Consider the following 115,343-nt stretch of genomic DNA (forward strand, 5'->3'; position numbering starts at 1 on the left):
TAATTTAACTTTTTTCAAAACTCTAAAAAAAACAAGGGCTTGCCATTTGGCAAACCCTTGTTAACTCGGCTAATAAGCCATCTCTAATATCACGCACTGCTTTTATATAGGCTGGCTTATCCCAATTCAGCCAAACCTGGGAAGAGCTCTAACAAGTAGCTACTGATCACGGTCATATCGCCAAGGAAGATCAGAACACCAATAACCACCAACAGGCCCCCGGCTACCAGCTCAACCTTATGCATGTGCCGACGGATCTTGGTAAAGAAGACCAGGAACCGGTTGATCGCCAAACCCGCCAATATGAATGGGACACCCAAGCCGGCCGAATAGGCTGCTAACAAGAGGATGCCCTCATTAATGGTGTCCTGTCCGGCGGACAAAGCAAGGATACCCGCCAGGATGGGACCCACACAGGGGGTCCAACCAAATGCAAAGGCTAAGCCTATAAAGAAGGCCCCCCACATACCTGGTGGCTTTTGGTCTGGATTAAAGCGGGCTTCAAAGTTGAGGAAGCCAATACGGAAGAGCCCCATGAAGTGCAGACCAAAGATGACGATCAATACCCCACCAAACTTGGAGAGGTACTCCATATAGTCAAACATCAACTGGCCAAGAGCCGAGGCTGTGGCGCCCAGTCCTATAAAGACCAGGGAGAAACCCAAGACAAAGGAAAGGCTGTGTAAGGTGGCATGCAAGGCGACCTTACTATTGCCCTCTTCCCCGGCTGATTTCATTTCATCAACAGAGATACCGCTCATGAAACTGAGATAGGCGGGTACCAGTGGCAACACGCATGGAGAGATAAATGAAAGGAAACCAGCCCCGAAGGCGGTTAAAAAAGTGACGTCCGGCATAACTACTCCTGGTCAGAGGGGGTGGAATTTTGTTCCACCGAGTCGGCGATCCACTGCATATAGGCTGGCAACCCTGCATCGATACGGGTAACGATGATCTCCGGCACCTCATATGGGTGGGCATAGTTGATGGCGTCTAACAATGCCTGCTCACATCGGCCATGGGATTTGATCATCAATAGATGTTCAGCTTCGGTCTCCACTTTACCTTGCCATAAATAGGTGGAGCGTCCTTGAGGTAGGGTGTGTACGCAGGCTGCCAGCTGTCGTTCGATCAACAACTGGCTTATGGCACGTGCTGTTTCATCATCTGGTACAGAACACCATGCGATGATGCCTTGTGGCTCGGTTGTGCTCATACCCTCCCTCTCTCTTCATAAGAAGACACCGGATCAAAGTTGCTTTTTGAGCCAACCTTCCAGGTCTTTGTAATGAAGCTGACCTGTATGGGTTTTAATGATTTTACCGTCTCTGTCAATAAGAAGGCTCATAGGTAGGGCAAACACCCCACCCATGGCTTTACTGATGGTATGGGTCTTTTTGGGGGTATCCCGAATGATTGGATAGTTAATACGCTTACGCTTTACAAAGCGCTTGAGCGTCTCTAAATCCGCACGATCCTGATAGTCGATACCCACGACCTGAAAACCTTTGGGGCCAAAATCGTTTTGAGCCTGGATGAGATCGGGGATCTCCGCCAAACAGGGTGGGCACCATGTGGCCCAATAGTTGACCAGAATGACCTTACCTTTAAAATCCGCCAGTTTGACCGAATGACCCGCCAGGGTGGTCAAAGCAATGTCTGACCAGTGCCCCGTTTTGGGTGCCGAAGGAATAGCACCTTGCCCCCTGGCTTGGGTCTGTTCCGATGAAGGTGGTGGTACCTGCTTAACCAACACATAAACAGCAATGCTGATAAGCCCAAGCACAAAAAAGGTAAGAAGCAGGTTACGACGCATCAATGTTTCCTAAAAAAAGGGAATAAGAGTTCAAGCTTTGGAGCCGTACTCTTTAATGTAAGTTCGTCTTTATGGTCAAGCGTGACCATATTTACGGTTCAGACCGCGAAGCCATACCTTGGCAAAGCATCGCATAAGGCCATACCACACGGCATGATGGTCATCATGAAACCCATGAAAAGTATCCATGCCCATCCGATAGAATAGACCCGATCCATTGATGACGAATTTTGTGGGTACACCAACAACGTTCTATAGGGAAATCTCCGGCTATGATGCCCTGACCTGCTATGGCGTTCCTTGATGTACTCTAAAGTATGCTGTGCGAGCCACCATATTTACCGCCCACAGCCTAAAATCTGGTACACCCTCAACCTTGGTGCATCATAAACAAGTGGCCCTTACCCATAAGGTTACCAGATGGGGTGACCATCTCCGGGCAGGCCCAGTCTTGGCCACTTTTCGGTCACACGATCAATGGTCGCTTGGTCCATGGTCAAGACCCGGCCCCACTCCCGCTTGGTCTCACCAGGCTGTTTATGGGTTGCGTCCACCACAAATGCTCCATGGGTCTGATCTAAAAACAGGTCACGTCCTGCATCACTGCGGGTGGAAACGACCCACCATAGATCATCCCAACAGGTTGGATCGACATCATCATCCACAAGCCAGATCTGTCGAGGCCCCGCATCCATAGCCAACAGCTGCTCTGCAACCTGGGCACTTTGACCGGCTTCCGTTTTATGTATAGCCACCACAGCCATACCACATGCCGTGCGTAGGTGAATGGACTGGATAATGGGGTGTTGCTGTTTGGCCTGTTCTGACCACCGGTGCATAAGATCCGCATCAGGTCGCGGGGTATGGTTTTCCAAAGCCAGCAACTCAGGACCTGACTTGGTGGTTGCATCCAACCCCAACTTACCCCCTAGACCCGCCACTGGGGAGGCAAAATCCAGATAATCAATGGGGGTATTGGTCAGTACCTGCAAGTCACGCCGGGCATCCGCATGTTGACCAACCGCGGCCATCACGGCATCCCAACTGTGACAATCCACATCCTGATCCACCACAATGAGGTATTTGGTATAGAGAAATTGGCGAAGAAAACCCCACACACCGGTCATAACCCGAAAGGCATGGCCTGCATATTTTTTTTCCATGGCAATAACCGCGACCCGGTAGGAGCAAGCCTCTGCCGGTAGATGGAAGGCGGTAATCTCAGGAAACTGTTTTTTAAGAAGGGGTACAAAAACCCGATTGAGCGCCAAAGCCAACACCGAAGGTTCATCGGGCGGGCGCCCAGTATGGGTTGAAAGATAGATGGCATTACGCCGCATGCTTACCCGCTTGACGGTAAAGACCGGAAAGCGCTCAATCTCATTATAATAACCCGTATGGTCACCATAGGGACCTTCATCGGCCAGATCATTAAGATCTACGGTACCTTCTAAAACGATCTCAGCTGAGGTTGGAATGGGCAATCCACTCACCTCACCTTTGACCACCGTCACACTTTTTTCGGTCATTAACCCGGCAAAGGCATATTCAGAGAGTGTATCCGGTACCGGCGTAACCGCGGCTAAAATGGTGCCGGGGTCACACCCAATGGCGACCGCGACAGACATGGGTTTGCTGAAGCTACGGCTATGCTGGGCACCACCACGATGCTTTAACCAGCGCATGATCAGACGGTTTTTGCCGATAAGTTGCATGCGGTAGATACCCAGGTTGACCGGACCTTCATCGGCCCCACGGGTAATCACCACGGGCCATGTCACCAAAGGGGCGGCATCACCAGGCCAACAACTTTGAATGGGCAGCTGCGTCAGATCAACCTGCTCCCCCTCTTGCACCTGCTGTTGCCAAGGTGCGGAACGTTTGGTGCGGGTTGGCATATGACGAACACGGGACATCTTGCGGGCCGTACCCACCAAACCACCAACCCCACCGGAGGGTGGATCGGGTTGGCGCAGGTAAGAGAGCAGCTCCCCCAGTGCCTCAAGCTGTTCCAGATCAGCACCAATGGCTAAACCCACACGCCGTTCTGTACCAAACAGATTGTTAAGTACCGGCATACTGTAACCGCGTACCTTTTCATACAACACGGCAGGTCCACCGGTGGCCAACAGCCGAGTGGAGATCTCCGTCATCTCCAAATGGGGATTAACCTCTTCTTTAATACGAACCAGCTCACCACAGGATTCCAGAAAATCACAAAAGGTGGAGAGATCTTTAAAATGTTTGGGAGATGGCGCCATGGGCTTGGTCAAATTTCATTTAAGAGGGATCAAAAGAGCATACTTTAAACCGGTAAGTATCCTTCTTTTCATGTGATGGGTCCAGGGGCTCCACCTTGAATGGCGAGGTGATGAACGGATATCACACACCATACGATTCTTTTCATGTTGCCTAAATCACAACCGCAACCGTTTATATGCCGTGTAAAAGTATGGTTTATTTTTGCGATAGCCCACAAAAAAGCCCTTTTGAGGGGAAGATGGGTGCCATCTTCCCCTCAAAAGGGCTTTTTTGGATATCTACAGGTATCACATCGCATGGATCGATACATAAAATCCTATGCAGAATTAGGAGGTGGGTTCCTCTTCCTTAATACCCAAATGAACCCGGACCACCACAGTATTACCCGGATCATGGTACTCCAATTGATCAAAGCTCAACATTTTAGCCATGGCAATACCCCGACCATGGCTATCAAACGCACGTGCTGGGTCAAATTCCAAAAATCCGCGCCAGTCAAAACCTGGACCTTCATCCTGGATAAGAATTTCCACCAGATTTTCACTTTTGGTAAAACGTACCCGGCCCCATTTCTCCCGATTTTCCGGTAAGGATTGGCGTCGATGTACCTCCTGCCACCAATCATCCCGATTTTTCAACAGTTGGGATTTATCGGCGTAGGTAATGCCCAGGTTGCCATGCTCCACCGCATTAATCAGCAGCTCAGACAGACCTAAAACCACACGCTCTGGATCGGGACAGGTGTGAGAAAGCAGCGCCGCCAGATCTTGGGCCTGTTTTAGGGTCTGAAAACGGAAGGTTCCCGTATCAAGCAGGCGCATACTCTGGATGGAGTCCGCTGCTTTATCTTGTGCTTCGCGGGATTTATCTCGGATTTGACGATAGCTGGTATAATCATCCACTGCGGTGCGCACGATGGCACGCAGCATATCTTTACGGTAGGGCTTGGTCAGATAGTAGTGGGCACCGGCTTCCAACCCCTCAACAATCTCTTCCTGAGAAGCTTTGGCGGTCTGCATGATAACAGGCACCATGCGTAGCTCATCATGCTGCTTCATACGGGAGAGCACTTCCATCCCATCCATACGCGGCATCATGCGGTCCAACAAAATAGCATGGAACTGCAGGGGGCTTTTATCCAATAGCTCCCATGCCTCCTGTCCATCACGCGCAATGGAGAGTCGGTAACCCTCATCTCGAAGATACTCCGAGAGGATTTCTAAATTGATGGGCTGATCATCGACCAGCAAAATTTGAGCGTCGCTCATGGCACCCGGTTCCAAACTTACAGATTCTATCGACCCTTGTATCCTTAGCCTTTCTTTAGCATAACGCAAGGTAAGAATCACGGATATAAGGTGTTCTTTGGTGAGGAAACGGGTACACCAGATAGAAAATAGGAATTTCTTGATGGGATCTGCGTAATTTTACTTAGCCTAACCATAATCCTGCGCAGATTAAAAGACCCAACCATTGGTTACTTAAAAAAGCCCGCATGAGTACCGCTGTTTCCCGCCCACGCACATAGTATATCTGCCATATCATATGTACACAGGCCAAAAGCACGGTCACATAGTAGGGCCACTGCAGCTGCAGGCTCCAACCCATGGCGATAAACAGGGCAGCTGTGAGCCCATAGAGGACCGAGATCCAAAACAGATCACGCTGACCAAATAAAATAGCGGTGGATTTGACGCCGATCTTAAGATCATCCTCCCGATCCATCATACCGTAGAGGGTGTCATAACCAGCGGCCCAGGTTAGGGTGGCCGCAAACAGCAGCCATGCGCCAGGTGCCAACGCCCCTGCCGTCGCCGTCCACGCCATAACCGCAGCCCAACCAAAAGCTGCCCCCATATAAAACTGAGGGATATAGACAATACGCTTGGTTAAAGGATAGGTAACCGCGAGAAAAGCCCCGGCAAAGGCCAACTGAATCGTTAAAAAATTCAACTGCAAAGCCAACAACAAAGCCACACTTAACAACAGCAGCAAGAGCATGACCGCTGCACGGACAGAGATACGACCCGCCGCTAATGGGCGCAGCTTGGTACGGGCAACATGTTTATCAAAGTTACGATCGGCCAGATCATTAGCCACACAGCCGGCTGAACGCATAACAAAAGCGCCCAAAGCAAAAATGGCCAACATGACAAGGTTGGGAGTCTCTGGATGAGAAGCAGCCACCACACCCCAGAGTGCAGGCCACATTAATAGATAGGTGCCAATGGGCCGGTTGACCCGCATGAGTAGCAGGCTCTCACGAATCAAAGGAAAAGGCAGACGTTCAACCCAATGTTCACTCATGGTACCACAGGCGCAAAGAGTTCCAGAATGCGGGCATTGGGCCGTCCATTAACCGTAAAGAGCGACCGCCGACACCACAGCGGTGCCTGACCAATACGCTCCAAGCCCTCTACCTGAACCTGACTAATCTGTAGGTGCGCCCGGTTCACCACAGCACCATTGGCCAAGTAGAGACCGCCTAAAGGGATTTGCCCATTGCGAATGGTATCCCGATCCCCTTTTTCCAGATGGTCCCAGCCAATTTGGGAGTGGGCATACACCAACATAGGACCAGCATGGTTTACCCAGGCATCCCGAACAAGCAGGGTTTCTGCCTGCAGCTGTAATGGGGTATCCCATAATGATTGCAAAGGTGCTTGAACGGTGGGGGTTGCAACCTGTTGGCGCACCGTCACATCGACTGGACGATGATAACGCTCTTCAAGAAAGCGGGTCAGCGAGCCCGTATGGGTCAGCGCAGCATAAAGATCCTCATCCACCACCTCTTGTTGCGAGAAGGCCGAGGCATCTTGCCAAGCTTGCATCAACTGAAACCGCGGCGTCTGCATACGCCATCTGCTCCTAAAATAATGAATAACACCCCAACAGTTAGTCAGGGGACAGGGATGGCAAAAAAGTATACCCTATGACCGCCAGAAACAATGCTTAGAGGTAAAAAAGGGTGGGTTTATCTCACCATTGACCCCAATTCAGGCCAGCCATGTCCACAACACCACGACTCTACTGCCCCAAACCCCTCCAGGCTCAACAACCCGTTACCCTGGAAAAGGATGCCCAACGCTATCTATTAAAGGTACTACGTTTGGGTGAAGGGTCTGAGCTCTACCTTTTTAATGGAGAAGGTGGAGCGTGGCTATGCCGGATTACACAAACCAGCACACCCATGCAGGTTCTACCCGTAGATTTTGAGCCAGAGCCCTCCCCTAAATTGCATATCACTTTGGTGCAGGGCTTAAGCCGTAGTGGCCCCATGGAGTTGGTTATTCAAAAAAGTGTTGAACTGGGGCTGCATCAACTTATTCCCCTACAGAGCCGCCGCAGTGTCGCCAAAGCCAAAGGGGAACAGAAACTGGATCGCTGGAACCGGATCGCCACCGAGGCTGCCGAACAGTGCCGCCGAACCCGCCTGATGCAGATCACACCAGTCACCCAGTGGGAAAAATTGCAGGAACAACTCCCAAAAGAGGGGCCACGCTTACTCTTTTGGGAGGATAGCCGCAGCCAATCCCCCTCCTTACAACATTGGGCCCAATCCCAATTGGAGATCCCCCAACAACTCACCTTACTGATTGGCCCTGAAGGCGGGCTGACCGAAGAGGAAGTTCAACAGGCCTATACCCATCTGGGCTTTGAGCCCTGTACACTGGGACCCAGGGTCTTACGTACCGAAACCGCTGCTTTGGCTGCGATTACAGCCATTCAGGTCTTGCTGGGAGATATGGCATGAAAAAGTGGATTATCTCTCTCCTGCTATTATGGCTACTCCCCAGTTGCTCGGATCAGGAAAAAGTACAGAGTGCCACCCAATTGCGCATGGGTACCTGGGTGACCATCTCCACAGCCGGACACTTTCCAGAGGCCACCAAAGCCGCCTTTGAAGAGATGGGTCGCCTAGAAAAAGCCCTAAGTAGCCATGATCCCAACAGCCCCATTTCACGCATTAACCAGGGTTCTCGCCATCAGTGGCATGTACTGGATACAGAGACCGCACAGTTGCTGGAACGCGGGTTGAAAATTCAACAATACGCCAGCAACCGCTTTCATATGGGGCTTTACCACCTTTCACAACTGTGGGGATTTATGTCAGAAACCCCACTCTCAGAACCCCCAGCCCCTGTACTACGCGCGATGTGGCGGCAACGGGGTGTACCCTTTTTAGATGATGCCTTTACCTTTAAACAGATTGAGGGACAAACCCGTATTCATATGCCCCATGCTGCTTTTGGCTTGGATCTCGGGGCCATTGCCAAAGGCTATGCCATTGATCGAGCTATAGCCATTTTACAAGCCCATGGTGTTACAGGGGCCATTGTTAATGCCGGGGGCGACCTACGGGTGATTGGGGATAAATATGGCCAACCCTGGCGTATTGGTATTCAAGACCCTACCGATAAAGAGCAGGTCATTGTACGCAGTGAATTAAAAGGTCCGCGTGCCATGGTAACGTCGGGAGATTATGAACGGTTTTTTATGCATGAAGGTAAACGTTACCATCACATTATTGATCCACTACGGGGTGAACCTGCTGACTTTGGTTGGCGATCGGTCTCGATACAGGCCAGCGATGCTGAAACCGCAGATGCACTCTCCACAGCCCTCTTTGCCATGACCTTAAAGCAGGGCCAAGCATTGCTGAGGCGGTTTCCCAATAGTGAAGCGTTATGGGTCGACCAGCAGGGTCAACATTACCAAACCAAGGGATTTATCGGTCAATGGCTGGGTCCTTCTTAAAAGGTATCGGCCTTATACGCCGTGCAACCTCCATGATGGATCTCTGTATCGCCGGGGGTAGCCTGGGGATCCTTCTTTTTTTTATGCTGTTTGCGACCCAAGAGGGGGCTAATCGGGTCGAGGTTCACCAAAACAATCAATTGGTACAGACCTTGGCCCTGGATAAAGAGACCCAACTTGAACTCCAAGGTCTATTGGGTCGTGTGATCATTGAGGTCAAACCCGGTGCAGCGCGTTTGCGGGAGTATGACTCCCCCCGTATGATTGGTGTGCGTACCGGATGGATCAGTGGGGGGGGCCGTATGGCCATCTGTGTACCCTGCGGTATTTTTATCCGTATTCCACCTGCCCAGGCGCAGGATAACACCTATGATGCGGTTGCCCGATGAACGTCACCATTACACCCCTTCGTCGGGATCTACTCATAGGCTACCTGGCGGTTGCTGCTGTGGCTGCCCATATGTTGGAAGCCACCCTACCCGGACTTGGCCCTTGGTTTAAACCGGGGTTGGCCAATGTATTTACGGTGGTGGCTTTTTACCATCTGGACCGATCAGCCGCTATTTGGGTGGCAGTTATTCGGGTCTTGGGGGGCTCGTTGGCCATGGGGGTTTTTCTAACCCCGACCTTCTTTTTGAGCAGTGCAGGTATGCTTGCAGCTGTACTGGTTATGCTGATACTGGGGGGACGAATCCCCGGTATGGGGCCGGTGGGGCTCTCTATTTTAATGGCATTGGCCCATATGTCTGCACAAGTGGGGGCCGCACATCTGCTGTTTATTCAACATACCGGTCTGTTTACGCTACTCCCTTGGTTTTTGATCGGGGCTTGGCTAACCGGTTGGATCAATGGTGTACTGGCCCATGGTCTACTTGAACATCTTAATCGACATCGTATAGAAACCTCATGACACCCCCTACCCTACCCTCCGATCTAGCTCAGCGACTTTTAAGCCACTATGACCAATATGGGCGGGATCTTCCTTGGCGGAATCAACAGGATCTTTACCGTATCTGGCTATCCGAGATCATGCTCCAGCAGACTGGCGTGAAAACGGTTATCCCCTATTACGCAGCCTTTTTGGATCATTTTCCCACCCTTGCAGATCTGGCAGCGGCCTCGCAAGAGGCTGTTTTGGCCCAATGGCAGGGGCTGGGGTATTACCGTCGTGCCCGCATGTTGCACCGCGCAGCCCAACAGGTTATGGCCGATCACGGTGGTCACTTTCCAGAGCAGATCGAGCACGTTCAAGCATTGCCTGGTATTGGGCCAAGTACCGCCGCAGCAATCCTGGCCATTGGTCGGGAACAACCCCACGCAATTTTGGATGGTAACGTCATGCGCGTTCTGTCGCGTTTGGTGGCCTTGCAAGAACCCGTTGATGGAACAGCAGGCAAAAAAACACTCTGGCAGGTCGCACGTCAACTGACCTCTACGGATCGGCCCGGCGATTACGCCCAAGCGATCATGGATCTTGGGGCCACCATCTGTACCCGTCGTCAACCAGCCTGTGACCAATGCCCATGGGGTCATGCATGTACTGCACGCAACCAAGGTAACGTCACACTTTTTCCACAAAAAAAGGCCAAAAAAGCCAAACCGCACCGTCACCAGTGTATGTGGGTATTAATGGATGATCAGCAGCGGCTGTATCTGCGTCAGCGTCCTGAAGAAGGACTATTAGGGGGTATGTGGGAACCGTTGGGTGAAGATTGGAGACCCCTCCCCCCCCAAGGTGATCTGGTTAAACGGGCCACTGAGCAACTTACAAAACAGGGGATTACTTGCCAACAACGGTTAGAGGCCATGCCTGTGGAACATATCTTCACCCATTTCCGTCTAACGGTATACCCTATTTTGGGCATGGTCACCCAAGGTGTTAAGCATCGACAGGATGCACAGTGGTGGTCTATGGGGGAGCTGGCGCAACGCCCCATCTCTACTTTGCACCGAAAAGTGATTAATCATGCACTGGGTCTGGCAGATATGGCTCTGAATTGATAGGGTAGAGTGCGTTGGTGATTATGGGATATCCTTTTCCCTTTTATTAGATTTGAATGTACAACATGTGAGGTGCGATCATGGGTCATAACAAGAGCATGACGTATGGTGGTGAGAGCTTTGCCGAACAGCGACTTTTTCGGGATATTACCTGGGAAGAACTCGCACCTGTTTTGACCCAATGCCCCCTTAAAGAGTTGCAACCGGGTGAGGTCCTTTTGGATCCCGCACATGCCAATGAGACACTCTATCTCATCATTTCCGGTACCCTGAGTATTCACCTGAAAGATCGCAACACTCCTGCCATCATCTCTTTGGGGCGTGGTAGTTTTGTTGGTGAACTCTCTATTGTCGATGAGAAATATCCCACGGCCTTTGTTGTGGTCGAAAACCCAACCCGCCTGTTGATGATCTCTAAAGATACCCTGCATCAACTTATTCAGCGCTCCAGCATTTTTGTGTTTAATCTTCTACAGGTCTTCTCCAACCGTATGCGCTTTAGTACAGAAGCCCTTATTGAGAGCCATTTTGTACGTACCGTACCGGACATTATCTATCGGTTGGATTCACAAGGTCGTTTTATTTATCTTAATGAATCTATTGAGAAACTTGGCTATACCGTACAAGAACTCCTCAACCGTCATTTTACCTCATTGGTCACGGAAGATGACCGAGGCAAGGTCAGTTTTGACTATACGATTGCCCGTCATGACAAACAGGATAGTGCTGAAGATGGCTCGCAACCCAAACTGTTTGACGAACGTCGCACCGGTGAACGTAAAACCACCGGCCTAGAGCTCAAACTGCTCACCAAGGATGAGCAAGACCAAGCATCGGATAGTGATGAAGAGCATATTATTCATGCTGAGGTCAGCTGTACGGGTATTCAGGTAGAGTCCCTGACCACAGGTGAACGGGACTATCAGGGGACCATCGGTATTATTCGGGATGTTACCGAGCGTAAACGTTTTCTCGCCCAGCTTAGTGAACAAAAAGCGCAGATGGAGGCTATTTTTAATACCATGGCCGATGCCCTTTTGGTTACCGACATCCATGGCATTATTCAATCGGCCAACCATTCAGCCAGTGAAATTTTTGGCTATGCCCAAGATGAACTACTGGGATGTTCCATTGGCATGTTATTGGAAGCCGATGGCCATGAAGATGCTGTCGAGAGCCGTTGGACCGGCATGGCGGGTCACCGTAAGGAGGTCCAGGTACGCCGCAAGGGAGACAAAGTTTTTGAGGCGGAAATGTCCGTGTCTAAAGTGATGATGGAAGAGCACATTCTTTATACCGGCATTATTCGGGATATTACCGAACGCAAAGAAGCTGAACGACGTATTACCTACCAAGCAAACTATGATGCCCTAACGGGTATACCCAACCGTAGCCATTTTCAACACCTGCTCAAGCAGTCCATTGAGCGGGCTACTGCTGAAGAAAGCCAGTTGGCTGTGATCTTTATCGATTTGGACCGCTTTAAATGGGTCAATGATAACCTTGGCCATGGTGCGGGGGATGAACTGCTACGCCTTTCATCCAAGCGGGCAGCCAGTTGTTTGAAATCCCGTGATACGGTGGCACGTTTGGGTGGTGATGAGTTTGTAGCCATTTTGGAGCATGTTGGGGGATCTGATCAGGCTTTTGCGGTATCCAAACGGGTACTAGAGAGTTTAAACCGACCCTTTATGCTGGATGGTAAGGAAGTCTTTATTTCCGGTTCTTTAGGGGTCTCTCTCTACCCACAGGATACAACGGATCAGGAAGAGCTTCTGAAAAAAGCGGATGAAGCGATGTATGCCTCTAAGCGTGCGGGACGTAATGCGTGTCATTTTGTCACGGGAGAGAATTTCCAGATGGCCAAGAAGTATTGAGCCTTGGCAAGCTTTGGCGTATCGTTTGGCTGTTTCTTCAGTCCCCGTAGCTCAGCCGGATAGAGCATCAGATTCCTAATCTGAGGGCCGTGCGTTCGAATCGCGCCGGGGACACCAGATAATAAAATGGCTTACTCATTTGTATGAGTAAGCCATTTTTTGTTGGGGTGTAACTTTACACCTGCTTGGGGATAAAACAGCATATTTCATACAGAAACGGTTCAGCCGAGGTTGGATTGGTCAGATATCCATGGTTTACAGATGTCATAAGCAGAATCTACAATTCCATTGATCTTGGTAGTGTAGGGGTTGTCTTCCCCACTATCCCAAATGATACCGCTAAGCTTTTTTCTCTCATTAGACTTCATTGAATTTTTAAGCTGTTCTTCACGTACTCCACCCACTATGCCTACATTCCTTGCAGCGTAAACCTGTTCTGATAGTTTACTTTCATCCATCAAACGACGTGCTGCAATATCGAGCTCACGCCATGCTGCCCAAAAATCAGTGAACGGTGATACATCCTGAAAAAGTGCTTGGAAACGCGGCCTGAGCTCATGCAGTTGCCGGACAGTTTCCCATTCTCTTTGCATGCTTAAAAGCTGTTGCAACCCCTGGTAATTTTTAGGTCTTCCTGATTCATCTCGAAAATCACTATTGTCGGGCAACAACTTGGCCAACTCTTCAAGCTCATCTCCCGTAGCTAAGAAGTGTCGTATAAGACTGATTGAATCACGCGCTTTTTCAAAAGCCTCTAACGTATCTATGGCATGTTTGAACTTCATTTCTCGAAGAAAAGCATCCCTTTCCAATTCAAGTCTTGTTTTGTCAATTTTTAAGGCGGTCTGTTCGTATTTGTTGGGAGCTCCAAATACTGCATAGGCCCCAAACACTAGGAGCGCGATACCTCCTACTCCTGAACCAATATGGTAAAAAACCTCTGAACCCTTTTCCATTCGTTCAACTGCAGCCACGATAAACAAGGTTCCCCAAGCTGCAAGGCAAACTCAAGCAACCACACCAAGATAGAAAAGCATGTCGATAAGCATATTTTTATTTTTCATTATTAATTCCTCATCATCATCTTGGCTTTCATGACAGCCCTTTTAAATACCCTCCCCCACTCCATCACCTGCCCAATCTATCCCTTCTGCCTGAGCACGTTCCAGTATTGATCTCCGACGGTGACGGTCTCTTGGTGGCCACCTGTGGCTTTTTCAAGATAAGGGGTGACTTGGCGGGGGAAGCCCCTCATGCTTTTTAGGCAGGCAGAGCAGGGGTCACAATAGAGAATGTTTAGCGGTCACGGCTCTCGCACAACATGCTTAGAAGTTGGGGGATACCCTTATTTTAACCAGACAAACACACCAGGGGTGAACAAGATGGCAAACGAACTTCACTTTATCGGGCAGATCAGAACCCCTTATAAAGACCTTGCAAGCTGCCCTTTTAATATTCAGCCCGATGGACCTGACTGCCAAATTGTGTTGGATCCAAACTATCAACAGGGTTTAATTGGCCTTCAGCCAGGGCAAACCATTTTGGTTTTGTATTGGTTTGAGAACACACGCAGCACACAGATGCTACAGGTGGTTAATGAGGCTGAAGATGATCATATGGTTGGCACCTTTGCGCTGCGCTCACCCCACCGACCTAATCCTATTGCCGTAGCGATGGTCGAGATCCAAACGATTACGAATGGACAGATTATCGTCCGTGGTATGGACTGTCTGGATGGCACTAAACTACTGGACATTAAACCAGCCATTTAGCTTGAACCGCGATAAAAAAAGTGGGTTTGATCAGGGCATAAATCAGGGGATTTGCTGCACACAAACAGAACTCTACCAGGCTCCAAGAAGCTGGTATTTAGACACCGTGTGATCTTAAGTGGTGGTCGCGTGTTGGCCATGGTTTAAACGCTTGTTTTGAACCATGGCCTCATGCTTTGGTTAAGCTTGTGGTGGTACAATACGGGTTAAAAAATCCCTGAATAACTGTGCGATGAGATCCATACTATCCAGTAGACGATGACCATCGGGCATTAACATAAGGGGAATATTATCTGCCTGGGCATAACGGATTACATGCTCAACGGGTACGACATCATCCGTCCAGCCATGCACAATACAACGTTGTTCACAAACCAGCGCTGGAGAGGGGTGTTGATAGCCGGGTAGAGAGAGCGCAGGTGCGAGCAAAAAAACACCCGCAGGCTTAACCTGTTGGGATGCGCATACACTGGCATAGCCCCCCATGCTAGAGCCACACAACACCAACGGCTCAGCATATTTTAAGCCATGTTCTACCAAACGCTGTACACGGTCGTCAGGGTCTAAAAGATCCCGATAATCAATGGAATCCACCCCCCAACCCAACTGCTCTGCAACCGATGCCAACCGTTTGATCTTACCACCCCAAGGACCGCTCTCTTTACCGTGTGAAAAGAGTACCTGCATCATAACCTCGCTTGGTTAGGTAAGGGGAGCGATAAACATAGTAACCGCAGAGCAGACCGTGTCTGTCTCCTGAATCCACCGTACAACTTAAAACACCCAACATGGCTTAGCTTAACGCCCTTTACCTTTGATACAGCTTTGCAAAAATACCGCACGTAGATCTGCACTCAGGCTGCGCAAGGGCTGATCACATAAGGGAACAGCAGGCTCAAACACCTGCTGGGTCGGTTCAATAACCTCTACCTGACCTTGGGGTGCTTTAACAACAGGAACAGCTGTTTCAGCCGGTTTTTGTACAACTGAACAACCACTTAATGTCAGTACTGCTGCCAAGATAAAAGTCGGTTTATACATGGTGGCCTCCCCATCTCTGTTTGTGTCTCTTACGCCTGCTTGCTTACGTATGCACAGTTCACACCATGGTGGGTTACATGTGATTAGGCAGATGATCCCCTTTTTGGATTATGACAGTTGCTTCAGAAAATCTAACAACTCAACCTTAGAGATCGGCTTGGTCAAATGCCCATTACAACCCGCTTCCATACTGTGGTGCTGTGCATCAGCAAAAGCATGGGCAGAAAGCGCGTAGATCGGGGTTGGTCGGCGCCCTTGTTCACTCTCCCAATGACGAATGGCCCGAGTTGCCCCATAGCCATCAAGCCCTGGCATCTGTACATCCATAAGTACCACATCAAAATGACCGGATTGAAAAGCATGCACCCCCTGCTCTCCATCATTAGCCATGGTAAGGGTATGTGAAGATTTTTTTAAATAAGCACGAATCAATAAACGGTTATCTTCACCATCCTCTACCAGCAAAATGGATCGCCCAGCTTTGGGGTTTAAGGACTTGGTACCCTGGGCATGATCATCCCTCATCTGTGGTGCTTGGGTTTGTACCAAAGGTAGTTCAAGGGTAAAGATGCTGCCCTGCCCGACTGTACTGGAGACATCAAGATAACCCGCCATTTTTTGGATTAAACGGCTGCTGATATACAGCCCTAAACCTACACCACCATACTGACGGGAGATCCCAGCATCCGCCTGGGTAAAGGGGTCAAAAATGGTTGTTAGTTTCTCCTGCGGTATCCCAATACCACTATCTGTTACCGTTAATTGCAGGGCATCCTGACCTTTAACTTGGGCCACAATGACCACATGACCTTGTTCCGTAAATTTGATGGCATTACTGGTTAGGTTGACCAAAATTTGGCGTAAACGGTTTTTATCCCCCATGATCCAGGCTGGCATGGTATCAGGACAATGCACCCGCAGACCTAACCCTTTATCTGCCGCAGAAAGGGTAAAAATGTGATGTATCTGCTCGATCAGTTCACGGAGTTGAAAAGGGGCCTGTTGTAACTCAAACTCACCCGATTCAATACGGGATAGATCCAACATATCGTTTAAAAGGGTCAACAGTGCCTGGCCAGATGCCGTTGCTACCCCCAGATAATGCTTTTGTTGGGGATCTTTGGCTTGCTCTAAAACCAACTCCACCATACCCAGTAAAACATTCATAGGGGTACGGATTTCATGGCTCATCACAGCCATAAATTCACTTTTGGCCTGACTGGCTTGAACGGCCTGTTCCTTCGCAGCTTTCAGGGCCTGTTCTACCCGGTAGCGCTCAGCAATCTCTCGGCGTAGACGTCGGTTCCAGAATATAAAGAGAAGTAGAATACAAAGAACCGGCGCTACCACAGCTAAAGCGGGTTTCCAATAATCTCTTAAACGAGGTTCAGGTTGATAGTGGGCAACTTGCCAGCGCCGTATCATGGCCGCCACCTGTGCAGGGCCAATATGGTGTAGCCCCTGGTTAAGAACCTGCTCCAACATGGGCCAATCTGCCCGCACAGCAAAACCCAGTGCGCTGGGTGCATCCTCTAAACGGCCAGCAAGCTTTAAGTTAAGTAGGCCTTGCTGTCGTATCCAATAGGCAACTTCACCCAAATACCCAATGTAGAGATCTACCTCACCATGTGATACCGCCTGTAAACCTTCTTTGGGTGTGGCAAAACGTTTTAAGTATCGACCCAACTGAAAACGATCCTGCGACATCGGTGTACTACCAAGGGCCACGGCCACGGTTTGCCCCTGCAGTTCTTGCAGATCTACCACAAAAGGGGCATCACTGCGGGCCACCATGACGCGGTTCTCTTGGGTATAAGGTGCCACAAATCGCGCCACTTTGAGCCGCTCGACTGAAGGATCCAAGGCCAATATGAGATCGATCTCCCCCACTTTCATCAGCTTTAACAGATGATCTCGGTTGCGACCCTGCACCACCTGATACTCAACACCTGGGAGTGCCTGGGTAATGGCACGTAAAATCTCCAGTGCAGGACCAGTGGGTTCACCCCGTTCATTATACTGAAACAGAGGCGCCATATCGGGAGAAACCCCAATACGCCAGATGGGGTTCTGTTGTAGCCACGTTTGTTGAAGAGGGGTCAGGGACATACCGTGGTCATTAAGACGTGTGGTGGTGTGGCGGTCCAGACCTAAGCCTGGAACCCAGGCCTCCAACAGGCGATTGAAGGTTCCATCCTCTTTCATGGCATCCAAGGTTTGTTGCCACTGTTCAATCGTCTGGTTGGAGGTATGTTTATGGAAGGCCAAATAGGCAGGTAGATCTTTAACAGCAACGACTGCTTGTAGACGGCCAGGATCCAACCCCGCCAGTTGGGCCGTGTGGGCAATGGTAATATTACTGTTGATCCATAGATCAATTTCCCCAGCAAATAGCGCTTGCAACCCTTTGTCAGGAGTAGGAAAATCAACCAAAGACTTAAAACCTAAACGTTCCAGATGCCGGTAGGAAGCATAGCCTTGCACCGCACCAACTTTTAGCGCTTTAGCCTGCTCTACAGTACGGGCTTTTACGCCACGGCCCTCTAAAGAAAACAGAAAAAGCTGTTCAGGAATGACCGGGCCAACCCATTTAAACAATTTCTCCCGTGCTTCTGTACGCGATGGTGGCAGAAGAACATGGCCCGGTTGCTTTAAGGTTGTTTGGTAGGACTGACGCCATGCTTGAAGGGTGATGGGTAACGCCACCCCCATACGCCGCGTTATTTCCCGTACAATCTCCACCCCTAAACCGGTAACCTCCCCCCCTTCAACATAGATCATGGGGGGCATATTGGCGGTTAACAGCGTGATGGGTTGTGTGCGTCCGGGTGACCAACGTTTAAAGATGGCCTCGACCTCGGGCTTGGTAATTTTAACCAGCCCCTGCTCCACCAACTGCAAACGCTGTTTATGCCCTTTGACCACCGCTGAGCGCATGGCATTGAGCGATATGGGCCGTTTATCCCGCACCAACCGCCCGACCCCACCATGTTGGTGTATAAGCCTCTCCCCCACCATGCGCTCAGAAAAAAAGCTGTCAATCTTTCCGGCCACAGCAGCCTGTACAATGGCTGGGTAAGATTGAAACTGAATATATTGAGCATGGGGATAGGTGCGACGTGCCAACTGGTTGCTATGCTCTTTGTCCACAACACCAATACGCCAATGGGCTTGCTGTTGCTTGTCTTCGGGCAGTTGTGCCCCAGCCTGATAAAAATGGTGGGTACTCAGATCCCATATGGTGGAGGTAAAATCAAGATAATCGGCCCGCTCTTCGGTATAAAAAAGACCGGAAATAATATCACCACGACCGGTCTGGATATGCTCCAACACCTGGGGCCAAGGTAGAATTTGAAAATCGATGGAACGTCCCATCTTGCGGGACCATAGCTGCCAAAAATCTACGGTAATACCGACCGGTTTACCGGCTGCATCCAAAAAAGAGAAAGGGGGATAGTTGGCTGAGAGTACCCGTAGAGGTGCTTGGCCTGTTGGTGCAGCATGGGTAGATAAGGAGAAGAGCAAACCCAGAAGCAGTGATATCAGCAGAACAGATCGTTTCATGCAGGCCACTTTTTAACAAATACCATGATCATGAGCCCCCTCATACACGACCTCATATCATTTTTTATCCCCACTGGCAGTGTACCAAACAATCTCCTTAGGGTTATAGCCTATTTCCATCTGCTCCCCACCCCGTATAGCACTGTTTTTTGGGTTCATACTAGGCCAAAAGGGGTCTATGGGGTATGGTATGAAGACTGCTATTCTCTTATTGGATTGTTCTTATGCGCCTGCTTTTGCTGCCTGCTTTACTTCTACTCTTACTCTCACCAGCTCAAGCGGATGATCAACCGCTCTCAATTGAGTTAGGTTTTGGTATTGTCGGTGGCTTTATTGAAGAGGATTATTCAGGTCCAGGCTATGCCTTCTTAGAGGAGGTGACAAAGCGGCTAAAAGGCAAAGGGTATGAAATCCATACCCAGCTCCTGCCGTTCAAACGGTTAATTACCGCCTTTAACATGAATAAAATGGATGTGTTGTTTCCCATTATTACAAGTGGGGATCTACCTTCGGGTGGATATGCCAAATGGGGTTACTTGCGTATCCCCCTATCATCCATGCCCCTTTACAATGGGGGGGAATTTGTCATCTATACCCGTAAGGATCAGCCCAAACGTGACAATGTTGAGAGCCTGAAGGATCTGCACGTCGGTATTATGACTGGGATCTATATACCCACGGTGCTGCTACCTCCCAGCACCTACAACGTTACTGAAATTTATGGTGCTGAGCAGGCTTTTAAAATGCTACACGCGGGCCGTATGGATGCCCTGGTTATGCATAACCAGTGGGCTGGTGTGGTGCTGGATAAAATGGCCGAAGCTGAAGAGCTGCACCACGGTCAAGCATTTGGTGCCATACTGGGTGGTTTTCTAACCCAACAGGATGAACGTGGTGCGCGTATTCTGGCCCATATTAATCAGTCCCTGGCCGAAATGATGATGGATGGTACCTGGAATAAAATCCTGGATCAGTACCCCAATGCTCAAACGTTGGTACGCCCCCCTCAATAGGGTTGTTCTTCCCTTACCGGCCTTTAAAACGGCTGAGTGCTTTCTCCAGTTCAACCGCAATCTGCGCCATACTACCGGCTTGGCTCTGTACCGTACCACTCAGTTGTGTCATACGCTGCGAGGCATCATTGACCTCAACCATACTTTGAGCAACCTCCTGAGCAGATTGTGAAGAGGCTTGGACCTTCTGGCTAATTTCACTACTGGTCTGAGAAGAGGTCCCCACCAGATGTGCCATGGTCTGAACACCGCTGGATGCATGGACCACACTCTGGGTAACCTCATTAATACCCTGGGCGATCTCCTGTACACTACGGGCAACCTCTTGAGAGCCAGCCGTTGCTTCATCCACCCGGTTGCCAACCTCTGAGGTCTCATGGTTGACCTCCCCCATAGAGGTCGCAATGGCTTCTACCGTATGACTCTGCTCTTCCACAGCGTTGAGAATATCCTCAATCACCTCGGCCAACTGACCGTTGATATCCGCCACATTTTGAGAAGCATCACCAGCTTGCCGACTCTGATTTTGAATCTCTTCGATCTGGGCGGCGATACTACCTGTGGCATCACTGGTCTGACTGGCCAGCTCTTTGACCTCATTGGCTACCACCGCAAAACCTTTACCAGCTTCACCCGCACCAGCCGCTTCAATCGAGGCATTCAAGGCCAACATATTGGTTTGGTGTGCAATATTGTTGATCACCGAAACCACCTTATTAATCTCTTGGGCAGAACGGGAGAGAACCTCCATAACCCCATGGGTCTCTTGTGCGGTTTTAGAAGCTTGCTCAGCCCCCTGGTTGGCCTCTTCACAGCGGCTACGCACGGCACTAATGGTATTGGTCAATGCCTCCACCGCAGTGGCTACTTCTGTGACATTACCACCCGTACGTTGCGCTGCTTGGTTAACACCATCCATGTTAACCGTAACCTCCTCAGTTGCAGAGGCCACGGTAGAGAGATTGACATTGGCCTCTTCAGCCGCAGCAGAGATGGTGGTCATATTTTGATCCATCTCCCCTGCACTTTCTGATACCTGCTGCATGGCCTCATTCATACCATTGGTGGCGTGGGATACCTGTTCCAAATTGGTATACATCGCCTCTGTTGCGCTGGAAACCTGAAGGGCGTGGCTGCTTAACGAAACTGAACCTTGGTTTAGATCGGATGATACCGTTGTAAGTTGCCCTGCCGCTTCATTCAGTGTCTGGGTTGAGTGCCCAATTTTTTTCAAAATATCGCAAAGACCATTGACCATGGCACGTGTGGCATCAATGGTTCGGCCGATCTCATCATCTGCTTCAGCGGGTGGGATCTCTACCGATAAATCTCCATTGGCCACTTGGCCCAGGATATCCACAATATGGTTGATGGGCTCACCAATTTTACGTTTAACGTAGAACAAGGTGACCAGAACCACCAGCGTGCCACAGATTAAGGTAATACCAATAATCCAGTATTGGACATGATCAATAGAGGCATAAAATTCAACCGTTTTAATGCCTACATAGAGAATACCGATCACTTCTCCGCTGGCATTGATAATGGGATCATAACCCGTGATATAGGGGGTGCCTAGAATATCGACAACACCGCGAAAGGGGGTTTTCTTTTCAAAGACACTTTTAAAGGCCGCGTTGCGTGCCAGCGTGGTCCCTGTAGCTCGGCTGCCATCGGGTTTTTTAACCGATGTCGCCACACGCGTATCCCCCATAAAAACGGTCGCCGTCCCCCCGACCAATCTTGAGATGGTATCGACCAGATCATCGTGACCATTTAACCGATACTCATCGGCGTATATACCCTCTTTTTTAATGGAAAAGCTGGTCCCATGATTTTTAACCTCATGCCATGCCACCCGCATATTTCGATTAATGGCATCCAATGCATCTTGATCGCCTTTTCGGTGGAGCTCTTCTACCGTCGCCAAGGTGGCGCCAAGGCCGACAATTAAGGTCGAGAAAAAGACAATAAAGCCAATTCGTGCGGTCAGACTGAGGCTTTTTTTCATGGCACTACATGCTCCCAGGGGGTGGGTATGAACCGTTATCGCGGAAGAAAGGCGGAGGAAGTATAAAAGATTCTTTGAGAATTTGGAGAGTTTTTATGTAAATATTTGTAATTGCATACATATCACTTATCACATATATGCAATGCAACCCCCTGATAAATCGATGTTATTGAATATAAAAAGCGCGAAATAAAAGAGCTAACGTAGCAATTTGTATGTATTTTTTAATTGTCCAATATCAAAAAAAACAGATGGAGCACGCTTATACGAAGAGACATCTCATCCATGATGGCTCAACATCTATCTAACCGCTAAGCAACCATAGCTTTGCCAAGCACACTACTTGGTCGATTGGATCGGTCTTTATAGAGTAGACCACACCATACATCCAGTCATGGTCTGTGAAATCATGTCACCCTAAGTAGCCATAACCCATAAAGGGGACTTAATGTGGCCTATAAATCAAGAAGGCTGGGCTCTTATACAGATCCCAGCCTTCTCATTTATACCAGGGTTTGATGGGTCCCCTTCTTTACATCATGGACATCTCTAACTCATCCAACACCACCTGAGCACCTTCTTCCGCACACGCCTCATCGGTTTCACCACTTGGTGCACCAGATACCCCAACACTACCTAAAAAGATCCCACCAACCTCCAAAGGAATGGCACCCGCTGACATCACCACCCCTGGTACCCGGCCAATGGCAGTTTGAGCCCGATCCTTCAGTTGAGATGTTGGTACCCGGAACATGGCCGCTGCATACGCTTTACCTTTTGAGATGGTTAAGGTAATGGGCGGCGCGACCGTATCCCGCAATATAGCCTGGGGAATACCATCCCGATCCATCACCGTAACACCAATTTGAATGCCTTTTTGGCGGCATGCCTCAATCACTTGTTGGGCAATTGAATTGGCCGTTTGCAGGGACATTTTTTGCAGTGGCACCACGGCTGCCATCTCTTCTTCAGCCTGAGCTGGACTATGAACCAGACAAACCATTAAAGCCAATATCAAAAAAAACTGTTTTTTCATGATTCTACCCTCCCATTTACACGCCCTGTCAGGCACTGGACTAACGATTTTTATCGATTATCTACCCACCCTGTGTACCCCAGCTTTTATAGGATGCCAAGCCCCACTTAACCCCGTCAGGTATTCACCTGACCTGACTTTGATCGCAACTTTAACAGTGGTAAAATCCTCTAAAAATCACCTAAATGTTTAATTTGAACGCTTAAAAACTAACTTGTGGTATCATAAACTCAACCCATAACAATCTAAATGCCCAGTAAACTGGGCCACGGGCGGAGGCGTTCAAATGGATGGATATGCGGTGATACATGAAGGACACCGAGTTCTTGGTGCGGGTCAAACCCAGGATGAGGCACTGGCCATGGCCAGAACTCAAACCGATGAACCCCTGGGCGATCACCTTAAACATCGTACTTTTGAAGCGGTTTATGATGAGTTCTATCTACTCCCTGCCACTGAAGGACTGATGAAGGCGGTGATAGAACACAAAGAACCCAAACACTTTAAAGTCAGACAATTTGGACTGGGCTGGATTGTGGATCTACCCGGTGCCAAAGAGGATCATGATGAAGAAGAGTAACGGCTTCTGAAGCATACAATCCATGATGTTATAATCCACACCATGGATTGATTGCGTCATGCACATATAAGATATGGTTTCTCCTAGTTTATGGTCACACGCCTCACAGGTGTGACCATTTTCTTTTATCCAGAATAATCTACGACCCAATGGGTTTACCCCACTTGCATAGGGTGGTGTGGATAAATCTTTTTCACATACTTATTTTGCACTCGCTTACCTGTGTTTAAAAGCTCACCCCTTACCACTAAGCAACCATGGATTGGGTATCTCTTTTCAAGCGTCCTATGCTGTAAAACCTACCCCACCTTTTAGCGCTATTGGACCACTTAACAGCTGCAACGGTCATTCAATACACAGTAGCGACCGACCACCAAAAGAGAGCACGGGGTCAATGCTTATTTACAAAAGAGTTGATCTCAAACAACCACAACATCTGCAGATATTTATACGTTAAGGGTACAATGGTTTCGTTTGCTTGATTTTAGGCACACTGTCTCCGATCTATTTCACCCCACGGTTTGGATCTTTTTTTAAAGGGTTCCTATCCGGTTAGTCGTTCTTCTTTGAGGTTGCCATGGCACATACCTCACACAGCACAGACGCCCCTTTTCGTACCCTGGTTGAGAGCTCCAGCCAAGCGATCTGTGTACATGTCATGCTTAAGCCGATCTATGTAAACCACGCTTTTGTACAGCTATTTGGGTTTGCTTCAGTGGAAGCTGTGCTGGCCATGGACTCTATTGAACCCTATATCTCCAGTGAAGATCGACCTCGCCTTAATGGCTACTTGGCCGCCCGTATGCGAGGGGATGACGCCCCCACCGATTATGATTTCCGTGCCCGTCACCAGGATGGTTCAACCCTGTTTTTACGCAACCATGCTTTTCGGCTTATGTGGGATGATGCCGATGCTGTTGCCTTTATGTTGTCCGACGAAACCCACCGCCGCTATGCCGAACAGGCGATGCAAGCCAGTGAACGTAAACTACGTGAAGTGTTGGATAATGCCCCGATTGGCTATTGGCTTATCCACCCCACCCAACGCTTTACCATGGATACCAACCTGGCCCTAAATGAGATGCTTGGCTACAGCGCCGACGAAATGCTGGGCAAAACTCCCATGGATTTTGTGGATGAAGAAAATGCACAAATCTTTAGGGAACAGACCGCCCAAATTACCACCCGCAAACATCGCAGTTATGCCATCTCTTTACGCTGTAAAAATGGACAACAAGTCCCCTGTCATTTCCATGCAACCACGCTGAACAATACCCATGGGGAGGCCGTTGCCTCTTTTGCTTTTATCATTGATCAGACCCAACATGTCCAGCGAGAGGCCAAGCTTAAACAGTCTGAAAACCGCTTCCGTGCCATGTTTGAGCAAAGCCCCCTACCCATGGTTATTGCTCAATCGTATGGTCGTTTATCCACTGGTAATCTGGCATGGGAGAGCTTATGGGGTATCTCTGTGAATGAGCTAGATGAGATGGCCTACAACGTATTGTCGGATAAAGAGCTGGTTAAACATGGGCACCAAGCATTACTGGCCCGAGCTTTTGAGGGGGAGGTCGTCAGCTTGCCGGCCATCTGTTATGACCCCAATACAGAAAGTCAGGGTAGAGCTGGTCGCAAAGAACCCATTTGGGTCCGGGTCTTTGCCTACCCCATTGTTGATGAATTTAAAAACGTTCTTGAAGTCATTCTGATCCAGGAGGATATGACCGAACAGAAGCATAATGAGCAGGCTCTGGCCCAGTTTCATCAACAAATTGAGCAGACCAATGCCAAACTTGAAAGTCTGTTACAAGCGATCCCAGACATGGTCTTTTTCAAAGATCCGCAAGGGCGCATTATCTATGTGAACCGGGCTTATGAAGAAGCTTTGGATCTTAAACGAGAAACCATTTTGGGATTAAAGGATGACCAAATCCTGGAACCCCAATGGGCACAATCTTCCCTGGAAAGTGATCTCCAGGCCTTAGCCTGTAAAGAACCTGTTCGTTTACGGCAAACCTATACCACACAAGGTGGCCAAACCCACTTTGTTGAAACAACCAAGGTTGCTATTCGGGATGAACACAGTCACCCGGTAGGGTTGGTGGGTATTGTTCATGATGTCACACAGAGCCAAAAAACACTGATGGCGTTGGAAGAAGCCCGTAAAAAGGCAGAGTCAGCCAGCCGTGCCAAAACAGATTTTTTAGCCATTATGAGCCATGAAATCCGTACCCCCATGAATGCCATTATGGGGATGGCTGAGCTTCTTCGGGATGGTGGGGTAGAGCCACAAGAACGTGAACATTATGTGGTTATTCTTAAACGCAATGCCGATGGATTACTGGCCATTATTGATGACATTCTCAATATTTCTAAGGTAGAAGCAGGCCGTATTGAGCTGGAGAAAATTCCTTTTGATCTGGAAGACCTGGTGGAGAATGTGGTGGCCACCATGCGTACACTGGTTCGTGAAAAGGGCCTGACCTTAAACTGGCAGGTTACGCATGGCTTAAATACCCACCGCCTGGGTGATCCAACCCGTCTTCGTCAAGTCTTGATCAACCTTATGGGTAACGCGGTTAAGTTTACGGAATATGGCTCTATTGACCTTCACATTTCAGAAGTTGTCCCACACACCATTGAAGTGACCATTACCGATACGGGTGTCGGTATTGAGCCGGATAAACTGGCCCATATTTTTGAACCCTTTACCCAGGCAGATGATGCGGTAACCCGCAAGCATGGTGGCACCGGTTTGGGCCTGGCCTTGTGTCGTTCCTTAGTAGAGCTGATGCAAGGTGAGATCACTGTGACCAGCACCCCCATGCAAGGGAGCTGTTTCCGGTTTACCATTGAACTACCCTCAACCAAGATCGATACCCCAACCACCCCAGCGCCACAGGACATGCCCAAGTTAACGCAACAACAGTTGCGCAACCGCTTTAATGAGCCCGCGCGTATTCTGGTTGTTGAAGATTCGGAAGATAATATTGCCCTGCTGCGGGCTTTTTTGAAAAACAGTGGTGTATTACTGGAGATCGCCAACCATGGTGGAGAGGCCATTGCACAGGTCTGTGACCGTGAAGGCCCACCCTTTGATCTCATTTTTATGGATGTTCAAATGCCCTTTATGGATGGCTACACCGCAACCCGTGCCATACGCGCATGGGAGCAGGAGACCCAGCACACGCCAACCCCCATTGTGGCGCTTACCGCACACGCCTTGAAAGAAGATGAGGCCAAAAGCTTGGCGGCGGGGTGTACGGCACATCTCACCAAACCCATTCGTAAGCAGGTGTTGTTAGAGACCATTCAATGCTACTTACTACAAAAACAGTAATCGCTTGCCCATAAACAGGGCTGTCCCATCTCTGCCCTAGCCTTATCATACCGCCGCACAGAGATGGGACATACCCATACTCTTAGAAACTCACCTTCAAACGTAAGGTAGCGGTATCGGCATCGTTACCACTGCCCCCTTCGGTGGCTTCATAATCAAAGTCCCGACTCCACTCCATCTGTACCGTGGTATTGTCGATCACATCAACATTGGCGTGTAACGCTAAACGGCGGGAAACCAAACCCACCGCTTTAGAGGCATCACTACCACTGTATGAAATGGCAAAATTGGTCTGCTTATCCAAAATGGGCATACTATAGGAGATCTCACCATGCCAGGCAGAAGGGCGTAAATTGGTATTGTTCCAGTCGGTATCGGTGGTACTACTGGCGATGGGATCCAACAACTGCACATACTCACCCAAGAAGGTTAGATTACGCCACGTGACCGACGCATTAACACCCCATGCCGAGCTGTAATCCGCCATATCTGTCATAGAGTCAATGGCTGAGATCGCCGTACTAATGCCCCCTGAGTTCTCTACACTGTTCACAAAATGTAGACCCATAGAAGCCGTATAGGTTTTACCCGTGTGGCTATACCCGACATTGCCACCAAACTGATCGATGGCGTTGGTATCACCATTTTTCTGGGAATCCCCATTAAACAGGTAGAAATCAGCGGTAAATCCACGCATTTCAAAATTAACCACCGCTGCGGTATCCCCAATTTCACCCAGCTCTTTGGTCAAAGGGTCAGCAATGGCGCTACTGGCATAACTACCAAAGGGTAGTGTCATTTTACCCATGGTTAAGGTTACAGGAAATTTATCCATGTTCCCCACCGTGACAGTCGCCGTATCGACATTAAAGGCGGTGGAGCCATCATGCTCATAGGTGAGTGCGGTCGAGGTGGTGACCCACTCATTGATCTTGGTATCAATATCCAACTCTACCAAGCGCACTTTGACGTTGCTGCCATCTTCAAGCTTGCTGATCCCGGAGCTACCGTTGTTCTCTGTCGTACTGGCTTGAACCCGTACCTGACCACCAATGGTAATACGGTCCGTCCACTTATCGGCGGTAGCTGTTGAACCGGATGAGGTACTCTGCTTGCTGGACTGCTCAACAGCTTTAACCTGGACCTTGGTTTGACCCAGTTGCTTTTTAAGCACATCCAACTGCATCTGTTGATGGTCCATAGTCTCCTGATGTTGACGCTGTAACTGTTCCATCTGCCGTTGCTGCTGCAGGATAATGTTCCACATCTCTTCACGACTGGGTAAATTGCCTGCCTGAGCTGGTACAGCCAGAGTTGCCGCTAAAGTTGCTGTTGCCAATACCGTCATTTTTTGAGACATGGTTACTTTCCTTCACCAACATATTGGTTTTTGAACAAGGTTTACACTTGCAGAAGGTCCCATTTATCAAAATCGGTCAAATATGACAAAACCTGAATCACATTTCTGCACGTTTCATCATTTACACCAGGGACAATGGCTTTCCATGCCAAATTTCATGCATACTTAACACAACTGCTTCTGGTGTGTGACTGAGGGAAATGCCGTGACCTTGAAATCTATTGGCAAAATCGGCTTTACAACCTTATTGAGCCTAGGGATCGTACTCTCTAGCCTAGTGATCTGGCGGTTACCCCTGCTTAATTGGGTACTCCCACAGATTCTTCACGCCCAAGGGTTGCCACCTTTGACTCTGGTCATCCATCAACTTGATCTTAACCAGCTGGTTTTAGGCCCTGGGGGGGATCCATCTGGACAAGTGACGTGGCAGCAACTGCAGGTGGTCTATACCCCTGAGCAGCTGATTAAGGGCAAGATAACCGCACTGCGCCTACAAGGGTTACGCGCCCAAGTTGAACAAAAAACCGATGGCACACTGCACCTACCCCTTGCCCTGCCCCCACAAAAACCCACGGCTAACGCCACAACGAGCGACTCGAAACCTATTCACATCCCCTCACTCCCCCTCGATCAAGTGGTGCTTGAGGATGCTCAGTTGGAAGTAAAAACACCCTATGGTGTTTTTACCCCCCACATAGAAGGTCTGTTAGAGAACCGTTTAAGTCATCTTCATGGGCATATACAGGTTCATATGGCAGGGCTTGATCTGAATGTACGCGCAGCGGTTACAACCCAAACACCCTATACGTTGGAGCTGAAGTCAGACCTGAAACTACAGCAGTTTCAAGCACCTTTACCTGGTCATTATCACGGTACCCAACTCACGGGTTTGGTGGATCTACAGTTGGATGGTCCACTACAAGCTATGCTGGACCAACACCGCTGGCCGCGTATGAAGTTGGAACACCATGTACGGGTAGCACACAGCGATCATCCGGGGTATATGCTGCTTAAGGGCGAAACTCAACTTAAAGGGGACCCCCAAGGAACCTTAGCACTCAACGGCACCCTTGGTGGTGCCGCACTGCAAGGTTGGCTCAAAGGTGACATGCCCATTCCCACGCAAACCCAGATTAGTGGACGTCATGCATACCAGCTCTCCACAACGTTGCAGGCACTTAAAACAGAGACCCTTCAACCCAGTGGCTGGAGCCATATTGGTGTTAAGTTAACCCACCCTCAGCGGGGAGACATCAAGCTAGCGGGTACGATGGTGCAACCTGCAGGAGAACAGGTCTATACCCTGCAGGGCCATTTAACCCTCAATCAGTTTAAAGCCTGGCCAGATCTACTCCCACCCCTCGCCCATACCCAACTGGATGGTAAGGTACCGTTTACTATAGCGGGGATCTCGCTGACGAACCGACACCGCTACCCAAAGATCACCCTTAAACCTGATCTGTTATTGACCCCATTACGAGGGGGTGCGCCCCAAGGGAAACTCCAAGCAACCCTGCAGGCTGAACCTTATCAAAAAGGGCTTAAAGGGCGGATCCAACAACCCTTTGTCTTAACAGCCCAAGCCCCCCTACCCAAGGCTTGGCAACCCCTAAGCCAACAGCTAGGGGCCGATGGACAAAGGGCAACCCTCAGCAGTCACCTATCCCACCCCTTACAGTTGATATGGGATGGAGACCAGACAGTAACCGCCTCTGGGGCTTTAAACAGCCAATTGTCACTCTCTGCAGGCCCAACACTTACGGCACAGCTACAAGGCCAACTTACCAGTGATCTATCCAACCCCCGGCAAGAGAGCCAGTTTCGTATTGATCAACTGACGCTCACTTCACCCAAACTTACCTGGCAAAAGCTCCATCTTAAACAGAGTCACATTAAGGTTCAGCTCTCCGGTCGTGCCAACGCCTACCAAGGGAGGCTTCTCTTAAAGAGCCAGGTGGAGGGTATGCTGCCCCCCCAGACGGTTATTCAACAGGGTAAGCTTGATCTTAATCTCGCCTTTAAAGGGAACGAGCATGCTGTAACGGCCAATGTGGAGAACTGTTTTAACATGGGGTATCACACCATCAAACCTGTGGGTGGGGTGGAAATGATTAATAAGGGTAACCAGCCACTTTGTATCCAGAGTGAACGCATCTATGCCAATTGGCAGCAAGCCACACAACCCCATTTGGCCCTTCAACTACAGCTCGCACCACATCGTATGGATATCGAGCTCACGTCTAAGAATGGGGAACCGCAACGGGTGCAAATGCGAACCCCTATGGTAACCCAACGACTTACGGGCCATGCCCAACAGTGGCAGAGTCATACCACCTTAAAAGGGGGGCGCTTTAAGCTGAAGGGGGCTGATCTTATTGTGCGTGACCTGGACCTTACCCTCCAAGCAGCGCAGAACCATGGCAAGCTTAATGCCCAGGGTGAAGTCAGCCATATCACACTACGCCCCATGGCATCTACCGGGGAGATTGCCCCTTTTCACTATGGCGGCCAGCTTCTACTGGCAGACAACGCCTTCACCTTGGATGGTCAATTGAGTGACCTTAAAGGGCTTTTTGCTGTCGATCTGCTGGTCAAACATGATCTACAAAATGGTGAAGGTGTGGCTTCCATTCAAATGGACCCTGTTTTTATTCAACAAAAAGGGACCCAACCCCAGGACCTTTTCCGCATGTTACGGGGTCAAATAGAGTCTGTTGAGGGCGAGGTTGAACTATCGGGCCATCTTAATTGGGGTGCGGCTGAGGATTCTGCTTTTGCCCTGCGTTTAAATGGCTTGGGCTTACAAACCACCCCCGCACGTATTGAAGGGCTCGACCTGGAACTCGACCTGTCCAGTCTACGCCCCCCTCAAAGTCGCCATGCCCAACGGTTGCATATCGATCTCTTGGATATTGGCATACCGGTACGCAATATTGAGGCAGACCTCCATCTACAGCGCGACGGTATTGCACAGCTACAACAGATGACCATTCCTTTTGCCGGTGGATGGATCAAAGCACATGATGCCACCTTTGATCTAAAATCGGCCCGTCATGATCTATTGTTGGAAGTAGAGGATGTCGATCTTTCAGCCATTGCCGGATTGGTCAAACTACCAGGCCTTAAAGCCACCGGTCTTTTACAAGGTCGTTTACCTGTTAAGATGGTTGGTGGACGTATTTTTGTGGAGCAAGCCACGCTCTTTACCAAAGGTCGTGGCATGATCTCCAACAAAACCGTGGCGGCTGCAACGCTTAAGGCGGGGGGTGCCCAACCAAGCTTGGTCGCCAAAGCGATGGAAAATCTTCAATATGAACGGCTGAAAGTTACCTTAGACGGCGATCTGGCTGGAGATTTGAATGTACGTATGGAGGCTGTAGGTAAAAACCCAGATCTTTATAAAGGCCACCCTTTGGTGCTTAACTTCTCAGTACAAGGGGCATTGGGGGATCTGATCAGTAAAGAGCTGGAGGGCTTTGATATCCCAGGTATGTTGCAAAGAGAAGGTATTTTAAAACATTAAAAGGGGTCGTCTCTCTGCTTAGATGACCATGTTTTGTGCTATCTCATGATCTGATGCTTGAATAGACTGCAACAACACGCCAAACTAAGACCACCCAAAAGTAACTACTGGATAAAGCACCCTTACGAAGGAGCTGACCATGCGATCCCACCTCCTACTCACCGCGCTGCCAATTGCCCTGCTCCTGGGTTGTTCACCGCGGGTGTCGGTAGAAGCACCGGATAAACCGATTACCATTAATTTGAATGTAAAGATTGAACATGAAGTGCGGATTAAAGTGGAAAAAGATGTGGATGCCCTGCTTGAACAGAGCGGTGACCTGTTCTAACCACCCGCCAGCTTAGGAGCTATGACCATGAAGTTACATCTGTACCTGCGCCGGATTGTTCCATTCCTTATGGCCATGATGTTGGCCACAACCCTGCACGCCAGCCCGCTTAATGATGCCAAACAGGCTGGGTATCTTGGTGAAAAAGGGGATGGCTATGTGGGGTTGGTTAGCAACAACGCGCCCAGCAGTATCAAACAGCTGATGCAGGAGATTAACCTAAAACGCCGTGCCAAGTATCGTCAAATTGCGGGTAAAAATGGTACGTCTTTACGTTCCGTTGAAGGTATTGTCGGCCAAAAGTTGCTCGATCGCACCCCAAGAGGCACCTATATGCTCTCCCCTTCTGGCAGCTGGGTTAAAAAGTAGGGTTAGATCAGGCGTGCTTGTAAGGCCACCACACCTTGCTCTCCATACTCGGTCAGCTGATCGAGCATATGTCTTAAAGATTGGTTGGGTTCTGAGGCGGCACCATGTTGTAGCGTGCGTGCCGCCTTTTCCAACAGAGGCAAACCCATACTGGCGGATACTCCCGCCAAACGGTGGGCCTCTTCCTCCAATAAAGCCCGATCTTCTACCTCAAGAGCCGCTCGGAGCCCCTCAATGGTTTGTGCACTGTTCTGAATAAATGTCTTAAGCAGAAGCTCTCGTTTTTCACGGGGTAAACGCAGCAGTGTCTGTTCCAAAAAAGTGATGTTCAGTGACTCCATAGCTGCCATACTTTCTCTAGCCTCAGGTTGCACCACCGAAGCGGATTTGACCTGAGTATTTAAGTGTGTAATGACATAACGCAAGCGTTCCATATTGATCGGCTTGGTTAGAACTTCATTCATACCCGCTTCCTGGCATGCTTCCAGGCTCTCTTTAAGTACATCGGCTGTTAAGGCAATAATCGGCGTGGCATGGTTTGGCCCACCTTGGGCCTGGCGGATCTGCTTGGTGGCCTGTAAGCCATTCATAATGGGCATACGTAGGTCCATTAAGATCAAGTCATAGGTATGCTTTTGCGCCATTTCAAAAGCTTCCTGACCATTGTTGGCACAGGTGACATGGTGGCCCTCTTCTTTTAGCAGACCGGTCGCCACATCCTGATTAATGGCATCATCTTCTGCCAACAACAGCCGTAATCCCTGCATTTCACCCGTGCGTAAATGGGGAGGTTTAGGTTGGGGTAGTTGGTCTTCTTGCGCGTGAGTAACGGGCATTTCCAAGGTAAAAATGGAGCCTTTGGGGTGACGTTTTTGTGCGGAAAGCCTCCCCCCCATAGCCTCGGCCAGTTTGGTGCTAATAGCCAACCCCAAGCCTGTACCGCCAAACCGTCGGTTGATGCTCTCATCCATCTGTTTAAAGGGTTCAAACAGTTGGCTTATACGATCTTCCTCAATACCAATACCGGTATCGTGTACTGAAAAACGGAACCAAGGATCAGGCCCTATACGGTCCAAGAGGGTGACCTTTATAATCACTTCGCCTTGCTGGGTGAATTTAATGGCATTACTCAGCAGATTATTTAAAATCTGCCGAATCCGTGTGACATCACCCCGGCAGGCCATGGGCAGGTCATCCGCCAGCTGCAAATGGAGCTGTAAGCCTTTCTCTTCCGCACGGGAGAGCATGATGGCATAGACCTCTCGCAACATCCGTTGCGGATCAAATACGATCTCTTCCAACACCAGCTGTTCAGATTCAATTTTGGAAAAATCCAAAACATCATTCAGAATACCCAACAAGGATTGGGAGGCCTGTTCAATGACCTGAACCTTATGGGCAACATTGAGATCCAGATCCATATGGGTCAGTTGTTGGCTCATACCAATCACCCCATTCAACGGGGTGCGGATTTCATGGCTCATGGTCGCCAGGAAGATACCTTTGGCCCGATCCGCCTGTTGGGCTTGTTCCACGGCATGTTGCAGTGCTTGTTCGGCTTGGGCTCTTTTTTGAACAAACAGCTCAAACGCCTCTGCCATATGGCTGATCTCATCTGAACCTGAACCATCAATGGCCACTTGTTGTCCCTGGGCATGGGCAGCCATGGCATCATGCAGTGCGGCAAAACGCCCCAAGACACGATTGAACAGATAGCGCACCAGTAAAAATAGAATGACCATGGCTACCATAGTCACCAAAACCACGGTGACAATACTGGCGATCATCATACGTTGTTGCTTTTGCGCTTGTATCTGTACACGGTTACGGTAGGCGTTATAAAGGGACTGGGTTGTTTCTGCAAACTGTGTGATATACCGACGGTTCTGGCTTAATACACCCTGCCGTTGCTGTTCCAAATGTAGCCATTGTGGAATGAGCTTAAGGTAGTCTTCTACGTGGATTTGTAATTTTTGGAAGGTAGAACGCCACTGATCCTGCTGCTCGGAGAGTGATTCAGCTTTCTCAATAAGCACAGCCACACTTTTTAATACTTCATTTTTACGTTTTTCAAACAGCACTTCATGGCTGGCTTCTCCAGCCCATAATAGACTGCCCAACAGGGCGTTAAACGGTTCATGGTAGATCTTATGACCCTGCTGAGCATGTTCAAGATAGTTATGTAATTTTTTATGCTGCACGATAATCTGTTGAATACGCTGCTTTTTAACAGATTCTAAAGAGAGACTACGACGCTGTAAAATATAGAGCTGACGAATGGTATCACTAAAGGGCTGGTGTACCTGTTCAACCCGCTGTACCAACAACGCTTCACTTTTTTGATCATGCAGCTGCGTCAACAGCTGCTGGAACAGAACCAACCTGTTTTCCAGCAGTTCATTTTGACTTTCTAAACTCTGTTTATCGGTAATGGTCAGTAGGGTGTTGGATAGACGCCCAATGGCTTCACTTTGCCTGCTTAGATCCATGGCAATAAGCAGTTGGGCATTATGCTGTTGCCAAGTTTGATTAAAGTCTTGTCTAAACTTCAGCAAAGCTGCCAGGGATATCCCACTCAGCAAGAGAAACAGTATAACCAACAGACCCATGGACCGCTTTAGACGGTGGGCTATGGTCGGCTGAGCCGAGCCATTATCGGAAAGGAGGGGCATAAAAAAGTCCCCCACGGGACCAAGGACGGTTCAGCAATCTGGGCATCTTCATATCAGACCGTGTGCCCAGGTGGCGGGCAAACAGTTCACCATAGTGCCCAACGGTGGTGATCGCCCGCCGCGCCCAGCCACGGCTTAAACCAACAAACTGCCCTGGATCCTCTTCTGAACCAAGCAATCGCTGAACTTCAGGATCATTCAAACGGGTATCATCGGAAGTGAGTTTGGCGGTGGATATCCCTTTTTCATCCGCCACCATCAGTGCATGCACCACCATACGCACAACCCGGATCCAGTTTTCATCATCCGCTCGAACCATGGGTGCCAACGGTTCCCGCGACAGGGTTTGGGGGAAGAGGATATAATCTTCAGGATGACTGGATGCATCTTTAATATTGGCTGTGAGCGCAATGCGATCATCGGTGATCAAGTCACAGCGGTTTTCCAAAAATGCGTTAATAATTCCCTGCTGCTTTAAAGGCAGATAGGTAAAACTAAGGCCATGTCGCTGGGCATAATCTTGTAGATTGGCGTGGGATGTACTACTAGGCTCAACACAAACGGTGGCTTGATTGGCTTGTGCCAGCTGTCGCCAACCGGTGTTCTTGCGGGTGGCAACGGCTTGTCCATCATACAGATAGACCGCGGGAAAACGTACCTTGTGGGCATACTCCCGAGAGTGGGTCCATGTGGTGTTGGACATCACCACATCCACCTTTTTCCGGGCTAGGGCTTCAAAGCGTGTAGCCGGGGTAACCTCAATAAAATGTACCGCCCGCCCATCACCGATAACCGCTGCAGAGAGTGCTCGGCACCAATCGGCAAAAAAACCATGCCATTGGCCATCCGTACCTTGCTGGGAGAAGGCAGGGTTACCAGGAATAACCCCACAGTTTAAGACGCCACGCAAACGCACCTGTTCCAGTGTGGCTGATCCTTGACCCGCCATAACCGAAGTGGTCGACAGTACCAGTAAAAAGGCACTGATAATCAATCGGCACCACATAACTTGGAACCCCGCTTTGTCAAAAACCAATACCAACAGATTGGTCATTAAACCCAAATGTTAACTATGCACAGCATATCAGATTTATACCTTTGAGAACATAATGCTCTTAAAATCAATACAAAGCCCTTAAAAAAACACAGGATACTAAATATAGGTTCACATATGTGAAAGCATGTGGTTGTTTATAAAGAAAAAGGGACCTACCAACATTTTGGCAGGTCCCTTTTTCTATTTGGTCCTATTTGCTCTTATTTCAGCTTTGTAATGCATCCTGCAAACGCTGCAAACGCTTACGGTCCCCATACCCTTTTTGGATGATCTCTTTGGCACGGTTCAGATATTTGCGGGCTTTCTTCCATTTTTTGAGACGAATATCCCGATCAACCAAGTCCATATAGCCATCGGCAATACGGCTAATACCCTCTTGCGCGGCACCATTGCGGGGATCTACAGCCAGAACTTTATGGAACTGATCATACGCATTATTTTTAGGCGGGGTGGTAAAACGCCGTTTTTTGAGGTTATAGACCGCTTTTTTTAACAAGCCTGTAATCTTTGTATGACTACCCTGGCGTTGATCAGCCAGGATCACCCGCCCTGCCCCACGCACATCCCCATACCGGGTAATCCAGCTCTGGGTAACCTGTTCGGTTTTAATTAACTCATCATCACTTAGACGGCGGCCCAGGATGGTACGCAGCTTTTCTGCTTCACCCATGCCGTTACGGGCAGCCAGATCTAACCACTTAAAACTCTCCACATAGTTGACGGGAGCCCACTCCCCCCCTTGAAAATACATCACACCCAGGTTGAACTGGGCCAGGGGAAAGTTTTGATTAGCCGCACGTAAAAACCATTTATGAGGTGCTTTTAGATCCTGATCTGGGCCCCGCTTCTTAAAGTACATAAGACCCAAATTGTACTGAGAAAGGGGGTGTCCCTGACGGGCTGATTTCATAAACCAGTCAAAGGCAGCCTGATCATCTTGATCCGCCCCACGACCGGTGAGATACATATTGGCCAAATGGAATTGTGCGGTCGCATGACCTGAGGTGGCTGAGGTGTAAAACCAGCTGTATGCACCCTTGAGATCTTGGGCCACACCTTTGCCCTCAGCCAGCATAATGCCCCATCGGTATTGGGCCTCATGATCCCCCTGTTCGGCACGGGCTTTTAAAGCCTGTTGCTGGGGTGTCAAGCTTCCAGAGGCTTGTTCCTGGGCCCACCCTGTCCCACTGCTAAAAGTGAGTACGAGGAGCAAGGTCAATTGAATTAGGGAGATACGCAGCCACATGGGGTTTTTCACCACAGTTGGAATCCACGGGAAAACCGTACAAATTTTTTCATACGGTTACTCAAACATCTATTTTTATCGATTTCCAGACCATTCCGCCAGGAAACTAAACCTTTTTTTACCGCTTTATGGTTATTTTCTGAGCAAATCATGGGTTTTTAACCACACCGCCGCCTTTTGACGGGCTTGGGCGATCTGTACAGCTTTTAAATGGACCGCCACCTGCTCTCTGGCTTGATCCGCCCCAGCATGACGATATTGCCAAGCCAGGTGAAACCATTTGTAGGCATGCACCAAGTCTTGTTCAACACCATCTCCACGGCTAAAGCGCACACCCAGATTATACATGGCCGTGGCACTACCCCCTTGAGCAGCTTGGGTATAGAGATCCACCGCACGGGCGGCATCTCTACGCACCCCTAAGCCATGGGCCACTAAATAGCCCAAGTTGACCATACTGCGCACATGGTGCCCTTGCACAGCCTGTTCATACCAAGCCACGGCCTGTGTCGCATCTTTTGCCCCACCACGGCCCTCTTCCCACATCAATGCTAACTGATACTGGGCTTCGACATGGCCCCCCTCCGCCGCTTGTTGATACCACAGACGGGCAGAAGCAGGGTCGGCCTGAATACCTTGTCCCTGTTCCAACATGTGTCCCAAGGCCCAGGCACTTCGCACAGAGCCCTGCTGGGCAGCCCGCGTATACCACTGGGCAGCCCGGGCACCATCCCGAGGCACCCCTTCACCACGGGCGATATGGCCAGCCAGATGGTATTGCGCCGAAGATTCTCCCTGATCTGCCGCTTGGCGCAACAGTTTAATCGCCTGTTGCAGATCCTTATCTACCCCCAAGCCCTGGGCATATTTAAGGGCTAAAGCGGTCACAGCTCGGGTCTGACCCTGTTGCGCAGCACGGCGGTACCACTGCACGGCCATTTTATGATCCACCGGCCTACCCAAGCCTTGGCTCATGAGATAACCAAACAGACTCATGGCCACCCCATCCCCACCATGGGCTGCTTTTTCTAACCACAGGCCAGCCTGCTTAGGGTCCTTCGGTAAACCCTGTTCACCATGTAGATAGAACTGACCTAAAAACCGCTGGGCACGTAGGTTACCCTGGTTGGCGGATTCTTTTAACGCATCAACATCCATTTGAGCGGCAAATAGTGAGGTAGGTAGCAGCCAAATTAACCATGTGATCCATCGAAACATAGGGCCATTTCTCATTATGCGGTTATCTAACGGGGACAAAATACCGACATAGTATCTGATAAGGTGTCGTGAACACCCTCACTTTTTTGTTACCAAACACCGATTTCACACATCGGACCCTGAACAATGTTGGGAGGTCACCATGTCCCGTGAAGCATGGTACAGCGCACAAAGTGCCACAACCTTGGAACGACTGCTTCCACGTATTGAAACACGTTTTGCCGAACGTATGGATCCCAATGATTGGGCCGGCTTGGTGCAGCGCCTACATACCCATTTTGACCATCTTTTTAATAACTACTACCGTCTTTACGGTCAGCGTTATGATTTTTTCTACCATCTCGAAGAGCTGCTCTACAGTACCATTGAAAGCTGGTTAAGCCGACCAGAGGCGTTAAAAGGGTTGGATGCCATCCGCGAACAGGACTCCAATTGGTTTGACTCCAACCGCATGGTTGGTGCCATGGCCTATGTGGATCTGCTTGCAGGTGATCTACAGGGTGTGGTGAAGCGTATTCCCTATCTCAAAGAGCTTTCCATCTCCTATTTGCACCTTATGCCCCTATTCCGTACACCCGAAGGGGATGATGATGGTGGTTACGCCGTCAGCAGTTATCGGGAGGTCGACCCCAGTTTAGGCACCATGGAACAGCTGGCAGAACTGGCTGAAGAGCTGCGTCGTAACGGTATCAGCCTGGCTGTGGATTTTATCCTCAACCACACAGCAGATGACCATCCTTGGGCAATATCTGCCAAACAGGGTGATATTACCTTCCAAAATTATTACCGACTTTTCCCTGACCGGGAAGAGCCCGATGCCTTTGAAGCTCACACCCAATCCATTTTTCCTGATGAACATCCCGGCTGCTTTACCTATAGCAACCGTATGAAGAAGTGGGTTTGGACCACCTTTCATAACTACCAGTGGGATCTAAACTACGAAAACCCCGAAGTTTTTAATGCCATGGCTGGAGAGATGATATTTTTGGCCAATATTGGAGCAGAACTGCTGCGCTTTGATGCCACACCGTTTTTATGGAAGCGTAAGGGAACCGATTGTCAGAACCAGCCGGAAGTACACTGGATTATCCAAGCCTTTAATGGTGTCGCCCGTATTGCCGCGCCCACCTTGGTCTTTAAATCTGAAGCCATTGTACACCCCGATGATGTCTCCAAATTTCTCAGCCCCCAAGAGTGCCAGCTCTCCTACAACCCCCAGCTCATGGCACTGGTGTGGGAAACACTGGCCACCCGCGATACCCGCTTGATGCGGCAAGCCCTGGGACACCGCTTTATTACCCCTGCAGATTGTGCCTGGGTCAATTATCTTCGGTGTCATGATGATATCGGCTGGGCTTTTGCGGATGATGATATGGCCGCTGTGGATATTGATATCCACGGACATCGCCATTTTCTCACCCAGTTTTATACCGGCCGGTTTGAAAACACCTTTGCCCGGGGTCAACCCTTCCAAGAGAACCCCAATACAGGTGATGCCCGCGTCTCCGGCACCTTGGCGTCACTCTGTGGGTTGGAAAAAGCCCTTTTTGAACAGAACCAGGATGAGGTGGATCTGGCCATTCGGCGTATCTTAATGCTGCATGGCGTGATCTTGACCATTGGTGGTATTCCCCTGCTCTACCTGGGGGATGAATTGGGCATGATCAACGACTATAGCTATAACCAGGATCCGGAAAAAGATGGGGATAGCCGCTGGCTGCATCGCCTACCCTTTAATGAACAAGCGGCCGATCAACGTCATGATCTGGAGACCGTACCGGGACAGATTTTCTCCGGCTTACAGCGGCTGATCCAGATCCGTTTACAAAATTTGGCGTTTACCCGTGCTGAGACCGAAGTAGTTGATCTGGAAAATACCCATGTCTTGGGCTTTTTTCGCCAGCATATGGAGCACTCTGCCCTGGTCTTGGCCAATTTTAGTGAAAAACCCCAAAAGATTGATGCCAGCCGCTTACGTCAATTGGGGTTGAAAAAAACCTTTACCGATCTGGTTTCTGGTCACTTTATTGTCGCAACCAGTGAGTTGATGTTAGAACCTTATCAGATTGTTATCCTTATGGTCGCCCGTTAATATCCCTAAAAAAAGCCTGAAGGGGATCGTACCCCTTCAGGCTTTTTAAACGGTGTCAGTCGGTATCTACCTAGACCTTAAAACGATCCATCAACTGCTCAAGACCCACACCCACCTTAGAAATCTTCTGCATACTCTCATCCAAGCCATCACTCCGTCCTCGTACCATGCTGGCTTGCTGGGTTAGGTTCTCCAATAACTTATGGATCACCTGCGCCCCTTCAGTCACCGCCTCAAAATGTTCACGGGCCTGTGTACTCTGTTCCGTGGCGTGGTTCATGTTTTGGGTGACCTCACCGGTATTATTGGAAGCCTCAGAAACATTTTGCGTCACTTCATCAATACCGTAGGAGATCTCACTGACATTTCGGCTCATATCCCCAATATTACCCGAGGCATTGGATACCAAGTCCGCCACATTCGCTGTCTCTTGAGCGACCTGATCAATCGCTTGGGCGACCCCTTCAAGGGTAAGGTTCTGTTCATCAACCGAGCTGTTGATCTCCATATTATAGGTACTGATACGCCGGATCTGGTCTCGTACCTTTTCACTCTGCTTATGGGCTCTATGGGTACTATTCCGAATCTGTTCCACCTTGTCAGAGATCATACCCGTGGCATCCGCCGTCTGACTGGCCAGCTCTTTGACCTCATTGGCCACCACCGCAAAGCCTTTACCCGCTTCACCCGCACCGGCGGACTCAATGGCGGCATTCAATGCCAACATGTTGGTCTGCTCAGCAATGTTATTGATAATTTCGACTACTTTGACAATTTCAGCCGCCATGCTGGAGAGCTTTTCTACCTCATTCATGGTGGCATCAGCCCCTTCGTTGGCCTGTTGAGACTCCTGGCTGGCCTCCTGACAACGGCTTCTTACCTGATCCTGAGCGGATTTCAGCTCCAAAACCGATTGGGCAACATGGTTCACACTACCATGGGTACGTTGGGCAATATCCCGGACGGTTTCCATTCCGGTATTCACTTCATTAGAAACCGTTGCCACCGTCCCAAGGTTGGTAGAAGCCTCCTCCGCGGCACTGGCAATGGTACTCATATTGGCAGACATATGCTGGGTGGAGTCATGGGAGATCGTGAGATAGCGCTCTACCTCACCTGTCACACTATGCAGTGAGGCGACAGCATCATTCATCTGCACAGCTGAGCTTGTGGCATCCTGGGCGTGACCCTGCATGTGCCCCGCATCGGTACGCATATCCCCAGAGAGGGTATGGACCGCCCGTGTGGCATCCACCAACTGATGAGAGCCCTGCTGAACTTGGGTAACAATGGAACGGATAACCTGTACAAACTGGTTAAACCCTTCTACCAGTTCACCAATTTCATCACGACGCCCAACGGGTAGCTCCTGGGTCAGGTCGGGTTTATCCCCCTGTGCCAAAGTCTGTAGACCATCTTTAATCACCTCTACCCGCTTGAGCAGACGACTGACACTCCAATACACGGTTAAACCAATGATCAAACAGAGCAGCAAGACCATGATCACCGCTTGACTGGTGACAGCCTGAACCTGAGCAATTGGTCCAGAGAGGGGCACGTAGGCATTCAGGGTTCCCATGACTTGCTTGGGATCTTTAGGGTCCTGTAAATGGCACTCGGCACAGCCATCATGCATCTTGGTATGCAAGGGTACAGAGATACGGTAGTGAGTATCATCAATCTGTTCAAAAGCCCCTTGTTTGCCATCCTTCAAGGCGATGGCGGCCTCTTTTTCAAAGGGAATTTCAATTTTAGTATTATCCCCACCATAAGGGGCCAAGGGGAAAATATCAGCATCACCGATCAAACGAACCCGGATGGTCTCTTTACCAAAATCACTGGTGACCGCATCATCTACCGCAAAGATGGTGCGCATCCAATCATCCCGGACCTGATCTTTCTCTTCTTCAGATGCCGCTTCATTGTACTGGGTATGAAATTTTTTGGTTGATACCATAAACATCTGCCCCGAACGCTGCAGCAGTGTCATGGCCTTCGCTTTGGTATCCTCCATCATATTTTCATACAGAATAAACCAACCCAACATCAGTGATAAAACAACCGCACCACCACCCACAATGGCAATTAATGTCAAAGAGATACGGCCCCGTATTGTTTGAATCATTCCACACCCACTTCCATACGGTAAAACATATGTATTAATTGTTTGCATACCATCCAGCCCCACATCTTATAAAGATGGGTGGACCGAAACAGATACATTGAATAACTTCCGCTCATGGTTAGTTTATCCAATTATAAACATCAATTCGATATCTTTGGATAAGTGAATACATATAAATTGAGATTTATGGTTAGAAAAAGATACCTTTCCGCATAATCAGCGCACGGAAAGGCATCTTCATCAATACGCGTGTTTAAGCCGCTTGATATTGGGCTTTACGTGCTTGGGCCTGCTTGGCCGTTTCTGGGTCATAGGCCCGGCCTGCCCAGAGCATGTCATAGGCAATCTCTTCATTACCATTTTCACATAAGGCCAACACCTTTTCGAAAAGGGGTTGAAATGTTTCACTTCGGTGCGAAGCCTCATGCTCTTCATAACTACGCCAAAAGGTAATAATCAGCGCCTCACGTCCTTTTAGTGGACTACTCACCGGCTGCCCCCTATCACTCCCTTCATTAGAGATCTGGCCACTGTTCATGGTGACCATTCCGCCGATAAAACCGGTTTCACTATGGTAGGTTTTTACATTTTCACACAGCTCGGCGACCCGCTCTTGCAGATCGTCCACATCATAGGCTGCTTTTAAAACCACTCGGTTAATGGTGACCACACCATCATGGGGAAAATTGGGAATCAACTGCATGGTTGTTTCTCCTAAGGGTCCACACCCATCGTGCCTTAGGCAGCGTGGGTGAAAAGGTTGCTATATTATTATTGACTAATATAGAACCAATTTGGTTCCCATTATCTCATTCAGGGAGAGGATACCATGCAGATAGGTGCGGAAAGGCCGTAAGGTAGGCAGGAAGGAAGTGATGTGATCAACAAAAGGGGACCTTCGAAAAGGTCCCCTTTTTGTGCATCCACACCTTTAGGACTCAGTTGGATTACTCATTGGGCCAGAAGTAGGGATCAAAAAGATCATCCATACTGTAGGGACAGGCATCGGGTACCCGACCTGCAGCTTCTTGGGCAATCGATGGTTTGAGCTGCCGATAAACGGCATTCAGATCCATACGATCGACCATGTTGTCGAGATCACTGTCTTCCAGTGACGTCTCCATCTGATTGCGTAGATTGCTAATGGCTAAACGCCACATCAAACTACGTTTTTCCGGCTGGTGTTCCCAACGCATCAGGCAACCCATAAGGGTGGTTACCTGCTGGTTGATCTGACCTTGTGTGTTCATTGGTTTATCTCCATTTGAACATCGTATCCCCGCGCTCATGGGGCGATTATGGGCTTAGCACCACCCCACTGGGCTGATGTTTTGGCCTTATGTCGCGCGGTCAATACGACTCCAATACAGCAAGGGTAAACAAGCCACCCTTACCGGATTTAAACGTACGGCGCATTCCGACCCCCTACGTTTGGATGGGTTGCAACATTTGGGGCCATCACACCGCCTCAATATCCATCCAAACCAACGGTAGCCGCCGCATGCGACCCCATCGTTTCTGCCTATCCCCTAGTCCAATTTCTCTGCCAATTTCGCAAAACAGACAGATCTACATTTGTACACACTTGAAATATATAGGATATATTTAGAACTTTTTTTGGCGCCTACCTATACTTTGTACAGATCATCCCTACCCCACACTGGGCAAAAAAGGGAGCATCAACACCCCATAGGGGAAAATTTAGACCCTATTGTGCCCAAACCCACTCTAACCGTATGCATCTGTTTACTGTATACGTTTGTTAACATTCAACCAAACGCCCTTCCTCTCTATCTCTATGTACATATGGCCCCTCTTAGATGTTATTGATCGTTTACATTTCAAGGGTAAGTATGGCCCCGTTAAAAAATGATCTAAGACATCCTATCACTTTGTAAATTATGGTGTATTTATACATTTATAAGATTGGCCCTGGCTTTGCGCTATAGAAAGACAAGGGTGGGCGTTTGATCCCACACCATGTCATCAAGGAGCTCAACCATGTCTGGCAAGCTTTACCCTAAAGAACCTACAGAGTCTTGGATGGGTTGTTGTCTGTGGCATGCGGTGGCCATGGCCATTGTGGTGATCGCCTTGGGGCAAGGGTCGGTGGTGAAACAGACCCCGCAGGAAATACGTATTTATTCGGCTTCCCCGGAGTCGTCGGTCACCTCTCAGGTTCAACCTCACTACGGGCGTGCTGTTACGGGCAACAGCTCCCTGGTTGGGGGCCTGAGACGTGACCATTATCGTCCGTCCCAATTGGCGGACTATGCGCGCATGGATGTACCCCTACACAACCATGCGCTTTATGCAGGTGTAGATACCACGACCAAACATCGCTAAGACTGGTAAGGGCACCGGTCAAGACGTCGCACGTATTGGGGTTTAGCGTCCCATCTATAATAAAGTGTCGTGGTATCTACATCCGCCTGTTATGACCTAAGCCACATGAATAACAAAATGAAGTGGCCGGGTGTCAGTAAGTGGTTTGCACACAGCAAGTAGTTGGATGACAAGGAGACGAGGTGGGGCTAACCCACCTTTTTTCTATTTATATGTGAAAGGTTCTGCCTTCTATGGATATGACATGGCATACTGTGACCGGTTCTTCCCGTTATCGGCCTACACAGAGACTTCCTGTTGCATCCATGACTGCTTCTTCCTCTTCCCATAGCGGTACCGCTTCCGCTGAAAAGTCTTATCCGCTGGATGATGAGATCCTGCACGCCAAATTGGTCTTAACCCGTGATGTGGTGTTAGATGGTGTAACCTATTTAACCAGTGGATCAGATCTGGAACCCCGCACCGTTGCCCGTTTGATTAATTTGGGTATTGAAGAGGTTTTTGCCAAACCTAAGATTGCAGATACCGTTAAGCAAGCGGCAACCCGACTGGATGCCATGTTTGATGCCACCCGTGCTGTGGTCTTTGCTGAAGGGGTCAAGTCTACCCGTGATGCGATGGAGGTGCTCAAACGTAAAGGGCGGTTAGATTTACAACCCTTTAAGGAAGAGATCGGTGGTCTGCTTGAAGAGATTATGGACCACTATACCGAATTTGCCGCTGAGAGCATTAAAGAGCTTAGTGAGCATGATGAGCCCACGGTGGTACATGGGGTAGAGACTGCTCTGTTCTGTGTGGAGCTGGCCAAAGCGATGCAGTGGCCCAAGGCGCGGGTTATCCAAGCTGGCCTATCGGGCATGTTGCACGATGTAGGTAAAGCGGCGGTGAGCAAGGATATCCTTAACCATCGAGGACCGTTGAACCAAGCCCAGCGTGAAGAGGTGGAACGCCACCCCCTGATTGGGTATCTCATGCTCTCTAATAATGAAGAGCTGCACGATATATCGGCCTTCTGCGCCGGGGCCCACCATGAGAGCTTTAAACCTGACAGCCGTGGCTATGGCATCCTCAGTGACTATACAGAATTAAAAGGGGATCCCAGTCAGCTCTACTCACCCCAGGAACAGGAAATTGCTCAACTGGTCTGTATTGCAGATGTTTTTTCCGCCCTACGAGAAGGCTACAGCTTAAAAGGTCCCGCCTCACCTTTGGAAACATTGATTGAGATGAACCGGATGGCTACAGGGGGTCGTTTTAACCCCCAACTGTACAAAGCATGGTATAAGCAGTTTAAGCGTAAACATCGTCTTCTGTTGCAAAAGGGCTTGATGATTGCCATGCCCGCCCAGTTGGAAGGCACCCTGCAACTCCCCAGTGGTGAGATCCTCTCTGTCCCAGAGCAGGAGCTCCGTATTAGCTTTGAAGAGATTGGGAAGCTACAGATCCTACCCAAGCTGCTGGCGATTGGTTGTAAGTTACCTGAGCTCAAACGACGCAATGGTATTACCGGACATCTACTTGATCTGGCGGGTATTCATTTGGATACCGGGCAGTTGCATGAGATGGGTGTACAGGTTGAAAAACCGGTACATTATAATTTAGTCTTGGTTGATACCGACCATGTTGACCGGGTGCAGTGCTTGGTCATGAAACATGGGGATACCTTAAAAGATCTTCAGATTGCCTTAGGTAAAAAACGCTTGGATCCCATCCAAAAACAGCTTTTGGAACTGCGTAACATCCCCATTGACTTTAAACCGCTGATCGCTTGCCCCATCTAGAGATCTCTTTAAATGGGTTTTTGGATGATACGCTTCATCTTATAACCCCCTGCCCGTTCAAACCCATTTTGCTTATAAAAGGCAACCGTTTTGTCAAACATTGGCAAAGGGGGAGTGGTCAGCTCAATACGATCCCAGCGGTTGGCTTGGGCGTGAGCGATGACCGCATCCAACAATAATTTACCAACACCATGGCTGCGTAGTGCCGGTACAACATAGAGTTCAGGTACCGATAGAAAACTCCCGCCAGCGTAAAGAGAACGGCTCTCTACCATGGTGGCACAACCTACAATCTCCTGTGCCTGTTCAGCGATTAGCACAGAGTAGGAGCCATCCTTCAGCCACTCCTCTAAAAGCGAGAGGCTCTGTTTGCGATCCATATCAAAGTGTTTGCCACCGCTACGCTGCATAATCTCATCCAGCAACTGAGCAACCAGATCGATAATGGTGGGTTGATCGGAACGGTTTGCCAATCTGATATGTGTCATCCTGACACTCCTATTGATCCTATAGAACCATCTAATCGTTTGTTTATGATCATTTTAATCTATGCATTACTAATATAAATGTGACTTTTCAGCCGCTGATGGTACGCGCAAAGTTAACCATGTGCATCTTTTTTCCCCATAGAGGGTGTTCGATCATTGTGCCTGATGAGAGGGAGGTAAAGATCACCGATCTTAGGGTTACAACCCTGCTCAGTTGTATTTTTAATATACGGAAGCACCCCTTTGATCACGCCCTTATTAAGAGGATCACTTACCTGTACCGATCCAACCCTATCCATGCTTGAGGAGATAAACCCACCACGGTGACTTGCATGAGCATGGGTAGGGTGAGGTTGCCCGATCAATTCAACCAATCTATGCCCCTTCTCAGGAGATGATCCAACCGAGCCCAATGCTTGATAGCCCATGGTGATGAGAGCCTTCCATCCCCTAACTTGGCCACAAAGGGGACTCTCTCATACCCTTGCACACGATTGTCTGTAGCTCGGCACATCACCCGTCATCCATCACCCCATCCTCCTGCTCATAACGGCGCAGACGTTTCAGTAACCACTGGCGGGTAATACCCAGCTGTTTGGCCGCATGGGTACGGTTATGGTTATGCTGTTCCAGTGCCATCTCAATGAGTCGACGTTCAAACTGAGCCAACTGTGGGGCCAGAGGTTGATGGGGCTGTAGCGGATAATAATCCCCAGTCATGGGCTGTGCCATGCCCGTAAGGGGTAAGGCAGAGGTTTCCAACGGTTCTGAGGTAGCGGAACCATGGCGTAGCTCTGACGAACAGGCCCCTAACCCAATAGGCTCGCCATCGGGGGTTAAGGCAACCAGCCGTTCAATTTCTCGGCGGAGTTGGCGCACATTGCCTGGCCAGTGGTAGCTCTGAAACAACTGAGAAACCTCTGAGGATAATCCGGCCACCTCTTTACCAAAGCGGTTGTTGATATCCTGTAAAAAGGCATGGGCCAGGGGCAGTACCTCCTCTTGCCGCTCCCGTAGAGGGGGGATATGAATATCGACCGCAAACAGACGGTAGAACAGATCTTCCCGAAAGCGTCCTGCTGTCACCTCTTGGCGAATATCCTTATTGGTGGCACTGATCACCCGAAAATGGTAGTCGATGGTTTTTTGACCACCCAAACGTTGGCCTACCTGCTCTTGCAGTGCACGCAGAAATTTTGGCTGTATGGAGAGGGGAAGATCGGCAATTTCATCCAAAAACAGAATGCCCCCATGAGCTGCCTCAAAATGACCTTTACGGCTACCTACGGCACCGGTAAAAGCCCCTTTTTCGTAGCCAAAAAATTCACTTTCAGCTAAGGATTCCGGAATAGCAGCGCAGTTAACCGCCACAAAAGGTTGTTCTGCAACCGCGCTGTTGTCGTGAATATAGCGGGAGACCACCTCTTTGCCTGTACCGTTCTCCCCACTGATAAAAACATTAACCGGCACTGCACTTAAGGTGTTGGCTAAGGCAAAGACCTCTTTCATCACCCCGCTCTCCGCCACCACGCCGACACTGCGAATGGAGGTATCAACAGGGGGAAGGTGGGGTAACTCCTGACCATCTTCCGTTAAAAAAGCACCGGTCACCAAAAGGTTATCCAAAGCTTGGCAGAGATTTTCTGCCCCAGGTTCCAACCGTTTCAGATCTTCCGCATCAAACTGGGCATCAGAACCACTACGCTGGAGCTCAATGACACCCAGTACACGCCTCCGTACCCGACTGATCAGCGGCATGCACAACCGTGCCTCGCGCCCTGGTTGCCGGGTTAAAACAGCCTGATTACTCTCCACACACCGTATGATCGAACTGCTGCTCTCCAGTGTGGCTGGTTCCCGGTGGAGCGGGTCGGCAAAAACCTGATACCACTGGTTGCCATCCAGCAAAAAAAGCTGGGCTCCCTCACAGTTCATAGCACGGGGCAAGCTCTCCAGATAGAAGCTGGTGAGCATGGTGTAGTCATGCCCTTCACGCACCACGGGGGCCTGTTCCAGTTCAGACTCCAGGTGCAGCAAACCTTCCAAAAATTCGGCATCATCCATCGGTATGGTTACCCCATAGAGTGTAAATCATCGTTTTCATCTTACGGGGATAACCTTTAAGGGTAAAGTCGGGATTGAATGCCAGCTAAGGTACATGGCAGGGTTTGCCTGGGTGTGATACCTTCACTCTCTTCTGAACCACTGGTTATTGGGGTGAAGCGTTATCATGATGTTACGTGCCATTTTAAAATATTCTCTGCTGTTAATAGTCATTGTTGTGGCCATTTTGGCCTATATGGCGCAAAGCCCTTTTCCTAAAGGGATTGTACGGGTTGCGCTGGATGCCCATATGGACCCCCAGAGCCGTCCAATGACCGACTATTGGAAAGAGAGCCGCTATTTTGCGTGGCGAACCAACCGTGGGGCACTCTTTTTAGGACGCCGCAATGCCGATGAGCTGTTTCAAGCGGTACAGTTAGGTGATGCACTCAACCATAACCAGCAGCCTATACTGCATGTTATCCGTAAGGGTAAGCATCAAGGCAAAGTGGTGGTGGTGCATCATGATGCTCAAAATCGCCTTTTGGTCCAGCGCACCCACCACGCCGACAATACCCGATCCTGGACCCCGCCTAAGCAAATTGGGGATGAACAGGTGAAAGGTATGACTTTATTGGAAACCCCTGATGGAGAGCTGATCCTCATATACCAACAGCAGTTGGCCAATATGATTCAGATCCGCATGCGTTTTTCCCATAATGGTGGTTTGCAGTGGGGTAGTGCCACCCTGCTAAGCTCCAGCGGCGGTGATAAAGCCGAAGAGTTGTTGGTGGATGGGGCGCCGGTTGAAGGGGGTTACCGGATTGATCTGCTCAAACTTCAACCCCAAACATCGAACTTCTCACTACAGCTGTTGCAAGGGCATATAGCCAATGGTAGCCGTAGTTGGGCACCCATTGATAACCCAACCCTACAAAAAACCATGGCCAGCCTACCCCATGGCACATACACCCTGCATGACCTACGTAGTGCAACCGATGGTGTGCGTATGCTGTGGCGGGATGAAGAGACAGGTAAAGGTCAGTGGCTACGCTGGGGCCCACTCGGTATTGAACAGCGGGACCTGGGTGGTGTTTCCCCTGCACCATGTGGCATGAGCTTGACCCGCAAAAACCATGAAGTAATTGTGGTACGGGAACCTAACAAGCAGCTACAACAGATCTCCATTAAAGAACAGACGCCCAAAATACAACATCAATCTCCTGATGCATTAAACCCCGTCTGTCAGGTTCGAGCTCTGTTAACGGGTCAAGATCTGGATCTTCTATTTACCCGTCAAGGTGGCCCCAACCGGCCTTCAGGTCTATTGGGTCTTTCCTGGGCAACCCTGACAGAACCGTGATCAAGACCATTTAGATTTGCATCTCTAACAGCTCCACCCCATACTTGAAGAAATCTATAAGGGGGGGAGCATGTTAGAACTATCCAAACAGGTCGATGAAGATACTGGGGTTGTTATTCTCACCCTGGCAGGTCGCTTTGATGTTAACAGCATCCCAGCTTTTCAGGATGCTTATGCCGAACACCCGCCTGGTACACAGTTTAAGATTTACCTGGAGAAGGTTACCTATATCGACAGTGCCGCCTTTGGTCTGTTTCACGCACTTAAACAGCATCTGGGCAGCCAAGGCCGTGTGATGCTATTTAACCCTTCTGAGAACGTTACTCAGACGCTACAAATGCTCGGGGCCCATCGTACCTTTGAAGTTATCCGTATTACGACAAGCAAACCTTTTATGGATAATATGGATGAAGGCGGCTTTTAAGGGCACCTCCTCACCACTGAATGTTCAACTTACCTTTCGCATGTAACATGATAAACCACCACTTAACATCTGTTTTCCCTGCAAATGTGCCATAAACGATATTTTTTTGGTAACTCTCTGTGACATTGCTGGTGCCTTTTCATTCTGCAAAGCACATCCATTTCTATAGTTATATCTTTCTGAATATATTGAATGTTTTCTAAACAACCTGCCAAACACCCACCCTAACCCCCCTCAAAAAAATACAGATTCATGGTGTATGATGTCTCAAAGCATGAGCTTTTGTCTGTTTTTGTGTGGACATCCTGCTGCAAAAGAAGAGAAAACAGGATACCTTTAGAGGTAATCATTTTACCCAAAGCTTTTTTTATCCATTGTTTTTAAATAGGGGCACGCCATTGTCACCGGTGTGGCCAATTTATGGATGCTCTGGCCGAATCCGTCATCGCGGTTTAACCAACAAAGCTGGGTGGTTCATGAACATCAAGGGAATGAAAAAACAACAGACCTGGGTGGCGATGGTGATCGGTCTGTGTTTACTGGCTTGGCTACCGCCTAGCTGGGCAGCTGATGCGTATGAGATACGTATTGGGGTTTTAGCCAAACGGGGCCCCCAAAAAGCACTGGAACGTTGGCAGGCAACCGCACGCTATTTAAGTGAAAAAATTCCAGAGCATCGTTTTCGCATTGTCCCCATGCAGTTTGAAGAAGCCCCTATTTTGGTTGAAAAAGAGTTGGTGGATCTCACCATCACCAACCCAGCGATCTACGCAGACTTGGCGGTACGTTTTAATGTTCAACGTATCGTTACCTTAAAGAACCGGCTCTCCAGCAAACAGAACATTACCCGCTTTGGCAGTGTTATCTTTACCCGCAAATACAACCAAAATTTCCGCCGCATTCAAGATCTGGCCAATGCGCGCCTAGCCGCTGTTCATGATACCTCTCTTGGGGGTTGGATCATGGCTTTGAAAACTTTTCAGAACCATGGTTTAAACCGCGGTGATTTTAGTAATGTCACCTTCTTAAACAACCATGATCCTGTGGTAGAAGGGGTTTTGGAAGGACGCTTTGAAGCAGGTGTGGTACGTACAGGTCACCTGGAAAAAATGGTTCAGGAAGGTCGTATTACTTTAAATCAACTTCAGGTCATCCGCCCACTCAAGCATGAGGGCTTTCCGCTTTTAGTCTCGACCCGTCTCTATCCAGAATGGCCCGTCGCCAAAGCTCGGCATACGGATAATCGGCTGGCGTTAAAAGTAGCCATGGCTTTGATGGCGCTAACTGCTGAAGAACCGGCCGCGCTAAAAGCCGGGATTGCCGGTTGGTCGATCCCAGAGAACTACCAGAGTATTCATGAGCTGTTGCAAGATCTTCAGCTTCCACCTTATGAGACCTTTAATACCTTATCGCCTGGACGGGTGGTTCACACGTATTGGTATTGGATGGTATTGATCCTATTCGTTGTATTGATCCAGACCTGGCTAACCCGACGGGTTATCAAGCTCAACCGCGCACTAAAAAGCCGTCAACAAAAAGTACAAGAGAGTGAAATGCGCATGCGGGCCACCTTTGAACAGGTTGCCTCAGGTATCGTTTTAACCCACGCCGATGGCCGTTTGGATCGCGCCAACCACGCCTTTTGTGCCATGACCGGTTACAGTGCCCGTGAGATACGTCAGAAAAATTTAAACGATTTTACAGACCCGCTGCAGATGAGCCAGGAGATCCCCCTATTTGAAAAAATGCGTCAAGGGGCATTAGACCATTTTACCCTTCAAAAACAGCTTCTCACCAAAGGTGGTGCCTCACTACCTGTGCTGTTCTCCATCTCCTGTGTTAGAGATGAAAAAGGGGATATACAGCAACTCATTGGTGTCGCCAATGATCTCTCTTCCATCAAAAAACTGCAGCAGGATGTCCGCAGCGAACAGCAGCTTAAAACCACCATACTAGATATTGCTGGAGATGGAATTTTAGGGATTGATACTCAAGGGTGTCACTCCTTTGTTAACCCAGCGGCTTCACACATATTGGGTTGGTCGGTAGATGAGTTAATTGGTCAACCCACCCATGCCATGTGGCACCATCACTATAAAGACGGTAAGCCTTTTCCTGAACAGGATTGCCCAATTACCTCAGTATTAACCAACGGTCAAACGTTGCGCAGTACCAATGCGTGGTTATGGCGTAAAGATGGCAGTGGCTTTGCCGCTGAGTACATCAGCACAGCCATTGTTGAAGAGGATGAGATAACCGGAGCGGTTGTGGTCTTTCGGGCCGTCACGGAAACTCAAACACAGGAAGAACCCACTCTAATGGCGTAAAGGTGCATCCATGGCTTTTGTCCACACCGCCTGGAAACAGATTCGTCAGTTCAAGTGGAGTAGCTATCTTCTGCTATTCCTGCTGATACTTGTGGCCATTGGTACGGTGTTTACTTTTCAATTACGTCAAAGCCAACATCAGTTTGATCTGAACCAGATCCAAAAATCTGCCGCCCTCTTAAAACAGGCACGGGATCGGTTAAGTGTCGACCTTAAAGATGTACAGAGTGACCTCATGTTTCTGGCCAGCCATCCGCTCATCCAGCGGATGGATACCACCCCAACACCAGAAGCATCCCATATTCAGGCACTAACCCAACATTTTTTGGCCATGAGCCAATTAAAAGGGCGTTATGACCAGATCCGTTTGATCAACCTGCATGGGGATGAAGTTATCCGTATTAATTACGGTTATGGGGATCCTGTGGCGGTAACAAAGAACACCTTACAATCCAAAAAACACCGCTATTATTTTACTGAATCCATCGCCCTTAATGCCGGTCAGATCTTTATCTCACCCTTGGATCTAAATATTGAACATAAACAGGTTGAGGTGCCGTTTAAACCGATGCTTCGTCTGGCAACACCCATTTTTAACCGCCAGGGTGACAAGCTTGGGGTGATCATACTTAACTATCTGGGCAAACATAGTTTAGATGCCCTACGTAACCTGACAACCGATTATCGGGGTCACCTGCTCATGTTAAATGAACAGGGCTACTATCTATTGGGATTTCGCCGGGAGCAGGAGTGGGCTTTTATGTTCTCAGAGCATAATGGCGATAATTTTGCGTGGCACAACCCCCGCAGCTGGCACATTATTCAAACCCATGAACGCAACTTTGTGGAACGACCTGAGGGACATTATGAGTTTACCACACTCTCTTTACCCAAAATGGTGGGCAACCAACAAGGGGTCTGCCAAAGTTGCCGCTGGAAGCTCATTGCCTACTCCCCCAACCATCTGCGTGATGAACATACCATGCGTATGTTTAAACGTTTATTACCCTTTTATGCCATCACCACCACCCTCGCAGCTCTACTCTTGTTGCTGCTGCTACTCAACCGACAAAAACGCGCCCGTTGGCAACAAGAGGCTGAATCCCTAAACCGAGCCATTCGAGCAGAGCGTGATCTCTTTATTGGAGGCCCTTGTGTCATTTTTAAATGGCGCAACAGCTATGGCTGGCCGGTGGAATATGTCTCAGAAAACCTGACGGAAGTTCTTGGCTACCACACCAAACATTTCCTACAGGGTGAGTCCAGCTATACCGGCATTGTGGTACCAGAATATCTAAGCCGGGTTACCCGTGAGATTAAACAAGCCACCCAACAAAAACGGGATTGGTTTGAGCATGAACCCTATGAAGTGGTCAATGCTCAAGGCAAGCGCCGCTGGATCCGGGATATCACAACCCTGTTACGTAACGGCACGGGTGACATTACCCATTATTATGGCTACATCATTGATATTACAGATCAAAAACTAGCTGAACAAAAGCTGGAACAAGCCCATCAGGATATACAAACCGTGATCGATACATTGGCCGATGCCACCATGGTGGTCAATGTGGATGATTACCGGGTCACCATGCTCAATCAAGCCGCCCAAAAGCTCTATAGCCGCCAGGGTCAGGTTGCCATTGGTGAGGTAACATGCCACGAATTAACCCACCGTGTTAAGTACCCCTGTGATGGTATAAATGACCCTTGTACGCTACAGGCGGTTATTGAACAGCGAAAAACCGTACGTTTAGTGCACAACCATCAAGATACCGCCGGGCGACCTTTTTTTGTGGAGATCACCGCCAGTCCCATTTTTAATGCAGCCGGTGACGTCATACAGATTGTCGAATCCCAAAGGGATATCACCCAACGCATGGCCTTGGAACAGGCCCTGCGGGAGGCCAAACGTAGTGCGGAAGATGCCAGCCGTGCCAAAAGTGCCTTTTTGGCAACCATGAGCCATGATATTCGTACCCCAATGAATGCGGTATTGGGTATGGCTGAGCTACTTCTAGAGAGTGATCTGGATACCGAACAACACTATCACGTCAAAACCATTAACCGAGCCGGTGAGGCGTTGTTGGCTCTGATCAATGATGTGCTGGATCTATCCAAAATTGAAGCTGGAGAGATGAGCCTGGAACAGATCTCTTTTGATCTGCACAGATTGATCCAAGGGACTTTGGATATTTTACGTATTAAGGCTGAGGAGAAAAACCTTACCCTAACCTGCGATATTTCATCGGAAGTCCCCCAATATGTTGAAGGTGACCCAGAACGCATACGCCAAGTCTTACTCAATCTCCTAGGTAATGCCTTAAAGTTCACCCAACAAGGCTCGATCATCGTCACACTTAGTACGTTACCAGATGGTCGTATTCGATTTGAGGTGGTAGATAGCGGTATTGGTATTGCTGAAGATAAACTGGTCACCATCTTCCAACCTTTCTCTCAGGCTGAAGCGGCCACGGCACGTAAGTTTGGGGGTACAGGTCTTGGTCTCTCCATTTGCCAACGTTTGGTGGACGCCATGCATGGTGAGATCAGTGTGGAGAGTGAACCTGAAAAGGGCAGTACCTTCTACTTTATTCTCCCTTTGAATCTGGCCCAAAAACCACAACATCACGCCCATGGCCAAGCACAGATTTCACAACACGATCAAACCGTGCTGCCCATGCATATACTGGTGGTGGATGATGCCGCGGATAATCGCCGATTACTGCGGGCATTCTTAAAGAAAACGCCCCATCAACTCAAAGAAGCCACTGGGGGGGATAAAGCTTTACAGATGGTCAAAGATCAACACTTTGACCTGGTACTGATGGATGTGCAGATGCCTGGCAGTATGGATGGTTATGAGACCACAGAGGCGATTCGTCAGTGGGAACAGGAACAGAAGCTGGCTTGCTTACCGGTCATTATATTAACCGCACATGCCATGCGTGAGGATATTGAGCGAAGTAAACAAGCTGGCAGCCAAATGCACCTGACCAAGCCGATTCGTAAAATACAGCTGTTGGAAGCGATACAGCAGTTTCAACCAAGAGAAGCATAAAGATGGGCAGCGATAGCGATGCCCCCCTCTACCCGATCCGTATTCATAAATACCTATAACGGCAAAACCCCTGAAGTATAGCCTTATGGCTCCTCAACCTTCTTTTGTTGGGCTTGTGTCAGCTCGGTATAACAGGTCTGGCACCCTTTACACTCATAGTAAGGACGATGATTTCTAAACCCAGCTGGGGTATTACGCCATCCACAATAGGGGCATGGCCGAATATCGGCACCTTGGTGTTCTAATTCAAAATCCATGGGGTCCATGGGATCCATAGGTACTCTTTCTTTGCGTATGGTGAGTTCATGACCCTTTCAGTTTGCCCAATTATCACAAAAAATACCATCTTGCTGATTTTTCTACGCTCCATACGACCCCTATAAACTACACAGCATTCCCTGTATTGACACTTCTCAAGGTTTTGTCATAATGGTGTATAACGATTTATGTATATCTTTAAGACATCGTGTGTAGGGGGGCCCTCCGATGTACAACTTCAAGTTGGCCAATTTTCTTTTGCGCCACACCTTAATCGGCTTTGCTTTATCAGCAACCACCGTTGCGGCCATGATCTATTGGAACTTTAACCAAATGGGGACGCTTATTTTAGGTTCAAGCTCGCCTATTTTGATCATTGCCGTGCTTACCTTCTTCATGGGCCTGACCTTGGCCAGCGCACAAATGGGTATGGCTGTTATGTTGCTGGCCGAACCGGAAGATAAAGGCAGTCGGGGTAAATTTATTGGTTTGGTTCTTTCATGGCTCTCTCCGCCACGGCAGATGCAACCTATACCGATACCCGTTAAAAGCAAACACCATCCACATCGGGGTCGACACAAACCCAGTTCATGGTAAACAAAAACCCCCTATCCAATTGGATAGGGGGTTTTTTTATCTTCCAACGCAGACCAACCATGTATCTAGAGCAGGCCTAGACAATACCTTGCTTTTTAAAGTGGCCACAGTAGCTTTGATCCGAATGTAGGATATGCTCCAAAAACTCACCTTTAAGGAACGTTAAGAGCTCTGTAGTCATGGCCACACCTTCTGTATCCAGACGCTGATGGTAGTTTTGTACTTTGGTTTCCAGCTTACCATGGGCAACTTTATGGGCTTCCACCCCTTCATATCCACTCTCGGCCATCATGCTCTCCTCACGACGGAAGTGGAAAACCGTGTAGTCCACCAACGCCCTGAGTACCCGCGCCAAAGCGACATGAGATTGTCCCATTTCATGAGCAGAAGCCAGACGATTGATATAGTTGATTAAACGGTGGTGGTCTTGATCCAAAATTTGTACACCCACACTCATTTGTGGTTTCCACACCACCGCAACCTGCTCATCATTGGCCTCTTCACCCACATAGATGGTATCCAGCTTTTCAAAGAGGTTAATACGGTAGGCGTTAAAGTCACCAAACAGTTTATTGGCTGTTGCCAAATCCCCTGCGTTGCTGGCAGTCACCACCTCTTTGGCCAAGTTGTGAATCCGTTCATGAACCGAAACCGCCTCCTGCCATATGGACAATTGACCAAACTGCGACTGCCCCTCTTGGTCCATCCACTGCCCTAATTCACAGCTATGAGCATCGGTCACCTCATGGGCTTCCATCGTGGCACGATTCATAATGACGTGGCTCAAACGGGTAAGCCAGTTTAGGTGGGCCTTTTTAACCGACTCCACATCAAAGGGTGGTTCACCCCAGTTTAGGGAGATCATGGTGGTGTTCAGATTCTCCGTACTGTTGCCAACCATATCCACCAAGGTACCAAATTGGGCCACAGAGGCTTCCATATAACGGGAGAGATCTTTGACCTCACCCATATTCTGTTCAACCTGATGCACCACCTCAGTGACCTCTTCTGCAACCTGGAACAGCGCAGTGATCTGTTCCTTGGCCTGTTCACTGGCCGCAGAGACTTCATGAGTTGCATGGGCGGATGCCGATGCCGATGAGGCAATACGCTCCACCCCGCCTGCCGCCATACCGGCTGATTGGGCCACTTCACTGGCGGCACTGGCCAACTCCTCAGCCATGCCAGCTGTGGTGCGAGAGGAGTCCGTCACCTGCTCGACAGATTGGTTGATCTCCGTAATGGCATGGGTTTGCAGCTCAACAGCCTCTGCAATTTCAAGATTGGCATGGTTAATATTTTGCACAATCTGCTCAACAGCACCGGTTGCATCATGCACCGCGCGGGTCTGTTGCTGAATGGCGTCTACCTGTTCAGCAATGCTTTGGGTTGCTTCAGAAGTTTGTGTGGCCAGTTCTTTCACTTCATTCGCCACCACGGCAAACCCTTTACCCGCTTCCCCCGCACCAGCGGCTTCAATAGAAGCGTTCAAAGCCAGCATGTTGGTCTGCTCGGCAATGGAGTTGATCAGATCAACCACCTTACCGATCTCCTGGGTATAACCGGACAGTTGCGTAATGGCACCGCGGGCTTCATCGGTTTGTAAACTGGCTCGATCGGACTCATTACGGGCCTGTTGGCAACGCTTGGCCACACCACCCAACGCGTGGCGCATCTCGTCGACTGAATCACTCACGCTGCCCATGGAGTCACTAACTTGCTCAATGTTATGTTGCATACCCACAACATTCATCGACATCTGCTCAGCTGCAGCTGCCATGGTAGTCACATTCCCAGAGACTGATTCCGCATCCCCCGCCACACCATCCATACTTTGAGCCAAATCACCCGACTGCATTAAAATGCTATCCATATGGGTATTGGTCTGTTCCACCGCATCTTTAATCTGTGTCACAACCTCAACCTGACGCTGGGTTTCAGCATCGGTCTGACGGGCTTTATCGCGGATGGCATGGGCATCTTCAGTCAGTACATATTTAACCTCTCCCAATTGACGAACGGCAGCGGTTAAACTATCTGCTTGCAAAGAGACCCGACGTAAGGTCAACGATAAGGTGTGAACCATGGCGTTGAAATTGGTTGAAATACTATCCAACTCATCAGGTTTGGATGGAATATCCAGACGACGGGTGACATCTCCACCGGTAATACCGCCAATCTGTCTACCAATATAGCCAATACGTCGAATAAAGCGGCCAACCAACAACGCATAAGCCAGACCCGCAACCACCATCATGGCAATAATGGTGACCAACAGGTAGGTGATCATGGCTTGCTGATTGTTTTCAACTTTGGCGATATCTAACTGATAGACCACCACACCCACTGATTTACCGGAGAAATCTTTAATCGGATGATATGCCAGCGTGTAATGATCATAACGCCGCTGTTGGTTACCCTGCATACCAGCCAGTAGCGCATCGGGCTCAACCAAAGCGGGTAAAAAACCTTTGGTTGATCCTGTGTAAACAAATTGGCCAGCCTTTTTAGGGTTGGATTTCTTAAGCTTTTTTGCAATATCCAAATAGCTGTCATGCAACAGTACACCCAGCTCTTCTACCGCTAACACCTTCGACTTTTTAATCAACTCTGACATCGGTAAGAGCGTTTCAAGTGAACCAACCTGGTTACCTTGATCATCAAAAATCGGTGCCAAACCACGAAGCACAAATCCACCACGACCGATCTCAATACCCTCAACCGGTTTACCTTGTGCATTTACCTGACGCACAGTATTGCGAAAACCAGACAAATCATCCCCACCAGTACCATTCCAGATACGTAGGAAAGAGCGCACAGGGGGTAGATGAAAATGTACCCGAAACCGCTTCATACCCGTAATCTGTTCAACCGTTTTTTTAATGGGTGCCATATGCTTGGCCAGTAACGAACGAGCAGCAGCCTCATCGGTTTTTTGCAGGGTATAGGCCTCTTTTACTTGAGGCAGATTGGCAATGATGGCCGAGGCCAACAGCGCTGTACGGCTCATACGCGCCATATTTTGATCAATGGATACAACCTTGGTGGCAATCTGTTCTTCAAGCAGAATACGGGTATTGTCCTCTAACGCCCCACGGGAGACCTGTAAAACCACCACTGCAGTCACAACCAATAGCAGCAAAACTGGAACAATCAGTTTAGCTTTAAGATTCATCACATTCTCCCCAAGGTGAGCAGACTGCCCAATACCCATCGCCCATGTAACTGATACGTCATGAAAAAATCATAAAGAAAGATCAATGATTAATGGTTTTGATCTATAATAAAGCCATTGAATCACTATGGCCAAGCATACCTTGCAAAACCATTATTAACAATGAAAATACAATCTGTTAGCTTAACATAAGGCAATAAACAGAATATGACATCTTGTCATGCATAGCGTGTAATTTCTACAAAATAAGATGGTATTTTCGGCACTTAGCCCTATTTTTTTCGAAAAAAACATCAACTTCTGTATGGGGATTTTCACACAAGCTGGAAAGATTAAGATGACTTTTGCAGGGCGTGGCGTGCGTGTAGATCGGTGGAAGGTGGATGATCTTTATGGGGTGGGATGATCTTTAAGATAGGTCTGAAATTGTTGACGATCCAAAGGTCGGCTGAAGAGAAATCCTTGTACCTCTCCACACTGCAGATCACGCAAGAAGGCAAGCTGAGCATCTTGTTCCACCCCCTCTGCAACCACATCCAGTTTCATCGCTTGAGCCATAGAGATAATAGAAGTGACGATGGATGCATCTTCCACACTGGTGGTGACATCTTGAATAAAGGATCGGTCAATTTTTAGGGCGTTTAGGGGAAAACGTTTCAGATAGCTCAAGGAAGAGTAACCGGTACCAAAATCATCAATGGAGATATGCAAACCCAAATGTCGTAACTGCTGAACGGTCTCAATGGTCTGCTCTGCATCCTGCATGGCGATGCTCTCTGTAATCTCTAACTCCAAACCATCCGCCTGCAAGCCACTGCTGTGCAGCGCCTGTTCAATATTGGCCACCAAGTTTGGATCCTGGAACTGTCGTGCAGAGAGGTTAACCGCCACACGTAGTGAGGGGTGCCCCTCTGTGCGCCACTGTTGGGTCTGTTGGCAAGCGGTTTGTAAAATCCAAATACCCATGGGCAGGATTAAACCGGTCTCTTCGGCCAGTGGAATAAACTGATCGGGCCCGATTAACCCCTGCTCAGGGTGTTGCCAACGGATCAGGGCCTCCATCCCCACCATCTGGCCTTGGCTTAAAGAGAGTTTAGGCTGATAGTGTAGCTGAAACTGTTGCTCAGTCAGGGCATAACGTAGATCCCGCTCCATGTTCATACGTTGATGATTGTGGCGGTTCATATCCTGAGTAAAGAAGATATATTGACCACGACCAGCCTCCTTGGCTTGATACATGGCGGTATCTGCATTTTTAGTCAGGGTTTCAAAATCCTCCCCATCTTCCGGATAGAGCGCTATACCAATACTGCTACCAATAAACACCTCTTGGCTTTTCAGCTGAAAGGGTTGTTTCAGTGACTCAATAATGTTCTGTGCAATTTTGGCCGCCTCAGCCGGTTGATGAATCCGTGGAAGAATAACCGTAAATTCATCCCCCCCTAAACGGGCCACCGTATCACTGCGTCGTAGGGTTTCACGAATACGCTCACTGACACTTTGCAACAGCAGATCACCGGCATCATGCCCTAAGGTATCGTTCACCAATTTAAAGCGGTCCAGATCAATAAAAAACAGTCCGGTCTGGTCCTGGTCACGCGCTGAGATCTCCAGCTCATGCTCTAAACGATCCCGAAAGAGTGCACGGTTGGGTAATTTGGTTAGGGGATCATAAAAAGCGAGCCGCTCCAACTTTTCTTCTGTCGCTTTTTGGGTGGTAATATCTAAAAAAATGCCCACATAGTGGCTCACATGCCCATAGGCATTACGCATGGCATTAATGGTGAGCCATTTGGGGAAAATCTCCCCGTTTTTACGTCGATCCCAAATCTCCCCTTCCCAACTACCTGCCTGTTTAAGGGCTTGCCACATTTGCTTATAAAAACCCTCATCATGCCGACCAGATTGGGTAATGGCAGGGCTTTGACCCATCACCTCTTCACGGCTGTACCCGGTGATCGCTTCATAGGCGGGGTTGATATCGGTAATCAGCCCCTCGGCATTGGTAATCACAATGGCCTCACTGGCGCTTTCAATAACCCGTTTGGCCAGCAGGAGATTATCCTCGGTTATTTTACGCTCAGTAATATCCTGGATCGTTCCCGATACCCGTAGCGGTTTGCGGTTATGATCATACGCAACCTCACCTAACATAATAACCGAACGCACCTCGCCCGAGCGACGCAGCAGGCGGGTCTCAAATTCAAACCCAACTTCAGGATCAGCCAACGAACGGGTGACCCCCTGCTCTAAAAATTTGGCATCCTGTGGGTGGGTCCGACGCAGAATATCTTCAAAGGCCGGTTTAAAACTTTGGAGTGCCTCCCCAAAAATACGGAAGGTCTCATCAGACCAGAACATATGGCCACTCCCAAGCTCCCACTGCCAACTCCCCAGATGGGCAATCGCCTGTGCATGAGCCAGATTGGCCTGATTACGCATCAACGCCTGTTGGGACGCTTTGAGTTCTGTTATATCCAACCCCACCACCAGATAACCCTGTTGAACATGGTTACCATGATTATGCACTTGGGTGATGGATAACCGGACTGGGAAGGTGCGTCCATCCTTACAGCGGTAGCACCACTCCCGTTCATCCACCTCACCCTGGCTGGCACGATACAGAATGGTCAACAGCGGTATGCTTAAGGGCTGATCACTCTCTATATGGATGGGTAAATGGCGATTTTGCAGCTCCATAGCATCATGCAGAGCATCCAACTTCATGTGCCCTAAAACTTCATGGGCCTCAAACCCCAGCTTACGTTGCGCTGCAGTGTTGAACTGAATGATCCGACCCGTGGCATCGGTGGCGATGATCATGGCATCGGCACTCTCCAAGATCGCCTCTTGCAGATCACTGACCACACGCAATGTCTCTTCAGCTCGTATGCGTTCTTGAAGTTGATTTTCCAATGCTTGAGTACGCTCACCCACCAATTTTTCCAAATGCTGACGGGTGGCCGTCACCTCCTGGTACATATGGTGAAACTTGTGGGTAAGTTGGGTAATCTCCTGAACACCTGGCTTTTGCTCAATCGGATCTGGGTCCACCCCTTTGGCAATGGCCTCCGCTTGTCGGGAGAGACCCACAAGTGGGGCCACTAACAGTTTTTGCCCCCACATATAGAGCATGGCCCCCAGTAGCACAAGCAGTAACAGACCCAGAAGCAACGTATCCCAAACCAGTTGGCCACGGGCCTGTTGCAAGGCCATATTATCCATGACCATTTCAAGGGTTATACCCACTTCTCCCAATATTTTTTGGGTGCTCTGCCCCTGACCTGGCTGGCCAATACTTAACAGTAGGCGCTTGTCTTGCCATAAACGAATACCACCTTGACCAGACTGCTTATGCTCCAGGGGCTCCAACCGATCTAGCGGTATACAAACGGCCAGGGCGCCTTCTGCCCCTTGTTGCCAAAGGACTGGTGTGATCAACCACAATTGGTGGTTACCATCTTCCTGTGCATGCACATACTGCATATGCGGTTGTACCCCTTGCAGCACAGACTGGACAGATGAGGTATCCAAGGGTCCATTTTTGGCTGTTTGGTGAAGAACCTTCCCTTCAAAATCCATTAACACCAAGGGGTAACGTTCACCAATTAACCGAACACTGGCCAGCCAATCCATGGTATTGGCCAAATTGGTTTCAGGTTGTAAAACCCCCTGAATGGTTAATGGATTCGCAGCAATATCCGCAAGAACCGTCAGGTGACTTTGCGTAAACTGACGCAACTGCTGAGCAACACGATCCAAATGTAAACGGTTGAGGTGTTGAGTCTGCTGTTCAAAACTTTGATCCATACCACGGGTTAAAACGACACCTAAAAGCAGTGCCACACCCAATACACTGAGTAAAATAGCCAGTGCAAACAGCTTGGAAAAGCTGAACTCTTTAAACAGACCATTCACAATTTATGGCTCCGTATGAATTTTGACATTACCCAAACCATCAAATGTGGCCATGGTGTAATCCTCTATCCCCAACGCTTCATGATCATCTGAGTGCGCTGTTTTTGGCGGAGAAAAGGGTCTGACATAGGTTTTGATCAACCCTTGAACAGGTGTTTTTAGATTTTCCAACGCTTGGTGTATGGCCACACGATCATTTTTGACATTACCCGTTAATCCAGCTTGATGGCTTGCCGCCATAAGAATACGGGTTAGATCATAGGCATGTTTAAAACCGGCTGGTGGACGAATATCCTGAGGGGTGGAAATGGCATTAGGAAAGAGCTGCATGGCTCGTCCAAGTACCTGTTGGGCATGAGGGGAGAGCACCCCATCCAAAAAACTGAAGCGGCTCTGTACATACTCCAATTGAATGGTACGTAAGACTTTGGAACCCACTTTTTTGGAGAACCCTCCTGCACTAACCCCCCAATGACTTTGGAAAGGACGTCGCCGCTCAGGCTCCAACTCAGCCATGGCGGTGGCAAAAGTGACAGACTCTGTAGGGTTAACCACCAGTAGAATAGCATCTGCTTTCATGCTGGCTGCTTTACGCAGAATAATTTTAGCAGCCGGTTTGGAGATCCCCCAATTGGACCAAATAACCGGCAGGTCATCAATGCCATACTCAGCCGCTTTGGCGCTCATATTTTTATGGTTAAAACGGCCCCATCCAGTATCTTCTGCCACCAGAACCAGTTTTTTATAACCGCGCTTTTTAATGGCATGCTCCACAATAACGCGCCCTGCCACGGCATCATCCACCGATAAACGGAAAATCCAGTTGGGGGCCATTTTACGGGTAATTGGACCTGCAGCCGCCCACGGGTTTAGCGTTAAAATACTGTTGTTATTGATATATTTCTTATTAGCCAAGAGAGGTGGTGAATGCAGTCCGGTAAAAACCAGCAGCGCGTGATCATCTTTTAGAAAATTTTTCTGATTATACAAATGACGTCGGGTATTACCCCGATGGTTCACCCGTACAATCTCAATCGGGTGTCCAGCCAGTTGGTTATTTTCTTCGGCTAAGGCGGTGCGGATCCCCCACTCAATAGCCTGACTAGAGGGGATGGAGCCACTCCAATCCGCATCGATATAAATACGATATGGGGTTTTATCCTGCGCATATGCTGTGACACACCCCAAACTCAGTATTAGGACGAAGATTACCTGTTTAAATATGGCTTTCATCAGGACCTCTCACCGTTTTATAACCCATCTACCTATAAGAAGAATTCTCCTTTATAGAGTCTACATGGTTTAGCTCTTCAGACGGAATTATTAATAACTTTTAAACCCACATTTATGTGGCTTGTCGGCCTAACACATCTGTTTTTTACGCGATCATCCACCACCACCGACCCGAATTGCCCACACTTTAAGCATCTGATCGTTTGATATGCTAATTTTTGGGATATGCGCATGATATTGCATCAATATGGGCTGATATCGGGCGTTTTATTTCGGTCCAGAGTTTGCGGTATACGCTGTATGGGACTGTAACTGGATGGAGAGCAACATGTTTGAATCACTCACTGATTTTGCACCCTTTAACCATCTTAATCCTGTACAGAAACAGCAACTGGATGCTGTTATGGAAGCACGGTTGTATGAGGCAGGTCAGCTGTTTATTCGTCAACATGATGAGACCCGGTATCTCTATTTGATGATTCAGGGTCGTGTGCGTCATACCATCAATTTAGATGGACCAGAAGATGCCATAACCATGGATACCACCCGTTTTCCGGGGGCGGTGCTGGGTTGGTCGGCATTTCGTCCACCCCATCGCTATATGGAATCGGTGGTATGTGTGGAACGTAGCCATTTTTTACGGCTACCCATTGATACGTTAGAAGCACTGATCGCCGAAGATGCCAACTTTGCCCTGCCCTTTCTACATGCCTTGGCGGTAGAGGCGGACATGCGGCTACTGCATGCCCGTAGTTTACTCACACCATCCACCGGTGAGGTGACCCATATTGCAGAAGAGGATGAACTGGTTGCAGAGCTCCTTGATCGCCACTCAGCTTTGGATCGGTCACTCTTTTTCCAAGTTTTTGATGAGGCCGAACGCAACCACTTTGACTCTCTGGCCAAAGAGATCACGCTACCTGCAGGAGAGATGCTCTATGAAGAGGGTGAACCTGCAGAATATTTTTATATTTTAGCGGGTGGCCGCCTGGAAATGGCTTTTATGCAAGGTACCCAAGGGGGGGATGCCGTGATGCACCCTTACCATACCTTGGCCCATGCTGGACTTGTCTTGGGCTGGACCGGCCTGTTGAGTGATCTCTATGAGGGATCTGCCAAAGCCCTCACTGAAACACACCTTTTAGCCATACCCATTGCTGAACTACAGCGCGTCATCACCGACCACCCTGAGCAGGGCGCCCGTTTTTTCCGTCGTATTTTATGGGTAGTGGGGGGGCGCCTACGGGCTGTGCGGGTACGCTTTATCATGCAGCAGTTTAATGAAGAGCGGTTGGCTATCCGCTCTTTACTTAACCTTTATGGCCCCCAACTGGCCATTACTTCGCCTCTACGCAAACTCCCCCATTTGCTGGAAAACCGCTTTACCATTGCCGATGGTTTTCGGGTGTTAAGCATGGTGGCCCGCAATGGTAGTTTTGTGGAAAAAAATCTCGCCACAACTTTCATGGAAATTTTAGAGCGGATTCGTGCCGATTTACGTTTTTTCCAAAAACTGCAACAGATCTATGAGCGGGTGGCAGAAAGCAGCTCCGATCGTAGCCCCGAGGAGGTCCGTACCCACTGTAATATGGGCTTTGGTGAGCTCTATGACATGATTGATATCACGGTTGAAGGGGAGGAAAATTTACCGGTAGATACCGGTCATATCTTTATGATGAACCATCTGGTTAACCATATGGACTATCAGCTACCTGCGGGTTTTCTGATCACCATGGATACCCACTTCCTGACCGCTTTTCTCTACCGAAAATATGGTCAAAATGCCATGCGTGTAGTGCGTCGCTCCGACCGGGATGAGTATGAACACCAACAATATTTTGATCCCTTTAACTACATCTATGTCGGGGGCCCAGAGCTGGAGGAAAACCCCAATCAACGTCAGCAGATTCGTCAACGTTTTTTTCAAGAGGCTGGTGCAGCGCTCGATCATGGGCGTAATCTGATTATCTGCCCGGAAGGCAACACCACCTCGACCGAGAAATCCCCTCTCCCTTTTCAAAAAGGGGGGTTCCTATTGGCTGCTCAGATGCCCAAAGAGCCACTTATTGTACCGGTCGTGTTGGCTTGGTTTGATAAAAAGCTCACCCGTCAAAAACCTGTGGTGCGCATACTTAAACCCTTTCATCTATCTAAGCAGATGGACGACCCCCAGGACCGAGCGCAGATGAACCAGTTTGTGACCAAACTACAGGGTACATACGACCAAACCCTTCATGACATTCGACAACAGGCATAACATCGCACTTGTGACCTATCTGGATACACAGGGAATAGGCATCTATCAGGGGGCATGACGCGGACAGCCAAGCATAGGGTGGATTTGTTAGGTATGAGTACACAGGCTGTACGGACGACAGATCTGTATCTGCCGTGTTAAACATGGGTGCAGAATCACCCATGAAACAGCCGTGCCCGCAACCCTAGGGGTATCGCCTCTGCGCTCACATCGATCATTCAACCGGTGATGGAGAACCCCACACGGAACAGAGCCCGTTCTATTAAAGCGACAGCACTATTTAGCGCCATGCCATACCCCATACATTGACGACAATGGGGGGTAGCCGTCACCGATCCCCCTTATGCAGACCCGACGCCCACGCCTTGACCCACATATGGGGTAATGCAGAGATCGCCCAATCACGCGGATGATCACCTATTGCCAGCGGGAGTGGTGCTCCATACGCTCAAAGGGAATACCTTTTTCAGCACTTACAAACTGACGGACACGCCAAGGGCGCCCCGCCTCATCCAACTCCACCAAACCAATACCAGCACCGTTTAAGACCCGACGCCCATCGGCATGCCCCTCCGGCTTACGGGGTATAATGCGCATACGACGGCGACGGGTAAACCAGTTTAGAGGTGAGCGGGGTGCATAGAGCCAGCGGTTGAGGGTATCTAGCGTGGCCAACAATTTTTTAGGGAATTCATTGCGCAGACCACTGCTGGTAATCTGCCAGATATCGGGCCCCCCTACCCGTCCACGCAGCTCCACATCGTACATAAAGGAGTAGTGGACGTCTCCCGACAGAATGACAAAATGCTGTGGGGTTTTACGATGCATAAAGACATTAAGAATAGCCTCAGCCGTACCAGGATGAGCCATCCAGTTCTCTGCATCCACCATGAGAGGCTTACCCAACCAGGTAAAGATCTTTTGTATGGTTTCTATAAGCTTCACCCCATAGATGGGCGCAGGAGAGACCAGCAAGACCGCATCTTGCCCCCTTAGGCGGTGCTGCAAATCACCAATGGCTTCCCAATCCAATAAACCAGAAGGCTGTTGCGCAGCACGCTCAGAGCGCCAACGACGGGTACGGGTATCGATCACCACCAATGGTGGCTCGGTGGGCCATGTGTACTCCCAGGATTCAAAATGTAAAAGCTGGGTGATGTAGTCATCATAGGACCCATCACCAGGCTGCTGAAAAAGTTGAGTCAACGGATCGACCATTTGATGGGGAAAAGCATCCGGATGGTTGCCCCAACCCTGACAGACCAAATATGCCAATAGGCCATTTCCGATCATACGTCGGGAGAAAGGGTGTTCATAAACGGTCTCTTCCCAGGCCCGGTGTAAGTTCCAGTCATCGGTAATATCATGATCATCAAAAATCATGGCCACAGGTAGGTGGGCCAAAAGCCGCTGTACTTGGGGCAAGCCCTCTACAAACTGGTCTATAATGCGCTGTTCTTCTTGATAGAGTGCCTGATTTGACGCACTTAACCCTGTCGGCATCTCTGGTTGGATAAACGTCCACACCACAGGTGACCAAACCAGCAGATACATGGTGAGATATTCACCCAGAGTAATCAGATGATTCTCTGCTGTTTCCGTGGTAAAGATCGGCTTACGCACACCACCAAAAAGGGTCTCTTTAAGCGATCGGTTCACACGATCTCTTGGCAAAAGGTGGGTCCGCCCATAGTAACTGTCGGTATGTTGGTAAAGCTGTTGGGCAGAGTCTACACTGGGTATTTCAGACGCTTGTAATACTTCATTGGGTAGATTAAGTACCTCAATCAAAGCATGTATGGCCCGTAACATTGGCCCCGCGACATCATCCCCATAGATCTGATCTCCAGACAGTACCAACATGGCAGGCCAGCTGGAGAGATCAGCATGGCTCTGCTCCTGAACCATGCGCTGCATCAGGGTATCTGCAATGACCAAACCATCTGCTGAGTCATGGTGGGGTTTGCGACAGGAACCATGCCATACACCCTGCACTTTAGAGGGAATTTTAAACCCCAGCATTTCACGCCCTGGATAACACATATCCGGGCAATGCTGGGTTAAATCCTGCCATGGACCGTTGGGCTCATACTGAACCTCCAACCGGTAATCAATCCAACAATCTCTAGGTAGTGACTGAGGCAACGCCACATCAATAAGCATGATATGAAGGTGTGCCCCAGCTTGTATGTGATGAAGTTGGGGGCTCTGCGGATCCAACAGAAACATCATCTCAGGCTGAGACGCCGTCCTTAGGATCAAACGTATCGGCCAAGGTTGTGCCATGGCCAGCCACAAGACGACACGGGTAGGTTCTACGCGGCGTAAAATGGGGCCAGCCAAAAGTGGGTGCTCTGCCCCAGGGTGGGATCTCATCATGGTTGGTGTATACCTGGTTGATTTCAGCCTTGTTCAGCATCTGATCAAAACACAACCTGACCGCAGATCATACAAGGGGTCCTGGCCTCTTTGATACATGCTTAACAGAGATAACCTTTAGTAAGATCAACCAAGCATGCCTAAAAAAGCTGGGATAATCCACCACAGGTATACGGGGATGGGACGCTTTTTAACGGCCAAAGGTATCCGGCACCCCATGTACGGCAAAGTGAAGACACTTGGCCCGAAATTTGTTCCACTCTATCTCTTCAGGACGGTCGGTATGGCTCACAGGGTAACGTTCCACTTCATGACGGCAGGTTAGATTGGCCGCAATGGGTAGAACCGTTTCAGCAGGTACCACATCATCTTCCTCACCATAACCCATCAGAACGGGCAGTTTAAGATCCGGCGCAAAGTTGATGGGGTCAAAGTAGCGCAGTACCATCATTAAATCTTCTTCTGCCTCAGGCTGTTGAACCAAATATCGATTAATCTCTTCTCCAGACCCCTGACGTACCAAAAGCTGCCTGCCCAGGGGCCAACCAAAGGTTGGTACACCAACCACCAAGGCTTCAGCATGGCTATAGAGTGTCTCCGCCATCATGGCCAATCCCCCGCCAAAGCTGTAACCCCAGTGGACCAAGCGGCGACCCTGTGTTGGCGGGATACTCAAACCTACCCGTATGGCCTGGATCTGGTCACAAACCGCACCCCGCAAGATACTCTGCTCTGGACTGTGGCAATGGGTCAGCACCCAGCCCAAGGGTGAACGCTCCACCCCCTGATGTGAACGACCAAACCCACGAATATCAATCCCTAACACATCGGCCCCCCCCGCAACCCACTCGGGCTTCATGGTGTATTGGCTGTTGTAACCATGGCTATGCACAATCAGGGGTCGGGGGGTAGAGGGGTCGGGATGGTACATGTGGTAACCGCGAATGGTCACCCCGTTCCAGGAACGAAAACGCACCCGCTCCAAAACCATCCCTGACGGAGCTGTTTGGGATTGTAAAACCTGCCGTTCCAGCATGGGGTCAATCGCCCAGAGTTTTTGGAGGGTGTCTTGCCAAAAAGCATGAAAATCAGGGGGACGGTTGGTTGTGGGTATCACGTTGGCTGCTTCTTTATGGGTCAAGGGTGATCAATGCATTGGCACTGTGTCGTTTACCGCTGCACAGGGTGTTTTTTTTCCCATGCTTTTCAAGCTTTCTTCCAAGCTTGCCGCAATCTGTATGCCGTATGGAAGAAAAACCACCTCTACCCTTTTCGTACTCTCTGGCATACGCGGTACATACCGCACCACGGCAATAGGAGTTTTCCTTCATGGATAACCATACCAGCAATAATGCGATGACTGAAATTGCCTTGGCTCTGGCCATGGGTTTTTTCAGCATCATGGTGCTGGCCATGGTCTCTATGGGCAGTGGTGTTGGTTCGGCCAGTAAAATTGCTGGAGCCACCTTAACCCCTGCTCAAGACGCGACTGCACCTAAAGCAACCGTCACCGTACAGGCAGAGGATCGTATGGTGCTCTATTACAATGGTCAGTTTTTAGATCAGAAGATGCAGCCGGTGGTTCCGGCCCAGCTGCCCCAGGCAGGGCGCACCATTCTGGCACTGGCCCCAGATACGTCCATGACTGAAGCCTTACGGCTACGCGGCCTGTTTGGTCAACGAGAAGTGATTGTCTCTACTTTAGATCATCGTTGGCTACAGGCATTAAAGGAGAAAACATCATGAAAAAATGGATTACCACCGCTGCCGTGGCTGCTTTGATGGGTCTGATGTTGGCCCCTGCACAAAAAGCGGAAGCCGCTAATTTCTATTTTTATAACGACTCTGCCCAAAACAGTTTTGATCGTTGGCAGAAACAGAGCCAAAAAAGGTGGAAAAACCACAAAATAACCAACCGCATGATCAAACGCTCGGTCAAACGCTCCTTGGTCCAGAGCACCAACAACCCCATTTGGCGTCAAGCCAAGGTAAAACTGGTGCGTAAACAGGGTGCCATTCAGCGTGTCGTGGTGGTGTTACCCCAAGGGTATTGATGCATCGTGATTATCCCAGTGAGAGGTGGATATCATGTTTAAACAAGATCACAGTAATGTTTTGATCCGTATGGCTTTGATGACAGGCATCACCCTGCTGACGGTGTGGCCACATTGGGGACACACAGCCACCCGGCAAGAGGTCAAGGAGATGGTGGTTAAAGAGGCCACCAAACAGGGGGTCTCCCCTACCCTGGCATTAGCCGTTGCCAAAGTGGGCTCTGACTATCAATCCATTGCCCACAGCAAACAGGGCGCCATGGGTGTCATGCAGCTTCAACCCCGTACGCTGGATCGTATGCTGGACCGCTTTCCAGATATGCGTATGGAGTCTGTAGAGCGGCCACGGGTTAATATTCGCCTAGGGGTAAACTATCTTAAGCGCTTACTTAAAGTGCATGGCAAAAACTGGGAAACTGCGTTAATCCACTATTTGAGTGGTCTTTCACCCCAGCGCACGCCGGATGGTATGCTCTCTGAAAAAGAGCATGAGACCGTTCAGCGGATGTTACGGTGGGAAAAACGTTACCGTGATCAGATGACGGTCTGGCAAGGTGCCGCCAATGCTCAGGTCAAAAAACTGAAAAAACGTGTGAAGCGTTTAAAGCGCAAAATTCAGTTGGCCCGCCAGCAGCAAGAGCAGATTGAAGAAGAGGATCAATGGTATCCCTCACCCCCCCGCCGTCGTGGTGGTCGTGGCGGCTTCCGTCACCACCCCCGTCATAACTTTCAAGGCAACCAAGGGGGATTTGGCAGGGGACATCGCCCACCACCACCACCCCATTGGAATCAAGGGTTTGGCAGCCCCAGCCAGGATGCCGATGATTTTTGGTATGACTCCGGCCTTCAAAACCCCAAACAGGCCGATATGACAGCCACCAACTGGCATTAAGGCTTCATACCATCTCTGATTATTGTTTAACTGCAGACCCAACCTACGCAAGGGGGGAAAAGCCTGCTTTCCCCCTGCGCACTTTTATACCCACGGTACGCTTAATCCTCTCCCTTATCAGGGGATGGCACGCTTGAACAAAGCATCTCCAGGGTTTGGATATGGATAGCGCCACACCCTGGCACCTTCATCAACATCCGTGGGGTTAACCCCATCCCCCCTAAGGAGCCTTACCATGATCCGGTCACTCCTTATTGTCACGCTGCTTGGCCTTACACTCTCACTACCCACCCTCAGTTGGGCCAAGGCCAATAAACAGCAGCGCCAATATATTCAACAGATGATCATCCAAGAGGCCAAAGCGCTACAGATACCCATCTCCCTCGCTCTGGCTGTGGCCCATGTGGAATCCTATTTCGATCCACGCATTGAAAGCCATAAAGGGGCACGTGGTGTCATGCAGATTATGCCGGCCACGGCCATGGGTGAGTATGGTATTCCAAAAAAAATGCTCTGGAACCCACAGGTTAATGTACGACTTGGCCTACATTTTCTAAGAAGATTACTCCAACGGTATAAGGGACGTGTGAATCTTGCACTATCCTATTACAATGGGGGGTCCCGCGTCGGGGATCTGCCCAATGCCCGTATTATTCCTGCCACCCGTCGTTATGTGGCCAAAGTACGTCATTGGCAAAAACGCTATCAATATAAGCTATACAGAGGCATGGATCTGTTATGAATCAAGGTTGGGCGTCGGAGCGTATGCTGCTCCAGGAGGGCATTAGTGACCATCTATTGGGACTAATGGCCATGGTGGCGGAGACCGAGCAGGATGGTGACTTAAAATTTCCTGCACAAACCTGCCATGAGCTGCAACGTATGCTGGTTTGCCGCACCTACGCCCAAACGATGACAGAACTCTGTTATCTGCTTAAAGCCGGCCATGCCTGTGGTGATTACGTCACCCTGTTCTGGGAAGTGGGCCTGGCACGCAGTAACCGGTTTAAGTCTTTCTTTGCCGAGCGGCTCGGAACTGACCCTCAAGAGATGATCCGTACTGAAAATTCGGGAGTGGTTATTGTCGAGGGCAAAGACCGCTTTACGGTGCACTATAGCCGCATGCCCTTATTAGCGGCCTTGTGGGAGTTTCTATTTAGTGCCTTGGAGTATACCGCCCTTGATCACAGCATTAACACCATGCTAGTGGAGACCCAAGATAGCCGCCCTGCCACCGCCCAGTGTGCCAACCAACTGGCTCGGCAGCTTTATGCTTTTTTAAAAGATCATCTCCCCGAAGCCCAACAACAGCGCAAATTCCGCCGTATCAGCCAATTTATGCAGGATAAAGCAGGCAGTCATAGCTTTGCACCAGATGCCCTGAATGATGAGGCCATTTTTGATTTCTGGCAAAACTTCTCCATAAATGGGGATGAAGAGGGTGGCGATTTTAAAAAGTTTGAGACTGTCTACAACGACTTTCTGAACTACCGCCGTGCCTTAAGAGCTGCCATGAACCAACAGGCCCTGGTTCACACCCAGGTATTGGGGACAGACCGTGATGCAGGGGAGTGGGAACCGGACAGTGAACAGAGCCAAATACTCTGGGAGAGTGTGCGGGAGATCGAGCAAGAGGCCACACCCCTGGTCCTATTAAACAGCCCACCGTGCGATACCATTAAGTTTGTGAACAACCGGGAGCAGGGTTTGTTAAAACGGATCATGGAAGGTGGGCGAGATACCATGGATCTGGCGCTCTCCTTATTACGCTGTGAGCTGTTTGGCTATGCTCAATCACGGGTTGTGCAGGCACTGCGGCAAAAAGTACACGGTCAGGCTTTGGATGAAACCATAGAGACCGCCTGCCAATCAGACTATCTCCAGCATCCACAGAAGCTTCATGCACTAACAGAGCATCTTAATCGGGTGCAATATGCCTCTTTGCATCTGCTGTTACACCATAATCATATGGAATCGATTCGCTTGATTCTAAATTTGTACCCTGATCTTGACCTATCTAAGGTTAGAGAACACCGCACCGAGTCTATAGGGGACACCGGAACAATGGATACCCTCACGCAGTTGCGTGAGGCATTGAACCAACAAGGTGTGTGGCAAAATTTGGAAAAAGAAGCCGCCCGAGCGTTTAAAGGCATTGCTCGGCAAGGTTTTCGGGATAACGAGAAAGATCAACCGAGCATCTGTGACGGTCATGCCCAGGCCGCCCCCCTTTTGGAACAGATGGCCAAACATCTCTCCCGTTTTCTAACCACACTGCAAACAACGCTCCCCTCTGATCAAATAGCAGCCTCTGTCTTCGAGGCTGACCGTGCGGCATTTACCCGGCAGTTCCGCCGGATGTATGGAGGACAATCATGAGTCAAGCCACACGGGATACCACCACCGAAACACTCTTTACTGCACTCAGCCAGCAGGATGCTCTGCGTCAACCGGTGGATGAACAGACAGCCCGTCCCATTGGCTATACCCAATTGATGCAGCATATCCAGGGACATGGCCCTACCGCTCTGGCGGTTGTGCGTGCCCTAAAACAGGACCCTAAATTAAAAGCACTTTATCATCAGCTTTTACAGCGGGGCTCCATGTGCTATTTTCCTGCAGTGGCTGCGGCCAGCAGTGGTGACGTCCAAGAACGTCAGGCCGACGGTTGGAAGATCCGTTGGAAGACCTCCCGTGCGGATGAAAACCAAATTTATCTGTTGATCGACCTTAAGCCACACATGACATCCACCCCCACCAAACTCACGGTGGAGGAGGAGCGCATTAATTTGCCTGAGCCGGTTAACGGCACCATTCAACTGTTGGTCGAGTCTAACAGTGGTATCATGCAAGGGCTGCGTAACAAAGACAGTAAGGTCTATCTGCATTGAGCATTCGGGTTATCATCGCCACCACTGAGGGGCCGGTTACTGTACAGCGTATCACCATGGAAGATCCTGATCTTCAATCGGTGGTGTGTCTGAATGGTACAACCCGTGCCCTACCCATCAGCGGTGATTATGATGCCTTTGTTCGCCCCCCCACCGGAATGATTCAAGATGATTTTGAACAGGCGGCCTACCGTCTGGACCTCTCTGATACCATTGATCAAGGGTTTAGTTGGCAACTGGGGGCTTATGCCGCCCACATGCTCTACTTTCAAAAAGAGCTGGCTCAACGGGATGAACCGACAGATGCCATCTGGTGGCTGACCGGTCAGGTTGACCGGGACCATTCCGTACGCAGCGTTGAGCATATCCAAGAAAAACTTCAGGAATCCACCTCACTATTTCGGGAATGGATTAATCAGGGTATACCGGTTCACATCTTTGTACCCCAAACCAACTACGCCGATGTCGATCAAGCCCTGTTGGATGAGTTAGCCTCACCTGATCTGATCGCCGTACATGCCATTGAACAGGTAGATCAGTTACCCAGCCCCAAAACCCGTGTGGCTGCAGCAGCAACGCTACCTATTGCCATAGAACCTGACGTTCCGGTTATACCTGTCACCCCCCTCCCCCGTGAGGTAGAAGAGCAACCGAAAAAGAGCTTTCCCTGGCTTAAGTCGATCTTGAGCATGCAGCTCTTGGTATTGGGTGGGTTGATCTGGTTTACCTGGCAGCAGGGCTTGCCCAAATGGATCGTATGGGCGCAAAGTCACGACTATGCCCAACGTTTGCAGTTGGAACAGGCATTGAGCCAAAATCAGTGTGATGTTTGCAAACGGTTGTTCCATCTCTACATGGAGCGGCAAGGTGGGATTCAACCCATCAAACCCCCACAGCTTACATTGGAACGTATTGTCATTGGGGCCCCTCCATCGGTGCGTGGATGTCGTGAAGTTCACCATCCAGGTCCAGGGCGTGATGTTCAGCCAGAGGTTAAGGTCTTACGCATCAAAGGGGAAAATTTTCCATCACTGCGTACAGGCCGGCGCTTATGTCAGTTTAAGTTCCGGGTGGTCAATGGTGAAGAGACGGTACACACCCGTTTATTGGTGGTAGCCCGGGCCGGTAAAAAACGTGACCGTGCCCATGCGGCTGAAGGGAGCCGCCGTTGGAAGCTGAATAAAGCACTGGATGCCGAAGAGACACTCATCTGGAACAGTCCCCGCATTGGCCCTTGGATCCGTAAGCCCTGGCGGTATCGTATTATGCTTTTAGCAGCGCATGCCCCCTTGGATACCGCCGCAAAATGGCTGAAACAGAACCGCCGGCAGGCGCGTCAATCTGGCCAACCCTGGCAGTGGAAAAAGGCTCAACAGCAACTCGCCGAGCGTGGTGTGCAGCTGCTACAGGTCAAACAGCTGCTAAAACCGATGCCACGACATCTATGACCCCACGGCTCCACCGCTAAAGACCTACGTCACCATACTCAACACACCCATCAATGAAGCGACCTACCGATGTATCAAACCCTGTCAAAGTAACCAACGCTGGACCATCTGTTCAAAAAATTGCCTAGAATGGTCAGAGGCCAAATCACGGCTCGCCCTCTTCTATTGTGTTGGATGAAAATCTCTGGTGGGGTATAGCGCTGCCAACAAGACCATAAGGGAGTATGAGCCGTCATGAAAACGGGTGAGGGGGTTATCCGACCTGCTGTTGTGGGGAGATCGGCTCGACCAGGCATGACGAATCCACTCTGTCTAAAACAGGTATGCCCTTAAAATGCTGTGATAATAGGTCGGGTCGGGTTTTGTCTACATGGTAAACAAGCAGGTTGAAACTGACCCCCCATAGATCGTGTAATCTATGGGGGGTTGCCGCGTTTATAGCTTAAATTTTTCCAAGATTGTGTGCAGTTCTTGGGAGAGGGTCAAAGATTGTCCGGAGCGATCTTTCACCGTATGGCCCAGTGTATCCAGCTGCTGAATGGTACTGCTCATGCCTTGCATGGAATCAGATGTATTTTTGGCTTCCACCACAGCTTCAGCCAACAGCCCCACATTTTCCCCTTCTTGCCGGGCAACATCCACCACATTTTGGGTCATATCCTGAACACCTGCAGAGGCAACCGATACATTCTGGGTCACTTCACTAATACCCTGAGAAAGCTCCGTCACATTGTGCGCCACTTCGTTCATACCCGATGTAGACTCCGCGACGCGGTTATTCACCTCATCGGTCTGTTCGGCAGCGGTGGCCATGGACACCGCAATGTCTTGAACGGTAAAGCCTTGCTCCTCAACCGCTTGTACAATCTCTTCGGTAGCTTGGTCAATGCGTTCAATATCAGCATTCACATCCCGAGTAACCTGAACCACTCGATCACTGTTGCTACGGATCTCATCCAGACGTTGACCGATCATTTGGGTCGCTTCAGCGGTCTGGCTGGCCAGCTCTTTGACCTCATTGGCCACCACCGCAAAACCTTTACCTGCTTCACCAGCACCGGCTGATTCAATCGAAGCATTCAACGCCAGCATGTTGGTCTGTTCGGCAATGGAGTTAATGACCTCGACCACTTTACCCACTTCACGGGCAGAAGCGACCAATTGGTCCATAACCTCTGTACTACCAGAAGCGCGTTCCCGTGCCGTTTGTGAAGCCTTTTTAGCACCGTTGCATTGGGTGCGGATTCCTTCCAACGCCATGCTAATACCCCGTACAGCAGCGTTAACACTGGCCACACTCTCATTGGTTTGCGATGCGGCTTGATTAACCGAAGCCATACTGGTACTGGCCTCTTCTGTCGCACTGGCCACCGTACTTAGGTTCACACTGGCTTCTTCTGCAGCAGCAGCAATGGTGGTGAGGTTATTGTTGGTATCCTGGGCAGCATCTGCCGCACGGTCTAAGCGGCTACTGGCTTCTTGGGTGGATGTAGAGAGTCCACTAAGCTCATCGGTCATCTGTTGGGCACTGTTGGCAACCACTTTGGCCCGCTCACGCATATCACCGGTACCTTGATTCATCTCTTCAGCAACGGTATCCAGCTCTCGGGCGGCATCACTGAGCTGCTCAACAATCCTTTGGACTTGACGCATCATACCATTAAGCTGTTCAGCCATACCGATGGTAGAGGCCAAAATACCCGTTGCATGAAAATTGTGCCCTTGATGAATGGTCAGGTCACCCTCTGCCACGCGAACCACCATGGCGCAAACCTGATCGGGTTCACCACCAATTTGATAGAGGATCTGCTGGACAATACGGATCACCATAAAGATGGCCACCAAAACAACCACCAATAGAATGATCACATAGAACATTAAATCTGATGTGGCATTATCATGCAGTTGTGTGGTGGTATCGAGCAGCCCATGGTTCAGTTTATCTTCCACCTGCTTGAGGCGGTTGATCTTACTGGTTTGCACCTTAAACCACGCTTTGGTGTCCACACCAAATTGGCTGCTCTTGGACATCACAATTTTGCGCAGACGCTCGGTCTCTTGCACATCTCTGTGGTCCATGACCGTTTGATAGAACTGAATGATATCTAAAGGTGCATACCGCTTAAAACCGATCAAATAGCTCTTTTGAGCCGACACCAGAGAGACAAATTTGGTGTAGCCTGCTGTGGAGATTGCATCCCCAGCAAAAGCACCCGCCAACACCGCACGTTCAACACCCGCACGCTCTTTGGCCAAAAGCAGATTAACATAACCTAGGGAGAGAGTTGTTAATTTGGAGTCCGAACTAAAACGGGTGATGTTGGCAATGAGATCAATAAACCGCCCATTAACCTGTGTATAAAAGCCAATGGCTTTTTTTGCCGGAATGGTTAACCGATCGACACTGCGGCGAATATCACTACGGGTCTGTACATCTTGCATAAGCCGATTAAGATCTTGGGTAAATGCCTGACCATACATGGTCAGATCAACACCCGCTATTAATCCTGTCAATGCTTTGGCTTTATCATCTGCATTGTTACGTTGTGAGGGCAACTCGTTTTTAAAAGCGACACCCTTACTCTTCACAAAGCCCGCAGTCATGCCCCGCTCTTTTTGCAGCTCATGCACTAGGCCACTCATACCCACAGCCAACTCAGCCAACTGACCAACCTGATCAGTCTGGCTAACCATGCGGTTCTTATCCATAACGCCCATAAGCGCAAAATAGAAAAGTCCAACCATGGAAGGGACCAAAAGTAGTACCAATTTATGTTTCAATTTTAATTTGCTCAGCATTCCACTTCCCCCAAAACAGGTTCCCTCAACCTATTTCTTTTTATTATCGAGATTTACACCATCATGAAGTTGCACCTTTTAGGCCAAATAGGCAACCGTTTTATACGTAACTCTTTATAACGATAACGTTGCTCAAACATTAAGCAATTCTTACACTTAAAATGGTAATTCAATTTATAAAGCAGACTTAGCTCAAAAAACCCCTCTCCCCTTTACCTACCCCCGTTTGAACACATGGTTCACGTTGTTTGGATCTATTTTTTACTACGACTCTGTGCATCAAGATCGCTGGCCCAAACCTGCGTTATCAGGTCCGGTGCTTAAGGAGAAGATCATGTCTAACTCTATTTCGCCTCTCTCTTTCGGCCGTGTGGTGCTTTTACTGGCCCTGGCAGGTTTAAGTGGTTGTGCCACACCAAGCATGCCTATGGGGACACTGGCTCCAACGGAAGGGCTTGGTTTCAGGGAGTCCCGCTTTGCCGCTTTGGAAGCCCTACAAAAATACCGCCAATGTAAGCAAGAGGCCATGACGCTGGACCGAGCGGCTCGCAGCTCTGGTGAAGCAGCCCGCTATCTGGCCAGTGCCCGCCTGTTTGAGCAGTGCGAAACCCGTCTACCCCCAGGGTCGGCTGAGATTGCAACCGAAGAGCGTATGCGGGCTTATGCGGTGGGCATTCTCAATTATGTCAAAGCTGGGGATCTGGAAAAAGCGCATGTCAATCTGGATAAATTTCGGCGCACCTTTAAAGATAAAGATCTCTACCTAAAAGGGGGATCCTCCTTTGTGGATTCCATGGAGATCCTGCTACGCCGTACCGATCCCGATCAGTTCCCCCGTTATAGCCTGCTCAATGTGGATGCCTCATTAAAAGATGAGATGCGTCGACTCAATCATTGGAGCCGCAACTGATGAACAGCTCACGCACCAACAAACCCATGACCTTAGGGGCACTGTTATTCATGGCTGCACTACTGGGCAGTGTGCCAAGCCAAGCGGCTGAAGAGGGTAGCACCCCACAGTGGCGACCACAAATCTCTGAGAAGCTCATTCGCCTGCCTCTCAATATGATGAATAACGCCTTGGAACGGGACTATGCCGACTCAGGGCTCGCCATGGCCATCAGTGATATTGGTGCCCAGGTTGGATTAAAACGGCAAACACTAACCGACCTGAAGCAGGCTGTTAAAAAGGCAGATGGTGATCTAAAAGTTGAGCTGCAACATCAGTATCTGGCGGAAAAACGCGCCTTTGTCAATTTGATGCAGCAACACCTGGATCTACGTAAAAAGCGACATAACATCAAGCTGGATACCTACCAACGTTTGATGCAGCAGCTGCGCTATGCCAAAGATAGCACCCCCAAAGAGGTCACCGAACTGCAGACCAAACAGGCCGATTTAAAAAAGCGTTTTGAACGCTCTGTCTCCAAAGTGGATATGAAAATATTTGGTACGCCAGAAGGGGGTAGCCCCAGCCGCTACAACAAGGTCTATCAGGCCAACCAAAAAGCGATGCACAAACTGCTGGCGGCACTGGATGCCCACCCCATGAATCGGGAACTGGATACCCAATCCTTAGAACCAGAAACCAAACAGGATTTTTTACGTAACCTGATGGTGGAAAGTGAAAAAGAGATGGCGTTGGTTACCCAGGAACGCACCATTTTAGGCTATATGGCCAAGATGGTGGCGTTAGATGCCCTCTCTTTATCGGAAAAAGTTCAAGACCCAGAATTACTGGATAGCGATGTGCCAGCCGATGCACAGATCACCACCTCCGTGGATCTATTCCTCGGCGATGATCATTAAGGGAGTAAGACCATGACCTTTAACAAAACTCTGCTGGCCAGTGCGGCCTTACTGTTCATCGCAGGCACAGCTCAAGCTGGAACATTGGATAATCTGGAACGGGAACGGGCCATCCTCATCGGTACCCTGCTCTCACCCGAAATTACCTATGAAGAGCGTGAGACCAAAGTCAAACACTCCACCCGTCGTCTGGTTGATCTGGAACGCATGGTCTGGCGAGACAGCACCTTGGCCAAAAAGGGTGGACCCAGTGTTAAAAAAGCATTGAACAATTTTGATCTAACTTTTTTGGTACATGCCTCTATCGAAAAAGATCGTCTGGTTGTTGACCATTGGCTGGAACAGGTGGGGTTAACCAGCACCCAACTCTCTACAGCCCGTATGGGAAGGCGTTGATCATGAACCTCTCCACCCCACTGCAACGGGGATCGGCGGCTTTAAGCTACCTGCTGGGAGGAGTTGCCTTGGCATTGGCCATGGCCACCTTGGCCACTTCGTTGGAAGTGACAGATATTGTGGCATGGCTAAAAGAGGTCTTTGGCATCACCTTTTTGGTGCTGATGTCCATACTTCTGGTTATCGCTGTTACCGCATGGGTCCATGTCATACGTAGCCATGCCACCCCCAACAGTGATGGTGTTTGGCTGGAAAGCGGTATGCAAGCTGCCAACGGGGTTACCACCTTAGCTTTAACCTATACATTATTGGGGATTAGCCTAGGTATTGGTTCCTTAGCCGATCAAGCCCTTACCCCTGAAACGGTTCAATCTATTGTGGGGGAGCTGACCGCGCATTTTAGTCTGGCTTTTATGACCACGGTGGTTGGTCTACCACTCTCAGCGGTACTTAGGGCCATGTTGATGGTGGGTCATGCACGCAATCTTGACCACTGGCAAAAGCTACAAAACACCCCCCAACCCTTGACCACCATCTTGACCGATGGACCCTTAGAGGAGACCTGTCATGAGATACCTACTGTTTAACGTGGTCGTAGGGGCGGCTTTACTCTATCTGTTTGCCGGTCCTGATAGCCTGCCCGGTTTTAACTCAAACGCTCAGGTTCAACCCAATCCACAGCCAGACTTAGAAGCGGTCGCCGATCGTATGGTTAAACAGTTGGATCAACGACTGGAAGCCAACCTAAAGCAGTGGCAGACCCATCAACAACAGAACAAGACCCAGGCCACCGAGCTTAAGCCTGTTTTACGCCCAGAAGAGCGGCAACTGGCCACACCCACGCCCCTGGAAAGTGGTCAGGCACTACCTGTGGTCTCTGCTCACCCGGTCCCTAAGGTTGCACCCCCGGCCCGCCAAATGGCCCCCAAGCCTAGCAAGGTACAACCTCAATCTAAGCCTGAGGTTAAACAGCTACCTACATCATCACCGCTGCCACAGGTGGTGGACAAGGGGGTGATCAAACGCCGGGCGGAGGTCCTGGCAGGTACCGGTGTGGTTATTCCACCTGAGATGGTGGTAGATATTCCACCATCCCCCACCAACAGCAAACAGGTGGTAAAACTGGCGGAGGGTGAATCCTTAATGACCCCCCATAACCGACGTCGTGAACTACGGGCACTGGCCAACGATATGGAGACACTCTATATCGACATGCTGACCCAATAAGCGATAAGGGAGGTACCCGTGGCCCAGATGCGTTGGATACAAAAAGGGACCTCCCTACTTCCCATTCTTATTGCCCTGTTACTACTCATCCAAAACTGGGGCCGTGCCGAATGGCAAGAGAAACCACTGAGCCAACCACCTGTCAAAATCGACCAGGCCCCGATTGCCTTACCGATGCAACAGGTCATCTTGCCGCCACCCCCCACACTGGCCGCTACGCCTGTACCCGCCACCCTGCCGCAAAGCCCGGTGCAAACGGCGCAGACCATACCTGCCCCTCGCCTTAAACCCTTACAACCTATCCCAACAACACCCACTTTGGTGGTTGAGGCTTTGCAACCCCAACCAACCGTTGTTCATGCACAGCCCACTCTCAAGCCGGATGCCAACAAGGTTGTTGTAAAACCGCTACAGGTTCATGCCCTCAAACCCCAAAAGCAGCCGCCCAAACCCACCGAGACAGAACCTCCACAAGCCACTGTTCCTCCACAAACCGCCTCTGCACCAACGGATCAAACAGAGGACCATACACCGATACAGTCAGACCCCATGACACACAAGGTTCAGCGTCAACAAGGGCGGGTTTTACTCAAACTGTTGGAACATGGCAAAGGGCCATCCATCACCTTGCGCTGGCCAAGTCAGCAACGCAAAGCCCTGTTTAAGCATATGGACCGTTGTCAGGGTATGCGCAGTGGAGTGATGGATAACCACCAAAGAATTTTTGTACAAGGTGGGGATCGAGGGGTGCCATGGCATATCAACCGGGACCGTTACAGCGGCTTTATGCGCTTAACCAACCGTACAGAGTACCAAGAAAATAAACGGGTGGATGCCATACGTCTCTACCATGGGCTGCGGTCAGACGCCCTACCCGTTCGTCTTTTTCCCCGTGGTTTCGATGCTGTGTTATTAGGCGGTATCCAAAACCTAGTGGGACAAAACTATGCCCACGCAAAGTCAATAGAGGCCAATTACCACCTTAAAAACGGTCTGCTCTGGGCGGAGAACATTCGTGTGGATCACCAACCCATTACCGGTCGTGTAGCCTTGAGTCAAAGACGCTGTTTATAAAACCCGATATAGAAAAAGCCCGTAGGGCTGAACCCCACGGGCTTTTAAGTTCAGATATGCTCTGGAACTTAGAGGTTATAACCCCGTTCGTCGTGATCAACCAGATCAAGACCCTCGGTCTCTTCATCCCGGGTCACACGCAGGGTCATGAACAGGCTGATCACCTTAAAGATCACCCATGTCACAACACCGGTATAGAGTGCCGTCACCACCACAGCCATTGCCTGGGTCATGAGCTGACCCATCATTTGTGCGTCAGACTCCAGCCCGTGGCCACCAAACATAGGGGCCGCAAAGATGGCCGTCATCAGTGTACCAATAATGCCACCAATACCGTGCACGGGGAAAACATCCAGGGAGTCATCAATTTTCCACTTCTGCTTAACCAACATGGTTGCAAAATAGCAGACCACACCGGCAATAAGACCAATCATAAACCCACCAAAGGGGCTGATATATCCTGAGGCTGGTGTAACCGTACCCAGACCTGCAACCATACCGGTCACAATACCCAGCACACTGGGCTTACCGTGGCGCATCCACTCCATCGCCATCCATGCCAGGGAGCCTGCTGCAGCACCCATATGGGTCGCTAAAATGGCCCAACCTGCGGCACCATCTGCTGTTAGTGCAGAGCCACCGTTAAACCCAAACCAACCCACCCACAACATGGCTGCACCTGCGTAGGTCATGGTCAAGTTATGGGGGAACATCACGGTTTTTTGGAAGCCATTACGTGGACCTAAAACCAATGCAGCAACCAGCGCTGCCACACCTGCGGTGATATGGACCACCACCCCACCGGCAAAATCCATCACACCAGCTTCACTCATCCAACCGCCACCCCATACCCAGTGACAAACCGGGATGTACACCAGCAGTAACCACAGGGTTGTGAAGGGCAGGATGACACTAAAGCGGATACGCTCAGCAAAACCACCGATAACCAGTGCGGGGGTAATAATGGCAAAGGTCATTTGGAAACCAGCGAATACCCCTTCAGGCAGAGTTCCATTGATGGTATCCAGAGTCATACCGGAGAAGAAAGCTTTATCTAGCGTACCGATAAAGGCGTTTCCACCATCAAAGGCCAAGCTATAACCACCCGCCAACCAAAGAACCGAAACCAAACAGGCAATGGCAAAACACTGCATTAAGATGGAGAGGATGTTCTTGGTGCGGACCAACCCTCCATAAAACAGGGCCAAGCCAGGTAGGGTCATGAACAGCACCAATGCGGTCGTGGTAAGAATCCATGCCGTATCGGATTTATCCAAGACATCTTCTGCTGCAAAACCGATTTGTGGAATGATCAAAAGAAGGGCGGCCAGGGGGAGAGCCCTGACGAGACGTGATGATAAAAGCATCATTCTCTTTCCTGTGAGAGCATGTTAGAATTGTGAAGCCTCATATTTAATCACATGCATTCGGAGAAATCGACTGATTTTTTTGGTTTTTTCTCGAATATGCTCTTTTTTTTACCCTTTTTCAGTGCAAATAATCATCAAACTGCTCTCTATTATTTATATATGATTATTTATTGTGCATACCTTCTGCGCGTGCTTTTGGCTCAAGTTCAAAGAATGATGCCATAAGGAGCATGCCATGGCATCGGTGTGGTGTTTGCCAAAATGATCAAAAGCGTGTTCCAAAGCGACCCACTGGAAGAGGTCGGGGTGCTGTATCTGGTTAATGATCCTCCTCCTCACCATAACCATTGGGTCCTCATCATCCCTTTTCACGGGTAGCAGATGCTTTTTAAACATCTGTATCGTAAGTTGCACGCATTAACCCAACGGATGAGATCATCGACACCGCTATTCTCTAAACCGTTTAATGCAAGGCTTGGTTGCATATTCCAGCCCATTAACATGTGGTGTTAGCCTATCCATGAAAAAGTAGCTTAACGCTCTATCCACGCGGTCTACCGTGCCCTAACCTGATAACAGATGGTTTAAATGCTGCTATTGATGCATCCAGCCCATTGTTTAAATGTGTTTTTCTATTTGTCATCAACGTACGATCCTGCCTATATGAGAGGATATCAAACCCTGATCCACCCTGGCTCTTTAGCATCCTCGCCTAGCCATTAGGCATGAAGATTCTTCCGTTCTCTGACTGCTTCGACCTATCAACCTTTTCAATTACCGTGTTGATTGGCTATCATGAACCGTTTTCAGGCACCAACCCAAACCCCTGATAGATCTGCCCATGTCCAATGACCCCATAGATCTCAACCCCACCAACCTGGTGGAACTGCGTGATGGTATTGATGCCATTGATGATCGCGTCCATGATCTGCTCATGAAACGGGCAGAATTGGTGGTCAAGGTCGGTGAACTCAAAGGCCAAGGACCTGCGGGCACCCCTTTTTATCGTCCTGAGCGCGAAGCACAAATACACCGCCGCCTAGAAGCTAGGCATCAGGGGCATATGCCCATGGAGGCGGTACATCGTATCTTTAGAGAGATTATCTCAGCCTCCCTGAATTTGGAAAAACAGCTTTCGGTGGCCTATCTGGGCCCAGAGGCAACCTTTACCCATGAAGCAGCCCTTAAACAGTTTGGCTCCGCTTTTACCATGTTCCCGGTACGAACCATTGCTGAGGTGTTTCATGAGGTGGAGATCGGTCGCGCCAACTTTGGTGTGGTACCGGTAGAGAACTCCTCAGAAGGTGCAGTGATCCATACCCTGGACCGGTTTGTTCAATCGCCACTCAATGTCTGTGGGGAAGTGATGATGGCTGTTGAGCATAATCTGCTCTCTAAAGAACGCAGCTATGATGATATTCAGGTGGTCTATGGCCACTTCCGCGCTTTGGATCAGTGTGCCCAATGGATTGCCCACTATTTACCCAAAGCCAAACGGGTTGAAGCATCATCCACGGCAGATGCGGCAGAAAAAGCCCGACAGGAACCCCACACGGCGGCCATTTGTGGCCCCTTTGCGGCCAATCGGGATGAGCTGTCGGTGATTGCTGAACATATTGAGGATAAAGCCCGCCTGGAAAATCGTTTTTTGGTGGTGGGTAAAGAGAGCCCGTCACCATCAGGGGCAGACAAGACCAGTATTATGGTCTCCTTTTTGGATGACCCTGGCTTTTTGCACCGTATTCTTGGGGTCTTCTCGGAGCACAACATCAATTTGACCCGTATTGAATCCCGCCCCACCCAAGAGCGAGCTTGGGATTATCTGTTCTTTATTGATATGGAGGGGCACCGTCAGGATAAAGCCGTGGCCCACGCGCTGGATATGCTATCTGCCATTTCCGGTGTTTCTATGAAGATTCTTGGCTCCTACCCCCAACGCGCACTGTAGGAGAGGCCCATGTCTTTTCTGATTAAACGACTCACCTTGATCGGTGTGGGATTAATGGGGGCCTCTCTGGCCCAAGCCCTACGCAAAAAGGATCTGGTGGGCGAGATCGTCGGTGTGGATCGCAGCCGGGCTTCTTTAGAGTATGCTTTGGAAAATGGCATTATTGACCGGGCAGAAACCCAACCTGCCCGTGGTGTACACGATGCCACCCTGGTGCTGATCGCTACCCCGGTCTCTACCGTAGTCTCTATGGTTGAGGATTGTGCGCCTGGCTTAGCCAACGGTGCTGTTGTGACCGATGTAGGCTCTGTGAAGGGTAAAATTGTTGAGCAGTGTGAAGCATTGATGCCCGAAGGTTGTACCTTTGTGGGGGGGCACCCTATTGCTGGCCGGGAACATTCGGGTGTTGAGGCCTCTTTAGCCTCCTTATTTGATGGCTCACGCATCATTCTCACCCCCAGCGAGACCACACCACGTCCGGCCATAGAGCTGGTGACGGAGATGTGGGAATCGGTCGGGGCCAGTGTAGAGAACATGGAACCCCACTGGCATGATCAAGTGTTGGCGGCAACCAGCCACTTACCGCACTTGATGGCCTACAACGTGGTTAACACGTTATCGGATCTTGAGGATCATCTGCGTAGTGAGGTGTTTCGTTACGCAGCCAGTGGCTTTCGGGACTTTACCCGTATTGCCTCCTCCGACCCCACCATGTGGCGGGATATCTGTTTGGAGAACAAGGATGCTATTTTAACCATCCTGGATCGTTTTAAGCACGATCTTGAAAAATTGACCAAACGGGTTGAAGAGGAAGATGCCGATGGACTGTATGGCATTTTTGCCCGGTCTAAGGATACCCGAGCCCGCATTCTACAAGAGAACAAGGTGCTACGGGGTGAGTAAGACGTACCGTTGCTAGCTCATAAGCACCACCACGCATCATACGCATGCGTAACGGCTGTGCTTAAAGCGTGTGGTATGGCGCGTGCTTAGGTGGGCCAGCTTAAACCTAATCACACCTCTATCAGCAACCTATACCTCATACCCATAGGTTTAGCTATAGGCCGTCAAGAAGCCAGCCCAAAGGGACGGGGCAGAGAGCTACCCGGTACAGATATTTTAAGTTGGATGTCGTATAGAACCGACCCTAGCTTGACTTTACGTAAAGTTGAAATGAAGGAAAGTATCCATGTCCAGCACCCAATCTGGTCGTACCATCCGTAGTGGCACCGCACATTCATTGTCGGGGACCATCCGCCCTGCGGCGGATAAATCTATCTCCCATCGTTCCATTATTTTTGGTTCATTGGCGGAAGGGCAGACCCACGTCCAGGGCCTGCTTGAGGGAGAAGATGTCTTGCGCACGGTCGATGCCTTCCGTGCCATGGGTGTGCCCATTGACCGGCTTGGGGATGGTGAATACCGCATTGAAGGACAAGGCTTGGATGGCTTAAAAGAGCCAGAGGATATCCTGGATATGGGTAACTCTGGAACCGCCATGCGTCTGCTCTGCGGCCTACTGGCCAGCCAACCCTTTTATTCTATCTTAACGGGTGATGGCTCCCTGCGGGGTCGACCCATGGGTCGTGTGGTCAAGCCCTTAACCAAGATGGGGGCTCGTATTCGGGGTCGTGATGGTGGCCGCTTGGCCCCTTTGACCATTGAAGGTACCGAGCTTATTCCCATTACCTATACCAGCCCCATTGCCTCAGCACAGGTCAAATCAGCCATTATTCTGGCGGGGTTGAATACTGCGGGTGAAACCACGGTTATTGAACCAGCTGTCAGCCGGGACCATACCGAACGCATGCTAACCGCCTTTGGGGCCGAGGTGGAGCGTGATGGCAACAAGGTCACTGTAGAAGGGTGGCCCGACCTGGAAGGACAGGAGATTGATGTACCCGCTGATATCTCTGCGGCAACCTTCCCCATGGTGGCCGCCCTGATCACACCAGGGTCAGATATTGTGCTAGAGAATGTCGGCATGAACCCAACCCGTACCGGTATTTTGGATCTGCTGCTGGCCATGGGTGGTCAGATTGAGCGCCTGAATGAACGGGAAATTGGTGGTGAACCAGTGGCAGATTTGCGGATTCGCTATTCAGATCTAAAAGGAATTGAGATCGACCCTGCCGTCGTGCCCCGTGCCATTGATGAATTCCCCGCTTTTTTTGTTGCCGCGGCTCTGGCTGATGGACAAACGTTGGTGCATGGTGCGGAAGAGCTGCGGGTTAAGGAGAGCGACCGCATTACCGCCATGGCCGATGGTCTGAAAGCATTTGGCGCAACCATTGAGGAGCGTCCTGATGGGGCAGTGATTACCGGCAACCCCGAAGGTTTGGCCGGCGGGGCAACGGTCGACTCCCACACCGATCACCGTATTGCCATGAGTCTGTTGGTGGCAGGACTGCGTTGTAAGGAGTCGGTTTTGGTTGAGCGGTGCGATAACATTAACACCTCCTTCCCCGGTTTTTCAGAGCTCATGAACAGCCTTGGCTTTCAGTTAGAGGATCTGCCCCATGGCTAACCGTATGCGTCTTGCTGTGGATGGCCCTGCTGGGGCCGGTAAAGGTACCATCTGCCGGGCCATTGCCAACCGTTTTGAACTCGCCTACCTGGATACGGGGGCCATTTACCGCGCCGTTGGACTACACGCCTTGGACACCAACAACCGGGATGAAGCTGCTCTGGCTCAGTGGGCCACAGCCATGGATTTTCGTTTTGAAGTGGATAACCAAGGCCAGGCCCGTGCCTACCTGGACAACCAGGAGGTCACCGCACGCTTAAGGGATGAAAAGGTGGGGGAATCAGCCTCCCACGTTGCAGCCATGCCCAGCGTACGCCGTGCTTTGCTGGATTTTCAACGCAACTATGGCAACCCCCAATCGGTTATTTTAGATGGCCGTGATGTGGGTACGGTTGTGCTGCCGGATGCTGACTTAAAGGTCTTTTTGACCGCCTCTTTAGAAGCACGTGCCGAAAGGCGTACTTTGGAGTTGCAAGCCAAAGGCGAGTCTGTTAGCATTGGCGAGATTAGGAGCCGTATAGAAGAGCGTGATGCCAGGGATCGTAACCGGGCTACCGCACCTTTGGCGGCTGCGCCGGATGCCCAAACCGTCGATACGACCTACCTCAGCCAAACAGAGAGTATCGAGACGGTGGCGCGGCTGGTAGCTGAGTTGATGCCATCTTCAACCAGCACTTAAGAAATAGAATATCAAGCCCCCGTGGCTCGACATAGTTGGCCCTCTGCTTATCCCTGGTGGGATTTTCGTGCCGAGCATGAAACAGACTGGCCGATGGAATCTCAGCGGTATGGTTCCTCCCCTTCTCTTGTGGATGGATTACGTGCTGCATAGGGATTGCTTTTAAGCCGAATCATCTGAACATATGCCAGCGCATAGCTCAGAAGGTTCGGTTTTCGTTGTCTTTAAACAGGTCAGTTTTACATCCACAAACGTGGATTTAGACCTGCTCTTTTAAGCCTCTTTGGCATGGGCCAAATGGGCTGGGATTAACCCTAACCGTTTTTTGTATCCGTGAGGTAACCAGTCGTGACTGACGATCAGATTCTTGATGAAATTGCAGATGAGGATTTTGAAGCTCTGTTGGAAGAGTCCTTTAGTAAAGGTGTGGGCCGTGAAGGTTCCGTCGTTACTGGGACGATCATCCAGCGTGAAGGTGATGAGTTTATCATCGATGTGGGCTTGAAGTCCGAAGGACGCCTCACGATCCGTGAATTCTACGACGCCGAAGGTCAGCTCCCCGTAGGTGTGGGCGACTCTGTCGACGTTTTTGTTGAGCGTTGCGAAGACCAAAATGGTCTGGCCGTTCTGAGCCGTGAAAAAGCTAAGCGCGAAGAGGCCTGGGTGCTTCTGGAGCAAGCTTTCAACGACGAGAAGACCGTCGAAGGTCGTATCATGGGCAAGGTCAAGGGTGGTTACACCGTCGACCTGGGCGGCTTGGCTGCCTTCCTACCTGGTTCTCAGGTGGATGTACGCCCTGTACACGACATTTCACGTCTGCAAGAAGAGACCCAGCCTTTCGATATCCTGAAAATGGACCGTCGTCGTGGCAACATCGTGGTTTCCCGTCGTACCGTTATCGAGAAGCATCGTGAAAATGCACGCTCCGCTCTGCTGGAGACCCTGCATGAGGGCATGATCCTCGACGGTATCGTCAAGAACATCACCGACTACGGTGCGTTCGTTGACTTGGGTGGTCTGGACGGATTGCTGCACATCACTGACATGTCCTGGAAGCGTGTGAAGCATCCTTCCGCCGTGGTCAATGTTGGTGACACGGTGACCGTGCAGGTAATAAAGTTCAACTCCGACACCCAGCGCATCTCCTTGGGTATGAAGCAACTGCTGACCGATCCTTGGGAAGGCATTGGTGCCAAGTACCCCGCCGGCGCCAAGTTCAGCGGTCACGTCACCAACATCACCGACTACGGTGCTTTTGTTGAGCTGGAGCCTGGTGTTGAAGGTTTGGCACACGTATCCGAACTGACCTGGACCAAGAAGAACATCCACCCCTCCAAGATCCTGGAAGTCAATCAGGAAGTGGACGTGATGGTTCTGGATGTCGACGCCGATCGTCGTCGTATCTCCTTGGGTATCAAGCAGTGCCAGGAGAATCCTTGGGAAGCCTTCGCAACCAGCCACCCTGTCGGTGCCATGGTTAAAGGCGAGATCAAGAACATCACCGAATTCGGCCTGTTTGTGGGTCTGGATGGGGACATCGATGGTCTGGTGCACCTCTCCGACATCACTTGGGACACCAATGCTGGCGAAGAGGTACTCAAAGAGTACCAAAAGGGCCAGGAAGTGGAAGCCATGGTGCTTTCCTTGGATCCCGAAAAAGAGCGTATCTCTCTGGGCCTGAAGCAAGCTCAGCCTGACGATTGGGGCCAGTGGGTTGAAGCCAACCCCAAAGGCAACGTTGTTCACGGTAAAGTGAAAGAGGTTCTCAGCTCTGGTGTACTGGTACAACTGGCTGATGATGTCGATGGTCACATCCGTAAAGCTGAGTTCTCTCAGGATGACCGTGATGGCGCCAAGCTGACCGTAGATACTGAAGTTGAGTGTCGTGTCATGCAGGTTGATCGTCAGAAGCGCAAAATCTCTCTCTCCATCAAAGCGATGGAAGTGCAGCAAGAGCGTGAAGCGATCAAAGAGTACGCCAGCGACACCAACAGTGGCGCAACCAGCAGCCTGGGTGAAGCTCTGAGCCAGGCTCTGGAAAAGGCCAATGCTTCTGAGTAAGACTTCTTGTAAAGAAGTTGGCTGATATTAAAGCGGCCCATCCTTCGTAAGGATGGGCCGCTTTTTTTATCCCAATCTCTCTAGACAACGTAGCCATCCTTCAATACCCGTGTAGCCAGTATGGTTGCCGATTGAGCCGCGTGTCGTTGTAACGTCGTATCAACTTCTGCCCCGTTTGCCAAACGACCGATATTGGGGGCACCCTAGGCTGTCGAGTCCGCATGTTGGTTCGTAGATTCGATACAAAAAAACGGCTCACCCTTACTCCGGGTGAGCCGTTTTTTATCGTCGATACACAGGGGAATACCCTTTATTTAGGTACAGCCTGCCATGCTTCACTGGGGGCCGCATTACAATAAGACCATTTACCCAACAGTCCTTCTGCTGTTTCTTGTACCTCTAAACGGCCCCAGTATGATGTCATCTGCTGATTGCGACCTGCCTGCTGTGTTGCACAGGAGTATTTAGAGGAGCTCTGCGCCCAATAACCCGCATAATAACCCTGACCATTGCCCTTAAGGTGAATAAAGCCACTGGGGTAGCTGTCATAGGTTCCGGTAAACTGGTTGCTGTTATCTACCGAGCCATAGACAACGCCATAGGTCGTATCGTAGGCCGTTTGTGCCATAACTGGCAGTGCAAAACAGGTGAGTACCGCACCGACCATCAATGTCTTACATTTATGATGCAACATATCTATTCCTTATTGATCGTACCGAGTCATTTTAAAAACAACTCATGACGTAGGGCGTGATTTACTCATAAGAAGCGCACACCAACAACGGTAGCCTTCTCCCCTATGTTTTCAACTCAAGTGTGTTATACCCATGGTTTAACCTGATTCGATGAATGCACTGGATATACCCCAATGTACCTCGTGATAGCCAAGCTAGAGGAGACATCAAAGGTTTGCTCACGCGCTTAAACACACAGGCTTTAAGCCTGCCATGCCTCAAAATGTTCAATCACCTTTTCAACCCGTTTCACCCAACTGTACTGAGCGACCTCTTTGAGTGCAGCCTCACCCATGGCTTGTCGCATGGGTGTATCCTCCATCACACGGGTCATGGCTTGGGCCAAACCAGCACCATCATCAGGTTCAAATAGCAGCCCATTTTTACCATCGGCCAAAACTTCACGAAGAATAGGAAAATCGGATGAAATAATGGCACGCCCGGCCGCCATATACTCAAACAGCTTTAAAGGAGACATCCAATCTTTGGTGGCACAACCCTGACCATAGGGCATCATTAAAAAATCACCTGCCCATAAATAGAGAGGTACCTGATCGTTGGCCACAAACCCTTCAAAGCGGATGTTGTTTAAACCCATTGCAGACACCACAGCTTGCCAGCGCTCAATATCCTTTGGGTAACCTCCGACAATGAGAAAAAGTACCTCGGGTTTCTGTTTGGCCGCTTCCAACATGGTATCAATACCGCGGCCATCATAGAGATGCCCCACATAGGTACCGATCACCTGATCCTGTGGCAAGCCCAACTTGGTCCGTGCTTCCTGTATGGTGTGAGCCGCTTCGAACCGCTCCAGATCAACCCCATCCGGTAAGACCATGACCTTCTCTTTGGGTACACCAAAATCCCGATACATTTGGGCCAAGGGTTCAGAGATGGTGGTTAACGCCACAAAGTTGGCTTCATGGGTCAGAGAAAGCATGGCATCAATCTCAGGGGTACGGCCTGGGGGGCTGTGGGTCTCTACAATGGTTGGCAAACCCCGCTTTAGACTATGCCGAAGCAGTTGGTAGGAGCGTGTATAAACAAAATCCAACCCCCGCAGTTTGCACCGCCATGCCGCCATAGAAAAATAGAGTTCTCGCACCCAAGCCCGTTGGGACAGTTCAAAACGGCGTACCGGTAGACCGGTAATTTTAAAAGGGTGGGTCAAACCATAAAAGGACGCCATATTCTCAGGCGTTAGCCGCTTCATATTAGAGCGCCACACATTGGTGACAAATTCAAAGTCTGTCACACATTGGGACCAAGCCTGACCATTTTTGAGCATCTGCATGGCATGGGCCCGGCGGTTATCTGGCAGATCAACCGCCGCAACATAGGCAACTTTATAAGGATGTTTGGTTGGGGACATAGATCGAAAACCCAATGGAAAGGAAAGAAAAATCCACGGGCAAAGCCTAACATGTTTTGTGGTGGAGGACACTGAACTGAAAAGAACTTTTATACCGCCAACGCTGGGTGCCGTATGCATTGGGGATACTTAACCATGAACGAACCCACAGCTTTAACGTGCAGAAAAAGCCAGGCTGTGATGGGTTGACCCTTTAAAATCACCATAGGGGTATCCATCATCGATCCATCAAGTGTTATCAACAACAGTTCAGCCGCAAACCATGCTTTATTTCCATCTGCTCATAAAGCCCCTCTTGACGCAGGGCTTTAAACGCTTGGTGATAACGCTTTTTTAAGATCTGTGCCTGAGGATGGTGACGAGAGATCGCCGGAGCGCCACGATTAATGGAGGCGGGGGGATCCAGCTCACGCAACTGGCCGATCAATTGGGGCATCTCTGTTTGGATTAAAGAGTTCACCACCACTGGATCACCAATGATGGCATCCACCCGTTTGGCATGGAGTAGACGCAGCATCTGTATCTCTTGAGCCACTTCCAATTTTTTAAAATGGTTGGCCTGATCCCACCAATCGCTATATCCACCCTCCATCACCCCACCAATGGTTAACCCATTTAAGGCTTGGGGGGCACCGGATTGAAGGGGGGAATCTTTTAAAACAAAGAGGCTGATTTTTTCAATCTGCAAGGTGTCCAGGAACAGAAAGTCCTGTTGATACTTGGGCAGATCCCATAGATCTGCCACCACATCATATTTACCTGACTTCACCCCCAGCAATACACGGGGCCAGGGTTGAAAGGTAAAAGTCACCTGATACCCTGCTCTTTCAAAAACGGTACGGACCATATCAGGAATAATCCCTTGATCCACCCGATCTGGATCACCATAAGCCCCCCACTTTAACCACACCACTTTCAACTTTTCATCCGCATACGTCGTGGGTATGAAGAGCAACATGAGCAAGAGACAACAAACCAGTCGTATAGATTTATCTAACCGGGGTGTTGGGAAGATCATCCGTCACATCCTTTTGTATGCCGTATAACCCAGCCATGCATCTCTACTGATACCGCATAGCATGCATGATTCTATCTCTTTTCACAGCAAGGAAACATGACCCCACCCATTTGAGGTGAGCCACTTGACTGTCAACCGAATATCAACACACGTTTGCCGTGGGCTGTTACATGTGAGACAAAGATAATCTTTTGAATTTACAGTTCTATTTATATGCATGTGATTGTCGATGCTATCTTGGTGTTTTTTCGCTATAATATGCGGTCTCCAAATTTAGCCTTTTTAAGCGGAGCACAATCATCATGCGTGTTTTCTTTGCCTGTGACCATGGCGCCAATACCTTGAAACAGCAACTGATGGATCATCTGGCCAAACGAGATGGTGTTGAAGTGGTGGATCTGGGTTGTGATGGTACCGAGTCAGTGGATTACCCTGACTATGCCGCCAAACTCTGCAAAGAGGTTTTGGCCAGTGAGGGTGACCGGGGGGTGCTGCTGTGTGGTACCGGTATCGGTATCTCCATGGCCGCCAACCGTTATGCTGGCATTCGTGCCGCTTTGTGTCACGACGCTTACACAGCGCGACTGTGCCGAGAACATAACAATGCCAATGTTCTGGTATTGGGTGGACGCACCACCGGCCCAGCCACCGCAGAAGAGATGATCGATCTGTGGATGGATACGGACTATGAAGGGGGACGTCATCAGCGTCGCCTGGATAAAATTGAATCCAACGCCCGTGAGGTTTAAACCGGGCTTGACCATACAGTAAAAACCCATAGACCACGTTGTGTGGGAAGGACCAGACCCATCATGAATACCGCCGACCTGAATAGCTTTGACCCCGAGGTACAAGCCGCGATTGATGAGGAGTTGGGGCGTCAGCGCAATCAGATCGAACTGATCGCTTCAGAAAATATTGTCAGCCCTGCTGTGATGTCTGCTCAAGGCAGCGTTATGACCAACAAGTATGCTGAAGGCTACCCAGCCAAGCGTTACTATGGGGGTTGTGAGTTTGTTGATAAGGCTGAGGTACTGGCTATTGAGCGGGCCAAGAAGCTGTTTGGTTGTGAATATGCCAACGTACAGCCCCACTCTGGCTCCCAAGCGAATATGGCAGCCTATATGGCCATTGCGCCTGCAGGCTCTACCATTTTGGGCATGTCCCTGGCCCATGGTGGTCACCTGACCCACGGTGCCAAAGTCAATTTTTCCGGTCAGGTCTACAATGCCGTTCAGTATGGTCTAAATGGTGAGTCGGAGCGGATCGATTTTGATCAGGTTCGCGAACTGGCCAAGGAGCACAAACCCGCCATTATTGTGGCTGGTGCTTCTGCTTATAGTCGTATCATTGATTTCACCAAATTCCGTGAAATCTGTGACGAAGTAGGTGCCAAACTGGTGGTAGATATGGCCCACTTTGCAGGTTTGGTGGCGACAGGTGAGCACCCCAGCCCCTTCCCCCATGCTGATATTGTCACCACCACCACCCACAAGACCTTACGCGGTCCCCGTGGTGGTATGATCCTGACCAACGATGCTGACTTGGCCAAAAAGATCAACTCCAAGATCTTCCCTGGTATCCAGGGTGGTCCTTTGATGCACGTTATTGCCGCCAAAGCGGTTGCCTTTAAAGAGGCCCTCTCCCCAGACTTTAAGAGCTACACCCAACAGGTGCGTAAAAATGCGGTGGCTCTGGCTGAGGAACTGGTTGAGGGCGGTTTGCGTATCGTCTCGGGTGGGACCGATAATCACCTGATGTTGGTTGACCTTACCAGCCGTGATATTACCGGTAAAGATACAGAGCATGCGTTGGAGCGTGCAGGTTTAACCTGTAATAAAAACGCCATCCCCAACGATCCTCGCTCCCCCTTTATCACCTCTGGTATTCGTTTGGGGACGCCAGCGGCCACCACCCGCGGTTTTGATGAAGAGGCTTTCCGGGCCATTGGCCGTATGATTGTACGTGTGGTCGATGCCGTGGATGCAACCGGTGGTACAGGGGATGCTGCTATTGAAGCAGATGTGCTCAAACAGGTGGATACTCTGTGTCAAAAATTCCCTCTGTACGACAATCTGTAATTCACTAAAACAGGTTTAAATTGGCGTGCTTGGCCCCGATAAGGGCTGGGCGCGCCAATACTGTCTTTGGCCATTGTGCTTTCACCAAACAGAACCGTAAAACCTAAAAGTCAGAAAACTTGGGCAAAATGAATACACCTGGTAACCGGCTTTTATTGGCATGTTCTTAATCATTGTTTAAAAGATTTTTGCTCACACAAACATTCACCTTCAGAGGGTAAAACCATGGCCAAACCCGATGCTGGTAAAGACCGCGCCTATATGGACCAGGCCTTGCGACTTGCAGCCCGAGGTCTCGGCCGCACCCGCCCCAACCCCACTGTAGGGTGCGTCATTGTTAAAGATGACCGGGTTATTGGCAAAGGGTGGCACCGTAAAGCGGGTGGTCCCCACGCTGAAGTGGAAGCCTTACACATGGCGGGTGAAGCCGCACGGGGCGCAACGGCCTATGTTACCCTAGAGCCCTGTAGCCACCATGGTCGTACACCGCCGTGCTGTGATGGGTTAATTAAGGCGGGTATTCGCCGTGTGGTTGCGGCGATGGAAGATCCCAACCCCCAAGTCTCCGGACGGGGGTTCCAACGGATGAAACAGGCGGGTATTTCCGTAAAGATTGGGGTCCGTGAGGATGAAGCACAATCCCTGATCCGACCCTTTATCACCCGTATGTTGCACAACCGACCGATGGTCACCCTGAAGTCAGCAGCCTCTTTAGATGGCAAAACGGCCACACGGGAACGGCATAGTCAGTGGATTACCGGTGCTGCCGCACGAAAAAGAGGGCATCGTTTAAGAGATACCCACGATGTCATTTTAACCGGGGTACAGACCGTTATTGATGATAATCCCCGCCTAACCTGCCGATTAGAAGGCGGACGGGACCCCATCCGTGTGGTGGTGGATAGCACATTAAAACTGTCGGAGCGTGCTGGGGTGATCAACCCAGACTCGACGGCCCCCCTTTGGGTTGCCACCACAGCGCGTGCGTCGGAGACCAAACAGAAGCTGTTTCAGCTACTACCAGGGGTCGAGCTTATTCTCTGTTCAGCCAATGAAAATGGCCGGGTGGATTTAAAAGATTTAATGTCACAACTGGCCGACCGTGATGTAACCAGCATTTTGGCGGAGGCAGGTGGCATACTTTCCGGCTCGTTGCTGGATAAAAAACTGGTCGATCGTGTGGCGCTGTTTATGGCACCGATGTTGATCGGAGGTCGTGAGGCTTCTGGTATTCTGGACGGGTTGGGTGCGGCCAAACTTTCTGAGGCACCCAGGCTGAATAATGTTACGCTTAGCCCACTGGATGGTGATCTTTTAATTGAAGGGTGCGTGGTCTACGGACCCAATGATGAGTAACCCTAATCACCCCTAGGCTCGGCTCTGCTAAGCTTGGCTTTTTATAGGGGTATTGGTTTGACATCATGGGTTGAAAACGGTGACACACATCCACAGTTTCACCCAGATCCCGTGGCCATGCCATAACCTATGGTACGGTTGATATCTCACCCTTTTTGTATAAGGTTGCCTGTTAGGTAACCTCATCTAAAAGGGTGTGAGGCGTACCATGAAGAGCTTAAAGTGACGGACACCATGTTTACAGGACTCATTGAAACGGTCGGCCAAATTACCACCTTGGAAAAAGGGCGTGGAGACTGGCAACTGACCGTACAGAGTGATCTGCCGATGGCGGACGTTAAGTTGGGGGACTCCATTGCCGTCAGTGGGGCCTGTTTGACCGTTACCCAGATGTCAGGCCATCAGTTTACGGTTGAGGTCTCGCAAGAGTCGGTGGATAAAACCACGTTTGATACCATGCAGGTTGGACAAGCGGTTAACCTGGAACGGGCACTACAAATGGGTGGCCGTTTGGATGGTCACTTGGTTCAAGGGCATGTGGACGCTGTGGGTTGGTTGGAGTCCCAACAGACCCGCGGACGGTCCATTGAACTTTGGTTCCGTGTGCCCGCGGATATTGGGCGCTATATTATCCCCAAAGGATCCATTGCCATTGATGGTATTAGTTTAACCGTCAATCAGGTCGTGGATGGGGAAGATGCAACACGGTTTTCGATCAATGTGATCCCCCTTACACAGCAAAAGACCACCCTTGGTGGGCTTTCTGTGGGTGGACGGGTCAATGTGGAAACCGATTTACTGGGTCGCTATGTGGAGCGGCTGTTACGTCGTGGTGCCAACTGTGCAGTTAAGGGTGGTTCCGGCGACATCACAGAGGCGTTTTTAAAAGAACGCGGATTTGCTTAAAGACGGTACGATGTCAGATTTCGATTCCATTGCGGACATTCTGGAAGATTTTCGCCGGGGCAAGATGGTTATCCTGGTGGATGATGAAAACCGCGAAAACGAAGGCGACCTGATTGTTGCAGCCGAGTTTTGCAACGATGAGGCGGTTAACTTTATGACCAAATATGGTCGGGGGTTGATCTGTCTTTCTCTCTCTCAAGAGCGGGTGGAGAAGTTGCAACTGCCACTGATGGTGGTAGACAACGATGCCAAATTTAAAACCGCCTTTACCGTCTCCATTGAGGCAAAAACCGGGGTAACCACGGGTATATCTGCACAAGACCGGGCCCGCACCATTGAGGCCGCTATTGATGAAAACAGTGGCCCAGAGGATATCTCTCGCCCTGGTCATGTTTTCCCCTTGGTGGCCAAAGATGGGGGTGTCTTGGTACGTGCGGGTCACACCGAGGCTTCGGTCGATCTCTCCCGTCTCAGCGGTTTAAAACCCGCAGCGGTGATTTGTGAGATTCTTAAAGATGATGGAACCATGGCCCGTGTGCCTGATCTGATCCCCATGGCCAAAGAGATGGGCATCAAGCTTGGTACCATTGCTGATCTGATCGCCTATCGTCGCCAAACCGAACAGTTGGTACACCGGGCGGTAGAGACCCGTCTACCCAGCGCTTATGGTGGTGAGTGGAAGTTGGTTGCCTATACCAATGATGTGGATGAACACCAGCATGTGGCCCTGGTTCAAGGGAATGTGGATGATGGTGAACCTGTTTTGGTTCGGGTCCATTCCGAATGCCTAACCGGTGATATGTTTGGTTCCCTACGGTGTGATTGTGGGCCACAGCTACAAGCGGCTATGGAACAGATTGGTCGTGAAGAGCGCGGTGTCATTGTCTACCTGCGGCAAGAGGGACGTGGCATTGGTTTGATTAATAAAATGCACGCCTATAACCTTCAAGATGAAGGTCGAGATACGGTAGAGGCCAATGAAGCGTTGGGTTTCTCTGCAGATCTGCGAGACTATGGTATTGGTGCTCAGATTTTGAAAGATCTGGGTGTTACCCATATGAAATTGATGACCAACAATCCCAAAAAGATTGTCGGTCTGACCGGTTATGGTCTGGATGTGGTGGATCGGGTGCCGTTGGAAATTGAACATGGCACCACCAACGAACACTACTTGAAGGCCAAAAAGCACAAGATGGGGCATCTGCTACGGCAGTTCCCTGAAACCAACGAATCATAACCTACTAAGAAGGAGAGGACATGGGCGACATTATTGAACTGGAAGGTCATCTGACCGTTGATGGCAAGAAGTTCTGCCTGCTTCTGTCCCGTTTCAACAGCTTTATCACCGAGCGCCTGCTAGAGGGGTCCATTGACTGTATTTTACGTCACGGTGGTAAAAAAGAGGACATTACCGTAGCCCGCGTTCCTGGTGCTTTTGAGCTGCCCTTGGCCGCCCAAAAAGCAGCCAAAAGCGGTAAGTATGACGGTATCATCTGCTTAGGTGCTGTGATTCGTGGTTCAACCCCGCACTTTGATTATGTCTCTGCTGAAGTCACCAAAGGTGTGGCCTCTGTGGGCTTGGAGCATGAAATGCCCATCGGCTTTGGTGTGTTAACCACCGATACCGTGGAACAGGCCATTGACCGTGCGGGGACCAAGGTTGGAAACAAAGGTTGGGAAGCAACCATTTCCATCATTGAGATGATTAATCTGCTGGATGAGATGTAAAGTATGGCACGCAAATCGGGCAAATCCCGCAATACCATCCGTCGTGGTGGTCGTACCAAGTCTCGTGAGATCGCGCTACAGGTTCTGTATGGCTGCGAAATCGCGGGGGATCCTATTGAACCAGCTATGATGAATATGCTGAAAGATCCCCATTCCGAAGGGATGGATAAGGAGTATTTCAGCATTCTCACCCGTGGGGTAGCGGAGGAGCGTCAGGGGTTGGATAGCTGGATCGGCCGGGCTGGTGCAGGCTGGTCGATGGATCGTTTATCGGTTGTGGACCGCAATGTATTGCGCTTAGGCATTTATGAACTGCTTAAACAGCCCGATGTACCCCATCGGGTCATCATGAACGAAGCCATTGAACTTTCTAAACGTTTTGGTGGGGAAGAGTCCAGCCGTTTTACCAACGGTGTTATGGATAAAATCGCCAGTTTGATGCGGGATGAGGGGGCCGTACCGATGCGGGTATGGGGCCAACAGGAGTCGAAATAATGGTGGAAAAAAGCGTTGCCAACCTCGGTGAGTTTGGTGTGATCCACGATATCTTTGCCCCGATCCAGCCAAAAAATGGTGAAGGGGTACAGTTGGGTATTGGTGACGATGCCGCTGCATTATCGGTACCCCGCACCCAAGATCTATTGGCCACAACAGATACCATGGTAGAGGGCATCCATTTTAACAGCGATGCCGACCCTTACCTGCTGGGTCAAAAAGCGTTGGCGGTTAATCTATCCGACATTGCGGCCATGGGGGGTATGCCCCGTTGGTTTTTGCTCTCTTTGGCGGTACCTAACCGTACCTCACAAAGCTGGATGGAAGAGTTTGCCCGTGGGGTGAAAGCTGCGTCTGAAAACCACCAGGTGGCTTTGGTTGGGGGGGATACGGTTCGCTCCAATGCCAAGATTGTTATTACGGTACAGCTGCTGGGTTTAATTGGTCAGCAACGTGCTGTGGCACGGTCAGGTGCCCAGGTTGGGGATAAGCTCTTTCTATCAGGCACCTTGGGTGACTCCGCGTTTGGTTTGGCCCATATGCTGGGTAAGTTACCTGTGGGATCTGCCGATGATGTGAGCTTTTTAAGCCGTCGTCATGATCTGCCTGAACCCCGTATTACACTGGGGATGGCGATTCAGGATGCCGCACTTGCCCATGCTTGTATTGATCTATCCGACGGCCTGGTTGCAGACCTCAACCACATCTGCGAAGCCTCCAAGGTTAGTGCGGTGGTGGATGTAGAGAAACTCCCGTTCTCTGACTCTGCAAAGCGAGTCATGGATCAGCATGGATCGTCCGCCCTGGAGCTGGCCTTAACCGGTGGTGAAGATTACGAGCTGCTCTTTGCTTTTGCACCAGGGGCTGCAGAAGAGGTGGCTAAAATTGCGGATCAAGTGGGGGTTTCGCTGGTTGAGATTGGTGAAATTACCAAAGCAGAAGGCAAACCCACGGTCACCATTCAGCAGCAAGGCCAAGCCATGAATTTGGCTCAGAGTGGCTGGACACACTTTTAAAAGTTTAAACCCTGGCTGGGCAAATATATGGGCTATTTTGCCCAGCCTAGGGGTAAACTGACTCTCGTTTGTCGGTACTAAAAGGTGATGATAGGGAGCACCGCATCACCCCTTTTTGCAGCTTGGGCACACCCTCAACCGTTGTCACCGGCACCACCCTAAAAGGGTGTGCATGGGGGGGCGTATACCGGCTTTATATGGCCGATGTTGCCTCTCACTATCCAAGATAAAAGACACCTCACGTATTCTTAGGTCACATCTGCTTGAGAGATTATGGTGCGATCATAAGCGACCAACCGAGGGCATCGTGCGAACTTCTCTCCCCGGCCCCCCTCAAACTATTTCATGACCTAAGCCATAACTTACGTGTATAAAACGATACTGAAACGTTAGATGATTCACACCTCAGCATGGGATGGTTTATTATGTCACCCGAGCAGCTCAAAATCATTCTAGAACAGGTTTCTGAAGGCAAGCTCACGGTTACGGATGCCCTAACCGATCTCAAACACTTTCCCATGGACACCATCCAAAACCATGGCCAGATTGTGGCCCGTTTGGATACCCACCGGGAACTACGCCACGGTTTTCCTGAAGTCATTTTAGCGCAGGGTAAGAAATTTAATCATCTGCATGCCATTACCACGCGTGCTTTAACCCATGGCCGGGATCTGCTTATTACCCGTATCGGTAAAAAGAAGGCCGCCAAACTGCTGAGCCACCACCCTCAATTACAGCACCACCCCCTACCCCGTTGTATGACCTGGCAGCACGATCCTAAGCAACAAGGTACCGGGCTGGTTGCGGTACTCTGCGCCGGAACCAGTGATCTTGCGGTTGCAGAAGAGGCGGCCCTAACAGCCCGTATGTTGGGGGCCACTGTAGAAACCCACTACGATGCCGGTGTCGCTGGTCTACACCGCCTACTGGCTGCCAGTGATCTGCTCAAACGTGCCCAGGTCTTTATTGTGGCTGCAGGTATGGAAGGCGCCCTGCCCTCTGTGGTGGGTGGATTGGTTGACCGACCAGTGATTGCCGTACCCACCTCCCAGGGCTATGGAGCCTCTTTAGGTGGTATGGCCGCCCTGCTCGGTATGCTCAATAGCTGTGCCTCTAATGTGACGACGGTCAATATTGATAACGGCTTTGGGGCGGGCTATGTGGCGGCACTAATTAACCGTACCGGTCAGACTCAGCAAGAGTAAGAGATCACACCCCTTAACATGCGTTGACGTTCATGATCTCTCAGTCTCTTTTTGATCCCGTTGCGCGCTGCCCACCTTGTACACACTCTACTTTTGCAGGAATTCACATATAATATATTGTTCCACCAGTGTATTCAGCGCTACCCAACCCAGTTATGCCCTAATGCTGTGATGAGGTATGCTGCTTCTCATGATGTCCCAGCGCCAGAGCGTTCCACAAAAAGCTTTTATGGTCTGCCTGATTATGCAGATGCTGTTGCTCCAGATTCTGCATCGCCAGTGGGTTAAGCATGGGGGGGTGGGGTAAACCTTTAAGGGGCAAATGACCATCCCTGAACCATCCCCCTACCGGCACACCAAAACCTTTCTTACGACGGTAAAGAATTTCATCAGGAATCAAACCCTCCAGGCTACGTTTGAGCAGATATTTGGTTTGTCCCTTATGCAACTTGTACTGCCAGGGTATGCGGCGGATAAAATCGACCAGCTCAATATCCAAAAAAGGTGCCCGGATTTCCAAACTGTTCATCATGCCTGCCCGGTCGGATTTAACCAAAATATCTTCCTGTAGATAATGGTTAATGTAGAACGATAGCGTACGATCGACGGGGTTGGTCTCATGGCAGCTCGTCCAATCCTCCACCGCTTCAGCATACAGCTCAGCAGGATCCACTTGGGTTTGAAACAGCTCTTCCAGATCGGATGGCTCTAAAGCACCCAGCCAAATGGGCATCCAGTGGGGGGGGGCATGGCCCAAACCCCGCAACGCCCGCTTGATTTTAAACTCCAAACTCATATGGCCATGACGGGTGGGGAGTAGATCCATCAATTTACGCACACCACCATGGAGCAAGCGTGGCATTAAACGGTGGTACCAGTGGGCTTGCCGCAGCACTTTAAAGGGGTCATAGCCAGCCAAGAGTTCATCAGCACCATCCCCAGCCAAGGCCACCACAACCTCTTTACGCGCTTGTTGGCAGAGCAGATAGGTTGGTAACAGAGAGGTATCAATAAACGGGTCATCCAGTTTGCTTAAAATCTCTGGTAAAAGAGCCCGAGCTTTATCCATGGAGAGCACATCAATGCGATGATCCAACCCAAACTTGTTTGCAATGGTACGTGCATAGTGGGTTTCATCAAAGTTGGCCTCTTCAAAACCAATGGAAAAAGCTTTTAAACTGGCACCATCTGCCTGCTGAGCGGCTAAGCCGAGAATGGCCGAAGAGTCCACCCCGCCACTAAGAAAAAAGCCTAAGGGACGATCGGCAATCATACGTCGTTTAACGGCAGCCCCAAGTAACGCGCGTAGCTCCTCCCCCCAACTTTCTTCAGGGTTTTTAGGGTAGCTGGTAAACGGATCAGGTTGATAGCGCCAGTAACGGGTTATTTCAACACGATCAGATCCCAAAGAGAGCTGTAGGTTACAACCAGCGGGGAGTTTATGAATGGTTTTATAAAGGGTCTTTGGGGCGGGTACATAGCCATAGGCAAAATACTTCATCAACCCCATTTGATCATAATGTTTGGGGACCGATGGATGTTGCATGAGTGCACGCAGCTCAGATGCAAAAACAAATTGGCTCCCTTGTTGATGGTAATAGAGAGGCTTTTTACCAAAACGATCTCGGCTAAGAAAAAGTTGCTGGCAGGTTCGATCATATAGGGCCAACGCCCACATACCATTAAACCGCTCCACCATGGCGGGTCCCCAGGCCTGCCAAGCGTGTAACACAACCTCAGTATCTGAGTGATCGGTTATAAAATGGTGACCTTTTGCTTCGAGCTCCTGCCGTAATGCCTGAAAATTATAGATCTCCCCATTAAACACCACACCAAACTGACCATTGGCACTCCACATGGGCTGCTGGCCCCCGGCCAGATCCAAAATAGAGAGACGTCGGTGCCCAAGAAACAAGGGGTGGGTGGGATCTTGGTAAACCCCGCCATCATCCGGACCTCGATGATGGAGCTGTGCATTCATACGTGCCAGGTCTTCCGTATTACCGTGTCCATAGAACCCGCAGATACCACACATACTTTTGGTAAACTCCAATATTGTTATGTAACGGTTGGACGATAAACCTAGCGTAAATACGTAACCCTATGAATTAAAAAGGCTGATATATCTCTATTGTGCGCATTTTCACAACTAAAAGTCCATGTATGAACTTATCGACCATTTGGCTTTATCCCACCTGTAAAAAAAAGAGACACGTTATCTTTAGAGATTTTGTAGAAAAGCATCGGAATGATGGGGGTTCGGGTTGACTTCCGACAAGGGGTAGCTTTCAATGATTTAAGATGGGTTGGTTAATAGATTAATTGGCGTCACAAACAGTTGCATCTCAACAACGGTCTCGTTTTAAACCAACCGTGGCTACAATTAAGGGGAAGCGGCATGGAACCGTTAGCTTGGTTTGGAATTGCAGTGGGTACCATGGCAGTATGGTATTTGTGGGAACGCGGCGGGGTACAACCCCCACCACCGCCCCCACCCCAACCAAAACGTGAAACACCGAAACAGACAATTCTACCCCCCGAGCCGGAACCGGAACCTGAGCCAAAACCAAAAGTGGAGCCTGAATCCATTACGGTAGAGGCCACCGTGGATCCAGAACCGACACCGGTGCAAGAGACGCCTGAACCGGTGGTAGAAGCCCCCCCTGCACCTGAACCAACGCCTGAACCGGTGGTAGAAGCCCCCTCTGCGCCCGAACCAACCCCGGAACCGGTGGCGGAAGCCCCCTCTGCACCCGAACCAACCCCGGAACCGGTGGCGGAAGCCCCCTCTGCACCCGAACCAACCCCGGAACCGGTGGTGGAAGCCCCCTCTGCGCCCGAACCAACCCCGGAACCGGTGGCGGAAGCCCCCTCTGCACCCGAGCCGACTCCAGAGCCGGTGGCGGAAACACCCCCTGCGCCTGAACCAACCCCAGAACCAGCCTCTGAGGCTTCAATTAAAATGGGTATTTATCCAGATGCAGAAGGGTTGATGTTACCACCCCTGTCCGAGAAATATGATAAAACCTATACGGGTAAAAACCCATTGGATGAAGCGCATCAATCCAACATGAACCCGGTTCAACAGACCTGCGATTGTGTTGATTTTACCCAAAACCGAGCTGAGTTTCCCTTGGGAGATGTCCGACGTGTCTGTGCCTGCCAAGCATTAAAATTGACACAGATCCGCGCAAAGTCCTGTTATGAGCCTTTGGTTTGGTGTGCTGTCATTGGGGGCAAACAACGGGATCTCACCAAATTTTATCTAACAAAACTGTTAAGTGAACCGGCAGGCATTGGCTTTACCCCAGATCGATCCGTGGTGGCCCTACATGCTCGCGCCCCCAGGCGTACCGATGCCAGTGGTCATGCCAGTGGTGACTACAAGGTCTATGAATATGATCTAAACAGCCGACAATGGCTGGACCATGCACCACCTGTACATTTGGCTGAAGTGGCTAAACCGATGTTGGATAATCTGTTTAAAACAGGTTAATGCCAGGATATATCGACTAAAAGACCCCTCGTTTTACAGACAAGCGAGGGGTCTTTTACCTTATACGATAATTTGGAGTAAAGATGGCAACCTACCTGATAACCGGTGGCTGTGGATTTATAGGCTCACATTTAGCCGATGCGTTGTTGGCCCGCGGTGATAATGTGCGTATTTTGGATGATCTTTCCACAGGTAAGCGTGACAATGTGCAAACAGCTTGTGAGGTGAGTATTGGTGATGTTGCCGATACCGATACGGTCAAACAGGCTATGCAGGGTGTGGATGGGTGTTTTCATCTGGCCGCTGTGGCTTCTGTAGCACGCTCCAATGAGGATTGGGTCGGTACCCACCGTATTAACCAAACCGGCACGGTTAATGTGCTGGATGCTGCCCGCTATGCCAAAGCAGGTCGCCCGGTACCGGTGATTTATGCCTCTTCTGCTGCAACCTATGGGGATTGCCGGGATTTACCCATTTGTGAAGAGGCCCCCCGTCAACCCCTAACAGCTTATGGGGCTGATAAGTTGGGTTCAGAGCTGCATGCCGTTGTTGCCAGTGGTGTGCATGGCGTACCCACCTGTGGTTTCCGCTTTTTCAATGTCTATGGCCCCCGGCAGGATCCCCACTCCCCCTACTCCGGGGTTATCTCCATCTTCACCAATCGCATGAAAGATGGCGCTGATGTGACAGTATTTGGGGATGGTGGACAGACTCGGGATTTTGTTTATGTGGCAGATGTGGTAGCGCACCTGTTGGCCGGCATGCAAAAGGCTGCTGGAGAAGCAAAGGTTTATAACGTTTGCACCGGAAAAGCGATTACCATCCTGCAACTTGCACAACGTGTTCGGTCACTGCTTGAGAGTCAGGCGACCATTCATCATGGTGAACCCAGGGCTGGGGATATTCGTGAATCACTTGGTGATCCCCGTCGTGCGACAGAGGAACTTGGGGTCTCAGCCCAAGTTGCGTTGGAAGATGGACTAAAAAAGCTACTGGATAGCTTGAATTAATAAGCCCTCCGTTTAGGGAAAGAAGCGATGAAAAAATTGTTGATTGGCCTAATTGGCCTGATTGTCTTGATCATTGTCGTCCTGTTGGCGATTCCAATGTTTGTGGATCCCAACGATCATAAACAGACCATTGCCGAAAAAGTGCGTGAAGCCACTGGACGGGAATTGAGTTTGAACGGAGATCTTAATCTCTCACTCTTCCCCTGGGCTGGGGTCACCATCGACTCCGCCGCACTGGGTAACCCCATGGGCCTTGGTGATGGCCAGTCCATGGTTAAGCTGAATAAGATCGATGTACGGATGAAGCTCATGCCGCTGCTCTCCAAGCAGGTTGAGGTTGACCGCATCATTATTGATGGACTGGAAGCCAACCTGATTCGGGATAAAAACGGGCGGGATAACTGGAGCGACTTGGCCGGCGGTGGTCATAAAGATGCTGCTGACGAAGATAAGTCCGGCCATGATGATAAGGATGACCATAAGGATGACCAAGAGCATACCGATGCACTGGCCGGTCTTAAGCTGGGTGGGGTGGAGATTACCAACGCTAAAGTCACCTTCCGGGATGAGCAAGGCGACCTTTTGGCCAGCCTGAGCCCTTTGAATCTGACCACCGGTGCCGTGCGTTTGGGTGAGCCGGTTAATTTAAGCCTGGATGCCAAGGTATCCAAAAGCAGTATCAGTGGAGCAGGTGAAGCCATTGATGCCGCCATCCAGTTCAGTGGCCAGTTAAAGCCTGGTGCTGATATGCAGTCACTGCTTATGAATGGGATGAAACTGGCCATCGGGACCGTGGCCAAAGGGCTGCCAGTGACCAAAGTGCAAACCCAATTAAGTGCAGATGTTGCCATTGATCTGGCCAACGGCACAGTGCAGGTTAGCAACAATAAGCTGGCTGTGGAAGCCACAGGTACCCCAGAACTGGGTATGGAAACCGTACGGGCCGCACTGAGTGGTGCCATCGGCGTTCATTTAGATCCTTTGAAAGTGAATATCTCTGGAATGGACCTGATGATCCAAGGCAATGGTGAAAAACTGCCTGGCGGTTCCGTGGATATGCGTCTGTCGGCTCATATTGCCACCGATATGGCAGCGGGTACGGTGGGTGTAAGCCAATTACACCTGGAAGGATTTGGTCAACAACTGAAAGCCACAGGCGGTGTGGATGTTGCCAACCTGAATGGGGATCCCCGTGTGGCGTGGAACCTAACCCTAGACCCCACCTCCCCCAAAGATCTGATGGCTAAATTGGGTCTACCCCCTCTACAAACCGCTGATCCTAATGTGCTCACCAAGTTAGCGATGGCTATGCAGGGCAAACTGGATATGGCCAATGGTGGCTCTGCAACCGTTAGCAAGCTGGATCTTACATTGGATGATACCCACTTTACGGGTAACCTCTCCGCGCCCCGTTTGGATGGTACCGCAGCACGGTTTAACCTAAAGGGAGATAAACTGGATCTGGACCGCTACATGGTTGCCAGTGACCAAAAGGGTAAAACAGAGACTGCGGATACACCCTCCACACCCGCAGCCAAAGGGGATGATACGGTTCTTGATCAAGCCACCATCGATCAACTCCGCCAGTTGGATATCAAAGGCCAAGTGGTCTTGGATAGCTTGAAGGCTGCCAAGGGTCAATTTGAGAAGGTCACCCTTAAAGTAGATGCCGCCAAAGGGTTATTGAAACTCAACCCCTTCTCAGTCAACCTCTATAAAGGTTCTCTCATGACCACCGGTCAGATTGATGTCCGGGGTAAAACGCCTAAAATGGCCTTTAAAAAGAACCTCAAGGGTGTCCAGCTTGGTGACATGCTCAAAGAGATGGCCGATGTGGATCTACTGACCGGCCAGGCTGATTTAAAATTGGATACCACCACCGCAGGTACCACCATGTATGGCTTGAAGCGCCAGTTAAATGGAAACATTAAGGGTGGTGTCTCTAAAGGAACCTTGCAGGGTTTGAACATTTTAGGACAGATCAAATCGGTCTATGCCATGGCCACCGGCAAACCAGCCCCACCTGCTGGAACTAAGGACACCTCCTTCAATGATATGATCTTGGATGCCAAAATTGTTCAAGGGGTCATGCGCCATGAACGGTTGAAGATTAGCTCCAACGACATGATCATGCAGGGCAAAGGTACCGTGGATATTGCCGATGAGATGCTGGATTACAACATGAACGCCAAGGTGCGTAATCTGGGCAAAAAGGGTCAGGACCTGACCATTCCGGTTAAGGTTAAAGGCAACTGGAATAGCCCCAGTGTTAAAGTTGATCAAGCCTCTCTGGCCAAAGCTTTGGCTAAAGATAAAGCCAAAGAGCTGATTGATAAAAAGTTGGGGGACAAAGCGGCACCCGTTAAGCAAATCTTGAAAGGCTTTGGGGTTAAAGGGCTCTTCTAATCCTCAAATACTTGAGCAAGCTGATACAAGGCCGGTGCAGATGCACCGGCTTTTTTTTGGTGTTTGCCCCGTGACCTATTGGGCGATGAGTGTAATAGTAGGAGATCCTGCAACAGATCTTAATCTAAGCCAGGAATAAACTTGTGTAACGGTCTGTTTTTTAACCTTCTACATGTATGTTGATGGTGAAATGACGTTCTCCTTTCTTGTTGAGTGGGCACCCTGGATTGCACTGGGGCTGATTCTATTTGGAATCGGCTACCGGGTGGGTCAGCATGCTCCTGTGGAAGATCCTGAGGAGATCGCACGACGCCGGGATGCCGCCTTTACCTACCGTGGTTTAAATTTCCTCTTAAACGATGAGCCGGATAAAGCGATTGAGGCTTTTAGTCAGGCTGTTCGTGTTAATTCTGAAACCGTGGAAGTGTACCTCTCCTTAGCCAACCTGTTTTTAAAACAGGGGGAGCTAGGTCGGGCCATTCGCATGCACCAAAACCTGCTGGAACGCCCTAACCTAAGCCGGGAGACCCGCATTGCGGCTCTATATGGTTTGGGTGAGGATTATCGCAAGAGTGGTTTTGTAGATCGTGCGATCCATAGCTACCATCAAACATTGGAAGAAGATCCAGGGCATTTAAAAGCTTTGAGTGCTTTGATGAATTTGCATGAAAACGAAAATCGATGGGATAAAGCACTAGAGATTTTAGAACGTCTGCAAAAGGTTACTGGTGATCCTGACCCAAGACGGGATGCCCATTTACGGGTCCAGATCGGGCGGGAGCAGCTACGCCATGATGTGGCCCCCCCCTCCCCCGATGAAGCCACCCGAAATTTAGAACAGGCCATTGAATCCCACCCCGGTTGCGTAGAGGCCCGCCGTATTATGGCGGAGAAAGCCTTAAAGGATGGGAACCCTGAACAGGCGGTTACTCTCCTTAAGGAGCTGCGTCATACACGGCCTGGCCATATGTTTCTACTGGTGGATGTTCTACGACGTTCCTACGATGCTCTGGAAGATCTAAGTGGTTTTGAATCCTGTATGGATGAAGCCGCCCATGCACAGAGTGCTTCACCACAACTGATCGTCCAGTGGAGTATTTGGTTGGAGGCTGAGCAACGGTTGGAAGATGTCGACACCTTAATGAAGATGGGTCTTGAACGCCGTGGGGATTCCGCCGTTTTAGCACGATGGTATGTGGCCTTTTTGGTGCGTCAGGGCCAGTTTGAACAGGCTTTGGAAGTGGCCCAACAGAGTTTGGATGGCATGGTTGGTCGGCAACCCAACTTTCGTTGCACCCACTGTGGGTTTGAGAGCCATGAGATCTATTGGAAGTGCCCCCAGTGTCACCAATGGGATGAGATGGAGCCCCTTTAAGGATCTTCACTGGATCTCATGGAACCATAAGATCTGTGCCATACATAGGGTCAAGTGGGCCAGTAGGGCATGGGTTAAAACCACTCAGAACGGTTTATCATCACCTAGCGTAATCAAAGCGTTTGCTGTTGCCAAGCCACCAAGCATTCCTGTTAAAGCAGCTTGGCACCAGGTCCAACCGCCCATTTCAACACCTGTTTTGGCCACTTGGGATGGACCGGAATGGGTGAAGCACATGGCATATAGGATGGTTCATTTCCATCGGTGATACGCACACCTGTTATTGCGTCGGTAAGCTGGGACAACAACACACACGGACGTTACACCATGAATGGAATTTTTATTGCCCTGGTCTTTATTGCATTTGGCATGGCGGCCTTTAACACCCTGACGGGTGATACCACAGCCATGCAACAGCTCTCCACCGCCATGGTGGATGCCGCCAAAGGATCGGTGGAACTGGCCTTGGGTCTGGTTGGTGTCATGGCCCTCTTTTTAGGATTGATGAAGATTGTGGAAAAAGGGGGGTTACTGACCCTACTGGCCAAGCTGATTCGTCCCTTAATGATTCGCCTGTTTCCTGAGGTCCCAGCGGACCATCCTGCCATGGGCGCCATGATCCTTAACCTTTCAGCCAATGCCCTTGGCTTAGGTAATGCGGCGACCCCCTTTGGTATCCGTGCCATGCAAGCCCTGGATAGTCTTAACCCCCATAAGGGAACAGCCACCAACAGTATGGCCCTGTTTCTGGCCATTAATACCAGCTCGGTAACCCTGCTCCCAACCGGTGTGATTACCCTTAGAGCGGCAGCCGGTAGTATGGACCCTGCTGCTATTCTACCCACCACCTTATTTGCCACCATTTGTTCAACAACCGTGGCCATTTTAGCTGCGCGTTCGTATCAACGGTTCTTCCCCGCACCCTCGGTTACTTCACAAACGTCTGAAAATACATCTATAGATCATTCTTTAAGTGATGAACAAAAGGATATTTTGCAAAAGACCGCCTCTGGTAGCTCTGCCATGGCCTCCTACCTCTTTTTGGCGGTTATCCTCTGTCTGGTTCCTGTAACCATTCTCTATGGAAAAGCCATCTCCCCCTGGGTTATGCCTGGTTTGATGGTCGCCATGCTCAGTTTTGGTCTGTTCCGTGGTGTTAAAGTGTACGAAGCTTTTGTAGAAGGGGCCAAAGAGGGTTTTGATGTTGCGCTGAAAATTATCCCTTATCTGGTTGCCATTTTGGTGGCTGTTGGTATGTT

General features: G+C 50.0%; 89 protein-coding genes and 1 tRNA gene (1 of these 90 running past the window's edge). 55 read left to right on the forward strand and 35 right to left on the reverse strand.

Translation table 11 applies throughout. From position 1 onward, the window contains the following. Nucleotides 1-116: 116 nt before the first annotated feature. From V5T57_RS03005 to V5T57_RS03035, 7 genes are all read right to left on the reverse strand, one after another. On the reverse strand, nt 117-857 hold the full coding sequence (locus tag V5T57_RS03005; protein ID WP_332889675.1) for a cytochrome c biogenesis CcdA family protein: 741 nt from the start codon (nt 855-857) through the stop codon (nt 117-119). Between the two features lie 2 nt (nt 858-859). Then, the gene (gene cutA, locus V5T57_RS03010) at nt 860-1,216 is read right to left on the reverse strand and encodes a divalent-cation tolerance protein CutA (protein WP_332889676.1); all 357 of its coding nucleotides are present in this window, start codon (nt 1,214-1,216) and stop codon (nt 860-862) included. Nucleotides 1,217-1,249: 33 nt separating this feature from the next. Next, on the reverse strand, nt 1,250-1,816 hold the full coding sequence (locus V5T57_RS03015; RefSeq protein ID WP_332889677.1) for a TlpA disulfide reductase family protein: 567 nt from the start codon (nt 1,814-1,816) through the stop codon (nt 1,250-1,252). Nucleotides 1,817-2,229: 413 nt separating this feature from the next. Further along, entirely contained in the window at nt 2,230-4,077 is a 1,848-nt protein-coding gene (locus V5T57_RS03020; protein WP_332889678.1) for a UbiD family decarboxylase, read from the reverse strand. A gap of 327 nt (nt 4,078-4,404) precedes the next feature. Continuing rightward, nucleotides 4,405-5,346 (reverse strand): response regulator, encoded by a 942-nt coding sequence (locus V5T57_RS03025; protein ID WP_332889679.1) that lies wholly within the window; start codon nt 5,344-5,346, stop codon nt 4,405-4,407. 163 nt (nt 5,347-5,509) lie between these two features. Beyond that, complete coding sequence (gene ubiA, locus V5T57_RS03030) at nt 5,510-6,385, reverse strand: 4-hydroxybenzoate octaprenyltransferase (RefSeq protein WP_332889680.1); 876 nt, start codon at nt 6,383-6,385, stop codon at nt 5,510-5,512. Then, on the reverse strand, nt 6,382-6,933 hold the full coding sequence (locus tag V5T57_RS03035) for a chorismate--pyruvate lyase family protein (protein WP_332889681.1): 552 nt from the start codon (nt 6,931-6,933) through the stop codon (nt 6,382-6,384). The genes ubiA and V5T57_RS03035 overlap by 4 nt, the downstream gene beginning before the upstream one ends. Before the next feature lie 152 nt (nt 6,934-7,085). On the opposite strand from V5T57_RS03035, the gene V5T57_RS03040 reads away from it, so the two are divergent. From V5T57_RS03040 to V5T57_RS03070, 7 genes are all read left to right on the forward strand, one after another. Next, nucleotides 7,086-7,832: a 16S rRNA (uracil(1498)-N(3))-methyltransferase gene (locus V5T57_RS03040; protein ID WP_332889682.1), complete on the forward strand. Its 747-nt coding sequence runs from the start codon at nt 7,086-7,088 to the stop codon at nt 7,830-7,832. Then, on the forward strand, nt 7,829-8,836 hold the full coding sequence (locus V5T57_RS03045; protein WP_332889683.1) for an FAD:protein FMN transferase: 1,008 nt from the start codon (nt 7,829-7,831) through the stop codon (nt 8,834-8,836). The genes V5T57_RS03040 and V5T57_RS03045 overlap by 4 nt, the downstream gene beginning before the upstream one ends. Further along, the gene (locus tag V5T57_RS03050) at nt 8,818-9,225 is read left to right on the forward strand and encodes a NusG domain II-containing protein (protein WP_332889684.1); all 408 of its coding nucleotides are present in this window, start codon (nt 8,818-8,820) and stop codon (nt 9,223-9,225) included. Before V5T57_RS03045 ends, V5T57_RS03050 begins: the two co-directional genes overlap by 19 nt. Beyond that, on the forward strand, nt 9,222-9,746 hold the full coding sequence (locus V5T57_RS03055) for a Gx transporter family protein (protein WP_332889685.1): 525 nt from the start codon (nt 9,222-9,224) through the stop codon (nt 9,744-9,746). Before V5T57_RS03050 ends, V5T57_RS03055 begins: the two co-directional genes overlap by 4 nt. Continuing rightward, nucleotides 9,743-10,837, forward strand: a complete 1,095-nt coding sequence (gene mutY / locus V5T57_RS03060) for an A/G-specific adenine glycosylase (protein WP_332889686.1) — start codon at nt 9,743-9,745, stop codon at nt 10,835-10,837. The genes V5T57_RS03055 and mutY overlap by 4 nt, the downstream gene beginning before the upstream one ends. A gap of 80 nt (nt 10,838-10,917) precedes the next feature. Beyond that, nucleotides 10,918-12,714: a diguanylate cyclase domain-containing protein gene (locus tag V5T57_RS03065; RefSeq protein ID WP_332889687.1), complete on the forward strand. Its 1,797-nt coding sequence runs from the start codon at nt 10,918-10,920 to the stop codon at nt 12,712-12,714. A 40-nt stretch (nt 12,715-12,754) separates the two neighbouring features. Next, nucleotides 12,755-12,831, forward strand: a tRNA-Arg gene (locus tag V5T57_RS03070). Between the two features lie 104 nt (nt 12,832-12,935). Here the strand turns inward: V5T57_RS03070 and V5T57_RS03075 are convergent. Then, nucleotides 12,936-13,688 (reverse strand): hypothetical protein, encoded by a 753-nt coding sequence (locus V5T57_RS03075; RefSeq protein WP_332889688.1) that lies wholly within the window; start codon nt 13,686-13,688, stop codon nt 12,936-12,938. Between the two features lie 408 nt (nt 13,689-14,096). On the opposite strand from V5T57_RS03075, the gene V5T57_RS03080 reads away from it, so the two are divergent. Beyond that, nucleotides 14,097-14,486: an SAM-dependent methyltransferase gene (locus tag V5T57_RS03080; protein WP_332889689.1), complete on the forward strand. Its 390-nt coding sequence runs from the start codon at nt 14,097-14,099 to the stop codon at nt 14,484-14,486. A 180-nt stretch (nt 14,487-14,666) separates the two neighbouring features. Here the strand turns inward: V5T57_RS03080 and V5T57_RS03085 are convergent, their stop codons facing one another. The 3 genes from V5T57_RS03085 to V5T57_RS03095 all read right to left on the reverse strand — a co-directional run bounded on the left by V5T57_RS03085 (nt 14,667) and on the right by V5T57_RS03095 (nt 19,091). Then, nucleotides 14,667-15,176, reverse strand: coding sequence for an alpha/beta hydrolase (locus V5T57_RS03085; protein WP_332889690.1), 510 nt, complete (start codon nt 15,174-15,176; stop codon nt 14,667-14,669). 108 nt (nt 15,177-15,284) lie between these two features. After that, complete coding sequence (locus V5T57_RS03090) at nt 15,285-15,527, reverse strand: hypothetical protein (protein WP_332889691.1); 243 nt, start codon at nt 15,525-15,527, stop codon at nt 15,285-15,287. A 108-nt stretch (nt 15,528-15,635) separates the two neighbouring features. Then, nucleotides 15,636-19,091, reverse strand: coding sequence for a transporter substrate-binding domain-containing protein (locus tag V5T57_RS03095; RefSeq protein ID WP_332889692.1), 3,456 nt, complete (start codon nt 19,089-19,091; stop codon nt 15,636-15,638). A gap of 224 nt (nt 19,092-19,315) precedes the next feature. On the opposite strand from V5T57_RS03095, the gene V5T57_RS03100 reads away from it, so the two are divergent. After that, entirely contained in the window at nt 19,316-20,104 is a 789-nt protein-coding gene (locus V5T57_RS03100; protein ID WP_332889693.1) for a substrate-binding periplasmic protein, read from the forward strand. Nucleotides 20,105-20,117: 13 nt separating this feature from the next. Here the strand turns inward: V5T57_RS03100 and V5T57_RS03105 are convergent, their stop codons facing one another. Next, nucleotides 20,118-22,115, reverse strand: a complete 1,998-nt coding sequence (locus V5T57_RS03105) for a methyl-accepting chemotaxis protein (RefSeq protein ID WP_332889694.1) — start codon at nt 22,113-22,115, stop codon at nt 20,118-20,120. Between the two features lie 532 nt (nt 22,116-22,647). Next, complete coding sequence (locus V5T57_RS03110; protein WP_332889695.1) at nt 22,648-23,151, reverse strand: GlcG/HbpS family heme-binding protein; 504 nt, start codon at nt 23,149-23,151, stop codon at nt 22,648-22,650. Nucleotides 23,152-23,437: 286 nt separating this feature from the next. Between V5T57_RS03110 and V5T57_RS03115 the strand changes: the two genes are divergently transcribed. Together V5T57_RS03115 and V5T57_RS03120 are read left to right on the forward strand one after the other, a co-directional pair. Then, nucleotides 23,438-23,731 (forward strand): hypothetical protein, encoded by a 294-nt coding sequence (locus tag V5T57_RS03115; protein WP_332889696.1) that lies wholly within the window; start codon nt 23,438-23,440, stop codon nt 23,729-23,731. Nucleotides 23,732-24,308: 577 nt separating this feature from the next. Beyond that, nucleotides 24,309-27,071, forward strand: a complete 2,763-nt coding sequence (locus V5T57_RS03120) for a PAS domain-containing hybrid sensor histidine kinase/response regulator (RefSeq protein ID WP_332889697.1) — start codon at nt 24,309-24,311, stop codon at nt 27,069-27,071. 82 nt (nt 27,072-27,153) lie between these two features. On the opposite strand, the gene V5T57_RS03125 is transcribed toward V5T57_RS03120, so the two are convergent. Beyond that, a complete protein-coding gene (locus tag V5T57_RS03125) occupies nt 27,154-28,431 on the reverse strand; it encodes an LbtU family siderophore porin (protein WP_332889698.1) in 1,278 nt (425 codons plus the stop codon). A gap of 205 nt (nt 28,432-28,636) precedes the next feature. Between V5T57_RS03125 and V5T57_RS03130 the strand changes: the two genes are divergently transcribed. The 3 genes from V5T57_RS03130 (at nt 28,637) to V5T57_RS03140 (ending at nt 32,651) form a co-directional block, all read left to right on the forward strand. Then, complete coding sequence (locus V5T57_RS03130; RefSeq protein WP_332889699.1) at nt 28,637-31,954, forward strand: intermembrane phospholipid transport protein YdbH family protein; 3,318 nt, start codon at nt 28,637-28,639, stop codon at nt 31,952-31,954. A 139-nt stretch (nt 31,955-32,093) separates the two neighbouring features. After that, nucleotides 32,094-32,282, forward strand: a complete 189-nt coding sequence (locus V5T57_RS03135) for a YnbE family lipoprotein (RefSeq protein WP_332889700.1) — start codon at nt 32,094-32,096, stop codon at nt 32,280-32,282. A gap of 27 nt (nt 32,283-32,309) precedes the next feature. Further along, a complete protein-coding gene (locus V5T57_RS03140; protein WP_332889701.1) occupies nt 32,310-32,651 on the forward strand; it encodes a YdbL family probable chaperone protein in 342 nt (113 codons plus the stop codon). A 2-nt stretch (nt 32,652-32,653) separates the two neighbouring features. Here V5T57_RS03140 and V5T57_RS03145 read toward each other — a convergent pair whose 3' ends face one another. The 4 genes from V5T57_RS03145 to V5T57_RS03160 form a co-directional block, all read right to left on the reverse strand. After that, on the reverse strand, nt 32,654-35,323 hold the full coding sequence (locus tag V5T57_RS03145; RefSeq protein WP_332889702.1) for an ATP-binding protein: 2,670 nt from the start codon (nt 35,321-35,323) through the stop codon (nt 32,654-32,656). Further along, the gene (locus tag V5T57_RS03150; protein WP_332889703.1) at nt 35,304-36,329 is read right to left on the reverse strand and encodes an amino acid ABC transporter substrate-binding protein; all 1,026 of its coding nucleotides are present in this window, start codon (nt 36,327-36,329) and stop codon (nt 35,304-35,306) included. Before V5T57_RS03150 ends, V5T57_RS03145 begins: the two co-directional genes overlap by 20 nt. A 256-nt stretch (nt 36,330-36,585) precedes the next feature. Further along, a complete protein-coding gene (locus V5T57_RS03155) occupies nt 36,586-37,626 on the reverse strand; it encodes a tetratricopeptide repeat protein (protein WP_332889704.1) in 1,041 nt (346 codons plus the stop codon). Between the two features lie 132 nt (nt 37,627-37,758). Then, nucleotides 37,759-38,844, reverse strand: coding sequence for an SEL1-like repeat protein (locus V5T57_RS03160; RefSeq protein ID WP_332889705.1), 1,086 nt, complete (start codon nt 38,842-38,844; stop codon nt 37,759-37,761). Between the two features lie 142 nt (nt 38,845-38,986). Here V5T57_RS03160 and V5T57_RS03165 point away from each other — a divergent pair, with 142 nt between their 5' ends. Beyond that, nucleotides 38,987-40,936: an amylosucrase gene (locus tag V5T57_RS03165; RefSeq protein WP_332889706.1), complete on the forward strand. Its 1,950-nt coding sequence runs from the start codon at nt 38,987-38,989 to the stop codon at nt 40,934-40,936. A gap of 70 nt (nt 40,937-41,006) precedes the next feature. Here V5T57_RS03165 and V5T57_RS03170 read toward each other — a convergent pair whose 3' ends face one another. From V5T57_RS03170 to V5T57_RS03180, 3 genes are all read right to left on the reverse strand, one after another. Then, entirely contained in the window at nt 41,007-43,061 is a 2,055-nt protein-coding gene (locus V5T57_RS03170; protein ID WP_332889707.1) for a methyl-accepting chemotaxis protein, read from the reverse strand. Nucleotides 43,062-43,314: 253 nt separating this feature from the next. After that, the gene (locus V5T57_RS03175) at nt 43,315-43,764 is read right to left on the reverse strand and encodes a ligand-binding protein SH3 (protein WP_332889708.1); all 450 of its coding nucleotides are present in this window, start codon (nt 43,762-43,764) and stop codon (nt 43,315-43,317) included. Between the two features lie 244 nt (nt 43,765-44,008). Continuing rightward, entirely contained in the window at nt 44,009-44,311 is a 303-nt protein-coding gene (locus V5T57_RS03180) for a DUF29 family protein (RefSeq protein WP_332889709.1), read from the reverse strand. 751 nt (nt 44,312-45,062) lie between these two features. Here V5T57_RS03180 and V5T57_RS03185 point away from each other — a divergent pair. Together V5T57_RS03185 and V5T57_RS03190 are read left to right on the forward strand one after the other, a co-directional pair. Continuing rightward, nucleotides 45,063-45,407 carry a hypothetical protein gene (locus V5T57_RS03185; RefSeq protein WP_332889710.1) on the forward strand — a complete coding sequence of 115 codons (345 nt, stop codon included), beginning with the start codon at nt 45,063-45,065 and terminating at the stop codon, nt 45,405-45,407. A gap of 233 nt (nt 45,408-45,640) precedes the next feature. Then, nucleotides 45,641-47,188 (forward strand): HD-GYP domain-containing protein, encoded by a 1,548-nt coding sequence (locus V5T57_RS03190; RefSeq protein ID WP_332889711.1) that lies wholly within the window; start codon nt 45,641-45,643, stop codon nt 47,186-47,188. 8 nt (nt 47,189-47,196) lie between these two features. On the opposite strand, the gene V5T57_RS03195 is transcribed toward V5T57_RS03190, so the two are convergent. Then, entirely contained in the window at nt 47,197-47,676 is a 480-nt protein-coding gene (locus tag V5T57_RS03195) for a GNAT family N-acetyltransferase (RefSeq protein ID WP_332889712.1), read from the reverse strand. A 513-nt stretch (nt 47,677-48,189) separates the two neighbouring features. Further along, on the reverse strand, nt 48,190-49,740 hold the full coding sequence (locus tag V5T57_RS03200) for a sigma 54-interacting transcriptional regulator (RefSeq protein ID WP_332889713.1): 1,551 nt from the start codon (nt 49,738-49,740) through the stop codon (nt 48,190-48,192). Nucleotides 49,741-49,906: 166 nt separating this feature from the next. On the opposite strand from V5T57_RS03200, the gene V5T57_RS03205 reads away from it, so the two are divergent. The 4 genes from V5T57_RS03205 (at nt 49,907) to V5T57_RS03220 (ending at nt 56,894) form a co-directional block, all read left to right on the forward strand. Further along, nucleotides 49,907-51,082 (forward strand): hypothetical protein, encoded by a 1,176-nt coding sequence (locus V5T57_RS03205; protein WP_332889714.1) that lies wholly within the window; start codon nt 49,907-49,909, stop codon nt 51,080-51,082. 70 nt (nt 51,083-51,152) lie between these two features. Beyond that, nucleotides 51,153-51,506: an STAS domain-containing protein gene (locus V5T57_RS03210; protein WP_332889715.1), complete on the forward strand. Its 354-nt coding sequence runs from the start codon at nt 51,153-51,155 to the stop codon at nt 51,504-51,506. 476 nt (nt 51,507-51,982) lie between these two features. Continuing rightward, nucleotides 51,983-53,833, forward strand: coding sequence for a PhnD/SsuA/transferrin family substrate-binding protein (locus V5T57_RS03215; protein WP_332889716.1), 1,851 nt, complete (start codon nt 51,983-51,985; stop codon nt 53,831-53,833). A 10-nt stretch (nt 53,834-53,843) separates the two neighbouring features. Then, entirely contained in the window at nt 53,844-56,894 is a 3,051-nt protein-coding gene (locus V5T57_RS03220; protein WP_332889717.1) for an ATP-binding protein, read from the forward strand. A gap of 83 nt (nt 56,895-56,977) precedes the next feature. Here the strand turns inward: V5T57_RS03220 and V5T57_RS03225 are convergent, their stop codons facing one another. Further along, on the reverse strand, nt 56,978-57,169 hold the full coding sequence (locus tag V5T57_RS03225; RefSeq protein WP_332889718.1) for a hypothetical protein: 192 nt from the start codon (nt 57,167-57,169) through the stop codon (nt 56,978-56,980). Nucleotides 57,170-57,380: 211 nt separating this feature from the next. On the opposite strand from V5T57_RS03225, the gene V5T57_RS03230 reads away from it, so the two are divergent. Then, a complete protein-coding gene (locus tag V5T57_RS03230; protein ID WP_332889719.1) occupies nt 57,381-57,749 on the forward strand; it encodes a hypothetical protein in 369 nt (122 codons plus the stop codon). Nucleotides 57,750-57,825: 76 nt separating this feature from the next. Here V5T57_RS03230 and V5T57_RS03235 read toward each other — a convergent pair whose 3' ends face one another. The 3 genes from V5T57_RS03235 to V5T57_RS03245 all read right to left on the reverse strand — a co-directional run bounded on the left by V5T57_RS03235 (nt 57,826) and on the right by V5T57_RS03245 (nt 66,075). Continuing rightward, complete coding sequence (locus V5T57_RS03235; RefSeq protein ID WP_332889720.1) at nt 57,826-60,924, reverse strand: bacteriohemerythrin; 3,099 nt, start codon at nt 60,922-60,924, stop codon at nt 57,826-57,828. 390 nt (nt 60,925-61,314) lie between these two features. Continuing rightward, the gene (locus V5T57_RS03240) at nt 61,315-64,842 is read right to left on the reverse strand and encodes a sensor domain-containing protein (RefSeq protein ID WP_332889721.1); all 3,528 of its coding nucleotides are present in this window, start codon (nt 64,840-64,842) and stop codon (nt 61,315-61,317) included. A gap of 3 nt (nt 64,843-64,845) precedes the next feature. Further along, on the reverse strand, nt 64,846-66,075 hold the full coding sequence (locus tag V5T57_RS03245; protein WP_332889722.1) for an ABC transporter substrate-binding protein: 1,230 nt from the start codon (nt 66,073-66,075) through the stop codon (nt 64,846-64,848). 328 nt (nt 66,076-66,403) lie between these two features. Here V5T57_RS03245 and V5T57_RS03250 point away from each other — a divergent pair, with 328 nt between their 5' ends. Beyond that, nucleotides 66,404-68,332: a cyclic nucleotide-binding domain-containing protein gene (locus V5T57_RS03250; RefSeq protein ID WP_332889723.1), complete on the forward strand. Its 1,929-nt coding sequence runs from the start codon at nt 66,404-66,406 to the stop codon at nt 68,330-68,332. Between the two features lie 417 nt (nt 68,333-68,749). Here the strand turns inward: V5T57_RS03250 and V5T57_RS03255 are convergent, their stop codons facing one another. Together V5T57_RS03255 and V5T57_RS03260 are read right to left on the reverse strand one after the other, a co-directional pair. Beyond that, entirely contained in the window at nt 68,750-70,711 is a 1,962-nt protein-coding gene (locus V5T57_RS03255) for an alkaline phosphatase D family protein (protein ID WP_332889724.1), read from the reverse strand. Between the two features lie 190 nt (nt 70,712-70,901). Further along, nucleotides 70,902-71,828 (reverse strand): acetylxylan esterase, encoded by a 927-nt coding sequence (locus tag V5T57_RS03260; protein ID WP_332889725.1) that lies wholly within the window; start codon nt 71,826-71,828, stop codon nt 70,902-70,904. Nucleotides 71,829-72,040: 212 nt separating this feature from the next. On the opposite strand from V5T57_RS03260, the gene V5T57_RS03265 reads away from it, so the two are divergent. From V5T57_RS03265 to V5T57_RS03295, 7 genes are all read left to right on the forward strand, one after another. Beyond that, complete coding sequence (locus V5T57_RS03265) at nt 72,041-72,457, forward strand: hypothetical protein (RefSeq protein WP_332889726.1); 417 nt, start codon at nt 72,041-72,043, stop codon at nt 72,455-72,457. Continuing rightward, the gene (locus V5T57_RS03270) at nt 72,454-72,765 is read left to right on the forward strand and encodes a hypothetical protein (protein ID WP_332889727.1); all 312 of its coding nucleotides are present in this window, start codon (nt 72,454-72,456) and stop codon (nt 72,763-72,765) included. Before V5T57_RS03265 ends, V5T57_RS03270 begins: the two co-directional genes overlap by 4 nt. A 34-nt stretch (nt 72,766-72,799) precedes the next feature. After that, nucleotides 72,800-73,657 (forward strand): transglycosylase SLT domain-containing protein, encoded by an 858-nt coding sequence (locus V5T57_RS03275; protein WP_332889728.1) that lies wholly within the window; start codon nt 72,800-72,802, stop codon nt 73,655-73,657. Nucleotides 73,658-73,892: 235 nt separating this feature from the next. Continuing rightward, nucleotides 73,893-74,399 carry a lytic transglycosylase domain-containing protein gene (locus V5T57_RS03280; protein ID WP_332889729.1) on the forward strand — a complete coding sequence of 169 codons (507 nt, stop codon included), beginning with the start codon at nt 73,893-73,895 and terminating at the stop codon, nt 74,397-74,399. Next, nucleotides 74,396-76,036, forward strand: a complete 1,641-nt coding sequence (locus V5T57_RS03285; RefSeq protein WP_332889730.1) for a hypothetical protein — start codon at nt 74,396-74,398, stop codon at nt 76,034-76,036. The genes V5T57_RS03280 and V5T57_RS03285 overlap by 4 nt, the downstream gene beginning before the upstream one ends. After that, on the forward strand, nt 76,033-76,548 hold the full coding sequence (locus V5T57_RS03290) for a hypothetical protein (protein WP_332889731.1): 516 nt from the start codon (nt 76,033-76,035) through the stop codon (nt 76,546-76,548). Before V5T57_RS03285 ends, V5T57_RS03290 begins: the two co-directional genes overlap by 4 nt. Beyond that, on the forward strand, nt 76,545-77,996 hold the full coding sequence (locus V5T57_RS03295; protein WP_332889732.1) for a hypothetical protein: 1,452 nt from the start codon (nt 76,545-76,547) through the stop codon (nt 77,994-77,996). The genes V5T57_RS03290 and V5T57_RS03295 overlap by 4 nt, the downstream gene beginning before the upstream one ends. A 435-nt stretch (nt 77,997-78,431) precedes the next feature. Here V5T57_RS03295 and V5T57_RS03300 read toward each other — a convergent pair whose 3' ends face one another. Next, the gene (locus tag V5T57_RS03300) at nt 78,432-80,795 is read right to left on the reverse strand and encodes a methyl-accepting chemotaxis protein (RefSeq protein WP_332889733.1); all 2,364 of its coding nucleotides are present in this window, start codon (nt 80,793-80,795) and stop codon (nt 78,432-78,434) included. Nucleotides 80,796-81,129: 334 nt separating this feature from the next. On the opposite strand from V5T57_RS03300, the gene V5T57_RS03305 reads away from it, so the two are divergent. From V5T57_RS03305 to V5T57_RS03330, 6 genes are read left to right on the forward strand one after another with little or no spacing between them, the layout of a single operon-like run. Continuing rightward, a complete protein-coding gene (locus V5T57_RS03305) occupies nt 81,130-81,705 on the forward strand; it encodes a hypothetical protein (RefSeq protein WP_332889734.1) in 576 nt (191 codons plus the stop codon). After that, entirely contained in the window at nt 81,705-82,604 is a 900-nt protein-coding gene (locus tag V5T57_RS03310; protein WP_332889735.1) for a hypothetical protein, read from the forward strand. Before V5T57_RS03305 ends, V5T57_RS03310 begins: the two co-directional genes overlap by 1 nt. A 12-nt stretch (nt 82,605-82,616) precedes the next feature. Next, nucleotides 82,617-83,000, forward strand: a complete 384-nt coding sequence (locus V5T57_RS03315) for a hypothetical protein (protein WP_332889736.1) — start codon at nt 82,617-82,619, stop codon at nt 82,998-83,000. Between the two features lie 2 nt (nt 83,001-83,002). Next, on the forward strand, nt 83,003-83,587 hold the full coding sequence (locus V5T57_RS03320; RefSeq protein WP_332889737.1) for a hypothetical protein: 585 nt from the start codon (nt 83,003-83,005) through the stop codon (nt 83,585-83,587). Beyond that, complete coding sequence (locus tag V5T57_RS03325) at nt 83,568-84,227, forward strand: hypothetical protein (RefSeq protein ID WP_332889738.1); 660 nt, start codon at nt 83,568-83,570, stop codon at nt 84,225-84,227. The genes V5T57_RS03320 and V5T57_RS03325 overlap by 20 nt, the downstream gene beginning before the upstream one ends. Nucleotides 84,228-84,245: 18 nt before the next feature. Beyond that, nucleotides 84,246-85,301, forward strand: coding sequence for a hypothetical protein (locus V5T57_RS03330; protein WP_332889739.1), 1,056 nt, complete (start codon nt 84,246-84,248; stop codon nt 85,299-85,301). Nucleotides 85,302-85,369: 68 nt separating this feature from the next. Here the strand turns inward: V5T57_RS03330 and V5T57_RS03335 are convergent, their stop codons facing one another. Continuing rightward, nucleotides 85,370-86,671, reverse strand: coding sequence for an ammonium transporter (locus tag V5T57_RS03335; RefSeq protein WP_332889740.1), 1,302 nt, complete (start codon nt 86,669-86,671; stop codon nt 85,370-85,372). Between the two features lie 841 nt (nt 86,672-87,512). Between V5T57_RS03335 and pheA the strand changes: the two genes are divergently transcribed. From pheA to rpsA, 5 genes are all read left to right on the forward strand, one after another. Then, nucleotides 87,513-88,619, forward strand: coding sequence for a prephenate dehydratase (pheA, locus tag V5T57_RS03340; protein ID WP_332889741.1), 1,107 nt, complete (start codon nt 87,513-87,515; stop codon nt 88,617-88,619). 9 nt (nt 88,620-88,628) lie between these two features. Beyond that, the gene (locus V5T57_RS03345) at nt 88,629-89,522 is read left to right on the forward strand and encodes a prephenate dehydrogenase (RefSeq protein ID WP_332889742.1); all 894 of its coding nucleotides are present in this window, start codon (nt 88,629-88,631) and stop codon (nt 89,520-89,522) included. Nucleotides 89,523-89,808: 286 nt separating this feature from the next. Beyond that, nucleotides 89,809-91,146, forward strand: a complete 1,338-nt coding sequence (gene aroA / locus V5T57_RS03350) for a 3-phosphoshikimate 1-carboxyvinyltransferase (RefSeq protein WP_332889743.1) — start codon at nt 89,809-89,811, stop codon at nt 91,144-91,146. Beyond that, on the forward strand, nt 91,139-91,825 hold the full coding sequence (cmk, locus tag V5T57_RS03355) for a (d)CMP kinase (protein ID WP_332889744.1): 687 nt from the start codon (nt 91,139-91,141) through the stop codon (nt 91,823-91,825). The genes aroA and cmk overlap by 8 nt, the downstream gene beginning before the upstream one ends. Before the next feature lie 348 nt (nt 91,826-92,173). Next, nucleotides 92,174-93,886, forward strand: a complete 1,713-nt coding sequence (gene rpsA / locus V5T57_RS03360; RefSeq protein ID WP_332889745.1) for a 30S ribosomal protein S1 — start codon at nt 92,174-92,176, stop codon at nt 93,884-93,886. Between the two features lie 310 nt (nt 93,887-94,196). Here rpsA and V5T57_RS03365 read toward each other — a convergent pair whose 3' ends face one another. The 3 genes from V5T57_RS03365 to V5T57_RS03375 all read right to left on the reverse strand — a co-directional run bounded on the left by V5T57_RS03365 (nt 94,197) and on the right by V5T57_RS03375 (nt 97,010). Further along, the gene (locus tag V5T57_RS03365; RefSeq protein WP_332889746.1) at nt 94,197-94,580 is read right to left on the reverse strand and encodes a hypothetical protein; all 384 of its coding nucleotides are present in this window, start codon (nt 94,578-94,580) and stop codon (nt 94,197-94,199) included. 242 nt (nt 94,581-94,822) lie between these two features. Beyond that, nucleotides 94,823-95,992 (reverse strand): glycosyltransferase family 4 protein, encoded by a 1,170-nt coding sequence (locus tag V5T57_RS03370; RefSeq protein ID WP_332889747.1) that lies wholly within the window; start codon nt 95,990-95,992, stop codon nt 94,823-94,825. A gap of 238 nt (nt 95,993-96,230) precedes the next feature. Beyond that, entirely contained in the window at nt 96,231-97,010 is a 780-nt protein-coding gene (locus V5T57_RS03375; protein ID WP_332889748.1) for a substrate-binding periplasmic protein, read from the reverse strand. A 302-nt stretch (nt 97,011-97,312) separates the two neighbouring features. Here V5T57_RS03375 and rpiB point away from each other — a divergent pair, with 302 nt between their 5' ends. The 9 genes from rpiB (at nt 97,313) to larB (ending at nt 105,797) form a co-directional block, all read left to right on the forward strand. Continuing rightward, nucleotides 97,313-97,759 carry a ribose 5-phosphate isomerase B gene (gene rpiB, locus V5T57_RS03380; RefSeq protein WP_332889749.1) on the forward strand — a complete coding sequence of 149 codons (447 nt, stop codon included), beginning with the start codon at nt 97,313-97,315 and terminating at the stop codon, nt 97,757-97,759. 63 nt (nt 97,760-97,822) lie between these two features. Continuing rightward, nucleotides 97,823-99,091: a serine hydroxymethyltransferase gene (glyA, locus tag V5T57_RS03385; protein WP_332889750.1), complete on the forward strand. Its 1,269-nt coding sequence runs from the start codon at nt 97,823-97,825 to the stop codon at nt 99,089-99,091. A 225-nt stretch (nt 99,092-99,316) separates the two neighbouring features. Then, nucleotides 99,317-100,447: a bifunctional diaminohydroxyphosphoribosylaminopyrimidine deaminase/5-amino-6-(5-phosphoribosylamino)uracil reductase RibD gene (ribD, locus tag V5T57_RS03390; RefSeq protein WP_332889751.1), complete on the forward strand. Its 1,131-nt coding sequence runs from the start codon at nt 99,317-99,319 to the stop codon at nt 100,445-100,447. A 222-nt stretch (nt 100,448-100,669) separates the two neighbouring features. After that, a complete protein-coding gene (locus tag V5T57_RS03395; RefSeq protein ID WP_332889752.1) occupies nt 100,670-101,353 on the forward strand; it encodes a riboflavin synthase in 684 nt (227 codons plus the stop codon). 10 nt (nt 101,354-101,363) lie between these two features. After that, on the forward strand, nt 101,364-102,590 hold the full coding sequence (locus tag V5T57_RS03400; protein WP_332889753.1) for a bifunctional 3,4-dihydroxy-2-butanone-4-phosphate synthase/GTP cyclohydrolase II: 1,227 nt from the start codon (nt 101,364-101,366) through the stop codon (nt 102,588-102,590). Nucleotides 102,591-102,610: 20 nt separating this feature from the next. Next, nucleotides 102,611-103,081, forward strand: a complete 471-nt coding sequence (ribH, locus tag V5T57_RS03405; protein ID WP_332889754.1) for a 6,7-dimethyl-8-ribityllumazine synthase — start codon at nt 102,611-102,613, stop codon at nt 103,079-103,081. Nucleotides 103,082-103,084: 3 nt separating this feature from the next. Then, complete coding sequence (nusB, locus tag V5T57_RS03410; protein ID WP_332889755.1) at nt 103,085-103,576, forward strand: transcription antitermination factor NusB; 492 nt, start codon at nt 103,085-103,087, stop codon at nt 103,574-103,576. Next, the gene (gene thiL, locus V5T57_RS03415; protein ID WP_332889756.1) at nt 103,576-104,592 is read left to right on the forward strand and encodes a thiamine-phosphate kinase; all 1,017 of its coding nucleotides are present in this window, start codon (nt 103,576-103,578) and stop codon (nt 104,590-104,592) included. The genes nusB and thiL overlap by 1 nt, the downstream gene beginning before the upstream one ends. A gap of 425 nt (nt 104,593-105,017) precedes the next feature. Continuing rightward, a complete protein-coding gene (gene larB, locus V5T57_RS03420) occupies nt 105,018-105,797 on the forward strand; it encodes a nickel pincer cofactor biosynthesis protein LarB (RefSeq protein WP_332889757.1) in 780 nt (259 codons plus the stop codon). A gap of 160 nt (nt 105,798-105,957) precedes the next feature. Here the strand turns inward: larB and asnB are convergent, their stop codons facing one another. Continuing rightward, nucleotides 105,958-107,832 carry an asparagine synthase (glutamine-hydrolyzing) gene (gene asnB / locus V5T57_RS03425; RefSeq protein WP_332889758.1) on the reverse strand — a complete coding sequence of 625 codons (1,875 nt, stop codon included), beginning with the start codon at nt 107,830-107,832 and terminating at the stop codon, nt 105,958-105,960. A gap of 363 nt (nt 107,833-108,195) precedes the next feature. Between asnB and V5T57_RS03430 the strand changes: the two genes are divergently transcribed. From V5T57_RS03430 to V5T57_RS03450, 5 genes are all read left to right on the forward strand, one after another. After that, nucleotides 108,196-109,293, forward strand: a complete 1,098-nt coding sequence (locus tag V5T57_RS03430) for a hypothetical protein (RefSeq protein WP_332889759.1) — start codon at nt 108,196-108,198, stop codon at nt 109,291-109,293. Between the two features lie 83 nt (nt 109,294-109,376). Next, nucleotides 109,377-110,303 (forward strand): NAD-dependent epimerase/dehydratase family protein, encoded by a 927-nt coding sequence (locus V5T57_RS03435; RefSeq protein ID WP_332889760.1) that lies wholly within the window; start codon nt 109,377-109,379, stop codon nt 110,301-110,303. A 27-nt stretch (nt 110,304-110,330) separates the two neighbouring features. Then, the gene (locus V5T57_RS03440) at nt 110,331-112,709 is read left to right on the forward strand and encodes an AsmA family protein (RefSeq protein WP_332889761.1); all 2,379 of its coding nucleotides are present in this window, start codon (nt 110,331-110,333) and stop codon (nt 112,707-112,709) included. A gap of 190 nt (nt 112,710-112,899) precedes the next feature. Next, the gene (gene lapB / locus V5T57_RS03445) at nt 112,900-114,084 is read left to right on the forward strand and encodes a lipopolysaccharide assembly protein LapB (protein ID WP_332889762.1); all 1,185 of its coding nucleotides are present in this window, start codon (nt 112,900-112,902) and stop codon (nt 114,082-114,084) included. A 327-nt stretch (nt 114,085-114,411) separates the two neighbouring features. Further along, nucleotides 114,412-115,343, forward strand: the 5' portion of a protein-coding gene (locus tag V5T57_RS03450; RefSeq protein WP_332889763.1) for a spore maturation protein. The gene runs 352 nt beyond the window's last position; 932 of the gene's 1,284 nt are visible here — the first part of the coding sequence; it begins with the start codon at nt 114,412-114,414; the stop codon falls past the right edge of the window.

The organism is Magnetococcus sp. PR-3, assembly GCF_036689865.1.
Taxonomy (GTDB): domain Bacteria; phylum Pseudomonadota; class Magnetococcia; order Magnetococcales; family Magnetococcaceae; genus Magnetococcus.

Coding starts and splice junctions, on each gene's coding strand:
- V5T57_RS03145 (WP_332889702.1), bottom strand. CDS start 35,323: ATGCCCCTCCTTTCCGATAATGGCTCGGCTCAGCCGACCATAGCCCAC.
- V5T57_RS03230 (WP_332889719.1), top strand. CDS start 57,381: ATGTACAACTTCAAGTTGGCCAATTTTCTTTTGCGCCACACCTTAATC.
- V5T57_RS03180 (WP_332889709.1), bottom strand. CDS start 44,311: ATGAACACACAAGGTCAGATCAACCAGCAGGTAACCACCCTTATGGGT.
- V5T57_RS03165 (WP_332889706.1), top strand. CDS start 38,987: ATGTCCCGTGAAGCATGGTACAGCGCACAAAGTGCCACAACCTTGGAA.
- V5T57_RS03370 (WP_332889747.1), bottom strand. CDS start 95,992: ATGTCCCCAACCAAACATCCTTATAAAGTTGCCTATGTTGCGGCGGTT.
- V5T57_RS03085 (WP_332889690.1), bottom strand. CDS start 15,176: ATGATGCAGGTACTCTTTTCACACGGTAAAGAGAGCGGTCCTTGGGGT.
- V5T57_RS03255 (WP_332889724.1), bottom strand. CDS start 70,711: ATGATGAGATCCCACCCTGGGGCAGAGCACCCACTTTTGGCTGGCCCC.
- V5T57_RS03020 (WP_332889678.1), bottom strand. CDS start 4,077: ATGGCGCCATCTCCCAAACATTTTAAAGATCTCTCCACCTTTTGTGAT.
- V5T57_RS03335 (WP_332889740.1), bottom strand. CDS start 86,671: ATGATGCTTTTATCATCACGTCTCGTCAGGGCTCTCCCCCTGGCCGCC.
- V5T57_RS03090 (WP_332889691.1), bottom strand. CDS start 15,527: ATGTATAAACCGACTTTTATCTTGGCAGCAGTACTGACATTAAGTGGT.
- ribD (WP_332889751.1), top strand. CDS start 99,317: ATGGCCAAACCCGATGCTGGTAAAGACCGCGCCTATATGGACCAGGCC.
- V5T57_RS03270 (WP_332889727.1), top strand. CDS start 72,454: ATGAAAAAATGGATTACCACCGCTGCCGTGGCTGCTTTGATGGGTCTG.
- V5T57_RS03245 (WP_332889722.1), bottom strand. CDS start 66,075: ATGAAAGCCATATTTAAACAGGTAATCTTCGTCCTAATACTGAGTTTG.
- V5T57_RS03200 (WP_332889713.1), bottom strand. CDS start 49,740: ATGGATGATGCCGAATTTTTGGAAGGTTTGCTGCACCTGGAGTCTGAA.
- V5T57_RS03190 (WP_332889711.1), top strand. CDS start 45,641: ATGGATATGACATGGCATACTGTGACCGGTTCTTCCCGTTATCGGCCT.
- V5T57_RS03100 (WP_332889693.1), top strand. CDS start 19,316: ATGCGCCTGCTTTTGCTGCCTGCTTTACTTCTACTCTTACTCTCACCA.
- V5T57_RS03300 (WP_332889733.1), bottom strand. CDS start 80,795: ATGCTGAGCAAATTAAAATTGAAACATAAATTGGTACTACTTTTGGTC.
- V5T57_RS03155 (WP_332889704.1), bottom strand. CDS start 37,626: ATGTGGCTGCGTATCTCCCTAATTCAATTGACCTTGCTCCTCGTACTC.
- V5T57_RS03290 (WP_332889731.1), top strand. CDS start 76,033: ATGAGTCAAGCCACACGGGATACCACCACCGAAACACTCTTTACTGCA.
- V5T57_RS03430 (WP_332889759.1), top strand. CDS start 108,196: ATGGAACCGTTAGCTTGGTTTGGAATTGCAGTGGGTACCATGGCAGTA.
- V5T57_RS03275 (WP_332889728.1), top strand. CDS start 72,800: ATGTTTAAACAAGATCACAGTAATGTTTTGATCCGTATGGCTTTGATG.
- V5T57_RS03320 (WP_332889737.1), top strand. CDS start 83,003: ATGAACCTCTCCACCCCACTGCAACGGGGATCGGCGGCTTTAAGCTAC.
- V5T57_RS03050 (WP_332889684.1), top strand. CDS start 8,818: ATGGCTGGGTCCTTCTTAAAAGGTATCGGCCTTATACGCCGTGCAACC.
- V5T57_RS03235 (WP_332889720.1), bottom strand. CDS start 60,924: ATGAATCTTAAAGCTAAACTGATTGTTCCAGTTTTGCTGCTATTGGTT.
- ubiA (WP_332889680.1), bottom strand. CDS start 6,385: ATGAGTGAACATTGGGTTGAACGTCTGCCTTTTCCTTTGATTCGTGAG.
- V5T57_RS03310 (WP_332889735.1), top strand. CDS start 81,705: ATGAACAGCTCACGCACCAACAAACCCATGACCTTAGGGGCACTGTTA.
- larB (WP_332889757.1), top strand. CDS start 105,018: ATGTCACCCGAGCAGCTCAAAATCATTCTAGAACAGGTTTCTGAAGGC.
- V5T57_RS03265 (WP_332889726.1), top strand. CDS start 72,041: ATGGATAACCATACCAGCAATAATGCGATGACTGAAATTGCCTTGGCT.
- V5T57_RS03205 (WP_332889714.1), top strand. CDS start 49,907: ATGATGTTACGTGCCATTTTAAAATATTCTCTGCTGTTAATAGTCATT.
- nusB (WP_332889755.1), top strand. CDS start 103,085: ATGGCACGCAAATCGGGCAAATCCCGCAATACCATCCGTCGTGGTGGT.
- V5T57_RS03095 (WP_332889692.1), bottom strand. CDS start 19,091: ATGAAACGATCTGTTCTGCTGATATCACTGCTTCTGGGTTTGCTCTTC.
- V5T57_RS03065 (WP_332889687.1), top strand. CDS start 10,918: ATGGGTCATAACAAGAGCATGACGTATGGTGGTGAGAGCTTTGCCGAA.
- V5T57_RS03440 (WP_332889761.1), top strand. CDS start 110,331: ATGAAAAAATTGTTGATTGGCCTAATTGGCCTGATTGTCTTGATCATT.
- pheA (WP_332889741.1), top strand. CDS start 87,513: ATGTCCAATGACCCCATAGATCTCAACCCCACCAACCTGGTGGAACTG.
- V5T57_RS03345 (WP_332889742.1), top strand. CDS start 88,629: ATGTCTTTTCTGATTAAACGACTCACCTTGATCGGTGTGGGATTAATG.
- V5T57_RS03400 (WP_332889753.1), top strand. CDS start 101,364: ATGTCAGATTTCGATTCCATTGCGGACATTCTGGAAGATTTTCGCCGG.
- ribH (WP_332889754.1), top strand. CDS start 102,611: ATGGGCGACATTATTGAACTGGAAGGTCATCTGACCGTTGATGGCAAG.
- glyA (WP_332889750.1), top strand. CDS start 97,823: ATGAATACCGCCGACCTGAATAGCTTTGACCCCGAGGTACAAGCCGCG.
- V5T57_RS03285 (WP_332889730.1), top strand. CDS start 74,396: ATGAATCAAGGTTGGGCGTCGGAGCGTATGCTGCTCCAGGAGGGCATT.
- V5T57_RS03280 (WP_332889729.1), top strand. CDS start 73,893: ATGATCCGGTCACTCCTTATTGTCACGCTGCTTGGCCTTACACTCTCA.
- V5T57_RS03080 (WP_332889689.1), top strand. CDS start 14,097: ATGGCAAACGAACTTCACTTTATCGGGCAGATCAGAACCCCTTATAAA.
- V5T57_RS03110 (WP_332889695.1), bottom strand. CDS start 23,151: ATGAAAAAACAGTTTTTTTTGATATTGGCTTTAATGGTTTGTCTGGTT.
- V5T57_RS03220 (WP_332889717.1), top strand. CDS start 53,844: ATGGCTTTTGTCCACACCGCCTGGAAACAGATTCGTCAGTTCAAGTGG.
- V5T57_RS03120 (WP_332889697.1), top strand. CDS start 24,309: ATGGCACATACCTCACACAGCACAGACGCCCCTTTTCGTACCCTGGTT.
- V5T57_RS03225 (WP_332889718.1), bottom strand. CDS start 57,169: ATGGATCCCATGGACCCCATGGATTTTGAATTAGAACACCAAGGTGCC.
- V5T57_RS03045 (WP_332889683.1), top strand. CDS start 7,829: ATGAAAAAGTGGATTATCTCTCTCCTGCTATTATGGCTACTCCCCAGT.
- V5T57_RS03315 (WP_332889736.1), top strand. CDS start 82,617: ATGACCTTTAACAAAACTCTGCTGGCCAGTGCGGCCTTACTGTTCATC.
- V5T57_RS03250 (WP_332889723.1), top strand. CDS start 66,404: ATGTTTGAATCACTCACTGATTTTGCACCCTTTAACCATCTTAATCCT.
- V5T57_RS03185 (WP_332889710.1), top strand. CDS start 45,063: ATGTCTGGCAAGCTTTACCCTAAAGAACCTACAGAGTCTTGGATGGGT.
- V5T57_RS03025 (WP_332889679.1), bottom strand. CDS start 5,346: ATGAGCGACGCTCAAATTTTGCTGGTCGATGATCAGCCCATCAATTTA.
- V5T57_RS03115 (WP_332889696.1), top strand. CDS start 23,438: ATGGATGGATATGCGGTGATACATGAAGGACACCGAGTTCTTGGTGCG.
- V5T57_RS03305 (WP_332889734.1), top strand. CDS start 81,130: ATGTCTAACTCTATTTCGCCTCTCTCTTTCGGCCGTGTGGTGCTTTTA.
- aroA (WP_332889743.1), top strand. CDS start 89,809: ATGTCCAGCACCCAATCTGGTCGTACCATCCGTAGTGGCACCGCACAT.
- V5T57_RS03135 (WP_332889700.1), top strand. CDS start 32,094: ATGCGATCCCACCTCCTACTCACCGCGCTGCCAATTGCCCTGCTCCTG.
- rpiB (WP_332889749.1), top strand. CDS start 97,313: ATGCGTGTTTTCTTTGCCTGTGACCATGGCGCCAATACCTTGAAACAG.
- V5T57_RS03035 (WP_332889681.1), bottom strand. CDS start 6,933: ATGCAGACGCCGCGGTTTCAGTTGATGCAAGCTTGGCAAGATGCCTCG.
- thiL (WP_332889756.1), top strand. CDS start 103,576: ATGGTGGAAAAAAGCGTTGCCAACCTCGGTGAGTTTGGTGTGATCCAC.
- V5T57_RS03005 (WP_332889675.1), bottom strand. CDS start 857: ATGCCGGACGTCACTTTTTTAACCGCCTTCGGGGCTGGTTTCCTTTCA.
- cmk (WP_332889744.1), top strand. CDS start 91,139: ATGGCTAACCGTATGCGTCTTGCTGTGGATGGCCCTGCTGGGGCCGGT.
- V5T57_RS03105 (WP_332889694.1), bottom strand. CDS start 22,115: ATGAAAAAAAGCCTCAGTCTGACCGCACGAATTGGCTTTATTGTCTTT.
- V5T57_RS03175 (WP_332889708.1), bottom strand. CDS start 43,764: ATGCAGTTGATTCCCAATTTTCCCCATGATGGTGTGGTCACCATTAAC.
- V5T57_RS03125 (WP_332889698.1), bottom strand. CDS start 28,431: ATGTCTCAAAAAATGACGGTATTGGCAACAGCAACTTTAGCGGCAACT.
- asnB (WP_332889758.1), bottom strand. CDS start 107,832: ATGTGTGGTATCTGCGGGTTCTATGGACACGGTAATACGGAAGACCTG.
- mutY (WP_332889686.1), top strand. CDS start 9,743: ATGACACCCCCTACCCTACCCTCCGATCTAGCTCAGCGACTTTTAAGC.
- V5T57_RS03055 (WP_332889685.1), top strand. CDS start 9,222: ATGAACGTCACCATTACACCCCTTCGTCGGGATCTACTCATAGGCTAC.
- V5T57_RS03325 (WP_332889738.1), top strand. CDS start 83,568: ATGAGATACCTACTGTTTAACGTGGTCGTAGGGGCGGCTTTACTCTAT.
- V5T57_RS03015 (WP_332889677.1), bottom strand. CDS start 1,816: ATGCGTCGTAACCTGCTTCTTACCTTTTTTGTGCTTGGGCTTATCAGC.
- V5T57_RS03040 (WP_332889682.1), top strand. CDS start 7,086: ATGTCCACAACACCACGACTCTACTGCCCCAAACCCCTCCAGGCTCAA.
- V5T57_RS03210 (WP_332889715.1), top strand. CDS start 51,153: ATGTTAGAACTATCCAAACAGGTCGATGAAGATACTGGGGTTGTTATT.
- V5T57_RS03435 (WP_332889760.1), top strand. CDS start 109,377: ATGGCAACCTACCTGATAACCGGTGGCTGTGGATTTATAGGCTCACAT.
- V5T57_RS03140 (WP_332889701.1), top strand. CDS start 32,310: ATGAAGTTACATCTGTACCTGCGCCGGATTGTTCCATTCCTTATGGCC.
- V5T57_RS03215 (WP_332889716.1), top strand. CDS start 51,983: ATGAACATCAAGGGAATGAAAAAACAACAGACCTGGGTGGCGATGGTG.
- lapB (WP_332889762.1), top strand. CDS start 112,900: ATGACGTTCTCCTTTCTTGTTGAGTGGGCACCCTGGATTGCACTGGGG.
- V5T57_RS03375 (WP_332889748.1), bottom strand. CDS start 97,010: ATGATCTTCCCAACACCCCGGTTAGATAAATCTATACGACTGGTTTGT.
- V5T57_RS03150 (WP_332889703.1), bottom strand. CDS start 36,329: ATGTGGTGCCGATTGATTATCAGTGCCTTTTTACTGGTACTGTCGACC.
- cutA (WP_332889676.1), bottom strand. CDS start 1,216: ATGAGCACAACCGAGCCACAAGGCATCATCGCATGGTGTTCTGTACCA.
- V5T57_RS03195 (WP_332889712.1), bottom strand. CDS start 47,676: ATGACACATATCAGATTGGCAAACCGTTCCGATCAACCCACCATTATC.
- V5T57_RS03160 (WP_332889705.1), bottom strand. CDS start 38,844: ATGTTTCGATGGATCACATGGTTAATTTGGCTGCTACCTACCTCACTA.
- V5T57_RS03365 (WP_332889746.1), bottom strand. CDS start 94,580: ATGTTGCATCATAAATGTAAGACATTGATGGTCGGTGCGGTACTCACC.
- V5T57_RS03170 (WP_332889707.1), bottom strand. CDS start 43,061: ATGATTCAAACAATACGGGGCCGTATCTCTTTGACATTAATTGCCATT.